The organism is Methylobacter sp., assembly GCF_023227905.1.
Taxonomy (GTDB): domain Bacteria; phylum Pseudomonadota; class Gammaproteobacteria; order Methylococcales; family Methylomonadaceae; genus Methylobacter_A.
Map to the genome: position 1 here is coordinate 1 of NZ_JALOCF010000016.1, position 86133 is coordinate 86133.

75 protein-coding genes, 1 tRNA gene and 1 pseudogene are annotated in these 86133 nt (G+C 46.4%); 56 read left to right on the forward strand and 21 right to left on the reverse strand.

Annotated elements, in window-relative coordinates; translation table 11 throughout:
* From M0R47_RS08540 to M0R47_RS08625, 18 genes and pseudogenes are all read left to right on the forward strand, one after another.
* Positions 1-514, forward strand: a pseudogene (locus M0R47_RS08540) (ATP-dependent metalloprotease); the annotation flags it as partial.
* Between the two features lie 116 nt (positions 515-630).
* Positions 631-1971, forward strand: coding sequence for a phosphoglucosamine mutase (gene glmM, locus M0R47_RS08545; protein ID WP_292553122.1), 1341 nt, complete (start codon positions 631-633; stop codon positions 1969-1971).
* Positions 1972-2026: 55 nt separating this feature from the next.
* Entirely contained in the window at positions 2027-2773 is a 747-nt protein-coding gene (gene tpiA / locus M0R47_RS08550; RefSeq protein WP_292553311.1) for a triose-phosphate isomerase, read from the forward strand.
* Between the two features lie 15 nt (positions 2774-2788).
* Positions 2789-3202, forward strand: coding sequence for a preprotein translocase subunit SecG (gene secG / locus M0R47_RS08555; protein ID WP_366513183.1), 414 nt, complete (start codon positions 2789-2791; stop codon positions 3200-3202).
* Between the two features lie 85 nt (positions 3203-3287).
* A tRNA-Leu gene (locus M0R47_RS08560) sits at positions 3288-3372 on the forward strand.
* 192 nt (positions 3373-3564) lie between these two features.
* Positions 3565-3927, forward strand: coding sequence for a response regulator (locus tag M0R47_RS08565; protein WP_006892323.1), 363 nt, complete (start codon positions 3565-3567; stop codon positions 3925-3927).
* Positions 3928-4107: 180 nt separating this feature from the next.
* A complete protein-coding gene (locus M0R47_RS08570; protein ID WP_292553128.1) occupies positions 4108-6219 on the forward strand; it encodes a chemotaxis protein CheA in 2112 nt (703 codons plus the stop codon).
* Positions 6220-6249: 30 nt separating this feature from the next.
* Positions 6250-6765, forward strand: a complete 516-nt coding sequence (locus M0R47_RS08575) for a chemotaxis protein CheW (protein ID WP_292553131.1) — start codon at positions 6250-6252, stop codon at positions 6763-6765.
* A 60-nt stretch (positions 6766-6825) separates the two neighbouring features.
* Positions 6826-9159, forward strand: coding sequence for a PAS domain-containing methyl-accepting chemotaxis protein (locus M0R47_RS08580; RefSeq protein ID WP_292553133.1), 2334 nt, complete (start codon positions 6826-6828; stop codon positions 9157-9159).
* A 45-nt stretch (positions 9160-9204) separates the two neighbouring features.
* On the forward strand, positions 9205-9696 hold the full coding sequence (locus tag M0R47_RS08585) for a chemotaxis protein CheW (RefSeq protein WP_292553134.1): 492 nt from the start codon (positions 9205-9207) through the stop codon (positions 9694-9696).
* A 3-nt stretch (positions 9697-9699) separates the two neighbouring features.
* Positions 9700-10467, forward strand: coding sequence for a ParA family protein (locus tag M0R47_RS08590; RefSeq protein ID WP_292553137.1), 768 nt, complete (start codon positions 9700-9702; stop codon positions 10465-10467).
* Positions 10454-11017 (forward strand): STAS domain-containing protein, encoded by a 564-nt coding sequence (locus tag M0R47_RS08595; protein ID WP_292553138.1) that lies wholly within the window; start codon positions 10454-10456, stop codon positions 11015-11017. Before M0R47_RS08590 ends, M0R47_RS08595 begins: the two co-directional genes overlap by 14 nt.
* Positions 11018-11042: 25 nt before the next feature.
* Positions 11043-11882 carry a protein-glutamate O-methyltransferase gene (locus M0R47_RS08600; protein ID WP_292553141.1) on the forward strand — a complete coding sequence of 280 codons (840 nt, stop codon included), beginning with the start codon at positions 11043-11045 and terminating at the stop codon, positions 11880-11882.
* 6 nt (positions 11883-11888) lie between these two features.
* A complete protein-coding gene (gene cheD, locus M0R47_RS08605; protein ID WP_292553144.1) occupies positions 11889-12527 on the forward strand; it encodes a chemoreceptor glutamine deamidase CheD in 639 nt (212 codons plus the stop codon).
* Positions 12528-12536: 9 nt separating this feature from the next.
* Positions 12537-12956, forward strand: a complete 420-nt coding sequence (locus M0R47_RS08610) for a response regulator (protein WP_366513181.1) — start codon at positions 12537-12539, stop codon at positions 12954-12956.
* 173 nt (positions 12957-13129) lie between these two features.
* Entirely contained in the window at positions 13130-14248 is a 1119-nt protein-coding gene (locus tag M0R47_RS08615; RefSeq protein WP_292553147.1) for a chemotaxis response regulator protein-glutamate methylesterase, read from the forward strand.
* Positions 14249-14388: 140 nt separating this feature from the next.
* Positions 14389-14997, forward strand: a complete 609-nt coding sequence (locus M0R47_RS08620) for a chemotaxis protein (RefSeq protein ID WP_292553150.1) — start codon at positions 14389-14391, stop codon at positions 14995-14997.
* A 22-nt stretch (positions 14998-15019) separates the two neighbouring features.
* On the forward strand, positions 15020-15748 hold the full coding sequence (locus M0R47_RS08625) for an MBL fold metallo-hydrolase (RefSeq protein ID WP_292553153.1): 729 nt from the start codon (positions 15020-15022) through the stop codon (positions 15746-15748).
* A gap of 635 nt (positions 15749-16383) precedes the next feature.
* Here the strand turns inward: M0R47_RS08625 and rnhA are convergent.
* A complete protein-coding gene (gene rnhA, locus M0R47_RS08630; RefSeq protein WP_292553156.1) occupies positions 16384-16839 on the reverse strand; it encodes a ribonuclease HI in 456 nt (151 codons plus the stop codon).
* Positions 16836-17552 carry a methyltransferase domain-containing protein gene (locus tag M0R47_RS08635; RefSeq protein ID WP_292553159.1) on the reverse strand — a complete coding sequence of 239 codons (717 nt, stop codon included), beginning with the start codon at positions 17550-17552 and terminating at the stop codon, positions 16836-16838. Before M0R47_RS08635 ends, rnhA begins: the two co-directional genes overlap by 4 nt.
* 96 nt (positions 17553-17648) lie before the next feature.
* Between M0R47_RS08635 and M0R47_RS08640 the strand changes: the two genes are divergently transcribed.
* Positions 17649-19289 carry a LysM peptidoglycan-binding domain-containing protein gene (locus M0R47_RS08640; RefSeq protein WP_366513182.1) on the forward strand — a complete coding sequence of 547 codons (1641 nt, stop codon included), beginning with the start codon at positions 17649-17651 and terminating at the stop codon, positions 19287-19289.
* Positions 19290-19450: 161 nt separating this feature from the next.
* Here M0R47_RS08640 and M0R47_RS08645 read toward each other — a convergent pair whose 3' ends face one another.
* From M0R47_RS08645 to M0R47_RS08670, 6 genes are all read right to left on the reverse strand, one after another.
* Positions 19451-20038, reverse strand: coding sequence for a DUF2780 domain-containing protein (locus tag M0R47_RS08645; RefSeq protein WP_292553162.1), 588 nt, complete (start codon positions 20036-20038; stop codon positions 19451-19453).
* 235 nt (positions 20039-20273) lie between these two features.
* On the reverse strand, positions 20274-20840 hold the full coding sequence (locus tag M0R47_RS08650) for an ankyrin repeat domain-containing protein (RefSeq protein WP_292553165.1): 567 nt from the start codon (positions 20838-20840) through the stop codon (positions 20274-20276).
* Between the two features lie 4 nt (positions 20841-20844).
* Positions 20845-21231: an ankyrin repeat domain-containing protein gene (locus M0R47_RS08655; protein WP_292553168.1), complete on the reverse strand. Its 387-nt coding sequence runs from the start codon at positions 21229-21231 to the stop codon at positions 20845-20847.
* A 361-nt stretch (positions 21232-21592) separates the two neighbouring features.
* On the reverse strand, positions 21593-22747 hold the full coding sequence (gene zapE, locus M0R47_RS08660; RefSeq protein ID WP_292553170.1) for a cell division protein ZapE: 1155 nt from the start codon (positions 22745-22747) through the stop codon (positions 21593-21595).
* A 177-nt stretch (positions 22748-22924) separates the two neighbouring features.
* The gene (gene acnB / locus M0R47_RS08665) at positions 22925-25486 is read right to left on the reverse strand and encodes a bifunctional aconitate hydratase 2/2-methylisocitrate dehydratase (RefSeq protein ID WP_292553173.1); all 2562 of its coding nucleotides are present in this window, start codon (positions 25484-25486) and stop codon (positions 22925-22927) included.
* A 155-nt stretch (positions 25487-25641) separates the two neighbouring features.
* A complete protein-coding gene (locus tag M0R47_RS08670; protein ID WP_292553176.1) occupies positions 25642-26655 on the reverse strand; it encodes an isocitrate/isopropylmalate dehydrogenase family protein in 1014 nt (337 codons plus the stop codon).
* A gap of 219 nt (positions 26656-26874) precedes the next feature.
* On the opposite strand from M0R47_RS08670, the gene icd reads away from it, so the two are divergent.
* Together icd and M0R47_RS08680 are read left to right on the forward strand one after the other, a co-directional pair.
* The gene (gene icd, locus M0R47_RS08675; protein WP_292553178.1) at positions 26875-28176 is read left to right on the forward strand and encodes an NADP-dependent isocitrate dehydrogenase; all 1302 of its coding nucleotides are present in this window, start codon (positions 26875-26877) and stop codon (positions 28174-28176) included.
* A 225-nt stretch (positions 28177-28401) separates the two neighbouring features.
* Positions 28402-28848 (forward strand): PilZ domain-containing protein, encoded by a 447-nt coding sequence (locus M0R47_RS08680; RefSeq protein WP_292553181.1) that lies wholly within the window; start codon positions 28402-28404, stop codon positions 28846-28848.
* 20 nt (positions 28849-28868) lie between these two features.
* Here the strand turns inward: M0R47_RS08680 and M0R47_RS08685 are convergent, their stop codons facing one another.
* Positions 28869-29249, reverse strand: a complete 381-nt coding sequence (locus M0R47_RS08685; protein ID WP_292553184.1) for a YajD family HNH nuclease — start codon at positions 29247-29249, stop codon at positions 28869-28871.
* Positions 29250-29453: 204 nt separating this feature from the next.
* Between M0R47_RS08685 and dnaQ the strand changes: the two genes are divergently transcribed.
* Positions 29454-30179, forward strand: a complete 726-nt coding sequence (gene dnaQ, locus M0R47_RS08690) for a DNA polymerase III subunit epsilon (protein WP_292553186.1) — start codon at positions 29454-29456, stop codon at positions 30177-30179.
* A 102-nt stretch (positions 30180-30281) separates the two neighbouring features.
* Here the strand turns inward: dnaQ and M0R47_RS08695 are convergent, their stop codons facing one another.
* Positions 30282-32075: a DEAD/DEAH box helicase gene (locus tag M0R47_RS08695; protein ID WP_292553189.1), complete on the reverse strand. Its 1794-nt coding sequence runs from the start codon at positions 32073-32075 to the stop codon at positions 30282-30284.
* Positions 32076-32800: 725 nt separating this feature from the next.
* On the opposite strand from M0R47_RS08695, the gene M0R47_RS08700 reads away from it, so the two are divergent.
* From M0R47_RS08700 to M0R47_RS08720, 5 genes are all read left to right on the forward strand, one after another.
* Positions 32801-33217, forward strand: a complete 417-nt coding sequence (locus M0R47_RS08700) for a hypothetical protein (protein WP_292553192.1) — start codon at positions 32801-32803, stop codon at positions 33215-33217.
* A 154-nt stretch (positions 33218-33371) separates the two neighbouring features.
* Complete coding sequence (locus tag M0R47_RS08705) at positions 33372-34778, forward strand: CpaF family protein (protein WP_292553195.1); 1407 nt, start codon at positions 33372-33374, stop codon at positions 34776-34778.
* 12 nt (positions 34779-34790) lie between these two features.
* Complete coding sequence (locus tag M0R47_RS08710; protein WP_292553197.1) at positions 34791-35765, forward strand: type II secretion system F family protein; 975 nt, start codon at positions 34791-34793, stop codon at positions 35763-35765.
* A gap of 10 nt (positions 35766-35775) precedes the next feature.
* A complete protein-coding gene (locus tag M0R47_RS08715; RefSeq protein ID WP_292553200.1) occupies positions 35776-36732 on the forward strand; it encodes a type II secretion system F family protein in 957 nt (318 codons plus the stop codon).
* 103 nt (positions 36733-36835) lie between these two features.
* Positions 36836-37753, forward strand: a complete 918-nt coding sequence (locus M0R47_RS08720; RefSeq protein WP_292553203.1) for a tetratricopeptide repeat protein — start codon at positions 36836-36838, stop codon at positions 37751-37753.
* Positions 37754-38117: 364 nt separating this feature from the next.
* On the opposite strand, the gene M0R47_RS08725 is transcribed toward M0R47_RS08720, so the two are convergent.
* Positions 38118-38285, reverse strand: coding sequence for a hypothetical protein (locus M0R47_RS08725; RefSeq protein ID WP_292553205.1), 168 nt, complete (start codon positions 38283-38285; stop codon positions 38118-38120).
* A gap of 1120 nt (positions 38286-39405) precedes the next feature.
* Here M0R47_RS08725 and M0R47_RS08730 point away from each other — a divergent pair.
* The 16 genes from M0R47_RS08730 (at position 39406) to M0R47_RS08805 (ending at position 56009) form a co-directional block, all read left to right on the forward strand.
* Positions 39406-39594 (forward strand): hypothetical protein, encoded by a 189-nt coding sequence (locus M0R47_RS08730; protein WP_292553207.1) that lies wholly within the window; start codon positions 39406-39408, stop codon positions 39592-39594.
* 417 nt (positions 39595-40011) lie between these two features.
* A complete protein-coding gene (locus M0R47_RS08735) occupies positions 40012-40560 on the forward strand; it encodes an A24 family peptidase (protein ID WP_292553211.1) in 549 nt (182 codons plus the stop codon).
* Positions 40548-41816, forward strand: a complete 1269-nt coding sequence (locus M0R47_RS08740; RefSeq protein WP_292553214.1) for a hypothetical protein — start codon at positions 40548-40550, stop codon at positions 41814-41816. The genes M0R47_RS08735 and M0R47_RS08740 overlap by 13 nt, the downstream gene beginning before the upstream one ends.
* A 15-nt stretch (positions 41817-41831) precedes the next feature.
* Positions 41832-42581, forward strand: a complete 750-nt coding sequence (cpaB, locus tag M0R47_RS08745) for a Flp pilus assembly protein CpaB (protein WP_292553217.1) — start codon at positions 41832-41834, stop codon at positions 42579-42581.
* A gap of 72 nt (positions 42582-42653) precedes the next feature.
* The gene (locus M0R47_RS08750) at positions 42654-42929 is read left to right on the forward strand and encodes a hypothetical protein (RefSeq protein ID WP_292553219.1); all 276 of its coding nucleotides are present in this window, start codon (positions 42654-42656) and stop codon (positions 42927-42929) included.
* Between the two features lie 94 nt (positions 42930-43023).
* On the forward strand, positions 43024-44613 hold the full coding sequence (locus tag M0R47_RS08755; RefSeq protein ID WP_292553222.1) for a type II and III secretion system protein family protein: 1590 nt from the start codon (positions 43024-43026) through the stop codon (positions 44611-44613).
* The gene (locus M0R47_RS08760; RefSeq protein ID WP_292553225.1) at positions 44613-44921 is read left to right on the forward strand and encodes a hypothetical protein; all 309 of its coding nucleotides are present in this window, start codon (positions 44613-44615) and stop codon (positions 44919-44921) included. Before M0R47_RS08755 ends, M0R47_RS08760 begins: the two co-directional genes overlap by 1 nt.
* Before the next feature lie 72 nt (positions 44922-44993).
* Positions 44994-46148, forward strand: coding sequence for a TadE/TadG family type IV pilus assembly protein (locus M0R47_RS08765; RefSeq protein ID WP_292553228.1), 1155 nt, complete (start codon positions 44994-44996; stop codon positions 46146-46148).
* A complete protein-coding gene (locus tag M0R47_RS08770; RefSeq protein ID WP_292553230.1) occupies positions 46145-46579 on the forward strand; it encodes a TadE/TadG family type IV pilus assembly protein in 435 nt (144 codons plus the stop codon). The genes M0R47_RS08765 and M0R47_RS08770 overlap by 4 nt, the downstream gene beginning before the upstream one ends.
* Entirely contained in the window at positions 46576-47079 is a 504-nt protein-coding gene (locus M0R47_RS08775; RefSeq protein ID WP_292553232.1) for a TadE family protein, read from the forward strand. Before M0R47_RS08770 ends, M0R47_RS08775 begins: the two co-directional genes overlap by 4 nt.
* A gap of 137 nt (positions 47080-47216) precedes the next feature.
* Entirely contained in the window at positions 47217-48410 is a 1194-nt protein-coding gene (locus M0R47_RS08780; protein WP_292553235.1) for an AAA family ATPase, read from the forward strand.
* A gap of 206 nt (positions 48411-48616) precedes the next feature.
* Positions 48617-49237, forward strand: a complete 621-nt coding sequence (locus M0R47_RS08785) for a methyltransferase (RefSeq protein ID WP_292553237.1) — start codon at positions 48617-48619, stop codon at positions 49235-49237.
* Between the two features lie 226 nt (positions 49238-49463).
* Positions 49464-50339 (forward strand): 4-hydroxy-tetrahydrodipicolinate synthase, encoded by an 876-nt coding sequence (gene dapA / locus M0R47_RS08790; RefSeq protein WP_292553239.1) that lies wholly within the window; start codon positions 49464-49466, stop codon positions 50337-50339.
* 9 nt (positions 50340-50348) lie between these two features.
* Positions 50349-50993 carry an outer membrane protein assembly factor BamC gene (bamC, locus tag M0R47_RS08795; RefSeq protein WP_292553242.1) on the forward strand — a complete coding sequence of 215 codons (645 nt, stop codon included), beginning with the start codon at positions 50349-50351 and terminating at the stop codon, positions 50991-50993.
* Between the two features lie 91 nt (positions 50994-51084).
* Positions 51085-54963 (forward strand): phosphoribosylformylglycinamidine synthase, encoded by a 3879-nt coding sequence (gene purL, locus M0R47_RS08800; protein WP_292553245.1) that lies wholly within the window; start codon positions 51085-51087, stop codon positions 54961-54963.
* 125 nt (positions 54964-55088) lie between these two features.
* Positions 55089-56009, forward strand: coding sequence for a PilZ domain-containing protein (locus M0R47_RS08805; RefSeq protein WP_292553248.1), 921 nt, complete (start codon positions 55089-55091; stop codon positions 56007-56009).
* A 202-nt stretch (positions 56010-56211) separates the two neighbouring features.
* Here M0R47_RS08805 and M0R47_RS08810 read toward each other — a convergent pair whose 3' ends face one another.
* Both M0R47_RS08810 and M0R47_RS08815 read right to left on the reverse strand, forming a co-directional pair.
* Positions 56212-56604: a glycine zipper 2TM domain-containing protein gene (locus M0R47_RS08810; protein ID WP_292553250.1), complete on the reverse strand. Its 393-nt coding sequence runs from the start codon at positions 56602-56604 to the stop codon at positions 56212-56214.
* Between the two features lie 82 nt (positions 56605-56686).
* Positions 56687-57007, reverse strand: coding sequence for a hypothetical protein (locus tag M0R47_RS08815; protein ID WP_292553253.1), 321 nt, complete (start codon positions 57005-57007; stop codon positions 56687-56689).
* A 272-nt stretch (positions 57008-57279) separates the two neighbouring features.
* Here M0R47_RS08815 and rapA point away from each other — a divergent pair, with 272 nt between their 5' ends.
* From rapA to M0R47_RS08830, 3 genes are all read left to right on the forward strand, one after another.
* Positions 57280-60147 carry an RNA polymerase-associated protein RapA gene (rapA, locus tag M0R47_RS08820; RefSeq protein WP_292553255.1) on the forward strand — a complete coding sequence of 956 codons (2868 nt, stop codon included), beginning with the start codon at positions 57280-57282 and terminating at the stop codon, positions 60145-60147.
* Positions 60148-60587: 440 nt separating this feature from the next.
* Positions 60588-61421 (forward strand): S1-like domain-containing RNA-binding protein, encoded by an 834-nt coding sequence (locus tag M0R47_RS08825; RefSeq protein WP_292553258.1) that lies wholly within the window; start codon positions 60588-60590, stop codon positions 61419-61421.
* 36 nt (positions 61422-61457) lie between these two features.
* Positions 61458-62552, forward strand: coding sequence for a DnaJ domain-containing protein (locus M0R47_RS08830; protein ID WP_292553260.1), 1095 nt, complete (start codon positions 61458-61460; stop codon positions 62550-62552).
* 49 nt (positions 62553-62601) lie between these two features.
* On the opposite strand, the gene M0R47_RS08835 is transcribed toward M0R47_RS08830, so the two are convergent.
* The 3 genes from M0R47_RS08835 to M0R47_RS08845 all read right to left on the reverse strand — a co-directional run bounded on the left by M0R47_RS08835 (position 62602) and on the right by M0R47_RS08845 (position 67798).
* Entirely contained in the window at positions 62602-64890 is a 2289-nt protein-coding gene (locus M0R47_RS08835; protein WP_292553263.1) for a bifunctional diguanylate cyclase/phosphodiesterase, read from the reverse strand.
* Positions 64891-64892: 2 nt separating this feature from the next.
* On the reverse strand, positions 64893-65663 hold the full coding sequence (locus M0R47_RS08840) for an MBL fold metallo-hydrolase (RefSeq protein ID WP_292553266.1): 771 nt from the start codon (positions 65661-65663) through the stop codon (positions 64893-64895).
* 431 nt (positions 65664-66094) lie between these two features.
* A complete protein-coding gene (locus tag M0R47_RS08845; RefSeq protein ID WP_292553269.1) occupies positions 66095-67798 on the reverse strand; it encodes an exo-beta-1,3-glucanase in 1704 nt (567 codons plus the stop codon).
* Between the two features lie 202 nt (positions 67799-68000).
* Between M0R47_RS08845 and M0R47_RS08850 the strand changes: the two genes are divergently transcribed.
* Both M0R47_RS08850 and M0R47_RS08855 read left to right on the forward strand, forming a co-directional pair.
* Positions 68001-68600 carry a GNAT family N-acetyltransferase gene (locus M0R47_RS08850; protein ID WP_292553272.1) on the forward strand — a complete coding sequence of 200 codons (600 nt, stop codon included), beginning with the start codon at positions 68001-68003 and terminating at the stop codon, positions 68598-68600.
* Complete coding sequence (locus M0R47_RS08855) at positions 68590-69462, forward strand: carbon-nitrogen hydrolase family protein (RefSeq protein ID WP_292553275.1); 873 nt, start codon at positions 68590-68592, stop codon at positions 69460-69462. Before M0R47_RS08850 ends, M0R47_RS08855 begins: the two co-directional genes overlap by 11 nt.
* Positions 69463-69650: 188 nt before the next feature.
* On the opposite strand, the gene rpoS is transcribed toward M0R47_RS08855, so the two are convergent.
* Genes rpoS through M0R47_RS08870 form a run of 3 tightly spaced genes read right to left on the reverse strand, consistent with a single transcriptional unit; the run spans position 69651 to position 72073 of the window.
* On the reverse strand, positions 69651-70637 hold the full coding sequence (rpoS, locus tag M0R47_RS08860) for an RNA polymerase sigma factor RpoS (protein WP_292553278.1): 987 nt from the start codon (positions 70635-70637) through the stop codon (positions 69651-69653).
* A gap of 41 nt (positions 70638-70678) precedes the next feature.
* Positions 70679-71569 carry a peptidoglycan DD-metalloendopeptidase family protein gene (locus M0R47_RS08865; RefSeq protein WP_292553280.1) on the reverse strand — a complete coding sequence of 297 codons (891 nt, stop codon included), beginning with the start codon at positions 71567-71569 and terminating at the stop codon, positions 70679-70681.
* Between the two features lie 6 nt (positions 71570-71575).
* Positions 71576-72073 (reverse strand): DnaJ domain-containing protein, encoded by a 498-nt coding sequence (locus tag M0R47_RS08870; RefSeq protein ID WP_292553283.1) that lies wholly within the window; start codon positions 72071-72073, stop codon positions 71576-71578.
* Between the two features lie 187 nt (positions 72074-72260).
* Between M0R47_RS08870 and mobB the strand changes: the two genes are divergently transcribed.
* Positions 72261-72788: a molybdopterin-guanine dinucleotide biosynthesis protein B gene (gene mobB, locus M0R47_RS08875; protein ID WP_292553285.1), complete on the forward strand. Its 528-nt coding sequence runs from the start codon at positions 72261-72263 to the stop codon at positions 72786-72788.
* Positions 72781-74025 carry a gephyrin-like molybdotransferase Glp gene (gene glp, locus M0R47_RS08880; protein ID WP_292553288.1) on the forward strand — a complete coding sequence of 415 codons (1245 nt, stop codon included), beginning with the start codon at positions 72781-72783 and terminating at the stop codon, positions 74023-74025. Before mobB ends, glp begins: the two co-directional genes overlap by 8 nt.
* 190 nt (positions 74026-74215) lie before the next feature.
* Here the strand turns inward: glp and M0R47_RS08885 are convergent, their stop codons facing one another.
* Positions 74216-74557, reverse strand: coding sequence for a zinc ribbon domain-containing protein YjdM (locus M0R47_RS08885; protein WP_292553291.1), 342 nt, complete (start codon positions 74555-74557; stop codon positions 74216-74218).
* Positions 74558-74654: 97 nt separating this feature from the next.
* Positions 74655-75440: a hypothetical protein gene (locus M0R47_RS08890; protein ID WP_292553294.1), complete on the reverse strand. Its 786-nt coding sequence runs from the start codon at positions 75438-75440 to the stop codon at positions 74655-74657.
* Between the two features lie 159 nt (positions 75441-75599).
* Here M0R47_RS08890 and M0R47_RS08895 point away from each other — a divergent pair, with 159 nt between their 5' ends.
* The 6 genes from M0R47_RS08895 to M0R47_RS08920 form a co-directional block, all read left to right on the forward strand.
* Positions 75600-76745 (forward strand): efflux RND transporter periplasmic adaptor subunit, encoded by a 1146-nt coding sequence (locus M0R47_RS08895; RefSeq protein WP_292553316.1) that lies wholly within the window; start codon positions 75600-75602, stop codon positions 76743-76745.
* On the forward strand, positions 76742-77401 hold the full coding sequence (locus M0R47_RS08900) for an ABC transporter ATP-binding protein (protein WP_292553296.1): 660 nt from the start codon (positions 76742-76744) through the stop codon (positions 77399-77401). Before M0R47_RS08895 ends, M0R47_RS08900 begins: the two co-directional genes overlap by 4 nt.
* Before the next feature lie 154 nt (positions 77402-77555).
* Positions 77556-78761 (forward strand): ABC transporter permease, encoded by a 1206-nt coding sequence (locus M0R47_RS08905; RefSeq protein WP_292553300.1) that lies wholly within the window; start codon positions 77556-77558, stop codon positions 78759-78761.
* Between the two features lie 128 nt (positions 78762-78889).
* Positions 78890-80086 carry an ABC transporter permease gene (locus M0R47_RS08910; RefSeq protein WP_292553303.1) on the forward strand — a complete coding sequence of 399 codons (1197 nt, stop codon included), beginning with the start codon at positions 78890-78892 and terminating at the stop codon, positions 80084-80086.
* A 974-nt stretch (positions 80087-81060) separates the two neighbouring features.
* Positions 81061-82191: an exopolysaccharide biosynthesis polyprenyl glycosylphosphotransferase gene (locus M0R47_RS08915; RefSeq protein ID WP_292553306.1), complete on the forward strand. Its 1131-nt coding sequence runs from the start codon at positions 81061-81063 to the stop codon at positions 82189-82191.
* Positions 82192-82386: 195 nt separating this feature from the next.
* Positions 82387-86133: N,N-dimethylformamidase beta subunit family domain-containing protein (locus M0R47_RS08920; RefSeq protein ID WP_292553309.1), on the forward strand; the 3747-nt coding region annotated here is incomplete at its 3' end.

An 86133-nucleotide genomic window follows, 5' to 3' on the forward strand; every position in this document is an offset into this window, starting at 1 on the left:
GTACGGTGGACGTATTGCCGAGGAAGTGGTTTTTGGGCGGGAACAAGTAAGTACCGGTGCGTCTAACGATATTGAGCGGGCCACTGAGTTGGCTAGAAATATGGTAACTAAATGGGGCTTTTCTCAGCGCTTGGGGCCGTTGTCATACAGCGAAGAAGAAGGCGAAGTATTCTTGGGTCGGTCGGTGACGCAACATAAAACGGTTGCCGAAGAGACTTCCCATACTATTGACGAAGAGATTCGTTCTTTCATTGACCGGAATTATGAGCGTGCTGAAACGATTCTGAAAGAGAATATCGATATTCTTCATGCCATGGCCGAAGCATTGATGAAATATGAAACTATCGACAAATATCAGATTGAAGATTTGATGGCTCGTAAACCTGTAAGGACTCCTCAGGGCTGGGATGATAAACCGCCTTCTTCTCATGGTGATGTTGTAACGGATGAAGTTAAGAATAAGGATGAAGTAAAAAATGAGAAATCAATTGGTGGGACTGCTGAGCAAAGCTGAGGACTTCCTGAATTAACAAAAAGGAGAGGCGTAATGACTCTCCTTTTTTTATGTAATTTATAATTTGCTGCAAGCTGTTATCTTTGGTCTTTTATCTGTTTTGGGTCTTAAAAACAATGACAAGAAAATATTTTGGAACTGATGGCATTAGAGGAAAGGTTGGTGAGTATCCGATAACGGCCGATTTTTTTCTGAAACTAGGGTGGGCCGCTGGTCGAGTGTTTGCAAATGAAGGGCATGATTTTGTCTTGCTTGGCAAAGATACCCGTATTTCGGGTTATATGTTTGAGTCTGCGTTGGAGGCCGGATTGACCGCTGCCGGTGTCAATACTCGCTTGTTAGGGCCTATGCCGACGCCGGGTATAGCCTATTTAACTCGTACCTTAAGGGCGCAGGCCGGTATTGTCATTAGCGCCTCTCATAATCCTTATTATGACAATGGCGTTAAGTTTTTCTCGGTGCAAGGAACGAAATTGCCGGATGAGGTCGAAAAAAAAATAGAGGAATATCTCGACTCGCCGATGACAACAGTAGAGTCGTCGAAATTGGGTAAGGCGAAACGGTTGGTTGATGCCCCTGGTCGCTATATTGAGTTTTGCAAGGCCAGCGTGCCAACTCGACTTGATTTTAGCGGCATGAGAATCATAATCGATTGTGCTCATGGCGCGACCTACCATATAGCGCCTCATGTTTTTAGCGAAGTAGGTGCTGAAGTCGTTACGATTGGAGCAGAGCCGGACGGCCTTAATATTAATGAGGAATGTGGAGCTACTAAGCCGGAAAAATTAGCGGCAGCAGTTTTATCTTATCGTGCCGATTTGGGTATTGCCCTGGACGGTGATGGTGATCGGTTAGTGATGGTCGATCATAAAGGCGAAATCGTTGATGGCGACGAGCTTATCTATATTATTGCTAAAGCAAGATTGGATATAGGGTTGATGTCAGGGCCTGTCGTGGGGACTTTAATGTCGAATCTGGGTATGGAGCATGGTCTTAATAAGCTGGGGCTCAGCCTACTTAGGGCTAATGTGGGCGACCGGTACGTCATGGAAATGTTGTTGGAGCACAAAGGGATTTTAGGTGGCGAAAATTCCGGGCATATTATTTGCTTGGATAGAACAACAACGGGCGATGGTATTATTTCTGCTTTGCAGATCATGGCGGAAATGCAAAGTAGCGGAAAAAATTTACATGAATTGAAATCCGGGATGCAAAAATATCCCCAAGTTTTGGTAAACGTCAAAGTTAGCAAAAAAATTAACCCGGATAAAGATGAAAGTATACAAAAGGCGGTGAAAGCAATCGAGAAAAAGCTAGGGGATAGTGGCCGGGTATTGCTTAGAGCTTCAGGAACAGAGCCATTAATTCGGGTAATGGTGGAAGGTCAGCAGGAGGATTTGGTTAAAAATTACGCTCATCAAATAGCTGATGATGTTAAGAAGGCAATGGAAGCTTGAATTAGGCGCTATTAATATATATTATAGATAGTTTGATTCTATGTGAGGAGTGGTGATGCGTCGGTCTCTAGTTGTGGGAAATTGGAAGATGAATGGAACTCTCGCCAGTGCTGAGTTGCTTACAAAAGGTATTATTGCCGGATTAGAGGGAAATAGTGCGGATATCGCAGTGTGTGTGCCTTATGTGCATTTGCCAAAAGTGAGTGAATTAGTTAAAAACACTACATTGGCATTGGGCGCTCAAAATGTTGCAGATAAAGCTTCAGGCGCTTATACCGGAGAAGTTTCGGCAGCGATGCTAAGTGAATTCAGTTGCAAATATGCTCTTGTAGGGCATTCCGAAAGACGCAGCTATTATGGCGATACTGATGAATCGGTAGCCGCCCGTTTTTGCCAGGCGCAAGAACAAAATATTATTCCAGTTTTGTGCGTAGGTGAAACGCTGGAGCAACGCGAACAAGATGAGACGTTTGCTGTAATTAATACTCAGCTTGATGCCGTTATCAATTTGGCAGGTATAGCTGCTTTTGGCGCGGCAGTCATTGCCTATGAACCGGTTTGGGCCATAGGGACAGGTAAAACAGCGACTGATGAGCAGGCTCAGGAAGTTCATCGGTACATAAGGCAATACATTGCTGCTAAAGATCAGGCTATTGCCGATAAAATACAAATTTTATACGGCGGTAGCGCCAAGCCTGATAATGCAAAAGGCTTGTTTGCCATGCCGGATATTGACGGCGGTTTAATTGGTGGGGCTTCGTTGGATGCGGAATCCTTTTTAAAGATTTATCATTCAATTTAGAGTAATTTAGACGTTATTATGTATCAGGTAATTATTGTTGTTCATGTGCTGTTGGGTTTAGGGGTTGTTGGATTGGTCTTAATGCAACAAGGCAAAGGGGCCGATGCGGGCGCAGCTTTTGGCACAGGATCTTCGGGTTCTGTTTTTGGAGCTCAGGGTGCAGCATCTTTCCTGTCTCGAGCTACAGCAATCCTAGCAACTTTGTTTTTTATGACCAGCTTGGGTCTTGCAGTCTTAAATGGTAAACAAGGTGCAGCTTACGACTTAATGAACGCCCCCAGAACTGAACAGGATACGCTCGGTATTCCTGATGTGGATGGTGCAAAAGAAGCCGGTAGCGCTTCTCCTAAGACTGACCTGAAATCTGAAGATGTGCCTGTTGCTACGCCAGCGGCTCCCAGTGCTGAGCAGCCAGTTGAAAAAAAGTAATAAATATTGTTTATGATACAAGCAATACACTGCTTAAATAAACAGAATAGCATGTTTTAGATAGTATCTTTGCAAGCAAGTTTTAGCCGATGTGGTGAAATTGGTAGACACGCCATCTTGAGGGGGTGGTAACGCAAGTTGTGCCGGTTCAAATCCGGCCATCGGCACCAAATATACCCTGCTAGGGATTTTCTCTAGTGGGGTGTTTTTTTGTTTGCCCCAACGAAAAATGAAGAAGTAAGTTTCTAGATTAGAACTCCGATGCAGAAAAATAATTAGACTATACTTAAGCACTTAAATGTAGAGCGTTGCATGTTCATACAAAGTTTTGCTTTTAAAATTAGAGATTAATGGAGAAAACAATGGCAAGTATTCTTGCAGTTGACGATTCGGCTTCAATGAGAAAAATGGTTTCATTTACTTTAAGAGCTGCTGGATACGATGTCGAAGAGGCAGTGGATGGAGTGGATGCTTTAGAGAAAGCACAGGCTAGGAAATTTGACTGCGTCGTAACTGATGTCAACATGCCAAATAAAGACGGCATTACTTTAATTAGAGATTTACGGGCACTCCCGGATTACAAATTTATTCCTATGTTGATGCTTACGACCGAGTCAGGGATTGAGAAAAAGCAAGAAGGTAAAGCCGCAGGCGCAACAGGATGGATGGTTAAGCCTTTCAATCCTGATCAATTATTAAAGACATTGCTAAAAGTTTTGGGTTAGCTAGTGTTTTGAGCATATGCAGGATAAGCCAATGACATGTCCAGTCCCTACGGCTCTTTATTTTAAGTGTTAGAACCAATCATGACTTGCATAATTGTTTGCCTAAGCGGAAAGAAATAAAGAAAGTTTTTGGGTACATTAATCTTGTTTAAATGAATTTAGACGCACACAGGTAAGTCTATGTCTATTGATATGTCACAATTCCATCAAGTCTTTTTTGAAGAATGCTTCGAAGGACTGGAAGCAATGGAGTCTGGATTGTTAACTCTCGATATGGGGGATATTGATTCGGAAGTAATCAATACTATTTTCAGGGGGGCGCATTCAATAAAAGGCGGCAGTGGAACTTTTGGTTTTACCGTCGTTGCCGAATATACCCATATTATGGAAACTCTGCTTGATGAAATGCGGGATGGGCGTAGAAAGGTAACTCAGCCGGCAGTCGATGTTTTGCTTGGATCTGTTGATTGTCTCAGAGAGATGTTGACTGCGATTCAGAATGAACGGGCTGTCAATAGCGCCAGTGTCGAAAAGCACAAGGCAGCTTTGGAGGTTGTGCTAAATGGCGGTTCGGTACCAGTGAAACCACCGTTTCCTGATGAACAGCAAATAACAAGTGAAGAGATTCCTGTTAATGACTCTCCTGATATTGATGAAGAAGAATTCACTGCATTTGAAGAGCAGGGCTGGAAAATAGCTTTTTGTCCTTATCTGGATTTGCTTAAAACCGGTAATGACCCGGTAAGATTATTTCGAGAATTGAATGAACTGGGCGAATTGACAACCGTTGCTAATATTCAGGATGTTCCTGGTTTTTATGAATTAGATCCAGAGGAGTGCAATATTTCTTGGGATTTAAAAGTTGTCGGAGATATTTCTGATGATGAAATAAGAGAAATATTCAATTGGGTTGAAGGCGACTGTGAAATGGACATTCAGCCTCTTACCAAAACCATCAAATTACCTCCCGTAGTAAAAGAAGCCGATCCCGAACCAATCTCAGCAGACGTTTCGCCTAACGATCTTGCTCCAAAATCCGCTGAGATCAAACCTAAGCCTATTACGGAAACCAAAAAGGCTGATTCTCAAGATTCAGATAACGAAGTGGCAAAAACCACAGCTAAAGCCAGCTCAATTCGGGTAGATACTGACAAAATCGATACATTAATCAATATGGTTGGTGAAGTTGTGATAACGCAATCCATGCTGGGTTTAGTCGGTGAAAACTTTACCATGGATAAAGTTGGTCAGCTTAAAAGAGGGCTTGCCCAGCTAGAGCGTCATACGCGTGATTTACAACAAAGCGTCATGAATATTCGGATGCTCCCTATTAGCTTCGTTTTTAGTCGCTTTCCACGTTTAGTGCATGATATCAGTAGTAAATTAGATAAAAAAATTGTATTGAAACTTGTCGGGGAAAATACCGAAGTTGATAAAGCTGTCGTTGAGCTGATCAATGATCCATTGGTTCATTTAATCAGGAATAGTCTGGATCACGGTATAGAGATGCCGGCGGATAGAGTTGCAGCAGGTAAGCCTGAAACAGGAACCATAGAGTTGAGGGCGTATCATCGCGGTGGACACATTGTCATAGAAATAATTGATGACGGTCGCGGATTAAATAAAGATAAATTGCTGGCAAAGGCTATAGAAAAAGGATTGATTGAAGAAAATAATCTTCTTACCGAAAAACAGATATTTGAGCTCATCTTTATGCCGGGTTTTTCTACGGCTGAACAGCTCACTGATATTTCCGGTCGCGGTGTAGGCATGGATGTTGTAAGAAGAAATATTCAGTCTTTAGGTGGCAATATAGAAATTATTTCGGAATTGGGCAAAGGAACAACCATAGCAATCCATTTGCCATTAACGCTGGCAATTCTTGATGGTCAATCTGTTGCCGTGGGCGATGAGACATACATCGTGCCGTTAGTTTCCATTATTGAGTCAATTAATATTACCGAAAGGATGCTGAACAAGGTTGCAGGTAAAGGGGAGACCTTCCGCTTACGAAATGAATATCTACCTGTTATTAGAATGCGCAATATCTTTAATGTTCATTCGGGCAACCCGACCAAGTCGAAAGAAGGAGTTCTTGTGGTCGTTGAGGGGCAGGGTGATCTGTGTTGCTTACTGGTAGATGAGTTATTGGGCCAACAACAGGTAGTTATTAAATCGTTGGAAGCGAATTACCGGCGAGTAGAGGGCGTTTCAGGTGCAACCATTTTGGGCGACGGTTCTGTTGCATTGATTCTAGATGTTCCGGGGTTAGTGCGTTTTTCAACTCGCTGAATATATAATAAAAAAATAATAAAGATAGATATGGCAACAGAAGCTGAAAAAAAAGATATCGATCAATATCACTATAGTAGAAACCTTGATAATGCTGTGCAGTATCTGAGTTTTGCTTTAGGAAAAGAAGAATATGGGGTTGATATTCTTCGCGTGCAGGAAATACGAAGCTGGGAGCCTGTTTCCAGAATACCCAATGTGCCCTGCTATGAAAAAGGTGTCGTTAACTTACGCGGATCTATTGTGCCGATTCTCGATTTGAGAGAAAGGTTTAATTTGAGTCAAGCCGAATACACGCCGTTGACAGTGGTTGTCGTACTGCAAACCGGCGATGCTAATAAAACGCGCATAATGGGGATTGTTGTTGACTCAGTCTCTGATGTAATTAGCGTGGATAAAACCGAAATTCAAAGTGCTCCAGACTTTGGAGCTAAAGTAAGCAATGAGTTTATTAACGGCTTGGTATCGGTTAATGACCGAATGGTAATGTTGCTTGATGTGGACAAATTACTAAAGCTGGAAGAGCTTGATCAAGATGAAAATTAATGGTTTCCAAATGCTCTGTGTGGGTAAATATATTTGGCATGGCTTAAGGGGTAAGGTCGCGTGAAGATTAATATGCCGGTAACTAATAATGAGATTATTCTAAAAAAGGGTACCATCTTAGTTTCAAGAACCGACTTGATGGGGCGTATCACTTACGTCAATGATGCCTTTGTTGAAACAAGCGGATTTACCCGTGATGAGTTAATGGGACAGGAACATAATATCGTCCGTCATCCTGACATGCCTGCTGAGGCTTATGAAGACTTATGGCTAACCTTAAAGCAGCTCAGACCCTGGCAGGGATTGGTGAAGAATAGGTGTAAAAACGGCGACCATTACTGGGTTGAGGCAAATGCCATGCCGTTGTTTAAAGATGGAAAAGTTTATGAATACCTGTCTGTTCGCCATCCACCAAAGCGGGATGTGATTCCTGCGACTGAACAGCTGTATAAGAAAATTAATGCCGGTAAAGTAAAGTTAAAGCCGACCGGTTTGGCGACAATGGCTAAATCAATTAGCGAAGTTGCAATAGCGAAAAAAAATGCTTTTGCAGTGTCCGCCTTTTTGCTCCCGATCTTTTTTCTGATATATCGATTGTACCTGACGCAGGAGTATGCTTTGTTAGCAGGCGTTGCTCTGTTAGCCGCAATGGCATCAGCGCTCAGTATCAATATGACCAAGGTAATAACCGATACGTTGGAAACAGCGATTACTATCTGCTACCGGCTGAGCAGTGGCAGTTTCGGAAATAAGGTAGATCTGAAGCGGGAAGACCAGTTAGGCGATTTCCTGCGCGGCTTGTACTGTATGGAGGTGAAGCTGGGGTTGGATTTGGCTGATTTCAAGCAAGGTCTAGCAGAATCTAAACGGATTACTCAGGCTCTGGACAATGTTCAATCCCCTGTTATGGTGGCGAACAAGAATTTTGAAATTATTTATATGAATGATAGCGTTCATAAGATGTTCAAGGCGGCAGAAAGCGATCTTCGCAGTCAGTTACCTCATTTTTCCACCGATAAATTGATGGGCTCAAATGTTGATTTATACCACGCCAATATTAAAAGTGGGCTATTAGAAAAATCACAAGAGTCAATTAGATCGCAACTAATCATTGGCGGCCGGCATATGAGTATTATCGCTAGTCCTGTTAATAGCGATGGTGAGCGTATCGGTTATGTCGCTGAATGGCAGGATAGAACCCACGAAGTTTTAATTGAGCAGGAAATTGATCAATTGGTGCAAGGCGTTAAAGCCGGTGATTTAAGTGCGCGCATAAAATTAACTGACAAACAGGGGTTTGCTAAAGTACTGTCTGCTGGCATCAATGAATTAACAGATGTTATTGAATGCGTTTTTAATGATATTAACCGAGTGATGGAAAACATGGCTGAGGGCGATCTAACCACAGCCATTACCAATGAGTATGAAGGCGTTTACGCCGAATGCAAGAATAATATTAATAGCACTTTAGCGAAGCTTAGTGAATTTATCATTCAAATCAGGGATGCCGCTGATTTTATAGATAGTTCGTCGCAGGAAATGGCCAGCGGTAATAACAACCTGTCACATCGAGCTGAACAACAGGCCGCCAGCCTTGAAGAGACTGCTGCTAGCATGGAAGAGCTTGCCAGTACTGTTAAAAATAATGCGCAGAATACGGTTCAAGCGACTGAAATGGTTAATTCAGCAAGCCAATTAGCACAAAAAGGCGGTGGGGTAGTTAATTCGGCCATTGTTGCAATGCAGGAAATTAACGAGAGCAGTAATAAAATCGCCGAGATTATTGGCGTAATTGATGAAATTGCCTTCCAAACTAACTTGTTGGCTTTAAACGCGTCTGTAGAAGCCGCCAGGGCGGGAGAGCAGGGGCGTGGATTCTCGGTGGTTGCAACAGAGGTTCGTAATCTGGCCCAACGAAGCGCAACCGCGGCACAGCAAAGTAATGAACTAATCCAGAATAGTGTACAGAAAGTTCGTGCAGGAACGGCGTTTGTTAATGAGACAGGCGCGGCACTCACTGAAATTGTCGAAAGTGTTGCAAAAGTTGGCGATATCGTTACGCATATTGCCAATGCCAGCTCGGAGCAATCAGCCGGTATTGAGCAAGTTAATCAAGCGGTTTCTCAAATGGATGATATTACTCAGCAAAATGCAGCTTTAGCCGAACAAGCGGCAGCGGGCAGCATCGCCATGAGTGAGCAGTCTACCAACATGTCCAAACTGCTTAGCTTTTTCAGGGTCAATTCAAAGACTGCTTCAGCAACGGCTAGGCCAGTTGCGCATAATAAAGGGGCTGTAACGCCGATAAGAGCGGCAGCTAAAAAAACTGTTGTTCCTGTTTTATCACCAGTTAAGCCCAAAATCGATAGCAGCGACGAATGGGAAGAGTTTTAAGATGTTTAAGACTACAAACTATATAACCGACACGGAGCTATAACAATGGCAACAGATGTGCAGTCAAATAATAGTCGGGTAGAGCAATTTCTTACCTTTGAGCTTGCAGGTGAAGCGTATGGAGTTGAGATTTTAAAAGTACAAGAGATTCGTGGCTGGGAAGCCGTTCGCGTGATACCGAATACGCCGGCTTTCGTTAAGGGCGTGTTAAATTTACGCGGGTCCGTTGTGCCTATCATAGATCTACGGGAGCGGTTTTCTCTGGAACATTCCGATTATTCGCCCAAAACGGTAGTCATTGTGCTTTGCGTTGAACATGGTGCAAACCAGTTTGTAATGGGCATAGTGGCTGATGCGGTTTCCGACGTGTTGGATATTAATTTAGAAGACGTTAAAAGAGCGCCAAATTTCGGATCAAAAATAGATACGCGTTACATGCGAGGCATGTATGTGTATAAGAAAAAAATGATTATGCTCTTGGACGTTGATAAATTGCTCAATCCTGATGAGGTTGAGGGTATTGAAAGTTTGGTGTGACAGGTGAGAATTGTTGCAATAATTAATCAGAAAGGCGGTGTTGGAAAAACGACTACTACGGCAAATTTATGCCATGCAATTGCAGAATCGGGTTCAAAAGTTACCGTTATTGATCTTGATCCGCAAGGCCACTTAGCCGTTTCTTTAGGCATTACGGCGCGGGATATTGGCGGCATTGATGAAGCTATGTTGAAAGAGAAAAAAGTTCAGCAGCAGCTTATCGCCGTCAGGGATAATCTGCAATTAGTTGCGGCAGGAGCAAAACTTAAAGATGTTGAGCAACTGACTAGCAACAATTCACCTCGCGGTATTTTATTAAGAGACGCCTTACATGGAAGCCTTAATGATCAGGACTTTGTCTTTATTGATTGCCCGCCATCTTCAGGGTTGCTGGTTGCGAATGCATTGATTGCAGCAGACGAAATTTTAATTCCTATGGCCAGTGATTTTCTTGCCTTGCAAGGATTATCCCATCTGATGGGTACGATTAAGAGGTTTGAGAAGGCTTTGCAGCGGAAATACAAAACATTATTAGTTATGTCGCGATATTCACCTAATAGAAGAATATCGGGTCAGGTATTAAATGTTTTACTGACCCATTTCCCTAATCAAATATTAGCAACAGTTATTAGAGAAACGGCATTGCTTGCAGAATGTCCCAGCTTTGGTAAAACAATTTTAGAATATAGCCCGAAAAGTCGTTCGGCAAGGGATTTTCGTAGCCTTGCTCATGATTTTCTTGAAAGCAAGGTGATGTATGTCAACAAATGAAGAAAACGATTTAATCGGATACGATCCTCTGGAATGGATGGATGGCGAAACCGTTCAAGATGAAGATCATTTGATTACGGATGATTTGATAGGAAATGCTGATGAAAATCCAATTTCAAATATAAATGAAGAGGATGAATTAGTAACAGATACAGTAGAAGGCGACAATAGTCGTGTTTTGATAGAAGAAATAGCTGACGATTACTCTGCTGACGCAATAGATAGGGTAATGCAGGAAGCAATTGTTGAAGATACTGCATCAGAAGAAGCGCAGGGTTCACTGGTTGATTTAGACGCTACGTTAACTATTCAGAATGTCGGCAAGTTACATGAAAAGCTGAAAAATTCATTGGCCATCCACGATGAAATTGAAATAAATGCATCTGATGTATCATCAATAGATACAGCCACCTTACAACTGCTCGTTTCATTAAAAAAAGATGCAGTTAAGCTGCAAAAGAAAGTAACCATTATTTATCCTTCCCCACGGTTTGTTGAGTCTGCCCATTTGCTCGGTTTATTGGATGTGCTGGACGTTCATGAAGCGTAACTAACTAACGGGAAGTAGTTTAAAGATGGCTATTGTTGAGAAAGTTCGCGAATTTAAATTCACTGCGGATGACTTTAATTTTTTGAGAAAATTGTCTAATGAACATTCAGGTATTCAGGTTCCTGATGAAAGATTTGATATGTTTTACTCCAGGTTGTCCAAACGGGTAAGGAAGCTTGGACTTGCCGATTTTAAAGAGTACTGTCAATATCTTAAAGATCACCCGGACCACGAGTTTACTGAATTTATAAATGCCATAACAACAAACTTAACCGCTTTCTTTAGGGAAGTGCATCATTTTGATTATGTTCGTGATGTTGTTATTCCGGAACTTTTAATTAGAAATAAAAACTCTCGAAAAATCAGGGTGTGGTCCGCTGGCTGCTCTACTGGCGAAGAGCCCTACTCGTTAGCGATTACTTTATTGGAAAATGTCCCAGCCGACTGGGACATTAAGATATTGGCAACTGATTTGGATACTAATGTTTTAAAAACAGCCTCAGAAGGTATCTATACGGAAGACCGCGTCAGTGATTTGCCGGAAGATGTTCTTAAAAGATGGTTTATGCGAGGTAAATCATCGCAATCCGGCCAAGTCAAAGTAAGAGCTCAATTGCAGCAAGTAATTCAGTTTAAGAAGTTGAACCTAATGCAAGATTGGCCAATGAAATGTCATTTTGACCTTATTTTCTGTCGTAACGTCCTTATTTATTTTGATCGTGAAACTAAAACATTACTTGCTCAAAGATACGCTCAAATGCTGTCCAGCAAATCATGGTTATTTATAGGGCATTCAGAATCATTAAATCAGCTCTCAAATGAATTTGAGTTGGTTGCATGCACCAGCTACAGGAAAATTTCATAAATATCCATGAGTGCTAGCAATGGTATTGGCCTACCCTCTATCGACGGTTTTGACCACATTAACAGGTATTTGGACAAAGAGCGTGGCGTAATTGCCGCAAAAATTTTGCCCGGTGAATATTATGTAACTCAAGATGATGAATTGATTACGACCGTATTAGGATCTTGCATATCAGCCTGTATCAGGGATAAGGCGCTGGGTTTAGGAGGAATGAATCATTTTATGTTGCCGGAAACCACAGCCCATAAGCTGAAGCAGGGCAATGAAGCTGTTGTCGGCAATGCGACCCGTTACGGAAATTACGCCATGGAACATTTAATCAATACCATATTGACAAATGGCGGCAAAAGAAAAAACCTGGAAGTAAAAGTATTCGGCGGCGGTAAAATTATTCCTACCATGACAGACGTCGGTCTTAAAAATATTGATTTTATCTTGGAATATATCGATACAGAAGGGTTGACTTTATTATCTCAGGATTTAGGCGATATTTATCCTAGAAAGATAATCTATTTTCCCAAAACAGGGAAAGTTGGAATGAAAAAAATTAACCATTTACATAATGATACAATTATAAGAAGAGAGCGACAGTATTTTAACGATATTAAAAATGCACCTGTTGAAGGCGACGTTGAGCTTTTTTAAGAGAATACAATGAATAAAATACGTGTATTAATTATTGATGATTCATTGTTAATCCAAAAGGTACTGACTGAGATTTTAAATTCATCTCCAGATATTGAGGTAGTTGGCACCGCAGAAGATCCTCTTATTGCCAGAGAGATGATTAAACAATTAAATCCGGATGTATTAACGCTAGATATTGAAATGCCACGGATGGACGGAATAACTTTTCTGCGTAACCTGATGCGGCTCCGACCCATGCCGGTTGTGATGATTTCAGCGCTCACAGAAAGCAATGCGGAAGTGACTTTAACTGCTCTGGAGCTGGGGGCTGTGGACTTTATAGCTAAACCTACAATGGATGTAGAAAATGCATTGAATGACTACGCCGAAGACATAATTGCTAAGGTAATAGTAGCATCACAAGCTAATATCAGACGACTTGCATGATAATGTTTAAAGCTATAAATCTGGATTAGTATGTTGCGGGGAAATCTGTAATTATCAGGCGAAAAAATTTAATTAATTTGGTAATGATGTAACCGCTTAAAGTTAAGTGGTTAAATCAATATTACAAATACACCTTATTGATGGTGATGATAGGCTTCTTTTAGAGTGAATTTATGGATAAGATACGCGTATTGATTATTGATGATTCAGCATTAATCAGGAAAATACTGACTGAAGTTTTAAACTCGTCACCTGACATTGAGGTAGTTGGTGCGGCAGCAGATCCTCTTATTGCCAGAGAGATGATTAAACAACTAAATCCGGATGTATTGACGCTGGATATTGAAATGCCTCACATGGATGGGATAACTTTCTTAAGTAACTTGATGCGCTTAAGACCAACGCCTGTTGTGATGATCTCTACACTGACCGAACATGGTGCAGAAGCGACTTTAAATGCTTTGGCACTAGGTGCTGTAGATTTTATTGCCAAGCCCAAAGTTGATGTTGTTAATACTCTGAATGAATATGCCGAGGAAATTATTTCCAAGGTCAAAGTTGCGGCACAAGCTAGAGTAGGAAATAGTTGCACTAGAGCAATCAAATCCAAACATCCTGCGACATCTGCTCATGATATTCCGGAAAAACATTCAGTCGATGTTATTCTGAAAGCAAACCCGATAAAAACGCATATTAGTCCCACCAACAAAATAATTGCTATAGGCGCCTCAACAGGTGGAACAGAAGCGATTAAAACTGTAGTTAAAGGATTCCCATCTGATACCCCTCCTATTTTAATAACGCAGCACTTACCTGCTGCATTTAGTGAGTCATTCGTTCGGCATATTGACCTTGCAACAGAAATGTCGGCTTCTATTCCTAAACATGGACAGATAGTTGAATCAGGTCATATTTATCTTTCGCCTGGAGACAGGCACATGCTGGTAATTAGGGAAGGTGGTAAATATGTTATCCATTTGAGTGATGGTCTCCCTGTTAATCGCCATAAACCTGCTGTTGATGTTTTGTTTCGTTCAGTCTCTCAATGTGCAGGTGCTAATGCCATTGGTGTGTTATTAACCGGTATGGGTGCTGACGGAGCAATGGGCATGAAGGAAATGCACGATGCGGGCGCTAAAACAGTTATTCAGGATGAGCAATCCAGTGTGGTTTGGGGTATGCCGGGGGCCGCCTTTAAGCTGGGGTGCACTGACCATGTAGTATCGTTAGAAGAAGTTTCACATAAAGTTTTAAGCTTGGTTAAACTTGGTAGTACTAGCAAGGTTGTTTAATTCTATACGCCTTTCTCGGATGTGGTTGGCAGCGTTTTCTTATATGGATATATTCCATAAGAACTTACCATTGCAGAATAGGTAATGATTTGTGCCAGATGCAGAATTTAAAATGTTATTTTTACGCTGTGTAATTAAATATGACTAATCAGACTAAATCACAATTTATTGCGGTAGCTTCTATTACCTCGGAGTTAAGTGCCGTCATGGTGGTAGCCAAGGAAATTTCATTAGCGGCGGCCAATGCCAAGGCTATTGCATTTAGGGCGGGGGATAAAGCAAAAGGGTTTCAGCCGATTACTGACTTTATTAATGAATTGGCTAAGGAAACAATCGAGCTGGTTACTAATATCAATATTTATGCATTGGTATTATATCGATTGACCGTTGATGAGTTCCAAAGAACAGCGGCTTACAATAAATTCGAGTTGGCAGCAAAAATGGCTGAAGGTGCTACTTATGCCAAATCAATGCAGGAGCCAGTAGATCATGCAAAGCAATCAATGCAAGATTGCCAACGGCAGTTTAAGCGCGATGTCTCCCAGCTGCTAGGCCAGCTTGAAGCGGTGATGCATCATGCACGAGCCGCACGGGTTATTGCTGCAAACTCAAGAATTGAGGCATCACAAGCGGGTGAATATTTGCAGAGCCTGCAAGCCGTCGCCGAAAGTGTGGATAAAGCCGCACACACCATTCATGATAATGTGCAGCGTTGCAGAATCGCATTATCCGTTTATCGCAATAGTTGAATAGCTGAGGCATTGTTTTTTCATGAAAATGACCAAGATATATGAAGGATCGCACCAATGGATTATGTTTGGAAGGGATGAGGATAAGCCGAGTAATATAATCGATACCAACCAATATGTGGTCCGCACGCCTAATCGTTGCCTGCTGTTGGATCCCGGTGGTGCCGAGTTGTTTGCCCCAATGATGGCGGCAGTGCTGCATCATGCTCCTGTGGATCAAATAACGGATCTGTTCGCCTCGCATCAAGACCCTGACGTGATTTCATCGCTGGGCCTGTGGGATCAGGCATTAACCAATGCCAAACTCCATGCCCCGGCTATTTGGGAGGGTTTTTTGCGGCATTACAGCTGTGAATCAATAGAATATATGCCTATCCCGGATAACGGCGGAACCATCAAATTGGAGTCTGTAGAATTGCAGCTTATTCCCGCCCATTATTTGCACTCGTCCGGTAATTTTCATGTCTATGATCCACAAGCCAAAATTCTGATGTCGGGTGACGTCGGCGCTGCTATCGAAGGGCCTGATGCTCCTTTGTTTGTAGACAATTTTTCTGCGCATGTCGAAAAAATGCGTTATTGGCATCAACGCTGGATGCCGTCAAATCAGGCAAAAAGGGTCTGGATTGAGCGGGTAAGAAACCTTGATATTGATATTCTGGCTCCACAGCATGGGCGGATGTTTAAAGGTGACGATGTCAAACGCTTTTTGGACTGGTTTGATGCTTTACAGGTAGGTATTGCCGTTTAATCGTTTTAAAAGCTGACCCGGTGCATTTGAAGAATTAAAGAAAGCCTTATCGGTTTATTGGCTTATAGTAAGAATTGGCCACCTTTATTAAAGGCGATATTAATTTAGTGCCCTTGAAATAATAAAAACTTCATAGGCTTACATTAGATGCTGTTTATGCACAGATTGGTTTTTGTGGTAATGAATTTGTAATAAATGCTGAATTTCAGCTTGAGGAAACTCTGTGAATTGGTTGTTAGTGATTATAAGTCAATGATTATTATATGTAATAATAATGTTGTATAAAAAAACTACAATCTAACAAAGAAGCAGGTTTTATCGCATCTAAACGCTGCTTTTTATAGCTTATGCACAGAGTTATGCACAGGAATTGTGGAAAAAATTGTAAGTGCTTGATTATTGAATTTGATTACTGAGGTCAGGGGAAAACTTAAAAAAGGCAATAGATAATTTAAGTTTTTCCTTTCATGAGCAGCCTCATCCTTTTAGGATCAATACGGATTGCTATCTAAGGCTGTTGGACAGATCCAAACAATAGTAACGCATAAAGAGTTAATAAAACCCTCTATCCGATAAGGCTGAGCTGGAAACTATCCTAAAAATTATGTCTCAAAGACAAATCCGTCCTCAAATACTCAAGTCGTTTCGCGTTCTTTTCTTAATGAATCAATTCCAAGATTGGCCAGCTCATCCGCTCTATCATTTTCGGTATGACCTGAATGGCCCTTTACCCAAAACCACTCGATATTGTGCCGTTGAATGGCGGCATCCAATCTGCGCCATAAATCTTCATTTTTAACTGGTGTGTTGGCGGCTGTTTTCCAGCCGCGTTTTTTCCAGTTGCTTATCCATTCGGTTATGCCCTGCATGACATACTTTGAATCGGTATTGAGCTGCACGGAACAGGGCTTGGTCAGCATTTCCAGCGCCTGGATTGCCGCCATCAATTCCATGCGATTGTTGGTGGTCTCTGGGGCGCCGCCGTAGACTTCCTTAACATTTCCCTTATAGCTGAGTATAACTCCCCAGCCGCCCGGTCCAGGGTTGCCTTTGCAGGCGCCATCGGTGTAAATAATGACGGAATCAGTCATGTCTGTTGATCTGTGTAAGCAGTTGAATTAAGGGTATTTGTCAGAATTAAACGAGGGTTCAGTGTTTGTATCGGCGTTAATGGGATCAGGTTGTAGCGTCGTTTTATAGCCTTGATCGCATAGGCGGTCGATGTGAGCGAGTGTCCCCTGGTTATAAACTTGTCATGGGTCGACTTTACCGTATCCAGGTTAAACTCCGACGAAACGATGACTTCAAAATTTAATAACTTTAACCAGTCCAAAATCCTTGAGCGGGAAATAAAGTGACCTCCCCATGAATCGGCCATTTTCTTATCCCACAAATACTGGTATCTAACCCATAGGCTCCAAGGATTAAAATTTAGTATGACTAGTAGTCCCTCCGGTTTTAACACCCGCTCTACTTCCCGCATGGTTTGAAACCGAAAGGCATCAAACTCTAATAGATGCGGTACTATGATCATATCCACGCTGTTACTTTGCAAGGGCAGGCTATAGGATTTTGCCTGAATTTTTCTCGCCTGATCGCAGCCTAAGCTTTTGGCATCGAGTACCGTGAAATTCTTATATAAAGTGCAATCGATAAACTCACTTTCCCAGTCTAAGCCGCCGATCTGCAAAATGGTCTGCTGACAGCTGACGGTGATAGACCGTTGTAAATATTCGGCTTCAAGCTGTTGCAGAAGCTTGCCTCTAGGCGTTTGATACCATGCAAATAAGAAGTTACGTTTCATGTTTGAATTCTACACTATCTGACTTTGATGATTTTCAATAAAAACAAGCTATAATGGTAAAATCTTAATAATAAACTTTATTCTTAAAAGGCTTGGATGATGGGCATTAACTTTAACAGATCAGTTAAATTATTATTAGTGTTGATCTTTTTAATCGCTACAGGCTGCTCTACAACCTCAAAAGACTCTTTTAACGACAGACCGCCTGCCAGCGCTGAAACGGATAACAGCTATGTGAGGCACGCCCTGCATCCGTTCGGTAAACAAAAATACAATGTATCATCAAAATATAAGAGTACGGTTTGGGAACGGTTAATTTCTTTATATTCTCTACCCGAAATTGAAAATGAACGGATTGATCGCGAGTTAAACTGGTACTTGCGGCACCCCGGCTATCTTGCCAGAGTTCAACAACGCGCGGAACCTTATTTACACCTAATACTCAACGAGATTGAGGCTAAAAATATTCCCGGTGAATTGGCTTTACTGCCTATCGTTGAGAGCGCCTTTCTGCCGGAAGCTTATTCAAAAAGCGATGCTTCAGGGCTCTGGCAATTCATACCGGCTACCGGCCGTCTGTATGGTCTGCAACAAAATGCCTGGTACGATGGCCGTCGCGACGTTTATGCATCAACCAAAGCGGCAGCCGCTTTTCTCAAACACTTGGGCGAAACCTTCGACGGCGACTGGCACCTTGCGTTGGCCTCCTATAATTACGGCAAAGGCAATGTAAGAAAGGCCATCGAGAAAAATGAAGACCTCAATCTGCCAACGGATTATTGGTCGTTAGACCTTCCCAAGGAAACCTCAGACTATGTGCCACGGTTGCTCGCTATAGCCAGAATCTTCGCCAACGCCGACAAATACAATATTGAATTACAGCCGATTCCCAACAAGCCTTATTGCGAACTGGTTGACGCCAAATCCCAATTGGATTTAAACAAAGCGGCGGAACTGGCCAATACGCCTCTGAATGAATTCTTAAAATTAAACCCAGGCTTTAACCATTCAAGTACTGCGCCACAAGGACCGCATCATTTGTTAATTCCGGTTGCCAAGGCGCAATTATTTAAACAAAACCTGGCTCAATTGCCCTATGATCAGCGGGTCGATATGAAGCGGTACCAAGCCGAAACGATAGCGCAAATACGGCACGATGAAATCCAGACTATTCCAAGCAAACACAAAGTAAAGGCTGGAGAAAGCCTTGCATCTATTGCCAGTAAAAACAACACAACCCCCCAATCGATCCGTCAGGCTAATCACTTAGCTAACAATTCTATTCACTCCGGCATGGTTTTAAAGATGCCGTCGCCGCAAAAAACAGTTAGCGCACAGTTCAACGCTAAAACAGTTAGCAATAACCCCGGAAGCACCCAGATCTATGTGGTGAAGCAAGGGGACACATTCTGGAATATAGCGCAGAAGTTTTCTGTTAGCGTTAGTGATATTGCAAACTGGAACAAAATTACTCCAAAGTCGGCATTAGTTTTAGGCCAGAAGCTGACTATTAAAGCCGCCAAGCAACAACAGGCTGTGGCTGTGACCCCAAAGACTGTAGTTCCACCTGCGGCGGGCATTCGGTCAATTAGTTATATCGTTAAGCGAGGTGATTCACTGGCGCAAATTTCCCGTAAATTTAATGTCTCCATTGCGGATCTGCGTAAATGGAATCCACTGGCAGTCAACAGCTCCCTTATCCCAGGAAAAAAGCTGAAAGTGATTCTTAATACTTGATTGATCTTTAATCTGGTCGGAATGGAAAAAAAGCCGATCTTGAACGCCCAAAGCAAGCTCTGGCGTTCAAAAAATAAAAATGCCCGAATTTAAAGCTTGCTTTGAGATTTAAAAATACTTTTGACGCAGATTAGAGCTGATTGCCGAACAGGATGAGCCGATCAATGTCCAACTAATGCCGCGCTTAAGGTATTCAGCAAAGCCTCATTGCCATGGGCTCTAACATAATCAATCACCACCGGAACAAACTGCTGCACCATCGCAGGCGACATGCCCTGCTGCTGAAAAGCGGAAACCACCGCAACCAAATTGCCCGCCGTTCCACCTGAAGTACCCGCTAGTGAAGATAGACGTCCGGCCAAACCGCCACCTGGCTGTGCTTGGGTTGGCACAGCTCCCAGCATTGTGCTCATATCAGGGACCGACTGTTCCAGTTGGGCAAACGCGTCTGGCTGCATCTTGCTTTTAGCAACCTGAAACAAAGCGCCTGCACCACCTTGAGCCTGAGCCGCTGTCACGCCTGTTCGCTGCATTAATAACTCGGCCAAGCCGCCGGGCTGCACAGCTTGGGCCGCATTGATGGCCTGTTGTTGGCCTTGCAATGGTTGGCTTGCGTTATTCGCCTGACCATTGACGTTGCTATTGACAGCATTAAGCACCTCTTTCCAATTTGCGGCCTCGGCACTATTAACCATTGTCACAGAAATGGCCAGCGACGCACAGAGCGTTAGAAACGTTTTTTGCTGCATATTTCCTCTCATTGAATTAAGTTAGTGTTTAAAAATGGGATATTACGGGATAAAACTTATATTGAGATTAAGCCGGCAGTTCACGAATGATACGCTTGTATTGCTATATGGCGGATTAACCTAAGCAAACCGCAATCATCAAAAGCAGGCTTTTTTAGGCGCTGCACAATACCAAAAAAGGCCGAATTATGTTTTTACTACGTACTACGTATAGATGGATCGCAAAACGCGCCTCTCACTTTCTCAACCGAGCCTCATGCACGGGCAGATGCCTTGCAAATTCTTCAAGGCCTGCGTTCTCGGCCATTTCCCGAGGCGATTCATAATCGTCGATACGTGTTCGAAGACAGGGATCCGCCCCGGCTTGTAATAGAAGCTCCAGAGCCAGAAAATTGCGTTCGCTCACAGCCATGTGGAGTGGCGTGTAATCGTTGATGCCGCGTTGATTGGGATCGGACTTAAAAGTAAGCAGCAGTTTCAAAACCTCCAGCACGTCAGGTCGCCCAGGCGATCCAGGCTGCGACCGGCTGCAAGACAACGCCGCTATCAAGGGCGGAAACCCGGTGTGATCCACAGGATTCGGATCGGCGCCGACTTCTAGCAAAATGCGGATAAAGGGTAACGGGCTATGGTAAATCGCATATTCCAGGCATGTCCCTATGGTTAGAGGCATGGGCCCGTTCGGTATGATGGACGGATCATCGACCGCAGCCTGCAACGCGGCTAAATCGCCCTCTCGGAAAGCCGCGTCAATGTTCTTGAACTTCTCATATTCCAAGCATCGTTCAGCATTTGACTTCATCTTGTTAAGTCTTAGGTTTCAATTCTGTTGATAACTCAAGCATACTCAGCTCCACAGCAAGATCGTAGGCTGTTTTGCCGGCAAATCCCGGCGCGCCGGTGGCCTGCAATAAAAGATCAGCCCCGGATTTGGCTAAAAGGTGAGCGATATCTGTATGCCCTGCAATGAGGGCTAGCATCAAAGCGCTCAACCCAAACTTGGCCGTGACGTTCAGGTCGGCCCGGTGAGCAATTAGCGTTTCAACGATCTCGCAGTGACCGGCATGCGCAGCCAACATCAGGGCCGTTTGTCCATAGCGGTCTCGCGCATTCACATCCATACCTCGTTCAATAAGATTGCGGACAATGTGGGCGTTGCCGCGTTTGATTGCGTTCTGCCAAGCGGCATCCATTAAGCAAACACTCCTGAATACTCGGCTAAAACATAAATCCCGTTTTGCAAAAGCTCAAAAATGGCGGCAGTAACAAAACGATTAGAATGTGATTTCAAGTTGTTGACTTTATGAGGTTTCATGGTAATTAGCATATGCGTTTTTTGCTATATAACGTCAAGCCACGATCAGATCCGGCTTTTCAAACATGTTAGCCATGTAGGGGCGCATCGCGCTCTACATGGCTCATTCATAGCGGATTCCCCTAAAGGCGAATCCGTCTGACAACTTTCAGGTAGCGTTACATAAAATCACATTTAATATACAACTTACCACGATAAAATAAATCTAAACCTTAGATGTCGCAAACTTCATGTCCCAATCAGGCGTCAACATGCGCAATTTGTAAATAATTTTCAGATTGCATGTCGATCAATCTCGACACCGTCCGTTCGAATTCAAACGAACCTTCGCCGGCGGTATAAAGTTCATGAGCGGGGACTTCGGCTGTACAGATCAGTTTCACTTTATGCTCGTACAACGCGTCAATCAGCGTGACAAACCGTTTGGCTTCGTTGCATTTTTCCGTGGTCAGCTTGGGAATATCTGCGAGTATCACGACATCGAAGCGGTTGCCGATTTCCAGGTAATCGGCAGGGCCTAAGGCGTGCATGCACAGTTCGTCAAAAGAGGTGAGGGCGACATTGCCGTGCACTGCCGACAACACTACCTTTCTGCCTAATACCTCCAGCGAGCCCGGTTTCATCGGGGCGTAATTGGTCAGTTCGTTATAACTTTGCCGTATGAATTTTTTGGCGTGTTGATCCAGCGGATAATAGTAAGTCGTCTTTAGCGCGTGTAAATGGCTGAGCCGGTAATCCTGGTCTGCCACCAGCTCGACGACTTTGGCTTTTTCTTGCAGGAGACCGACAAAAGGCAGGAACAGGTCCCGCTGCAGGCCGTCATGATAGAGTTCGCTGGGATGACAGTTGGAGGTAATCACAACAACGATACCCAATTCGAACAGCCTCCGGAACAGTCGCACCAGAATCATCGCGTCGGCGATGTCGGAGACATGGAACTCGTCGAAGCAAAGCAGCAGTTCCGATGCTCTGATATGTTTTGCCAATGCCGAAATCGCATCGGTATTGTGTTGCTTGCGCCATTGGTGGATGAAGGCGTGAACTTCCAGCATGAAGGCATGAAAATGCACCCGCCGCTTTTGGCGGATCGGGCAAGCCTCAAAAAATAAATCCATCAACATAGACTTGCCGCGGCCTACGTTGCCGTAGATATACAGGCTTTGATAATTGGCCGGTTTGGGTCGGAAGAGTTTATGTAGGGGGGATTTTTGCTCGTACTTGACCGTTGTATTTAGGTTGTTGAGCAGGGTTTGCAGGTGATGCAGGGCGGTGATTTGTGCGGGTTCGTATTGGATGATGTCTTGCGCTACCAGGGCGTTGTATTGTTTTTCCAGCAAGCCGGTTTCGGCTTTGGATTGAGTTGAAATTGCTTGTCGTGAGGGCTTTCTTAGCATAATTGCTTTTTGTAGGGAGGATAGCCAGCCAGACGTGGTTCCCGCTGAGGCGACGGACGCAATTATCTCGTCCCGTCTATTCAGGACGTGCGAGTCAGACCTTCCAGGTTTTAAAAACCTGGAAGGTCTAAGAGTGCTGTGTATGACAACGAGAAAAAACGTGATTCTGTCCTTTTCCTACGCTACACCGCCAGCCTTTTTCCGATAACTATCCATTCGGTCAAAGTTCAAATAACGATAAGTATCATCAGCTGTTTCGTTAATTTGACTTGCATAATGCATATATTCATCAAAAGTCGGAATTTTGCCCAGAATCGAACACACTGCCGCCAGTTCGGCTGATGACAGATACACATTCGCGCCATCACCCAAACGGTTGGGGAAGTTACGCGTCGAGGTGGAAACTACGGTAGTGTTTTCGCCAACTCGCGCCTGATTGCCCATACATAACGAGCAGCCGGGCATTTCGGTGCGGGCACCGGCTTTTCCGAAAGTGCCGTAATAGCCTTCCTTGGTCAATTGGCTTTGGTCCATTTTGGTGGGTGGCGCAACCCACAATTGGGTCGGCAATGTGCCTTGGTGTTTTTCCAGCAATTTACCGGCGGCGCGGAAATGGCCGATATTGGTCATGCAGGAACCTAAAAACACTTCGTCGATTTTGGTACCGGCCACGGCGGACAGTGTTTTTATGTCGTCAGGGTCATTGGGGCAGGCCAGCAACGGTTCCTTGATTTCGCTCATATCGATTTCTATGATTTCAAAGTATTCCGCATCGGCGTCCGGCTCCAACAATATTGGATTAGCCAGCCAGTCTTCCATGGCTTTGATCCGGCGCTCAATAGTGCGCACATCGCCGTAACCTTCGGCTATCATCCATTTCAGTAAGGTAATATTGGAATTCAAATACTCGCGGATCGGCGCTTCATTCAAACGCACCGTGCAACCTCCGGCAGAACGTTCGGCAGACGCGTCGGACAATTCAAAAGCCTGTTCCACTTTTAAATCCGGCAGACCTTCGATTTCCAGGATACGGCCTGAGAACACGTTCTTCTTGCCCTGTTTTTCAACGGTCAGCAAGCCGCGTTGTATAGCCGCATAAGGAATCGCATTGACTAGGTCGCGCAGGGTAATGCCCGGTTGCATCTCGCCTTTAAAACGAACCAAAACCGATTCGGGCATATCCAGCGGCATCACGCCCGTCGCTGCGGCAAACGCGACCAAGCCTGAACCGGCCGGGAAGGAAATGCCGATAGGGAAGCGGGTATGCGAGTCGCCGCCGGTGCCGACGGTATCCGGCAATAGCATGCGGTTTAACCAGGAATGGATAATGCCGTCGCCCGGACGGAGCGACACGCCACCGCGATTCATAATGAAATCCGGTAGCGTATGCTGCATGGTGACGTCAACCGGTTTCGGATACGCTGCCGTGTGGCAGAACGATTGCATCACCAGGTCGGCCGAAAAGCCCAGGCAGGCCAAGTCTTTCAATTCGTCGCGGGTCATCGGCCCGGTGGTGTCCTGCGAGCCGACTGTGGTCATACGTGGTTCGCAATAGGTATTAGGACGGACGCCTGCAACGCCGCAAGCCTTGCCGACCATTTTTTGCGCCAGCGTATAACCTTTACCGCTGTCTTTAGCGTCGACCGGACGGCAAAATACAGTGGAAGCCGGCAAGCCCAGCACTTTACGGGCTCGGTCTGTCAAACCACGGCCAATGATTAACGGGATACGGCCACCGGCGCGTACTTCATCCAGAATGACATCGGTTTTCAGTTCGAACTTGCAGATTAGTTCGCCGGTATCGTGGCGCTTAACTTCGCCGGCATACGGGTAAATATCGATCACATCGCCCATCGCCATTTGCGATACATCGCATTCAAAGGGCAGGGCGCCTGAATCTTCCATCGTGTTGAAGAAAATCGGCGCAATCTTGCCGCCGATGCAAACTCCGCCTTCGCGTTTATTCGGAATGTGCGGAATATCATTGCCCATGAACCACAATACCGAATTGGTCGCCGACTTGCGAGAAGAACCGGTGCCGACCACGTCGCCGACATAAGCCACCGGAAAGCCTTTTTGCTTGAGTTCGGCGATTTGCTGTTCGGCATTGGTGATGCCTTCGCGCGGCATTTTCAGCATGGCTTTGGCGTGTAACGGAATGTCGGGGCGCGACCAGGCATCGGGAGCCGGCGACAGGTCGTCGGTATTGGTTTCGCCGCTTACCTTGAACACGGTGATCGTCAGTTTTTCAGGCACTTTGGGCTTGCTGGTGAACCATTCCGCTTCGGCCCAGGAATTAAGCACCTGCTTGGCGAACGGGTTACCGGCATCGGCTTTTTCCTGCACGTCGTGGAAAGCGTCGAATATCAACAAGGTATGGGACAGCGCCTTGGCCGCAATCGGAGCCAAGGCTTCGTTATCCAGCAAATCGATTAACGGCGCGATGTTATAACCGCCCAGCATCGTACCTAGCAATTCGGTCGCGCGCGCCGCATCCAGGATTGGAGAGCTGACTTCGCCTTTTGCGACAGCCGCCAGGAATCCAGCCTTAACATAAGCCGCCTCGTCAACACCGGCGGGAACGCGGTTAGTCAGCAGGTCGAGGATGAACTCATTTTCTCCGGCGGGCGGCTGTTTAATCAGCTCAACCAAAGCGGCGGTCTGTTCGGCATCAAGCGGCTTGGGGACGATGCCTTCGGCGGCGCGTTCTGCTACGTGTTTACGGTATTGTTCTAGCATGAAGAATTCCTGGGGGAAGGTATAAAACGTTTAATCGTTCCCACGGTCTCCGTGGGGATGCAGTAAGCAATGCTCCAGCGTCGCATCAACATCAGTACTGGACGTGTTGGTGCGGCCAGTACTGCATTCCCACGGAAACCGTGGGAACGATGACATTACTTCATCGCCTCAACAATCGCATTACCCATTTCAATCGTTCCGCATTTTGACTGCGGATTAAGATCCGGCGTAACAAACTTGCCTTCATTAACCACTTTTTCAACGGCTGTTTGAATTTTATCTGCCGCGTCATGCTCGCCGAGATGATGCAACATCATGACTCCGGCCATGATGACGGCGGTAGGGTTAGCCAGATTTTTTCCGGCGATGTCCGGTGCACTGCCGTGTACGGCTTCAAACAAGGCTGCATTGTTGCCGATATTGGCACCTGGAATCAGGCCCAGTCCGCCTACCAGGCCTGCGGTCAAATCAGACAGGATGTCGCCGAACATGTTGGTACAGACGACCACATCAAATTGCTTCGGGTCCATCACCATATGCATGCACGCGGCATCGATAATTTTTTCGTCGTATTGAATTTCGGGATATTTCGGGGCGATTTCCCTGGCAACGTCCAGAAACAAGCCTTGTGTGTATTTCAAAATATTGGCTTTATGGCAAACAGTAACTTTTTTACGATTGTTGTCCATGGCGTATTGAAAGGCATACTCGATAATTCTTTCCGACCCTGTTCTGGTGACGACGGCCAGACTTTCCGCGATGTCTTTTTTAGGCGTCAGGTAATGCTCAAGTCCGGCATAAAGCCCTTCGGTATTTTCCCTGACGATAACAATATCGACATCATCAAAGCGGGTTGTGACGCCTGCCCAGTTTTTGGCGGGGCGGACGTTGGCATACAGGTCGTATTTTTGCCGCAATGCTACGTTAATGCTTCTAAAGCCAGTGCCGCCGACAACCGTGGTTAACGGGCCTTTAAATGCCAGCCGGGTTTTGTCTATTGAGGTCATGGTTTCATCCGGCAATGGAGTGCCGAATTGTTCAAAAGCGGCCAAGCCGGCAAATGCTTCTTCCCATTGAATCTTTACGCCGGACGCGTCAATAACTTTAACAGCCTCATCCATTATTGATGGGCCGATACCATCGCCTTTTATCAACGTAACTGCGTGCATTCATTTCTCCAAATTTAAAAAAGAACAGATTAACCGGTGAATTATAGTGCTTTAGGCCTGTGTTTATCCAGTTGCAGTGGTTAAATGGTGCAAATCGCGACCCTTTTGCTATGATGACAAAAGTCCGTGGAGACGTCGCCTAATGCACCTACTGTTGGTGCGGTGCGACGTCGCTACCACCTTAAGCAACATTACTCAATATTATTTGAAGGAGTTGTTATGGCTAGTCTCACACTCAATCCGCCTCCAAACGGCAGTGCCATTACCGCACAAAACGGCAAGCTGGCGGTGCCGGATAATCCGATTATTCCATTTATTGAAGGCGACGGTACCGGGCCGGATATTTGGCGCGCCACCGTTCGTGTTTTGGACGCGGCTGTTGAGAGCGCCTATGCCGGGCAAAGGAAAATTCACTGGATGGAAGTGTATGCCGGGGAAAAATCCCATCGCTTGTTTGATACTTGGCTCCCCGATGAAACCGTCGAGGCCTGTAAAAATTATCTGGTGTCCATTAAAGGCCCGTTGACGACGCCGGTAGGCGGCGGCATCCGTTCCTTGAATGTGGCTTTGCGCCAGTTACTGGATATGTATGTGTGCCTGAGGCCGGTCAGATGGTTTCAGGGCGTGCCTTCCCCGGTAAAAAATCCCGGAGCTGTGGATATGGTGATTTTTCGGGAAAACACCGAGGATATTTACGCCGGTATTGAATTTGAACAAGGTAGCGACGAGGCAAAGACTTTTTTAAAGCTATTGAAAGAGAACTTTCCGAAGCAATACGCAAAAATCCGTTTTCCGGAAAGCTCCGGCGTAGGCATTAAGCCGGTTTCGCAGGAAGGCACGGAGCGGCTAATGCGTTCAGCAATCGATTACGCGATTGCCAATAAGCGCAAGTCCCTGACTATTGTGCATAAAGGCAATATCATGAAATTCACCGAAGGGGCGTTTCGTAATTGGGCCTATCAGTTGGCGGAACGGGAATATCCGGATCATGTCTATACCTGGGGGCATTGGGAGAAAACCCGAGCCGAGTTTGGCGTAGAGGCGGCAAACAAGGTGCAGGCCGAGGCGTTGGCAAAAGGGCGCATTTTAATTAAAGACAGTATTGCAGACATCACCTTGCAGCAGGTTCTGACGCGGCCTGAAGATTTCGATGTGATCGCTACTTTGAATTTGAACGGCGACTATTTGTCCGATGCTCTGGCCGCCCAAGTCGGCGGAATCGGCATTGCTCCAGGCGGCAACATCAATTATCAAACCGGCACGGCTGTTTTTGAGGCCACGCACGGCACGGCACCTAAATATGCCGATATGGATAAAGTCAATCCCGGTTCGCTGATCCTGTCCGGCGAAATGATGCTGCGCTATATGGGTTGGACGGAAGCCGCCGATGCGATCATTAACGCCATGGATGCCGCCATTTCCAGTAAACGGGTGACGTACGATTTTGCCCGGCTAATGGAGGGGGCGACAGAAGTTAAATGTAGCGAATTTGCTAATGTATTGATTGAGAATTTGAAGTAGCACTTAGCAAACCATTAGGCCTAATTTTTAGGTAATGATACGAATACACGTCAGCGGGCTTTGATCTTATCATTGAGAACAAGTTGGTAGCATCTCAACTTGTTCTCAATGAATAATTCCTTTTCAGCGTGGCTTTTAAAACCGTCAGTGGCTTCCCTGAAGAAGCTCCATTGGGTTGGATAATGAAAGGAGTTGGGTAAATCAAACGCATCTGGAGTAGATGTTATGGCGGAAAATACGCTACGAAAGCAAATACGCTATGAAAGAAGCGATATCAATGCAGTTTTTAGAAAAACACCTGTTTTCTTTAACCGGGAACAGCCGGTAAAAATACTTAACATTAGCAAACAGGGTATCGCCATCTGTAGCAATCAAGCATTAAAAAGAAACAGCCGCCTTAAACTCACGTTGTGTTTTATGCAGGGCGAAAGCTTCTTGCTTGATGGGCAGGTTGTGCACTCGTTTAATAAACCAAGCATTTCCCCGTATGATGAGTTTGTAGAGCTGTTTTTTGAAGGAACGGCATTGCCTATCCCACTGCCTTATAAATACGGCATCCATTTTGAACAGCATTATCTACAGTTTAGGGATTATCTGATCGAATCCGGCTGTAAAAGCGGCTTTGAGGTTCAGCGGCTAGGTTTTTACCAAAGGCAAACCCGTTCTAAATAATCTCCGGCTCTAAGGCCATTTTATTTTTTGCTGTTCAATAGCGATTTTAGGTCTGCAAACGGATTGTGAGTGGCGGCAGGGGTTGAGGATTTGCCCGCATTAGAACTATCGAACCGGGTTTCTTCGTATCTTGAATGTTCATTATCATGGCAATAAAGGCACAACAATTCCCAGTTGCTGCCGTCGGAGGGATTGTCGTCGTGGTTATGGTTTTTATGGTGTACGGTCAATTCGGTCAGGTTTTTATGATCGAATTCGCGGGCGCATCGACCGCATACCCAAGGGTATAATTTAAGAGCTTGGCCGCGATAAGACTGCTCTCTGAGTTCCTGGCTGCGACGCGCATCGGTCACGATTTTATCTAGCTTGTTTTTGTCGGGTTGGACTTTTTTGATGCTCATGTGAATATCTTTTGGTAGTTTGCGGAAAAATCACGCATATAAGTTGACGGTTTTCAGCTACAAGCCGGTATCGCTAAATTTTAACAGAAAATAATAAAGGATAGAGATCGACTTTTATTGATGGTTGGCATTGAAAAATTAATAAGTAATGTCAGCTTAAAAATTTTATACTAAAAGCGATTAATAAGAGTCTTAAGGAGACACGTGGATAAACGAACATTTACAAATCGATTGATAGTTCTCGATACGGAAACGACCGGATTAAATCCTCAGGAAGGGCACAGGATTATCGAGATCGGTTGTGTGGAAGTAGTTAACCGCCGGTTAACCGGCAAAAGCTTTCATGTCTATATCAATCCCGAGCGGGTTATCGATGCCGGCGCTATCGAAGTTCACGGCATTACCAATGAGTTTTTGACGGATAAGCCGACCTTTGACTGTATTGTTGAGGATTTTATTGCGTTTATTCGGGGCGCCGAGCTGGTCATTCATAATGCGCCGTTCGATGTCGGTTTTATTAATTATGAGTTCTCGCGTTTGAATAATGGCACGGGAACCGTCACGGATTACAGCAAGGTATTCGACACGCTGACTTACGCCAGAAAAAAACATCCGGGGCAGCGCAACAGTTTGGATGCGTTATGTAAACGTTACAGTATCGACAACAGTCACCGTGAGCTGCATGGCGCGTTGCTGGATGCTGAAATTCTGGCCGATGTGTTTTTATTGATGACCGGGGGGCAGTCTTCGTTGCTGGATGAGGGACAGGGAAGAGCGGAAGAGGTGATCGTAAGTAGCGAGGTTAAATATTTGTCGACGGATCGTCCCGCTTTGAAAGTCATTCGTTGCACCGAAGAGGAGTTAGCGGAACATCAACAACGTCTGGAGGCTATTGAAAAAGCCGGTGGCGTTTGTATCTGGAATCAGTAATATCAATAAACCATGAACGGCTGGTTGATACGGATGCCATGAATAAGTCGGCAGGGGCGGCCAACAGACTGGCTGGTCGCTCCCCACCCACAGACTTGCAGGTTATTCAGCCTTTGGCTTCGCCCGTCTGGATGTAGATCCCATTCTCTTTTTACTTTTATCCACTTTTTTAGCGCCATCGTCGGGCTTTGCCGCTCTTCTGGAACTGGAGCCTTCACCCATTTTGGATATGTTGAGTTGCTGACCGGCTACCCTGACTTTTTTCAATTCCTCAAACAATTCTTTCGGTATGCCTGCCGGCAATTCAACAGTGCTGTAATCGTCCTGGATTCTGATACGTGCGATATGGTCGCCGTCAATACCGGTTTCATTGGCGATAGCGCCAACGATATTGCCGGGTTTCACGCCATGGGCATGGCCGACTTCAATCCGGTACGTTTCCATTTCAATATCCGCTCCGCCGCCGAACGCGCGTTTGGGTTTGCGCTCTTTTTGAGGCCTGTCGGATCGTGATGATCTATCATCCCTGGACGGTCTGTCATCCCGGCTGTCTTTGGCCCTTTTAGGCAGATTTTGCATTAACAGCGGCGTGTCACCCTGAGCCAGTTTTGCCAGGGCGGCAGCTATTTCCAGCGCAGTGACATTGTGTTCATGTTGGTATTGTTCAATCAGTTGGTTGAAAAAACCCAGTTCTTCGGCAGCTAGAGTATCGGTAATGTTCTGTTTAAAACGGGCGATACGTTTATTGTTAATAACCTCGGTTGATGGCAAGCCCATTTCTTCAACTTTTTGCTTGGTTGCCCTTTCAATGTTATTCAACAGATTTCTTTCTCTGGGGGCAATAAACAAGATGGCGTCGCCGCTACGTCCTGCGCGTCCTGTTCTGCCGATACGGTGAACATAGGATTCGGTATCGTAAGGGATGTCATAATTGACGACGTGGGTGATACGGTCTACGTCCAGTCCGCGTGCAGCAACGTCAGTCGCAATCAAGATATCCAGTTTGCCGTTTTTCAGGTTGGCTATGGCGCGCTCGCGTAATGCTTGAGACATGTCGCCGTTAATCGCGGCGGCGGAATAACCGCGTGCTTCGAGTTTTTCTGCCAGTTCAACGGTTGCGGTTTTGGTTCTGACAAAAATAATCATGCCGTCGAACGTTTCGACTTCAAGAATGCGGGTCAGCGCATCCAGTTTGTGCACGCCGCTGACCAGCCAGTAGCGTTGGCGTATGTTTTCGGCGGAAGTCGTGGTTACCTTGATGGTGACATGCTCAGGTTCGTGCAGGTATTCCTGAGCGATTTTACGAATGGCCGTAGGCATGGTGGCGGAAAACAGGGCGATTTGCCTTTGCTCAGGAATTTGCTCAAGTATCCATTCCACATCATCAATAAAACCCATGCGCAGCATTTCATCGGCTTCATCAAGAACAAGGTGGCTAAGCCCATTCAGATTCAAGGTGCCCTTGCGCATGTGGTCCATAACCCGACCTGGCGTGCCGACAACGACATGAGCGCCGCGTTTTAGTTGACGCAACTGGGTGCTGTAGTCCTGGCCGCCGTAAATAGGCAGAACGTGGAAGCCTTTTAAATGAGCGGCATAGCGTTGAAACGCTTCTGCGACCTGAATGGCCAATTCGCGGGTTGGCGCCAGCACCAGAACTTGCGGGTCTTTTTGTTTAAGATCGATGCGCGACAAAATGGGTAATGCGAAAGCGGCAGTTTTACCGGTTCCTGTTTGTGCTTGCCCCAGAACGTCTTTGCCTTTCAGTAGGAGCGGGATGGTTTGTGCTTGTATGGGTGAGGGTGTTTCATAACCGACATCTTTCAGTGCTCTTAGCACCGGTTCAATCAGGGCTAAATCACTAAAAGAGGGAAATGTTGAAACATCATTGGACATGGATTTACCTGTTGGAAGCTAGAAGGCGCGTAAGCGCGGAGAAATGTGTTTGTTTATCATGGCATTATACCTCACTCTATTCCTATTTGCAGAAAAATTACAGAGCAAAGCGTTATTTAAAGTGCCTGTTTCTCATAACTACTCTGCCTATTCCATAGGGATGCAATGAATGCAGATAATGTGCAAGGCCATAGCTTGTATAGAGCGTCAAAAGTCTGGTCTATAAAAGTCTCCTACGAATATACAAGGAAATAAAAAATGATCGAAAAAATCATTATGGGATTCTTCGAGACTTATTGGTCTGGTTAATACGGAACGAATAACCGGACTAAAGAAAATAAACATTGATTGTTATTACCCAGGCAGAGAGATTAGAGCTAGAAAATTAATAAGTAGGGCTACTTAAATAAACTCTTATCGCTAAATTATTAAGCTATTGATTTAATAAATTTTTGTTGGAAAAAGGCAATAAACCTAGTAGTTGTACTAATAGATATTCGATAGAAATTGAGGCTATTATGATTACCAATTAAGGTTATTTTAAGGTTGAGGGATTTCAGAAACTCTTTAGAAGAATAAGAACAGGTTTTATACCGACGCATTCGACCCGCAGCCGTAAGGATGGTTTTTCATGCTTCCCCTCAAGCTTCGGCGGCTTATGTTTAATGTTATATCCTATTTCGGTTCACTGATTAAAAATATCGAACAAATATAAGGAGCGTTATATGAAAAATAAAAAGAAATATCCTCTCACAATAGGATTGCTAATGTTGGGCGCTATCGGGCAAGCAGTGTTTACTCCTACTGCGAGTGCCTCTCAGGTCGGTCAGGAAGATCAAATATATGGCGATTATGCGGTAAACAGGGCCGAAACTGAAAGAAAATATATTGCCATGGTCGAAACGCAAGGCCTCGATACGGTATTGGATATACCGTTACGTCTGGGGGGATTTGTTACAACACTTGTCGGCACGGGGTTTTTTATTGCAACAAGCCCTATTACCGGCTTGATGACGGCTTTATATCCACATAATGCAATAGAAAAAGCGGCGGATTATCTCGTCGTCAGGCCGGGTAATTACACATTTGTCAGGCCTAGCGGCGCCTTAAATTATGATTCACGATCTGACGAAGAAAAATAAATAACTCGTGAGCTTACTGCCTCAATAAATATTAAGAGTAATGGATTACTGAATTTTACCGGCATTTCTCAAGTATTAATTCAGGTTACCCTTAAATAATAATAAGTTGAGCTGCGCTTACAATTAATGTTAGACAATTGACGGGAGTTTATCCATGGGATTAAAAACAAGAATGCAATGTTTTGGTCTGCCCAAAGTTGCAACGGATGCGGATGATAAAACAACTAAACCAGACTCGCTAAATGAAGTGCCGGAAAAACAACCTTTCGCGCCATTGTTACTGAAAATACTTTCACCGGTAGAGTTGGAATTTAAAGAAAGCATCCATTCCCGGCTGCTTGATATTCTTGATTTGTCGCTCATCAGCAGCATAGATGAAAAGGAAGCCAGAAAACAGATTCGGGCGGTAGCGCAAAAATTAATCGACGACGAATCCATTCCATTAAATACGCAGACCCGGCATCAAATAATCAGAGAAATTGAAGATGACGTACTGGGTCTTGGGCCTTTGGAAGCTTTGTTATACGACCCGACCATTTCCGATATTCTGGTCAACGGTTACAAAAATGTTTATGTCGAACGATTCGGCAAGCTGGAGTTAACGCCGGTCAGGTTTAATGATGACAATCATTTGATGAAAGTGATTGACCGGATTGTGTCCAGAATTGGCCGCAGGATTGACGAGTCGTCGCCGATGGTGGATGCCCGGTTACAGGATGGCTCCAGGGTAAACGCTATTATTCCACCGTTAGCGATTGACGGCCCTTCGGTGTCGATAAGACGTTTTGCAGTCGATAAAATGGGGCTTGACGATCTGGTAAAAAGAGGTGCCTTAACCGATTATATGGCTGAATTCCTCAAAGGCGCGGCAAAGTCCAAGTTGAATATACTGATTTCCGGCGGGACAGGCTCAGGCAAAACAACGATGCTGAACGCCATTTCAAATTTTATTCCCAAGGATGAAAGGGTCATTACCCTGGAAGACTCCGCAGAGCTACAGTTGCAGCTACCCCATGTATTGCGGCTGGAAACCAGGACCGCCAATGTTGAAGGCAAAGGCGAGGTTACGTTGCGCGATTTGGTGCGCAACAGTCTTAGAATGCGGCCGGATCGCGTCGTCATTGGCGAGGTCAGGAGTGGGGAGGCCTTCGATATGCTACAGGCGATGAATACCGGCCATGAGGGCTCCCTAACGACAGTTCATGCCAACACTCCTAGAGACGCCCTTGCGCGCCTTGAAAACATGGTGTCTATGGCAGGGTTGGAGATGCCCGCTAAGGCGATCAGGGCACAAATCGTATCGGCAATCCACATCATCATCCAACTGAGTCGGCTTGAAGACGGTAGCAGGCGAATCCTCAGTATTCAGGAGGTAGATGGCATGGAAGGTGAAGTGATTACCCTGTCTGAAATCTTTAAATACCAAAGGCGTGGAATAGATGAAAAAGGCGTTGTACAGGGTCAATTTTGTTCGACAGGAATCATCCCTAAATGCATGACTAACTTGAAGCAAAAAGGCGCCAATGCAGATCTGGCTATTTTTACCAATCATCTCAATTAAAGAGGAGGTAACATGTCCAGCGACATGATGATGTTATTTGTGGGATTAGTCTTTACAACGGTTTTTTTGGCATCACAAATCCTGGTATTACCGACCTTGGGAACGAGCCGGGCGGACAGCCTTAAGCTGAAACAACGTTTGGAAGGAATTATTCAGGCGCACGGCGATTCTGAAGCCTCGATTATAAAAGAAAAATATCTCAATCAGTTAGGCCCCATAGAACGAAGCCTTGAGCGTTTCCCTGGTATTCCGAGACTGAAAGTATTGCTGGAGCAGGCAGGAAATCAGCAAATAGCTTATCGGTTTGCGTTGTACGCATTATTTTTGTCCGGAGGCGTAGCGGCGATAGTCTGGCTGTCCTTGCATAATATGATATTCGCCTTGGCGGCATTTATTATCGCGGCGGTTATACCGATAGTGTGGCTAAACAAGCAACGAGCCAAGCGCCTGGACAAATTTGAAGAGCAATTGCCAGAAGCCTTGCAAATGATGGCCAGAGCCTTAAGGACGGGCTATCCGTTTACCGAATGTATGAAGATAGTTTCCACCGAAATGAGCGAGCCTATCAGTCAGGAATTTGGCATGACCTATGAAGAAATCAATTACGGGCGCAATATTGAAGTGGCGTTTGCATTGATGATAGAGCGGGTTCCTAGTCTCAGTTTGATAGCCATGTCTACAGCAATAATAATCCAGCGGGAAACGGGCGGAAATCTTGCCGAGGTACTGTTGAAAATCAGCGATGTGCTAAGAGGACGGTTTAAATTGCAGCGGCGCATAAAAACATTGTCGGCGGAAGGCATGCTGTCGGCCTGGGTGTTGCTGTTGCTGCCATTGGGTTTATTTGGGCTTATGAGTTTGCTTAATCCTGATTACTTTAAGCCGGTTTATGACTCGCCCGATAGAATGACCTATCTCTATATTTTTATGGGCCTGGAGTTGAGCGCAGCCTTTTGGATACGGCGCATTATTACCATTGATGCATGAGGTGAAGTGAATGGACTTTTTAATGCAATTGTTGACAGGGCTAATGGCAAACCAACAAGGAGGCCCCTGGGGTGTGGTTTTGTTGGTGGCAGGAGCTATTTTTATTTTAGCGTTGGCATTAATGTCATTATTTGATGATGTTTTTGACCCTGTGCGTTCCCGTTTTAAGCGGGAAATGAATACCGACGCGGTTTCCATGTTTGAGTCTAATGCGATATCGGAAAAGCTTCATAAACATAATAACGTGTTTGTTCCAACCAGCCAGGCGTTATTGCAAAGAACAAGGACACGTCTTCATTATGGCGGGTTTCATGGAAAGAGCAGTCTATTGCATTATTATGCGATACGAATGTTGTTAATGATTTTGTTGCCTTTATCCGTGCTGATGGTCATGGCGCTGATTCCTGGCATGAAGAGTGAAACCATATTTCAATCGGCAATGGCAGCGATCGCAATAGGTTATATGGGGCCCAGTTTTGTTTTGGATAAATTCATCGCCAATCGTCAGAAAACTCTGCGCCGGGCATTTCCCGATATGCTTGATTTATTGGTGGTTTGTTCCGAGGCTGGCTTGAGCCTGGACGCGGCGATACAAAAGGTGGTTGTCGAAAGCGGTATGAGTCAACCGGTATTGGCTGCCGAACTGGACATTGTGATTGCTGAAACCCGCGCAGGGATTGATCGGAATAAGGCTTTGCAAAGATTGGTTGAAAGGACTGGGGTAGAAGACATTAGAGGTTTGGTAGCGGCACTGTCACAAAGCATGCGCTTTGGCACCAGCATTGTCGAGACACTCAAAGTTTATTCGGAAGACCTCAGGGACAAAAGAACGCAAGCTGCCGAAGAAGTGGCTGCCAAGATCAGTACAAAGCTGATTTTTCCGTTAGCCGTTTGTTTACTGCCGGCATTCTTAATGGTTGTTATGTTACCGGCCGTATTGGTTCTTAGACATATAAACCCCGGATAACGGTTTTTACCGCTCGTAAAATGATGAACCTTAGTTACCGAAATCTCCTGGCTTTTTGTTATGAGGACAGAGAGAGTTCCCTTACCGGATGAAGATGATGAGTATGATAAATAAAATAAAAAAACTAACCAGCCTCATTTTTTTGATTATTTTAAGTCAATCGCTGCTGACCGCTTGTAATCCCAGTAACATTCAAGAAGCAGAGCATGCTGGCGACGAACAGAAAACCAAAGATATCTTGCAAAATGCCGGGCTTAATGTCGATTCGGTGGACGATGCTGTGCTAAAAGCTGAAAAAGCGGCGCAGAGCGGCAAGATGGATCTGGCTCAACTCTATTATATAAAAGCCTACGATCTGGAGCCGACTAATGTCAGGGTTTTGCAAAAAATGGCTGATTTATATACCGACCTAAAAAAATACGACTTGGCCGAAGTCAGCCTAAAATTGATCTTGCAACAGCAGTCGGGAGATATAAAAGCAACCGAACAATACGGCTTACTGTTAATCAAGCAAAAAAAATATCCTGATGCAGAGAAGCATCTTGCTCAAGTTGTCGCCAAGCAACAAAGCTGGTCGGCCTATAACGGCTTGGGGATCATTGCTACTTTGCAGGGCGATTATTTGAAAGCCGAAAGCTTTTTTAAAAAAGCTGACAGTATTTCGCCGAATTCGCCTGAATTACTAAATAACATTGGCTTTGCTCTCTATTCAGCCGACAAACTGACCGAGGCTGCACCCTATTATCTTAAAGCCCTGCAAATCAATCCTGGTTTTAAAAAGGCGGTTTATAACTATGCATTGCTTCAAGCACGTTTAAGTAATTATGAACAGGCGCACAGTGCCTTTGCCAAAGTGTCTTCACCGGCCGAAGCCAATAATAATACCGGCTATATTGCAATGATGAATGGCGATTACGCCGAAGCGAATACTTATTTGCAGGAAGCCATCAACATATCGCCCAAGTTTTATAAAAAAGCCAATGACAATTTAAAGCGCTTGGAAACACTGGAACAACAGTAAGAGCGAAGTATCGATAAAGCCTTTTCTAATTCTCTTTTGCTGGAAACTCAGCTCCTAATAACAGGGTTTATGGTCAATTTCCTCTCTTGATTGGCCATAAACCCTAGCCAATTTCGTCAAACTGTCAGAGATGTCGTGTCCGTTAGAGTAAAAAACGAACCCTGATACAAAAATGTAAGTGCATGATAAAACGGCAATTGACTCTCAAAAACTAAAGCAAGTGCCTCTAGGCACCACAGAATAAATCAACCTTTTGTTACTCTGCTTGAGTTGCCTATCTTTGGGGCATCTTGAGCATACGCATCAAGCTAAGACATAACTCGCAAAATTTGCTGATTTCCAAACTTCAACTTAGGAGCAAACCTTAGGCGTAGGCCGGAATAAGACCATCCAAGCGCGTAGCGCGAGGTGGCGTTTCCGGCGAATTTGGATGCTGTTTGCCGGAAAAGCTTCCGCTCCTCGGCAACTGCTCCTGCGTTGCTCTACCTCCTGCATCCTTGCAGTCGTGCTCACGCCCCTTACCTACATCCATGTAGGCAACACCAGTTCTCGCTGTCGCTCGAACCGGCTTATTCCGGTCTACATGGCTGCTTGAGTTATCTACCTTTGGGGTATCTTTGGCGCGGCATTAGCAGCTCCACGCCGTCGGCATCGTTATCATTCTAAATCCGTTCACTCTTCTTTGTTGCTAGACAGGCCTGCTTATTTCCATCCAGCATGTCATTGTCCACCTGTGCAAGCAATGTCGGCAAAAGGCTTTGGCGCCAAGGTAACGTGGGCAGAGCGCTTCAGCCAGGCAATATTTTTTGCTTTATCTGTCTGATATCGAGCAACTGACCCGTAATGCATAAGGGCTAAAACAAAGTAATTTCAATATTCCTGGTTAAGTTGCAGGTACTTACGTCAATACTATTCTGTTAAAAAATATCAGTGGTTTATATTTAACTAATATACTTAAGGTTAATAATAGGTTGTTGGTATTGTTAGTAATTTTAATTATTTAAGTAAAAACTAAGTGATTTAAATGCACGTCATCCAAGTCGTAGGTATTCATACTAATATTTTTTAGATCATTTTATACTTAAAATTTCCTTAAGTTGTTTTTTAGGTGGCCGGTAATCTGGGTTGCGCTCTTTTAAATAGTTAAGGGTAGTAGTCGTTAATGTTAAGCGTTGCGTCTGTGATTGTTATTAATACATATTAGTGCCTTCATAGATATAAATTTTGCAGTATTTTTCTTATATAAATAATGCCAAACATGCTTCGTAATTTTAATACAGCTGACCGATGTCGTAGGTATTAGTACGAATATATTTAAGCTCATTTTATGCTTAAAATAAACTTAAATATTTTACAGGCGACCCAAGATTATAAATGGTTATTTTGATAATGTTTGTATTAGGTCAAATAGGTGAGGTCTAACGTATCGTTAAATATTAATTTTTGTGTCAATAAAATTTATTGACCAATAAAAGAACATGCTACATGTCTGTGTTGGAATAACTGACAATATATATTAATTGTCCGTCAACCGATGCTGGCCGGTAGATGTGAGAAGGGGATGCTTTTTATAAACGGATCTTTGATAATGTAATTTATGATTCAAAATAGTTTAAATAATACTTTTTTAATTTCATATTGAGGAATAAACCATGAAAAAAATAACAAACTTAGTGAAAGGATTTCTTGCTGATGAAAAAGGCGCAGAAACTGTTGAGTGGGTAATGATTGCTGCTGTCTTGGCCGGCATTATTGCCGTTGCTTTTTGGGAAACTTTAAAGACTGGAGTTAATACTACTATAGGAAACATAACAGGAAAAATGACTGCATCTTACACATAATCTGTTGTTAAGATAGAAACCGGTCTTCTCTCTTTGTCCTCCAGGCGATGGAGAAGACCGATTTTATTTATACAGCGTTTTCAACTTAAATTAGTTGCTAATCATTAACAGGCTATGTCGTTGGAGTGCAGGCTTTGCCTGCTCTGGCAAGCGAAGCTTGCACTCCGGGCACACTATAGTTTCAATAATAATTAACTGAATTTGAAAGCGTTGTAAGTACTTGGTCTTTAATATCCTATTCATTATTTTTATACGCAAATAATAAATATGATATTAAAAATCAATCAGTAAAAGTGTTGAATTTATGTGTTATTAAAATAGAAAAATAGTGCCGTACATGTTGTCAATTGTTATTGCTTTTTAAACAACATTTGATTTTGTCAGTTAAACATTAATTAATAACTTTATAGTCATTTCATGTTTATTATTTACTTAATATTAATTGTATTTGTATTAATCGCAGCAACTTACGATGCGGCCACACAAAAAATACCTAACTGGACGTCATTGCTTATTGTTGCGTTAGGGGTGGGCTGGAATTTTTCTTCCGCTGAAGGCTTAGGCGCTCGTGATAGCGGCTTTGGATTGCTTGCCGGTTTATTGCTGATGCTGCCGAGCTATATTTTCGGAGGCATGGGCGCCGGCGACGTGAAACTCATGGCGGCGATAGGGGCTGTGGTAGGCATTAAGCAAGCTCTTGACGTGGTCTTTTATAGCTATATGGCAATGTTTGTCATGGCCTTGCTTTTTATAGTGGTGAAAGGGGATCTGCTTAAGCTGTTGCGCAGGTTGAGGACGCTTATTTACGGTTTGTTTTCTGGGGTATTGGCTTACCAGAAACCGGACCCATCGGATGCTGCAAGTTACCGAATGCCTCTGGCACCGGCTATCGCACTCGCTACCTGTTATGTTTTATATCCGGCGCTTTGCAACTCAGGATTCATGGCGGATTTATGTCACTACTAGAACTGATTAAACAACCCCGCACGATTAGCGAGACCGCTCTCGATGCCGAGTTATTGATTGATTTAACACTAAAGCATCTTTATGACGGTGGCGCGCAGGATCTACAGCAGTTGGCCGACAGGCTGGCGCTTACGGGAAACCTGCTGGAAGGGATTTTGGTCAACTTGCGCAAAGACTCCCGGGTTGAGGTGTTGGCCGCCAAAGAAAATAGCGCCGGAGTACGTTACCAATTAACCGATTTAGGCCGTTCCGAAGCGAAAAATGCCTATATACGTAGCGGTTACGTTGGCCGTGCCCCGATTACAATCGATCATTACCGGCGGCTGGTTGAAGCGCAATCCGTATTTAATTGCACGGCAAGCAAAACGGAATTAATGGAGGCCTTTGCCGGTGTCGTAATAGAGGAACATTTGTATGACCAGCTGGGGCCTGCGTTGCATTCTGGCCGGGCCCTTTTAGTTTACGGTCCAGCAGGTAGCGGCAAGACTTATATCTGCAAACGCCTGGCGCGATGCTTGGGTGGTCCGATTTATTTACCCTATGCCATTGCTGTGGGCCGGGAAATCATCCGGTTTTTCGATCCGATGATTCATAGTCCGGTCGATCAAGTCAGCGGGACAGCCAACTATCAATTAGAAAACCGCACAGATCAACGCTTGATTTTATGCGAACGTCCGGTTGCTATCAGCGGTGGCGAGCTGACCATGGACAGGCTCGAGTTGCGTTATGACCCAGTCACCCGGTTAAACCACGCGCCTATCCAGTTAAAAACCAATAACGGCATTTATATCATTGACGATATGGGGCGGCAGCGGATGCCTCCGATTGAATTGCTCAATCGCTGGATTGTGCCTATGGAAGAGCATATCGATTATTTGACGGTGGGAACAGGGCAGCATTTCCCGGTGCCGTTCGATACTGTACTGGTGTTCTCGACCAATTTGCATCCGCTGGAATTGGCTGATGAGGCTTTCCTGAGGCGCTTGGGCTACAAAATACAATTCACCGACATTACTAAAGAGCAATTCACCCTGATTTGGGGAGATGTGTGCCGGGAACGCAATGTAACGGTTGAAGAAGGGGTACTGGATTGCCTTTACGAATTGTATGACCAGACCAAGCGGCCTTTTATGCCGTGTCAACCTCGGGATTTGATCGGCATGGGACTTGATATGGCGGCGTTTAAAAATACCCGGGGTCACCTAAGCAAAGAAAACATCAGGCTCGCGTGGGGCACATACTTTATCGATATATAAGAAAGGGGTGAACAAATGAACAGACGATTTTTTATTATGCTGAGTATTGCATTGCTGCTGTCTTTTCTTGCGGCTTATGTTGCCAAAAGTTGGATACAAGGCCAGGCGGTGCCCGATAAAGGGGTGTCGGTTGTGGCTGCGGCAATCGAAATCCCTTTTGGCGTCAAGATTGAAGAGTCCCAGGTTAAGCTGATTGCCTGGCCGGGCGACTCAGCTCCGCCGCAAGGCGCTTTTACATCCAAAGAGCAAGTCGTCAACAAAGTTGCGATGAACAAGTTCTACCCGGATGAAGTTATCACGGAAAAAAGAATTTCAGAATATTTGGGCGGCAGTACGCTTTCGGCATTGATTGCTAAAGAGTATCGGGCCATTTCGGTGCGAGTGGATGATGTGGTTGGTGTGGCGGGCTTTATTTTGCCTGGCAACAAAATCGATATTCTTGCCACGAAAATGGACCGTACCGCCAATAAAGCCGCTACCCGGACGCTATTACAGAATATCAAGGTATTGGCGGTGGATCAGGAAGCTTCTCAGGAAAAGGAAAAGCCGGCCATAGTCAGGGCGGTGACGCTGGAATTAAAGCCGGATCAAGCCGAGACCATGGTGCAGGCCATGCAGGAGGGAACCATACAGCTGACATTACGGAATCCGTTGGATAGCGTAGTGGAAGACAAGGTTGTCGAGGTAGCGGAAGCAAAAGCGACGCCGGTTGTCGATAGGGTCAGAAGCAGAAAACGTGTACTGAAAGTAATTCCATGGCTGTAAGTGATCTGGCGATAAAGGCGAGCCAGTAACGCGGATCGTTTGAATTTTAATAATAAGAAGAAGGGGAATGGTATGAACAAAAACCAAATAGCACTATCTGATAATCACCTTTCATTTAATTTACCGGAGACTCTGTTAATGGAAGATGCAAGCATAACGCCCCTCACGACACTGCAATACGCAAAAATATTCAAAGATATTTACAGCGAAACTGACAGGGTTGTTCACGGCAATATGGTTGCGGCTAAGTGTGTCGAGCATCCTAAGCACGGGAACATTGTTCTTGTGTCGACTACTTATGACGGCTGTTTAATGATTCACTTCCAACCTATCCCTGTAAGGAACTGAAGCCGTCCATAGACGAGTTAAGCGTCCTCACATGGGGTACCAGGTTGATAGCCAAATAATAAATTAATGCTTGTTATTATCAGATGAGTTAGCCATGAACCATAAAATTAACAAAAAATTACTCTGCATTTTTGCACTTGTCGCGTTATGTGTTGCGCATCATTCGGTTGCCGCCTTAAAAACCGCAGACATTAAACCAGTCAAGGTGCAAATTGGCTTAAACAAATCCAGGCTGATTACGCTGGACAGAAATATAGTTGAAATATCGCAAGGCAATTCGGCTATTGCCGATTTCCCGGTGGACACTGAGGCTGCGGAGACCAGCTTTATGCCTCCGAACCAGATATTGATCCGGGGCAAGTCATTAGGCACCACGAGTCTGTATTTGTGGGGGGATAAACAGAAGGTTGTACAAATGCTGGATATTGAAGTAACGCATGACCTGGATTCATTAAAATCCAAACTAAATGAGCTGCTCCCTAATGAGAATATTTCGGTGCGCTCTTCGCAGAAAAATATCGTGTTAAACGGCGAAGTCAGCACAGTAGCTAACATGCAGGCGGCAATTGACCTGGCGCAAGGCTATTTGGGGAGTTCAACAGCTCTTGGCGCGGGCACTGCCCCAAGCCCCGGCGGCTCCGGCAGCACTAATGTAACAACAACTACCGCGTCGCCAAAAGTCGATCCCAGTAAAAGTTCTACCCCGTCAGTAATCAATTTGATGAGCGTCGGCGGCGCACAGCAGGTCATGCTGGATGTAAAAGTAGCCGAGATAGATAGAAAACTGATCAGGGGCTTGAATATCAAATTTAATGCCTTGCAAGTTTCCGATTCTTTTTCTGTTGGGGCTATTAACGGAGGAGGAATTATGGATTCCGTGGGCATGGGTGGATTGCTTAATAACCACAGCTTTGATGCCGGCGCGGTCTTTTTGCAAGCGATCAGTGGCGGATTTATGTTTAATCTGACCATCGATGCGGCCAATGATCAGCAATTGGCAAAAATTTTAGCCGAGCCCACGCTAACGACATTATCAGGACAACCGGCAACCTTTATTTCAGGCGGAGAATTCCCTGTTCCGGTGCCGCAAGGTGGAATAAGTAATGGGTCAATTACTGTCACATTTAAAGAATTCGGTATCGGCTTGAAATTTGTCCCGGTGGTGCTTGATTCCGGGCGAATCAATCTGAACATGAATGTCAGTGTTAGTGAGTTATCCGAGGATGCCGCCGTTATAGCCCGGGCTGGTGATACCAATACCCAGTTTGCGATACCGTCGCTGACTAAACGGGAAGCAAGCAGTACGCTGGAGTTGGCGGATGGGCAAACCATGAGTATTGCCGGGTTAATCAGCGATAAATTGCGCGAGAATGTGAACAAGTTTCCGGGGTTGGGCGATATACCGGGATTAGGCGCGCTATTTAGAAGCTCGGCGTTCTTGAATCAACAAACGGAACTGGTGATTTTCGTCACCCCTCGCTTGGCCAAACCGGTGCTGGCGAAAAATGCGCTATTACCGACCGACAGTTTTGTTCCCCCGGATGATGTCGATTTCTATGTTTTAGGCAGAACCGAATCGAGAAGGGCCAGAAACCGGTGGGTAAAAAATGATGCCAATCCGCTAAGCAGCAAAGGCGGTCTCGATGGCGAATATGGTCAGCAATTAGTGGAAGGAGGTCAGTAATGCAAACGTTAGATAAAGTCAGCATCAAACAGGCAGTGGCAGGGATACTGTTTTCAACCCTAATAACGGGCTGCGCCGAGTGGAACTCTCATCCGGTCGTTGCCGAACAGAATTTCGGCCATGCAGTCAACAATATGATTAAAAACCAGACCTTGTATCCTGAACATGGTCAGAATGACAATCCCACACTGGGGCTGGATGGACAAAAAGCCCAAGGCGTCATCAGAGCTTACCGGGAAGGTGCATCGGAAAGACTGGACGATGCCAAGCAAGGCGCAACTTTTGACGCCACAAATGTCGGAAATTAATAAATATGAGTTTTGGCGTGGTTAATGCCGGGGCTTAAGCATACGGACTCGGCAGTTAACAGGAGCAGGATAATGAAAACAAATTGTTTGAAGAAACAGCGTGGCACTGTTGTTGTCGTAGTAACCATTGCCTTGCCGATATTGTTGCTTATTATGGGCTTGGCCTTGGATTTCGGGCATGTGTTTGTCAATAAAACGCGTTTGCAAAATGCGCTTGATGCCACTGCATTAAGCGCGGCGACAGTCATTAACAAGAATGTCAAAAATGGCACAGGACCGGCGACGACAGCAGGGAAAGAGACGTTTACCCAATTTATAGCCGCTTCAGGTAATGGTGAATTGAATGGCCTGAAGCCGGGTGACCTGGTGTTTGATTATTCGAGAACATTAAATCCCTGGGGAACCTTTGATGCCGCAACAGATTCCTTTGCGTATGTCAGAGTCACATCCAATGGCATGTTGAATGTGACGCCTATGCTGATACAGGTTACGAACCAATTCACCGATGACTTAGCGGTCCCGGCTGTTTCGACAGCAGGTCCGGTAGGGAACAACTGCGAATTGGTGCCTTTGGTAATCTGCCCAAAGGCGGGGGCGCCAACCGGATGTGATGAGAGCGGTTGTAATGGCATTCCTTTTCATACAAAAGTTTGCTTGAAGGGAGGAACGGAAGCAGCAAAAGATGGTTCGTGCCAAGATCCCAGTTTACCCACCGGAAACTTTGGATTGTTACGGTTTGATGGGTTTGCCGGGGGCAATGATATAAAAAATCTTTTAGCGGGAACTGTTAACACTTGTTCAAACAATCCTACCTGGGAGAATGGAAATAAAGTAGGTCCCGTCAGTCAAGGAATAGAAACCAGATTTGAAAATGATCTGGTGCAAACAGAGTATAAAGGCGATATGCCATACGGTGGCTACCAGCCTCAGTATGCCTCGGAGACGAATGCGCAACTTGTGAAAATTCCAGTACCGGATGGCATCGCCAATAATAGAATTGTGGCAGTTCCGGTTGTTGATGATTGCACTACGACCCCCATAAATATTGTCGCCGCCAGCTGCTTTCTTATGACGGAAAAACCTACACACACAGGAACTGCAAATGAAATCGTAGGCGAGCTGACTGGTGCCTGTCCCGGGCCTGGAACTTTTGACCCAACTAATCCTGTGTTATTCGGCCCTTACAAAATTGTTTTATTTAAAAGCAACGGGAGCAGCGACTCATGAACATCATTAAGCAAAAAGGTACATCAACCGTAGAGTTTGCCATGATGCTACCAATACTTTTAATGCTGATATTTATGGTATCCGAATTAGGGACTATGTTTTATCGGCTGAACGCCGTGACCAAATCAGTGCAAGATGCTGCCCGTTATCTGTCTGATGTCTCTGTCGGCCAGAAGATTACTTTGACCAATGCTCAAGTTAAAAATCTGGTTTGTTCCGGGGATGTCGGAGGGGTTGGTGCTCAGATTGTACCGGAATGCCAGGATAAGCTGGTTTTAGACCCTGTGCCATCTTCCGCTTCCGGGCATGTTACCGTATCAGCAAGATATCCGGCCGACTGGATATTGGCTGGCGCCGTTATAGCGTTCCTCAATTTGTCCGGTGAGCCTATGGAGCTCAGAGCCAGCAGCATAGTGAGGTTCACGCAATGATAAGCAGACATAAGCAAAAAGGCGCTGAAACCGTGGAATTTGCGATGATTGCGTTGCTGTTCTTCGGAGTCCTGTTTGCCATCATCGAGTTCAGTAGGGCTATGTTTGTCTGGAATGCATTGACAGAAGCAACCCGGAGGGGCGCGAGGATGGCCGTTATTTGTCCCCTTGGCAGCAGTGTTCCAAAGCAGGTTGCCATTTTTGGCGATAAAAGCGGTTTATTGGCAACCAGCCCGATTATTGTTGGATTAACGCCCGACATGGTGGCTATAAATTATTTCTATATTGATCCGGCTGGTGTTAAGACCACGACCCTCAACCCGGCTCAGGCAAAGTTTACTGAGGTAAGTATCACAGGTTATACGCACACGCTAATGATTCCGCTATGGGGTAGTTCGGTTTCAGCTCCAGAGTTCAATACTACTTTACCCACTGAAAGCCTGGGCGCTGTGCCTAGCTATCCGGGCGACCCAGTGAGCGCGCCTAACTGTAGCTTTTAAAGATTGTTTATATGTTTCATTACTTAATTGGCTAGGGTAACCATTTAGCTTGTTGCCTCTCTTAATTTTGCAAAGTAAGGCGGTTTTAATGGTTACTCTTTTTGGCATCATTTGAATTTATTTTAAGAAGATAAAAGATGAATAAAATAACTGAAAACAAAATAAATTTAGTATTAATAGGTACGGATGAGCTTGCCATTAAGAAACAGCTCTCTATTCTTTCTTATGCTGAAAATATTAAAAACAAGGTAGTTTGTAATAAGGCAATAATTGACTCTATCAATAAATATGCTCAGGATGAAAACAATATCATTATTATTAATTTAACCGAAAATGGCTTGAAAGAGTTGCAGGTTCTAAATAATGTTGCTGGCAAAAAAGCCTCCATTATCATTATCGGCGACCAGAAAAATATTGAATTGTTAAGTCTGGCAATCCGCGCAGGAGTTAAGGATTTTATTGATTATAAAAATTATGAAGAAAAGTTAAATGGGGTATTTGTTAATATTAAAAAAAATATCACGAATATACATAACAATAACACTAAGCGTTTAAATGCAGTTATCAATGCTAAAGGAGGCAGCGGAGCCAGTTTTATAGCCAGTAATGTGGCTTATGTTTTGTCAAAAGAAACTGACGAAAAAGTGGCATTGGTCGATCTTGATCTCCAATTCGGAGCGGTTGGGCTCAATTTCGATAGAGTACCTAAATATACGATTATGGATGCATTAAATGCTACAGAAGATTTGGATTCGGTTTCCTTGGAAGCCTATATGTCGAAATATAATGATAATCTGAGTTTGCTACTGCCATCACCATCGGATATTTTACTGCCCGGGGAGATTAATGTTTCCAGCTTAAAAGGGGTTTTGGAACTGTTGCAAATTAATTACAGTCAGATAGTTATTGATTTGCCAAGATTAATCGATCCTGTATCGAGCATGATTATGGAACAAGCGGATCAGATTACTTTGGTTATTCAGCAGAGTTTGGCCCAATTCAGGGATGGCCGGAGATTGGTGCAGATATTAAATAAAGACCTGGATATTCCTTTGGATAGAATATCAATTGTGGCTAATCGCTATGATCCCAAAAACAGTTTGCGGATAGATGATTTAAAAAATTTAGTTAATCATGACAAAGTTTATATTATTGCCAATGATTTTGAACGCGTTGCAAATGCATCGAATCTGGGAGTTCCATTATATGAATCATCAACTAATTCAAAAATTGCTCATGATTTAAAAGAACTTGCCAAAATTCTGGGGAAAGTTGAATTTGAAGGGGAAAGAAAACATTTGCTCAGCCGCTTTAGAACTTTTTTATCATAAATCTGCATTGGTTGGGTCGCGCGGCCCGGTTGCTCCGGTCACAGTTCTAGATGTCACCACGCTTACATTGCTTTGTGTTAATGCAGTCGTAAGGTGTCTGCTGTAGGTCATTTTGGCAGTCCAATCGGCGTGCTAAGTAGGACGCTAAAATTGAGCCTTTTATTGGGATCATCTTAATTCAAAGTATTTATCAGGAGTACATCAATATGAATACATTAGCAACAATGCTACAGTCGAGAGGCGCTAATCTGTGCAGTGGAGTTTTTCTTGCTGTCGTCTGGGGATTCTTCGCTTATGCGCATATGCTGAGTTTTTTAAAAACGCATGAATGGTCGTTGTTGTTATTTTGTTTTTCTGAAACGCTGTGTGTGGCCTTCTACATTTTTCGGACCAAGCCCCAGACCATTTCAGTCAATCTTTTTGACTGGATAGTCGCAATTGGCGGAACTTTTTCGCCACTGTTCTTTCGGCCTGCATCGGAGGGGATACTTCCTTTAGCAAATATCATGATTATTGCCGGGGCGTTTTTTCAGATATTGAGCATAATTTCCCTTAATCGAAGTTTTGCACTTGTTGCTGCAAAGCGGGAAATCAAGACGGGCTGGATGTATCGTATAGTTCGTCATCCGCTCTACGCCAGCTATTGTTTGGTATTTTTAGGCTATGTGCTGACAAACACAACACTTCCGAATGTTCTTGTTTATATGATAGCGATGGTTTTTTTATGCATAAGAATATTTCGGGAAGAGAAGCATATAGCTCTTGATCCCCTTTATCGGGAATATATGCTTAAAGTGCATTACCGGCTTATCCCGTTCATATTTTAGGAACGGCCTGATCCCGGATTGATTTCACGGCGATCCACTCCTTGCTATATAAGCTTGGTCGCACAAAACCAAAACGCCAAAATAGATTAAGTTCATTTCCTCGACAAGAGCCGGAGCGTTTTTTACTAAATTATGAGTAAAATTACGTATCTGGCTGAGTTTTAGTTATTTGCTTGTTATAATGATTCCATTTTTGTAACAGCATTAATTCTGATCGAGAGACTTCATGATTCAAGGTAGTATCGTAGCTTTAGTAACACCGATGGATGAAAGCGGTGCAGTGGATAAGGAAAGCTTGAAAAGGCTGGTGGAATTTCACATAGCAGAGGGTACAGATGCCCTTGTCGCCGTCGGCACCACAGGCGAATCGGCGACACTGGATGAGCATGAGCATTGCGATGTTATTAAGTCTGTTGTCGAATATGTCGGCGGCAGAATACCGGTAATTGCTGGAACCGGTGCAAATTCGACTACAGAAGCGATTAACTTGACTCGTTTGGCTAAAGAAGCCGGAGCCGACGCCTGCCTGATCGTGACTCCTTATTACAATAAGCCTACTCAGGAAGGCTTATACCTGCATTACAAGGCTATTAGCGAAGCCGTCGATATTCCCCAGATCTTATACAATGTGCCGGGACGCACTGCTTGCGATATGCTGCCTGAAACTGTTGGTCGCTTGTCCCATCTCAAGAATATCGTCGGCGTTAAAGAAGCGACCGGCGACTTGTCCAGAGTTAAAACAATTCGTGATTTGACTGGTGATGATTTTGCAATCTATACCGGCGACGACGCGACCAGTCGCGAGTTCTGTCTGCTGGGCGGCAACGGCAGCATTACTGTAACGGGCAATGTCGCGCCAAAACTGGTGCATGAAATGATCATGCTGGCGATAACAGGCCATGATGAAACTTCTTTAGAGATTGATAAAAAATTAGCCGCGCTACACAAGAACCTGTTTATTCAGTCAAATCCGATTCCTGTAAAATGGGCGGTTGCCGAAATGGGTTTGATGGGTAAGGGCATACGTTTACCTTTGACCTGGCTAACCGAAGATTGCTTTGATGCGGTTCGTGACGCAATGCGTCAGGCTGAAGTTATTTAACACATATTTATGAAAACTAAAGCCAGGGCGCTTATTATTATTGTTGTTTTGGCCAATTTATCGGCCTGCACTTACATAAAGAATCTATTTCCGGATAAAGAAAAAGATTATCAGTTTACGACTGAAATTCCACCCTTGACGATTCCGCCTGATCTCGGAGGCGGTTCAATCACAAATGCTCCCGCCGCTCCTGTTGCTGAAGCGGCGGATGCTGCCCCCACCGATCCGTCGCCTGAGCCCGCTCCGACTGTAGAGCGGAAATTAATTCCGGTTGAACTGGTTAACGCTGATCAGGGAACAAAGCGATTACGTATTGGCGCCCCTCCCGTAACTGCATGGCGCATGGTTGGCAAAGCATTAAGCAGAAACTTTATTGAAGTGACTAATCGCAATCAGGAAGAAGGGCTGTTTCACGTCCTCTATGACCCGAACAGCAAGGAAGTGGAAGACGGGTCTGTTTGGGACGAGGTTGTTTTTTTCGTCAAAGGATTTGAAACTAATGAACAAGAGTATGTTCTCAAATTGGTAGAAAACGACATCCAGCAGACCGATGTTGTTATCATGGACAACGAACAAAAACCGGTAGCTGACGAGGGCAGCTTAAGTTTGTTGACGCTTTTGCACAACACTATTAAGGCTGATTTGGCTAAGTAATACATGAGGAGCGAACTGCATGTTAAAAGGCTGAAAAGCCTGTACGTGCATTTCGCTCCTTGCACACTGTACCTTTTATATCTTTTTTCACATGTTAAAAATCTCTGGAACTTCCGCGCTTTCTGTCTTTCGCATTAACAAACTGCTGGCTGAACTTCAAGCCATAGAACCCGCTATCAAGGCTGTCTCGACACGGTTTATTCACTTTGTGGATATTGACACTAACCTGGATGATAACCAAGCCGGGATTTTAAAGCAGTTACTGGCTTACGGTTCCGCTCTAGCGGATGCCGATATTCAAGGGCCACGTCTGCTGGTTGTGCCGCGCTCAGGCACGATTTCGCCTTGGTCCAGCAAGGCCACCGAAATTGCCCAACGTTGTGGGTTGTTAGAAGTTAAGCGTATCGAACGAGGTATTGAGTACACGCTGGATGTCAATCAGCCGTTACCGGCTTCCGTAAAAGCGTTATTGCATGACCGGATGACTCAAACCGTTGTGGACGGCGATAGCGAGCCGGATCTGTTCGCTCATCATCAGCCTAAGCCGTTGCAGAGTGTCGCCATAATAGAACAGGGTCGTGACGCCTTGGTTGGCGCCAATACCGACCTGGGTTTGGCTTTGTCCGATGATGAAATCGATTATCTGACCGAGAGCTTTCAAACCTTGGGCAGAAACCCGACCGATGTTGAATTAATGATGTTTGCCCAGGCCAATTCCGAGCATTGTCGGCACAAGATTTTTAATGCCGACTGGACGATAGACGGGGTAGAGCAGGCGCAAACCTTGTTCAAGATGATCCGTAATACCGCAGCAAAAAGCCCGGAGGGCATTTTGACGGCTTACAGCGATAATGCCTCGGTCATGGCCGGTTCAACCGAGCAGGTTTTTATACGCAATGCGCAGACCGGCGAATACGGCTATGTCAAAGAAGACGCGCATTTGCTGATGAAAGTCGAAACCCATAATCATCCTACCGCTATTTCACCTTATCCGGGTGCGGCTACCGGTTCCGGCGGCGAAATCCGCGATGAAGGCGCGACCGGCCGCGGCTCTTCGCCCAAAGCCGGTTTAACCGGATTTTCTGTGTCCCATTTAAAAATTCCTGGTTTCCCCCAGCCTTGGGAAGCGGATAACGGCAAGCCCGAACGTATCGCTTCGGCATTGACCATCATGCTGGAAGGCCCACTCGGCGGCGCGGCTTTTAATAACGAATTCGGCAGACCCAACCTGACCGGTTATTTCCGCAGCTTTGAGCAAGCGGTTCCGGGCAAGGACAATGAGTTTAGGGGCTATCACAAACCGATCATGATCGCAGGCGGCTTGGGTAACATCCGGCCTATGCTGGTGAAGAAAAACGCGATACCGGCCGGCTCGTTGATCATCATCCTGGGTGGTCCTGCGATGTTGATTGGCCTTGGCGGCGGCGCGGCTTCATCGCAAGCGTCCGGCGCGGGTTCGGAAGATTTGGATTTCGCCTCGGTGCAACGGGAAAACCCCGAAATGGAACGCCGTTGCCAGGAAGTGATCAATCATTGTAATTCGATGGGTAGCGATACGCCGATTGTGTCCATTCATGACATTGGCGCGGGCGGTTTATCCAACGCGGTGCCGGAAATTATCCATGACTGCGAGCGCGGCGGCCGTTTCGAATTGCGTAATGTGCAGAATGCCGATATAGGCATGTCGCCGATGCAGATTTGGTGCAATGAAGCGCAGGAACGTTATGTGGTTGCGATTAAACCCGAATCGCTGGAGTTATTTACCGCCTTTTGCGAACGCGAGCATTGCTTGTTTGCGGTCATCGGCGAGGCGACTGAAGAAGAGCATTTATTGCTGAACGACGAGTTGCTCGGCGACAAGCCGGTCGATATTCCGATGTCAGTGTTGTTCGGTAAATCGCCCAAGCTGCACCGTAATGTCGAGCATGTTCCAGCCAATACTCAAGCGCTGGATGTTAGCGGCATCACGCTGAATGAAGCGATTAAGCGCGTTCTGGCATTCCCGGCTGTCGCCGATAAAAGCTTTTTGATCCATATCGGCGACCGCTCGGTCACCGGTTTGGTTGCCCGCGATCAAATGGTCGGACCTTGGCAAGTGCCGGTGGCCGATGTTGCGGTTACCGCAGTCGGCTTTCATTCCGTGACCGGCGAAGCGATGGCAATGGGTGAGCGTTCGCCGATTGCGGTTATCGACGCACCGGCATCAGGCCGTATGGCGATAGGCGAGGCCATCACCAATATTGCCGCTGCCAGCATTGATTCATTGAAAAAAATCAAACTATCCGCCAACTGGATGGCCGCAGCCGGCTATCAGGGCGAAGATGCGGCATTATTCGATACCGTCAAAGCGGTAGGTATGGAATTGTGTCCTGCGCTGGGTATCGCGATACCGGTGGGCAAGGATTCCTTGTCGATGAAAACGGTCTGGAAGGATGAAACCGCCGATTCAGAAAAAACCATGACCGCACCATTGTCGCTGGTGATTACCGCGTTTGCGCCGGTTGCCGATATTGGCCTTACCTTGACTCCGCAATTGCGTTGCGTACCCGATGAAGACAGTGCTTTGATACTGATTGACCTGGGGGCCGGAAAAAATCGTCTGGGCGGCTCAGTGCTAGCGCAAGTTTACAACCAGATCGGCAATGAATGTCCCGATCTGGACGATGCAAGCCTGTTGAAAGCTTTCTTCGATACAATACAAACACTCAACGTACAGAATAAACTGCTCAGCTATCATGACCGTTCCGATGGCGGCTTGCTGGCTACGGTTGCGGAAATGATGTTCGCTGGCAGGTTGGGCGTGACCCTGGCGCTCGATAGTCTGGGCGAAGATGTGCTGGCTTCATTGTTTAATGAAGAATTGGGTGCCGTTTTACAAGTACGGCAGAGCGATTGCAAGGATGTCGAGGAGCTATTGAAGCACTCGGGACTGATCGATTGCACGTATGTGATCGGCAAAGTCAATACCGGCGAGCAGCAACTGAATATTCGCCATAGGGGCGAAATGATATATTCTGCCGGCCGGGCTGAACTGCAAAGCATCTGGTCTGAACTCAGCTATAAAATGCAGGCTTTGCGCGATAACCCGGAATGTGCGCAGCAACAGTTTGAGCGCATCGCCGATGATGCCGATCCCGGTTTGAATGTCGCATTGACTTTTGATGTCGGCAAAAACGTGACTGCGCGGTTTAAACATGCAGCTAGGCCTAAAGTCGCAATATTGCGGGAGCAGGGCGTTAACGGCCATGTAGAAATGGCGGCGGCATTTGACCGCGCCGGATTTACCAGCATTGACGTGCACATGAGCGACATTATTCATGGCCGGGTGAGTTTGGCCGATTTCACCGGCTTGGTGGCTTGCGGCGGTTTTTCTTATGGCGACGTCCTGGGCGCAGGCGGCGGTTGGGCAAAATCGATCCTGTTCAACCCGCGCTGCCGTGATGAATTCGCTGCATTTTTCCAGCGCCCGGATACCTTCGGTTTAGGCGTTTGTAACGGCTGCCAGATGATGTCGGGATTAAAAGACATTATTCCCGGCGCTGAGCATTGGCCGCGCTTTATGCGCAACAACTCGGAGCAATTCGAAGCGCGCGTGGCATTGGTTGAAGTGCAAAAATCGCCGTCCATCCTGTTTGCCGGGATGGAAGGTTCAAGGATGCCGGTAGCTATTGCGCATGGCGAAGGGCGCGCAGAATTTGCCGTAGATCCTGCGGTTGCGCTTGAAGCAGGCGCAGTTGCTTTGTGCTATGTCGATAACTATGGGGAATTGACTACGGAATTTCCTGCCAATCCTAATGGTTCGCCGTTCGGTATAACCGGCCTGACCACTACGGATGGGCGATTTACTATTATGATGCCGCACCCGGAGCGCTGCTTCAGAGCCCTGCAAAATTCATGGCATCCGGATGATTGGGGTGAATATGGCGCGTGGATGCGTATGTTCAGAAATGCCAGGGTTTGGGTAGGTTAGGGACTTGTCAGCATCAGCCAGGAGCACAGCAGAATGATCCGCTCATGCCTGTGTAAAGTCTAAGAAGTGTAATCAAATCCTAGCAATAAAAAGTTTAGAGGTTGTAGATTATGGGTGAGGTCGGCATGGCGACAAATAACAATCGGAGAGTTTTTTTTCGAATTTATGACGAAGTTAATCTGTCTTATACGAAAATAGATGAAAAACTGGCAGCCGAACCGAACCCTACCTTTACTAACTTTTCATTGGCTTCAGATACTGAAAGGCCGGCACAGGATTCAGAACGGCTATTGCCCAGCCCGAAGAAAATACTGCCGGGTTTCAGGACACTAGACTCGGAACTCAATGAACATGCCACGCTCAACGTTAATATCAGCGCAAGCGGTATAGCTTTTAGTTGTGAAGAAGCGCTTCAAGAAGGCGATTACCTGCTGATCAAGATACTGCTGCTGTCCAGCATGGCAGCCATCATGGCTTGCTGTAAGGTAGTTTACTGCAAGAGCAGCAACCCGTACGAAAGTCAGTATCCTTATCTGGTTGGCGCCCATTTTACCGATATGCAAGACGCAGACCGGGAGATGTTAACTTCGTATGTAGAAAAAAAACGGTTGCGACAAAACCGGGGCAGAGGATTGATCTTGGCGGCTGCCGTTACAGTCATCTTAGCGCCGGATGTTGTATTTGGCTTGTTGTTTGAAGTGTTTCATTTCTTGTTCGAGCATTTGCTCGAGCTCTGCCATCTTACGTTTGAGTTTATCGAATCCGCTCTCGATCACCTCGTCGAACATCTTTTTCATACCAATCTGAAGCAAACTCAAGTAATTGTTTTTTATATTCTTTTGTCTGTCGCTCTCTATGCAAGCTATTCTATAGGAAAAAGATTGCCGTTTTTGTATAAGCGCTGTAAAAACAGCCTGATTGTCTACGTGTCGCGGAAGAAATCAAGCCTGCTTTATTACTGGCATGAGCAGTCTTTAGTCAATAAAGTCAAACTGGCTTTAATCGGTGCGACAGTCATTACTGGTTATATTCTTTTTGGTATGTAGTGGGCAAAAACAGCGCTAAAGGTTGAATTGAAAGTTATTCAATTGCTCTTGATATGCTTGAGCGTGGCATGTACTTTGGGTTTAGGGAGTCTAACGAGGAGCTTTTGGAGATTGCCTGGTTAAGGTAAGGGGATTTAGCCTGAAACTAAATCCCCGGTATTGCTTGTCTAGTTGCTCAAACGTTTCTGGCAGAGTTGGATTATTATCTGCCGTATCCCCCGCTCATTCCATTACCCAGAAAGGAACCGGCGGCGGCACCCAAACCGGTAGCCAGAGGATCGCCGCTACCTAGTTCATAGCCAAAAACACTGCCTATCACGCCTCCAGCCAATCCTTGGTGTGAGCGTGGATCAGGTGAATACTGTGCCTGCCGCTGATAATAATTAACTTGGGGTTGTGGGTAATAATTAATTTGCGGCGCTGGGTAATAGTTGACCTGTGGTTGCGGGTAATAGTCGTGGTGATGGTGACCATGATGATGACCATGACCGTGATGATGCCCCCAACCGTGACCGTGATCACGATCAGCGTAAGATGTGGGTGAGAACAGCATCGCAACGGCAGCTAATTGAATCAAAAAAAGATACTTTTTCATGTGATTTTCTCTCTAAATTATTTGGTTTGTTGTTAAGTTAACAAAATCAAGCTAATAGATACGTCATTTAAATCAAATCGAGTTAGCGTCTTCCAGCGACTCCGTTGCCGACATAAGAGCCGGCGGCAGCGCCCAATCCGGTAGCAATGGGATCGCCGTTTCCTAATTCGTAGCCTAATACGCTACCTACCACGCCCCCAGCCAAACCTTGGTGCGAGCGTGGATCCTGATGGTTTGAATACCGGTGCGGCTCCGGATAATACCTCGCCTCATCGGAATGATGATGTTTGTGATGCCCTCTGGCATGACCATGACCGCGGCCTTCCCCCCCAGACGCGTAGGATATAGACGAGTGAATGACTGCCAATACAAACAGTGGACTTAAAAAAAACGATTTTTTCATGGGTTTCTTCCTTAAATAATTGGTTTGTTTACTTCTATGTTGGCCCGGCAAGGCAAGTTGTCCAGTCATTAACTTTGGAATCATATTATTCGCGTTAACCTTAATGGCCGCTTAACAAAATATAACCGTTTTATAGGCGTTAAAGCCTGTTTTAGAATCACAATGCCGCCTGTTACGCGCACCAATTAATTGCCGGAATAATTCTGCTGTGTCGCTTATAATATTAGCGTATTTGAACCAGTATTTACCCAATCTTAATGGCATTTTAATAAATGGAACAGTTTATCCCCGGCCAACGCTGGATTAGTAACACCGAGTCTGAACTCGGCTTAGGTCTTATTCTTGATGTGGCGCACAAGAGGGTCACCGTGCTTTTTTTGGCGTGCGACGAGAAGCGCATGTATGCGCAAGATAATGCGCCGTTAACGCGCGTCCGGTTTTCGGTAGGCGACGTTATCGAGTCGATTGATGAATATAAAGTGACCGTTACCGGTTTAACCGAGAAAGACGGCTTGATAACTTATATAGGCAGAGACGAGGATGATCAGGAAGTCCAAGTGGATGAGGTGGAGCTGAATCATCATATTCAATTTAACAAGCCTCAAGATCGGTTGTTTATCGGGCAGGTTGACCCTTCCGCCTGGTTTTTACTGCGCTATGAAACTTGGCGCAGATTGCAGCAGCATCAGCAGTCGCCGGTTAAGGGTTTGCTGGGCGGTCGCGCTTCGCTTATTCCGCATCAGCTGTTTATTGCGCATGAATCGGCTAACCGGTCTGCACCGCGAATCATGCTGGCTGATGAGGTCGGCTTGGGTAAAACCATCGAAGCCGGTTTGGTTTTGCACCATCGGCTGATTAACGGCTTGAGCAACCGGGTCTTGATTATCGTGCCGGAAACACTGTTGCATCAATGGCTGGTAGAAATGCTCCGGCGCTTCAATCTGCGATTCAGTATTTTTGACGAAGCACGTTGTCTCGATACTTATGCCGAAGACGACATGCTCGCAGAGGGAGTCGAAGATGATGCAAATGCCGATAATCCGTTCCTGACCGAGCAATTGGTTCTATGCAGCCAGGACTTTTTTTCTAAATATCCACGCCGCCAACAACAGGCCATTGAGGCAGGTTGGGATATGGTGATTGTTGACGAAGCGCACCATCTGGAATGGAGCGAACAAGCGCCTAGCTCTGACTACCTGTTTGTGGAGCAACTCGGGCGGATTTCCCCTAGTCTGATATTGCTGACGGCGACTCCTGAGCAATTGGGCAAGGAAAGCCATTTCGCACGATTAAGATTGCTCGATCCCGACCGGTTTTACAGCTTTTCAGCGTTTGTCAAAGAAGAACGATTATTTGAGCCGGTGGCAAATGCGGCCAAATTGCTGCTTGCGGACAAGGCGCTGGATGAACAGGCGCAGCAACATTTAACCGCGCTGCTGAAAGATGACAACGTCGACGGCCTGCTGAAGAATCTTATCGCCAGGGATGGTGTGTATGCCGCAGACCTGCCGGGAGCAGGTGCGGCGAACGACCCTGAAAAATCGGCGGCGGCACGTGATGCGCTGATTACGGTGCTGCTGGATCATCACGGCACCGGGCGGATTTTATTCAGGAATTCGCGGCAGACTGTGCAGGGCTTTCCCGAGCGGGAACGTTACGGCTATGCGTTGGCAGGTCAGCCCAATACCGATGATTGGCAACAAGATCCGCGTTTTCTATGGCTGGTGAATAAGGTCAAGCAACTGGCTGGCGATAAAGCCCTGGTGATCTGCAAACAGGCACAAACAGCGATTGACTTAGAGCAAGCCTTGAAAAACCGTGCGGGCATTGCCTCAGCCGTTTTTCATGAAGGCATGAGCATTATCGAACGTGACCGGGCGGCGGCTTATTTTGCCGACCCTGAAAGTGCGGCGCGGTTATTGATTTGTTCCGAGATCGGCAGCGAAGGCAGGAATTTTCAGTTTGTACACCATTTAATACTGCTGGATTTGCCGAATAACCCCGATTTATTGCAGCAACGCATAGGGCGTCTTGACCGTATCGGGCAGAAACATGTGATTCAGATTCATGTGCCTTACCTGGAGCATACCGAGTGTGAGGTGTTGTACCGCTGGTATGATGAAGGCCTGAATGCGTTTGCCAGTAACAGTTCATCCGCCCAGCGGGTTGCGGATATAGTGCACGATGAGCTGGCGGCTGTTTTGGAGAGTAAAAACCCAGCCGATATTGATGTTCTTATCGCCAAGACCCGGGCGCTCAGCACTGAACTTGAAGCGGAAATGCATAACGGCCGCGATCAATTGCTGGAGTTGAATTCCTGCCGCAAGGAACTGGCCGATGAGCTGATTGCCCAGTTGAATACCTACGAGAAAGAAGGCGTGCTATGGCCCTATATGGAAGATGTCTTTGAATGCTACGGCGTAGATACCGAGTTTCATTCGCCGGATTGCTTTATTGTCCGTCCCAGCGACCATTTGCGCGTTTCGCATTTTCCCGGCTTGACCGAAGACGGCTTGACTTTCACCGTCAACCGGCAGATTGCCCTGGCGCGGGAAGACATGCAGTTTATGACTTGGGAGCATCCGGTGGTTACCGCATCAATGGATATGGTGCTGTCCAGTGAAACCGGCAACGCCGCGATCAGCGTGATCAAGCATAATGACCTTAAAGCCGGACAGTTTCTGCTGGAGTGTTTGTTCATTGTCGAGTGCAGCGCACCTGCCGAATTACAAATCGGAAGATTCTTGCCTCATACGCCGATCCGGGTGCTGATCGACCAAAACCAAAAGGATTTAAGTGCGGATATCGACCACCGCGATCTGGTTGAAGCCGGCATTAAGTTCGACAAACACAAAATTATTGCTTTTTTAACCAGCCAGCGGCCGCACTTGATCAACATTTTGGGCGTGGCGGAGCAAAAAGCCAAAGCCGAAATGCAGCAGCTAGTCGATCAGGCGACCCAAACCATGTTGGAATCGTTAAGCAATGAAATTAAGCGCTTGGTCAGGCTGAAAAAAGTGAATCCGACCATCAGGACCGAAGAAATCGAACAGTTAAAGGACATGACCATGCTGGCGCATGAAAATATTCAGGCTGCGCAGTTAAGACTGGATGCGGTGAGATTTTTGATTACCAGTTGATATCTCTCTCTGCCCACGAAAGCCAAAAGTAGGCGCCTCTACGACTGCAAGGATGCAGGAGGTAGAGCAACGCAGGAGCAGTTGCCGAGGCGCAGCTTCCGCTCCTTGCTCACGCTAAATACCTACATAATCCACAGGGATGTGGTGAATGCAGATATTGCAGGAGCAAATATCTGTCCATGTAGGCAACGCAGGAGCAGTTGCCGAGGCGACACGAAAAGCACGAAAAATGAATAAAGTGTGGGTATAACAAAGAGTTTTCCGGAGGTAAGGCGGGCGCTATGTTGGTGTAACTTCCCTAGCAACAGTCAAACGGAATACGTTATTAAAACATTTTCGTGCCTTTCGTGCTTTTTCGTGAACAAAATTTCATTTCAGTTACCAGATGATGTTGAATACTGATCTTTACGTATATTAAATCCCAATCTACCCAATAAATTATGATAAACATCGGCAAAATAAATAAGCTGAACGTAGTTAAACAACAAGGCGCTGACGTTTACCTCAGTGACGGCAGTTCGGGAAAAAAAGTGCTGCTGGCGGACAGAAAATTGCCGGCAAACTGCCAGGTCGGCGATACTCTGGATGTCTTTGTTTACGTGGATTCGGAAGGACACTTGGCCGCTACCACTAAAAAGCCGTTAGCCGAAGTGGGAGATATAGCATGGCTGAAAGTCGTGTCGCTGAATTATGTGGGGGCGTTTCTGGACTGGGGATTACCCAAAGATTTACTGGTTCCGTTCAGTGAACAATACCATGAGATGGAAGTAGGGCGGTCTTATCTGGTCAAGGTTTTTCTCGATGAGCAGAGCCGCATTGCGGCAACCACCAAGATTGATAAATTGCTCAGCGATGAATCGGTCGACTTCGAAGTCGGCCAAAAAGTGTCGTTGATCATCGCCGATAGAACCGATTTGGGCATTAAAGCCATCATCAATAATAGCCATTGGGGCATGCTGTACGAAAACGAGCTATTCCGGCCTGTTAAAAAAGGCCAAAAGATGGAGGGTTACATTAAGCAGATACGGGAAGATCATAAAATTGATCTCAGTCTGCATCAGCCTGGATACGGCAAAGTGGTATCGCTGACCGATAGCATTATAGCCAAGCTGAAAGCCAATAATGGGGTATTGATGCTTAGCGACAAAAGCCCGCCAGAAGCCATTTATGCCGCGTTTGGGGTAAGCAAGAAAGTATTTAAGCAAGCTATCGGGGCATTATATAAGCAACAATTAATCACCATTGATAAAAACGGGATCAAGCTTGTTGATTGATCGGCGGGCACAATACCTTATATAAATGAAAGTTGTATGGCTAAATTTAAAACCCATTATGACAACTTAAATGTGTCGCGCAATGCGCCGACAAGCGTTATCAAGGCTGCCTATAAGGCGCTCTGCCAAAATTATCATCCCGATAAATATATAGGTGGGCATGATGAAGCGCTACGGATAATGAAAATCATCAATGGCTCTTACGCGGTTTTATCGGATCCCGACAAAAGAGCCGAGCATGATCGATGGATAAACAAACAAGAAAGAGATCATGCGACCGATAAAGCGCAACGGATAATGTCGATTATCTCTAAAGCTTATGTTGAGCCGCCGGTAACGTCCCCTCAGAATGTTCCTGCCAGCTATCTGACGCCTATTGGCAAATTTTGGACAAACATCCGTTCCGGCGTCAATCAGGTACGACTCATCAGTATCCCAAGCTCAAAAAAATTAAATTTGATGCTTGGAGCCATAGGTTTTGTCGTCATTGTATTTGCGGCAACGACTCTTTACGGGCCTGGCTTAATAACAAAGACAGTAGCGACGGCACCAGTTAATCAGGATATTGAGCGCCTATTAAAAAAAGCCAAGCAATTAGCCAGGCAAGGCCGGACTGCAAAAGCATTACCGCTTTATTTGCAGTTGGCGGAGCAGGGGAATGCGGAAGCGCAGTTTCAGTTAGGTTTGATATACGCTAATCAACAAGGCGTAACAAAAGACGATAAACAGGCCGCTGACTGGTTAGCCAGGGCGGCCGAGCAGGGGCATAGGGAAGCGCAAACCAAATTGGGCTTTATGTATGCGACTGGAAAAGGCGTGGCGCAGAATTATCATTCGGCCATTTATTGGTGTTACAAAGCCGCTGAGCAGGGCGATGCTGTGGCGCAGTTTAATCTGGGATTGATGTATGCAAAAGGACAAGGCATGGCACAGGATAATAACTTGGCCGTTTCCTGGTACAGCAAGGCGGCTGAACAGGGCGACGCACATGCTCAATACAATCTGGGCGATATGTATGCAAACGGCGTGGGCGTGGCAAAGGATAGCAAACAGGCTGCTGTTTTGTATCGTAAAGCAGCAAAGCAGGGGTTGACGGAGGCTGTCGCCGCTTTAAAATTGTTGGAGCAATAAAGTTCCTGTGGCTTGCAGGGATCATTTCTGAGGCTGTGTAGGGCTTCAATTACGGCCTGAAGGTTTGCTTCATTTCCGGCATCGGGATACTAATGTGATAGCCTTGGGCAAAATTAATGCCCATGTCCTTGAGCGCCTCCCAAATTTCCTGGTTTTCGACAAACTCGGCAACAGTGAGAATGTCTATGTCCTGGCATAATCGGGACAGGTTACGAACCAAGGCATAATCTACTTTAGAAGTCAGAATGTTACGTACAAATGCGCCGTCAATTTTGACATACTCGAAACGCAATTCACGCAAATAATGAAATGAGTTATACCCTGTGCCAAAATCGTCCAAGGCAAAAGCAAAGCCTTTGCGGCGCAAATTGGCGAGAAATCGGCGCATATTGGTCATGTCGCCAATTGCATCGCGTTCCAGTAATTCAAAAACAATGCTTTCGGGAGGAAGTTCCAGCTTTTGGCACAGTTCTTCGGCATAGCCTAAAATGCCACGGCCCTGAATCTCCTGCACCGATAAGTTGATGAATATTTTCGCATTGGCTTCCGGGCGGTTGGTATCCATGCAGGCGCGCTTAGCCGCAAAAGAGTTGTTGATCATAGCGAGGTCGAGTTCACGCGCCATGCCGTATTTGTCGATGGTTTCGATAAACATGGCTGCCGAGGTCGTTTCTTCTCCCGTTGGGGATTTAAGCCGGGCCAGCGTTTCAAAGGCATATAGCTCGCCGGATTGGCAGTCAACAATCGATTGGTAATAGGGAACAATACGCCTTTCCTTTAAGGCTTCGCGCAGGTTTTCCGCATTATCGCGCGTCTCGCGAATGCTGATACGTGTTGCCTTTGCGTCAAAGGTACAGACGCTATCTTTACCCATGTCTTTGGCTTTGTACATGGCGGCATCGACACCTTCCAGCAAGGTATCTATGTTTTTTCCATCGACAGGGTAGCTGCTCACGCCTATGGAGACAGTCAAATGAAAGCGGCTGCCTTGCGCGGATGTGATAGCCATTTCCCGTAGTGCGCGGCTTACGTTTTCCGCGACAACCCGGGCGCCTTCGGGACCGGTTTCAGTCAGGATAATGGCAAACTCATCGCCGCCAATACGGGCGCACAAATCGCCTTTTCGGGTATGTTCAAGCAGGGCACTGGCGATTGCACACAATGCTGTATCGCCGGTAGGGTGGCCGTAGGAGTCGTTGATGTCCTTAAAATTGTCGAGGTCAAGCATCAGTACACTAAACTCATGCTTATGCCGCTCGGAACGACCAATTTCATAGCTTAGAATATCGTTAAACTGGCGACGGTTATGCAGTCCGGTAAGGGGGTCATGCACAGCGTAGTACTCAAGCTCCAGTAAGGTGCGCGACAATACTTTGCTGGAACCCACCACCATGACCATGACGGCGAGTATTGAGCGGATGACGCTTTCTTCCTGCGCTGATAAGTTATTTTCAGCAGCGTAAGCGACGCCCAATAAACCGGCCAAATTGGGCGCATGATCAGGTACAGGCACGCTGATCATACGAATATTGTGATCTGATTTGATATCAGCTCCGCACTGGATATTAAATTCTTCAATATCCACCGCCGCTTCCGGAGGGGAGCCAATGCTTTGAAGCATCTGTTGGCTCAGTAAACCGCGCGCTCGTGCGCGCGCCTCTTCCGAACACTGGCCCAGATAATACAAATACAAAGACAAGCCATTTTCTTCCGCAAAAGCGATATAAAAAAAGTTAAACGGGAAGATGGCATAAAAATCCGATAGGATTTCTTGCACAAACTCTTTCCATTGCGAAATGTGTTCGTGCGACAAGATAATACGTTCCAACACCCGGCTTTGCCGCTCCAGCAAGTCTTTTTCAATCAAAACAGAAGACAGCTCCAGCAAGGTTTGATTAAACTCGATCAGCAGGTGTTGGATATGCTGATCGCTGGATGCCCATTGCTCACTGCATTGTTGGAATAATAAGTCCAGACTTTGATCCAGCCGGGAACAGGTATCCAGGATCTGTGAAATCGTAGGGATCATGGCAATCATCGCGGCGGAATTGTCGGTAGCCATTGTGGCCATAGCCGCCAGTAGTTTACTGACAATCTCTTGATGGACGTTGTGGTTAAGGTCCGACAAGCTCATTGCGTAGCGTTGCGTATGTGATTGATTCTCTAAGATCTCGGCAATCTGCCTGATAGCCCTGAAACGTAATGCCTCCAGATGGCTGGGTTCGGCAACTGCGGCTAATGTTGATGCTCTTGATCGCTGTTCCAGAAGCGATTCTACTTCCTTCATTCTTGGGAGAATTTCCCCCGCATCCTTGCAACTATGCGAGAAATTATTCATGCTTAATCCCCTAACGAGAAGCGTCCGCCGGATTGCATTAAATCAATGCCGCACTGCAAGTCTTTGAGCCAGTTTAGAAAATCTTGCACTGCGGCGCCCCGGTAAATTGGCCCATGCTGAGGGGCAATCATGGCAATATCCAAGCCGGCAATGGTATCTAGCCAGCATCGTATCGCCTTGTTAGAGCACATATAACGGCGGTGAAATCCTTTGATGTAAGGGATGTGGCTGGCAAAATCGTCTACAAATGCATCGTTTTTATCCATGGGTAACATTGCTGCGCCGATGTCGCCGGTAAACAGGATTTTGGAAATCGGGTCATAGACATTAATCTGACCTTCGGAATGCAAGAAATGTGCGGGTACTACTTTTAATCTAAAGCCGGGGGAAGGCTCGTAATCCATGCCTTCGTTGGGCACTCCAACAAATCGCGCCATGTCCTTTAAGCCGTAGTGGGGCAAAAAGCGTATCCAGATGCTGGAAACATAGACTGGCGAGTGGCACAGCTCCAGCCAGGTTGATAGGCCGCCGACTATATCAGGGTCTTGGTGAGACAGAAAAATAGCTTTAATTTGCTCCGGTACGACGTAACGCAACATTTCCGTCAATACCTGGGGCATCACCCCAAATCCTCCCGGATCAAGCAACACCCCGTCATTAAAATGGGTAATCAAATACTGGTTGGAGCGTACCCCGTCTTCTTCGCCTGGTTCACTCTCGTTCAGTAAAATAAAGCGGTGGTCAGCGGATTCAAATAATTTAATGTTGCGCATATTTTCCCTAATATCCTGCTAGGTTGTAATTTTTATATTTTCCCTAGTTTACTTCAGGTTATTAAAAAAAGTATAGCGATAGTCTTTTTTAATAAAGGAAGTTAGGGAAGTATATATTGCAGGCGCAACCTTATGATGGGAACTAGCCGCCATAAAACAGTCGGTTAGTGACAATAATGCATCGGGTTCTTTATCGGCGCATCATTGTTATTGCCCCTGCATTTTTTGCGGGGATATGAGAATGCAGATTTTGCACGGAGCAAAATCTGCCCTTGTAAGTCGTAAAGCGTTTATTATCGGGCATTTTGGATGCATTTCCAGAAGCGGTTCTAACTTTCATCCATAAATTTGGCTCTCCTGTTTCCGTGCAGTCGTTGGCAGTAAGCTCCTGTATAGCTCTTTATCCCCATCCTTGGGACATGCTTCCTCTGTTACTCTAGTGGCTTGCCGGTATTATTATCGCGGGCCAGAAGCGGCAGCGCGAGAACAGCCAGACACATTAGCCACATTATCAGCTGATAATTGGTCAATGAGAAAATAAAAGCGACGCCCATTCTCTCGCTGATGGTGGGGTACGCAAGGATAAAATCGCGGCTTATTATGAAAGCTTTCGCTTCCCAGATGACAAGGGTCATGCCTACCGCCAGCAGCGCATAGCCTACTATCTTATCGTGATCGGCCTTGCTATTTTTGTGTCCAGCTAAACGGTTAATCTCAAAGGCTTTTAACGACCACGGCGGCTCGGCCATATAACTGAAGGCTGCTAAGCCGAACATGCCGACAACCGGGATATAAACGGCTACTGTAGGGAAGCTGATATAGCGCCCATCCAGCGCCAGGCCGAAAGTTTTATAAATGGCATATCCGGCAAAGAATATATACAGCGTATATATCCATGCGCCGAATTTCAGGTTGGCTTCGTTGTTGGCTAACAGGCCATGTCCGCGGTGCAATATCAAGCAGGCCAGGATGGCGTTCAATCCCACGGTTATTACCGTCTGTAAACGTTGCCAGTCGCTATAGCTGGTATACCACAGGCTCTCTGCCATATTGACCAGCAACAAGCTAAGCAATTGCGTGAATAATAAAAACAACGCAATACGCGACGCGGATAATGATTGCAACGACTTCCAGTAGTAAGCAACGATGACTAGAAAAAGCGCCGTTGATGCTATAACCCCTTTAAGCCAATCGGGATTTTCATAGACCGGACCGGTTAAAGGAAACACTTCTTTACGATCAACCGAATAAAGTCCCCAGTTTGCCCCAACCACGCCTTCAAGCTCGCTTTTCCATGATTGGTTAAAGGCTTCGACAATGTTGTAATCGAAGCCGTTTTTATTGGCGACTTCAATCAATGCGCGAATGAATTTCGCTTCATTTACCACGCTAGGCACCGACCAGCCGCGTTGACGACCTTCGCCCGGCCAACCGGACTCGCCGATCAGTATGGGTTTGCCGGGAGAAATCGTATCGGCTTCTTGCTGAACCTGCTTGAAAATGCGTTCGATATGCGCCGGAGCCTGATCTACAGTGATAGGCTCATCTTCCCAGTAGGGCAGGATATGGATAGTAATGAAGTCCACTTCCTTGATTAACTCGGGATACTTCATGTACATGGACCACACATCGGCATAAGAAACCGGCTGTTTGACCGAGCGTTTGACTTCCCGTATGTATTCAATCAATTTCTTGGAATCCAGGTCGCCGCGCAGCAGCACTTCGTTGCCGACGATAACCCGTTTGACCACATCGGGGTTTGCGTTGGCGGAACGGATGAGTTCGGCGACTTCCGCTTTATTGTCTTCTTTTATAGCGCCCAGCCAAGCGCCTTGAATCATTTTCAAGCCGTGCTTTTTGGCTAAGGAAGGAATGATAGGCATGCTGCCTTCCGCACTGGCATAAGTGCGGATACTATGGGTTTTTTCACCCATCAGACGCAAGTCGTCATCAATTTGTTCTGGAGTGGGGAATTTTTCATCCAAAGGCCCTTGGCCTTCGTGGAACGGAGCGAATGAAAGACTGTTGAGTTTTCCTGAGGGAACGTCCGGTCCTACATCTTGAGGTAAGTTGATTGACCAGCCCAACAAACCATTAAGCAACACAACCAATACTGCGAATGAAGCAATTTTCATAAATAAATCAATAGCACAAGAATTTTAAAAAAGGCGTAATGAAATGCGCCAAGTAAATCATTGTTACATTGTCTCATAATTGCCGTGCTAATAATATGGACAGCCCCTGAGGAGAGCTGGGCAAAACTGAATTTTTACGACTTAGTATACGCAAATCATCTGCATTCAGCTAAAATGCGCATCTTTTTGCTTATGTAATGTTATGGCTAAAAATATCCGTATTGAAAGATGGAGCGGTCCCGCTCTGGAACAATTTATTCCTGAACTCGCCCGGCTTAGAATAGAAGTGTTTCGCGATTTCCCGTACCTATATGACGGAAATATCGAGTATGAAAAAAAATATCTACAGACTTATATCAATTGCCCCGAAAGCGTCATTGTTATCGCGTTCGACGGCGATAAAGTGGTCGGGGCATCAACAGCGATTCCGATGAAATATGAAACCGATGAGTTGAAAAAGCCGTTTCTTGACCATGGCTATAATCTCGACGAGGTTTTTTATTGCAGCGAATCGGTGCTGGACAAGAACTATCGCGGCCTGGGTATCGGCGTCCGGTTTTTTGAGGAGAGGGAAGCTCATGCGCAAGATTTGGGCGGCTTCAAGTATATTTGCTTTTGTTGTGTGGAGCGACCTGCGGATCATCCCAGACGGCCAGCCGATTATGTGCCATTGGATCAATTCTGGACCAAACGCGGTTACGTCAAGCATCCCGAACTTAACACAACCTATATCTGGAAAGATCTGGATGATGTGGATGAAACGCCTAAGCCTATGACTTTTTGGTTGAAACATGAACATTAAAATTGCAACCGCTCAATACGACATCAGTTTCCTGGAAAGCTGGCAGCAGTATCAAGAAAAAGCTGAACGCTGGGTTATTGAAGCCTCGGAGCAGGGCGCGAAGATTCTGCTTTTTCCCGAGTATGCCAGCATGGAACTGGCCTCGCTGTTCGGCAAGGAAATTTATTCATCATTAAGCAAGCAATTGGCCGCGATGCAGGCATTGCATAATGATTATCTGGATTTGTTCCGGGAGCTGGCTAAAAAATACCAATGTATCATTCAAGCGGGCACGTTTCCGGTAAAAATGGGCTCCGGTGCTTACCGGAACCGGGCTTACCTGTTCATGCCGAGTGGTCAGTTTGATTATCAGGAAAAGTTGATGATGACTCGTTTTGAAAACGAGCAATGGCTGATCCAGAAAGGCGAGGAACTAAGATGTTTTAATACCGAATACGGGAAAATCGCCATTAACATCTGTTATGACAGCGAATTTCCGATGCTGGCGAGAAAGCAGGTTGAGGCCGGAGCGAATCTGATTTTAGTGCCCAGTTGCACCGATACTGTGGCCGGATACCATCGCGTTAAAATAGGCTGTCAGGCAAGAGCTTTGGAAAACCAGTGTTATGTCGTTCAATCTACGCTGGTAGGCAATGCGCCGTGGTCTGAAGCGGTGGATGTTAATATCGGTGCGGCGGCTGTTTATACGCCTGTGGATCGGGGGTTTCCGGATAACGGCATCCTGGCGGAGGGCAAGCTTAATACCGTGCAATGGGTTATTGCCGAAGTCTCGCTCAGCGCTTGCGGCACGGTCAGGGAACAAGGCCAGGTTTTTAATTACAGGGATTGGCCGTTGCAAAATGCATTTGTTGGGTGTCGGTAACACGGGAAGTCTAGCTGGAGTTGTATTCCGGCTTTTCTGTATGTCTCGGTATTGCTCCACTCTTTTTGAGGGATAGCTTTTCCATAATCCACAGGGATGTGGTGCATGCGGATATTGCACGACTGCATGGACAGGTTTAGTTCCTTACTAACTACCCCATGCAGTCGTTTGCGGTGACAAGCGCAACATCAATTAAAGATCGCTTCAGAAGAATAGCCGTTAAATTCCAGAATTTCTTTCATTCTTTTTAAGGCATCCATTTGAATCTGTCTAACACGCTCCCTGGTTACGCCCAGTTCCTGAGCAACTTGTTCAAGCGTTGAGCCTTCATAACCGCACAGTCCATAGCGACGGCAAATAACTTCGCGTTGTTTTTCAGGAAGCTGAAAAATCCATTTGGCCATGTTATTTCTAATGCCGTCTTCTTGTATTTTATCGGCGGGTGATAAGCTCTCGCCATCAGAAATCGACTCAACTAACGGTTTGTCAAAATCCTTTCCGCCCGGTATATCAATGGATGTAACCCGTTCATTAAGCTTGAGCATTTTTTCAACTTTGTTAACCGGGATGTCCAAATGTCCGGCTATATCTTCGGCATTGGGTTCATGATCGAGTAATTGTGCCAAATGGCGTTGGGCTTTAAGGTAGGTATTCATTTCCTTAACGATATGAATCGGCAAACGAATGGTTCGCGTCTGATTCATGATGGCCCGCTCAATCGTTTGCCTAATCCACCAGGTCGCATAGGTTGAAAATCTAAAGCCTCTTTCGGGATCGAATTTTTCAACTGCGCGCATCAAGCCAAGATTGCCTTCTTCAATCAAATCCAGTAACGGTAGGCCTCTGTTCAGGTAACGACGGGAGATTTTAACGACCAGGCGCAGATTGCTTTCGATCATTATCTTGCGGGCAGCCTCATCGCCCATTAAGGCTCTGGAACCGTAGATTTTTTCCTGGTCAGCGGTCAGTAATTGTGAGCGCGCCAGCTCATTTAAATAAACTCGCGTCGCATCCATGCTCTTATCTTCCCGCGATTCAATAGTAATTATCTCATCAATATCCAATGCCTCACTGCCGGTAGCGGTATCTGCTTGGAGTTCATCGTCAAAAGGCAAGTCGTCATTAAATAATACACAAACATCATCGTCCAATAGCTCAACTAATTCTGCTTTCATGATAACCTCGTGTTGTTCGGTCCAAGCCGAAATGGTTTTTATTATTTTTCCGGTAAAAGATTGAGTGGATTCACCGGTTTTCCGTTTTTTCTTATTTCAAAATGCAGCAATGTTTTGTTTGATCCAGCCTGTCCAACTTTCGCAATAACCTCGCCTTTTTCTACCGTATATCCTTCTGCGACAAGCAATTGGCTATTATTTGCATAAGCGCTTAAATACAAATCGTTGTGCTTGATAATCAGCAAATTACCGTAGCCAATCAGGCCTTGTCCGCTATATACAACTTTACCTCCTTCAGCTGCGCTCACGTTCTGCCCCATAGCGCCAGCTATATCAATGCCTTTGTTGTCGGCTTGAGAAAAAGATTTTAAAACTTTTCCTTTTATCGGCCATTGAAAGTTTAACTTTAACATGTTTGCATTATCAATTGAAATAATTGATTTTTTTTGTGGACTACTTCCGGTTTTTTCAGAAATTTTATTAAAGGGGCGGGTTTTATATGCGGGTCTGTAGACTGGATTGGGCTTAGTATTTAAGGAAACGGCGGGGCTTTTCCGTAAGCTGATTCTGTTTGCCGCTGTTGCCGCCGTGATGCTCTGCTTTGATTTTTTTTGTACTCCCGCATCCATGTGGTCATGTAGGGGGGTATTTCCCGGATTCGGGGCGGAGAGCCTTATTTTTTGGCCTATTTCTATCGTATAGGGTGGAGCAATCCCGTTCCATTGCGCTAATTGCCGATAATCCACATCATAGATCAAACTTATGGCGTATAAAGTATCGCCTTTTTTTACCTGATAATATTTTGCCTCGTCTTTTGGAGGTTTAGGATAATGAGTGTTGACTGGCGCGTAGTTAGGGCTGACAGAGGCGCAGCCATGCAATAAAGCCGACAGCATTGCCAGGAAAATAAGCTTTGAAAAGGTGGAAGTCATAGCGGGTTATTTTTTTAACAAAACCTTTTTAGCCAGATTTATTTTTGCAGCCAAATAATCCGAGCCGCCCCGATCAGGATGCATTTTTTGCATCAATTTGCGATGAGCGGCAATAATTTCAGATTCCGATGCGCCCATCTTCAAGCCTAATATTTCATAAGCCTCTTCAATAGACATAGTGCCTTTAGATGGGCCGGCTTTATTCTGCCGTTGCGAGGTGTTTTGTTTTGTAGCGATAAATTCCGACCATAACCGGTGCAAGTACGGCGCATAGCGCAACAATACCGGCATCAAGCGGAGCATAAAGGCGATAAACACGCTCGCCAGAGCAAAGAGCCAGTTTAAGCGTCCGCTTGCGGCCAAATAAACAACAATAAGCCCCGTAACGGATAGAAGTAAGACCTTGATGTAACGGGTCAATACGGCGGGCGGCGTTTTTAAAAACGGACGCATCCAAAAATATGCGATGATAATAAATAACAAAATCAGAAAAATGCGAATCAAGGTTTACTCCTGAATTAAGACCGATCCAATGGCTTGCACCCCAACTCCTTGCCTACCTCTGACTATCCTGAGGGCTGGGAATTTCGCAAGACCGAAGCAGCGGTTGCGGCCATGTATCCTTGGTGTTTGGATAAATAATACCTTAAAATATGATGTCTTATGATAACAATCTAATAGTTTGGTTGATATGCAGAATGCCAGAATTCCGGTTTTAGGTTTTGTTGCCGCAAGCGGAACCGGCAAAACCACGTTGCTGACTGAATTGATCCCACTTTTAAAACAAGACGGTTTGCGTATCGGTCTGATCAAACACAGTCATCACGATTTTGAAATTGACCAGCCTGGAAAAGACAGCTTTCGCCTGCGGAAGGCCGGCGCTTCGCCTGTGATGCTGGTATCCCGCTATCGGCGCGCGATTATTAGCGAGTTTACCCCGGAACAAGAGCCTAGGCTGAATGATCAGTTGAAGCAAGTCGATCAATCCGAGCTGGACCTGATCCTGGTCGAAGGCTTTAGAACGGAACAATTTCCCAAAATTGAATTGCATCGGCCCTCGCTTGAAAAACCATTGCTTTACCCAAACGACCCGGACATTATCGCGATAGCCACAGATGCAGCGCTGGATGTGCCAGACTATTTGCCGCAACTGGAATTGAACCGGCCCGAAATGATCGCCGCCTTTATCCGAAACCATGTTATGAAGAATCATGATTGATGCATGCAGCCAAGAATCCAGACCATTATTATCTATAGACGACGCGCTGGACAGAATTAAAGCCGCTGTAAGTCCTGTACCGAGTACGGAAAAAGTAGCGTTGAAAGACGCTTTGGGACGGGTACTGGCTGAACCGGTTTATTCACCGATCAACATTCCTCATGACCGGAATGCGGCTATGGATGGCTATGCTTTTGCAAGCCGGGACAGAGCCGACGGGCAGGCATTCACGCTAGCTTTGGCCGGAACTTCCTGGGCCGGTCGGCCATTTCAGGGGCAACTGCAACCGGGGCAATGCATCAGGATTTTTACCGGCGCGGTTGTGCCTGAACAGGCCGATTCAGTCATCATGCAAGAACAAGTGCAGGCTCAGGGACAAACCATACATTTTCCGGCCGACACACGAGTGCGGCAAAACATCAGGCAAATAGGCGAAGACGTAAAACAAGGAGCCTGTTTAATAGCCGAGCCTAAAAAGCTGACAGCCGTCGATTTGGGGCTACTGGCCTCTGCCGGTATTGGCGAGGTGACGATCAAACGCCGGTTGAAAATCGCCTATTTTTCGACCGGCGACGAGCTGACTCCATTAGGACTGCCGCTGGAACCAGGGAAAATATACGACAGCAATCGCGCTATGTTAGGCGGACTATTATCAGATCCCAGCTACAGCGTTGCCGATCTGGGTGTTATTCCAGACAACAAACAGTTACTTGAAGATAGTTTTATTAAAGCTTCAAAAAATTATGATGCGGTCATAACGACCGGTGGCGCCTCAGTCGGTGAAGCCGATTATGTCAAAGAAATCCTGCAAAATAGCGGGGAAGTCAATTTCTGGAAACTTGCGATAAAGCCAGGAAAACCCCTGGCTTTCGGCAAAATAGGACGGTGTTACTTTTTCGGGTTGCCCGGTAACCCGGTTGCTGTTGTCGTAACCTTTCAGCAGATTGTAGCGCCGGCACTCAGGCAACTGTCCGGTGCGCGGTTTGTCAAGCCGTTAAGATTTGCCGCGACCTGCACCAGCGCGTTAAAAAAAGCTCCCGGACGCCAGGAGTATCAGCGCGGCATTCTTAGTCAAGATGAGCAGGGCGAATTCTTTGTCGCTTCCGCGGGCCAGCAAGGCTCGAACATTCTCAGTTCCATGAGTCAAAGCGGCTGCTATATCGTCTTGCCTGAAAAGTGTAAAGGCGTGCAGGCGGGGGAGAGAGTAACGGTTGAGCCGTTTAGTTTGTTCATATAGCGGCGCAATATGTTTGAGGGTTGTAGGATGGGTGCGACTGCAAGGACAGGAAATGATCCAGTCATTTCCCTGCATTCCCCACATCCCTGTGGGGAATGCAGAAGGTAGAATCGTGTCTGGAACGGCGATCGAGAACGCAGTGACTCGTTAGAGCACGAAGTGAACCCATCCTGCTGGCTATCGCTACGCTCTAGGCTTTTTTAACAAACTCAGATTTAAGCTTCATTGCGCCAATGCCTTCAATTCTGCAATCGATGTCATGATCGCCTTCGACCAGACGGATGATTTTGACTTTAGTACCGACTTTAACAACTGATGATGACCCTTTGACTTTGAGGTCCTTGATTACGGTTACGGTGTCCCCGTCTTGTAACACGTTGCCGTTTGCATCCTTAACGATAAGAGCATCGGCGTTATCTTCGGCTGCCCCATCTTTTGACCATTCGTGTGCGCATTCAGGGCAAACGTACATGCTGCCGTCTTCATAGGTGAATTCTGAGCCGCATGCAGGGCATTTAGGGAGATTACTCATTGTTTTTCCTTAATCTAAAAGTGTTTCAACCTTGTGGGATACAAAGTCTATCGAAGACATATGATGCCAGATTTGGCCATTTTTTTCCATTCATCGACTAATCCACCCGGTCAACCTTAACCAAAATATGCATCCGGCTTTCGCCGACTTGGCGCGTATTGACCCGCGCGTTATTGGTGTTGCTCGTGTTTTCGCCAACTCCACCGAGCTCCACCCATTCGCCAAGATTAATCCTGATGGTTGACTCCGCGTTCTGGGTCTCAATCTGCCCCCGTCCGTTCATTTTATCCGACCAAGGCGATACGCTAAGAATGACTTGGTCTCCTGCCAGTCTGGGCATGACCGCAAAACCGGTCGTTGCTTCGGTCAGGTCGGTTGCCGTGGCGTAGCCGTAGGATGAGGAAAACTGTCTCGGATAGATATTTCCCGCCTTGATATGAGCCGGTACGCCTTCCATCGTTCGAACGGTCTGGGTGTTCTCATCGGCGTACTTGTCCTGGGTTTGGTATAAATGGCCGATCATCCTGCCGCCGACTCTTAATGGCGCATCCCCCCGTGCATTCAGCTGGACTCCGGCCGCCGCATTCAACTCCTCTGCGGTTGTCTGCCTACTTTGCATGACGGTAATCACCAGATTGCTCTGGCGCACATCCAGTTGCTTGACAATGGACTGGATTTCAGCCAGCCGGTCGGGCGTGGTTTTGACCAGCAGGTTGGAGCCGTTGTCAACCAGCTGGGCGCTATTGCCAAGCAACGGAGCAAGCAACGGCAATATCTCGAACGCCGGCCGGTTGGTTAAGGGGATCACTTCAATAATCGTATCTTCGGCAAACGCGCTGCTGTTCAGCAGGCTTATGAAAATCAATGCTAAAAGTCTTTTCAAAGTGAATCTCCGGTACAGTAAGCCGTTATCTGGGATTTTGCCGCGCAAACCGTAAGCGGTTGATTTTGGCAGGCGAGCGCATCGATTATAGTTAACCGGGACTATTTTGTCCCTGTTACAATCAGGAAAAACAGGACAGGACTTTTGGGACAGCTAACTATGACTTTACCGGGCAAAAAAACGCTCACTATCATCACCGGCATCGGGCTGGCGGTTGCCGTTTATTTTTTTAATAAACAGACGGAATTCGTTGATGTTGAAGTAGCCACCGTCGAACAAGGCGAGGTGAGGGCGACGGTATCCAATACCCGCGTCGGTACGGTTAAAGCCTGTAGACGCGCATACTTAGCGCCGGCAACAGGCGGGCAGGTTGCCGAGATGCATGTTAAGGAAGGCGACGCCGTTAAACAAAACCAGTTGCTGATGGAGGTATGGAATAAGGACCTGAAAGCGCAGGTCACATTACAGGATGCTCAAACCAGGTCTAACCGGGCGACCGCCGAACAAGCCTGTCAGCTCGGCGCAGGCGCTGAACGCGAGGCAGAGCGAGCATTGCGCTTGCAAAAATTCAACCATATCATTTCGGAAGAACAGGTCGATATTAAAGCGACCGGCGCACGGGCCAAGCGTGCGTCCTGCAACGCCGCCCTTGAGGCCGTGGCCGTTAGCCAGGCCAACCGCGACGCAGTTCAGGCGGCTGTGGAACGCACCCTGGTTCTTGCTCCTTTCGACGGCACCGTGGCTGAAATTAATACCGAAATAGGGGAGTACGTAACGCCGTCACCGCCCGGCATACCCACCTTGCCGGCCATCGATTTGCTGGATGTCAGCTGTTTGTATGTATCCGCGCCGATAGATGAAGTGGATGCGCCGCAGATCAAAACCGGCATGAGCGCCTGCGTGTCGCTGGATGCTTTCGCTGAAAAACGCTGCTCCGGCACGGTAAGCCGTATCGCGCCGTATGTGCTGGAAAAGGAAAAGCAGGCCCGCACCGTCGAAGTCGAGGTTAAGTTAACCGATCCGCAAGAAATTAAGGATTTACTGCCCGGCTACAGCGCCGATATTGAAGTCTTGCTGACCAGCAAACTCAACGCGCTGAGGGTGCCTGCCGAAGCGGTGCTGGATAATAACAAAGTCTTGGTGATGCATGACGACGGCTTGCTGGAAGAGCGCAGCTTTAAGCCGGGCCTGGTCAACTGGAATACCGTGGAAGTGTTGTCCGGCCTGAATGCCGGCGACAAAGTCGTGTTGTCGGTAGGCAAGGAAGATGTGGTGGCAGGCGCTTATGCCCGTGTAAAAAAATGATACGACTGGAGCATATCCACCGCTATTTCCAGGTCGGCGAGCAGACCGTTCATGCCTTGAATGATATTAATGTCACGATTGAAAAAGGCGAGTACGTATCGGTGATGGGGCCGTCGGGTTCCGGCAAATCGACGTTGTTAAATGTTATAGCCCTGCTTGATCAGCCGAATTCAGGAAGGTACTTGTTAAACGATCATCCGGTTACGCAGCTTAGCGATGATGAATTGGCCAAGGTTCGTCGCGAGAACATCGGTTTTGTGTTCCAGTTTTTCCATTTGATCCCGCGTCTGACGGCGGCTGAAAACATTGAAATGCCGATGATACTTGCGGGCGTAGAGGCCAGGGAACGCAAGCAACGGGTGCAGGCGTCGCTGGAATCGGTCAGCCTGCAAGATCGTGCCGATCACAGGCCGGACCAGCTTTCCGGCGGGCAGCTACAGCGCGTCGCGATTGCCAGGGCCATGATCATGCGGCCTTCGATTTTGCTGGCCGACGAGCCGACCGGTAATCTCGACAGCAAATCCGGCAAGGAAATTATCGAGTTGCTGGAAGGGCTTAACCGCCAGGGCGTAACGCTGATGATTATTACTCATGACCAGACTGTGGGCGATAGGGCGCGGCGGAAAATCCGCATTGTCGATGGGCAGGTAGGGTGATGAATAATCAAAATATAAAAGATCACCACGAAGCCAAAAGTAGGCGCCTCTAGGCGACACGAAGGACACGAAGCTTTTATTTTTGCTTTTCTTCGTGCTCTTCGTGGCTTCGTGGTGAATTAATTGAATCTGCGCGTATAGAGGTGCTGAGCTCATGTTCATTAAAGACACACTAACCCAATCCTTAGTCGCTATCAGCACCCAGCGCTTGCGTGCAGCATTAATTATCCTGGCAATGAGCATCGGCATAGCTTCGGTTTCGGTGCTGACGGCCTTGGGCGAAAGCGCCCGCCGTTATGTGGTTAACGAGTTTGAAGCCTTGGGTACCAACTTGGTTATTGTGCTGCCGGGACGCACTGAAACCACTGGCGGACATCCGCCGCTATTTGGCGAAACGCCGAGAGACCTAACGCTGGATGACGCCGAGGCCTTATTCCGCAGCCATCATGTTGCCGCCATTGCGCCGCTGACCATCGGCTCCGCGCCGGTTTCATCGCTGGGTCTGGAGCGCGAAACCAATGTCCTGGGGTCGACGCACGCATTAAGACGAGTGCGCCGTTTGACCGTGGCGCAGGGTAGCTTTCTGCCGCAAACCGAGATCGATAAAACCCTGTCGGTTTGTGTGATCGGCCAAACCATACGCAATGAACTGTTTGCCAATCAACCGGCGCTGGGGCAATGGTTGCGCATCAATGATCGGCGTTTCCGGGTGATCGGAGTACTGGCCTCGGAAGGGCAATCGGTCGGCACCGATTTTGATGAAATCGTGATTATTCCGGTGGCTTCCGCACAGGCTTTGTTCGACACCCACTCATTATTTCGGGTGCTGGTTGAAACAAAATCAAAGCCGGACATGTACAAGGCGGTCGATGAAATCCGCGAAATCATCAAGGTGCGTCATGAAGGCGAAGACGACGTGACGCTGATTACCCAGGACAGCGTGGTCAGTACTTTCGATAAAGTATTGACCGCATTGACCCTGACCGTAGCCGGCATCGCCGGAATCAGCCTGGCGGTGGCCGGCGTGTTGGTGATGAATGTGATGCTGGTCAGCGTTACGCAACGCACTTCCGAAATCGGCCTGCTTAAAGCATTGGGCGCAACCAAGCGGCAGCTCCTATGGCTGTTTTTGAGCGAGGCGGCGATGTTGTCGTTGGCTGGCGCGGTGTTGGGCGTGATGCTGGGTTACGTAACGCTTGGGGTGTTGCAGGCGATGTATCCGGATTTTCCGATGGAACTGCCGGGCTGGGCATTGCTGGCTGCATTGCTGGTGTCGCTGTTTACCGGTCTTGTGTTCGGCGTATTGCCGGCCAGAAAAGCTGCCAATCTCGATCCTGTTGTCGCATTGGCGAAGCGGTAAGTATGTTAAAACGGGCTGAAAAATTATTTCCTACAGAGGACACGAAGAAAACTATTTCTATAGTTAATATGTTGAAAAATTCGTGCTCTTTGCGGTTATTCTTTAATTGCTACTAGAAATTAAATCTCATGCGCTACGCAGACTTAATCTCATTATCTTACCGGACGGTTCTCAGCCACAAACTGCGATCCCTGTTGACCGCGTTGGGTATCATTATTGGCATCGCGGCGGTGGTCGTACTCACCTCAATAGGACGGGGCATTCATAGCTTTGTGCTGGCCGAGTTCACCCAATTCGGCACCAACCTGATCAGCGTTCACCCCGGCAAAACCACCACTTTCGGCGTGTCCGGTGCCACTATCAGCACGGTCAGGCCCTTGGTTCTAGCCGATGTGATCAGTTTAAGCAAAGTGGAAAACATCATCGCCGCATCGCCACTGGTGCAAGGCAACGCACGCATTGAAGCCAGGGACAAACAGCGGCGAACCAACGTGCTGGGAGTGGGTTCAGCGGTGCCGGAGATATGGAGAATCAAGGCTGTCAGCGGGCGTTTTTTGCCGGCAGAAGAAAGCAATCCGCGCGCCTTTGCTGTGCTGGGCAATAAACTGGCGGCCGAACTGTTCGGTGCGGCCAACCCGCTTGGCCAGCGCATCCGGATCGGTAGCGACCGTTTCCGGGTCATCGGCGTAATGGAAAAAAAAGGCCAAATGGTCGGCTTCGATATGGACGATACCATCTACATCCCGGCCGCCAAGGCGCTGGAACTGTTCGACAGGGAAAGCCTGATGGAAATCCACCTGCTTTATAACGCCAATGCCAGGGTTGCCGAAGTGGAAAAAGCAATCAAACGAAACTTGATTGCCCGGCACGGCAGCGAAGACTTTACCCTCGTTACCCAGAATCAGATGCTAAAAAGCATGGATTCCATCCTGAGCATCCTGACGTTGGCGGTCGCGGCGTTGGGCAGCATTTCCTTGTTGGTTGGTTCGGTCGGCATACTAACCATCATGACCATCGCCGTTTCCGAGCGCATTTCTGAAATCGGCCTATTACGGGCAGTAGGTGCAGAGCGCAGAACCATTTTCCAGATGTTTCTGTGCGAGGCCTTGGCGCTAAGCGCCGCGGGAGGATTTTGCGGCGTATTGCTGGGCATAGCCATAGTCAAAGCCCTTGATGCCGCGTTGCCCGCTTTGCCGGTGGAACTGGCCTGGGCCTATATCGTTGCGGCCTTTGTGGTCTCATTGCTGATCGGCGTAGTCGCCGGAGTAGTTCCGGCCATGAAAGCTGCGCAGATGGAACCGCTGGAGGCCTTGCGGGCTGAGTGATATTTATGATGCCAAGATGCCTCATGCGGAGAATATGCAAAAAAGAATCAAAGTAACTCAACCTGGCGCGTAGGGCGGATGGAAATATTAAGCCGGCAAAATGGACTCAACCCACTAATTGCTATTGCCTGGAAATGCCGGAATTTGCGGTAAGCGGAACACATGATTTACTTGACTAAATAGCCTGGCAAGTGAAGTCACATGAGCTTTAGCCTACGTTAGCTATACCATAATCCTTCCTATCCTGCTAAATACCCGACTCGTAAAGTATGGCATTTAATGTGCTCTGTTCAGTAACGATACATAAGAAGCTGAACATATTCACACTCAACTGGCGCGTAGTTCATTCATAACCGATTTACAGCATCCTACTCGGTTTTCCAGCTCATTTTAAAGTTAAAAAATTTTAGAGTGGAGCTTAAATAATAGGTTTTCATACGTATTGTGCAAATAACCTTCTTATCTTAATCTTAATCCCAATCTCAACGTTTTTTGGTTAATGGATTAGAGCTCAATAATGGAAATTAATATAGCGCAACTACTGAATAACATGAATAACCTAATAAGTTACAAAGTAAACTCATTAGGTGTTTATCATATTTTATTGTAGAACAATTTTGTTTTTAATAAAAAGTTAAATGGCAGCTATCTTCATGTTCATGCTGACTCTAAATGAATAAGTTATATTCTTACCTGTCACCAATTATAAGTTGTATTAATGCTGAATTGATAAAACATTTTCTTGATTTAAATTTAGCTAATTAACTACAACCAAATTTGCGCGTAAATATTGTTCATTGTAGCAAGCTACCGATACAACTAGATAAATGCTGGGCTATGTCGAAGCTAGATACCAATGAATACTATAATGCCGCATATAAACCACGCTAGATAAGGTAAAAATTTAGTTAATACGCCAGGCGAAATGTCTGGTTGTGCATAGGCTTTAATTATTGTAGATATTAGGATTGAAAATGATAATAAATAAAGATTTATTAGTAGGGCAGGAGACATTTTTCATCCAATCAGATAATTCAAATGCCTGCCAAGTTAATTCTGGTGAGTTTTACGATTTGTATTTCCTTAGGCAACTGCACCTTGAGACGCTTCGGGCGCAGCGGTCTAAATCTACATTATCAATTATAGTATTAACACTTGATAAAGAGGCAAATCTTGAATCTCTTAATATGAATGAGATTTTAGGTATTATTCGAAAAAAAACACGAGATACCGACATTAGTGGCTTTGTTAATCATAAAACCCTATGTGTACTTCTCCCCGATACAGACGAGGCGGGGGCAAAAGAAATCTGTGCAAAGCTAACCAATAAAATTCCACAGTTTTCTATTACTACCTCAAGTTATCCTGATCATATATTTGAAAGCCTTACAAAAAATGGATGTATTAGCCCCGATGCCTTTCCTTTCGAAATTTGGGATCCAATGGATGTAAAGGGAGAGTCATGGTTTAAGTCCTTATTAAAAAGAGGGATTGATATCGTAGGCTCGATTATCGGTATCCTTATTTTTATGCCTGTAATGTTAGTTACAGCACTGGCTATCAAAGCCACTTCTCCAGGGCCTGTCATCTTCAGCCAAATCCGCCTGGGCAAGCATGGCGCTCCTTTCACGTTTTACAAATTCCGGTCCATGCACGTGAATATGGATAACCAATTACACCGTGATTATGTCAATGACTTTATCAAAGGACGCCACGAAAAAGTCAATCAGGGCGATGCAGAACAACCCGTATATAAAATTAAATCTGATCCCAGGGTAACCAAGGTTGGAAAATTCATTCGAAAAACCAGTATTGATGAACTGCCGCAGTTTTTTAATGTGTTAAGGGGAGATATGAGCCTGGTTGGACCAAGACCTCCCCTTTCTTATGAAGCCGAAAAATACCAAGCATGGCATCTCAGGCGAATACTGGATATGAAACCTGGAATCACCGGACTCTGGCAGGTAGAAGGACGAAGCAAGACAGAATGGGATGATACGGTGAGACTCGATATTCGCTACATTAAAAACTGGTCCCTGTTATTGGATTTAAAGATATTGCTCAGAACGTTCAAGGAAGTTCTAAAGTGCAGAGGCGCCATGTGATGCGTAAGGCATGGAAGCTAGTCAAGACGTTTGGCTACAGGCTTTGGAATAGCACTAATTTAACTATTTTCGATTGAATAATCATAGATAGTCCTCAGGGGCGTTTGTCTAAAAATATTCGACGGCTAATGATGAAGAATGGTCGAGTCAGTGATCGTCTCGTTTTCAATGAATTAATCGTATAGGAGCAGGCAGGTGATTAAGCTAAACATAAAATATCAATCCCTAAAAGGCCCAGTATTTTTCTTTCTGGTTTTGATTGCTTTTGTTCAAGCTATGGTTAATTCAGAGCCTGTTAGAGCGGCTAGCGTAAATCAAGCGCTCAACGATTCTGCTACGGAACTTTCTAAAGGGAGGCTCGATCTCGTCGCTTTCAGTCCGGACGGCAATACCTTGGTCAGCGCGGACTCCGACGGACAAATTTTGGTATGGGACGTAACCTCCGGCCAATTACGCATGACGCTTCCGAGCCAGTTTGCAAGCCCCATTAGTGGTTTTGCTTTTAGTCAGGATGGCAATACGCTGGCTAGCATAAGCACCAACTCAATTCGGCTATGGGACGTCACATCCGGGGATGCTCGATTAATTCTTCCCGAGAGCGGCCAAGTTACCGACCTGGCATTTAGCCCGGACGGCAAGAGCCTGGCGACAGTAAGTCAGGATTCCCGCATCACCCTCTGGGACTCACAATCCGGCTCAATAACCCAGGTCATAACCGGTCATCAAAATGGCGTTAATGCCATTGCATTTAGCCCGGACAGTACAACCCTGGCCATCGGCGGTCAGGATGCGCAGATTGATCTCTGGAATAAGGCAACAGGTCTAAAACACGTCAGCCTATCAGGCATGGCCGGTTCCTCTGTCATCGATCTTCTATTTAGCCCGGACGGCAAGACTTTGGTCGCTGTAGAAAACGATGCCCGTATCACGCTCTGGAATTCTCAATCCGGTTCTACATCTCATATTTTAACCGGTCATCAAAATGGCGTTAAAGCCATTGCATTTAGCCCGGATAGCAATACCTTTGCCACCGGCGGCCAAGATGCCCAGATTAAACTGTGGGATAGGACAACAGGCATGGAACAGGCGAGCCTGCCTATAGAAACGGGTGTTGCTGTCACCGGTCTGGTATTTAACCCGGATGGAAAGACCTTAGCCAGCGTGGGCGAGAGCGAGCCGGTTTTTTTATGGGATTTAGTCAGCCAGCTACCACAGTTGCTGACCGGACATACGGATTGGGTGGACAAGATCGCGTTTAGCTCCAATCAGGAAACTTTAGCCAGTGTGGGCAAAGCAGGGCAGGTGGTCGTATGGGATTTAAGCACGGGTTTGGAACATTTGGCTTTCGATGTGCCTATATCCGGTTCCGAGTCCTTAAATCAAGTAAACAGCCCTGCGTTAGCCTCACCGACTCTGGACCCCGCAACTAATGAGGCATCCAACCCAGTAGCATCTGAGCCCCAGTCCGGCACTATGCAATCACTTGCGCTTGCCGAGACTGATCCCTGCTTAACGCCAGTCAACGCCATCGTGTCCGAGAATTGCAAGCCGGGTAACCCGTCAACTGAGTGGGATGTGGTGGGCGCCGGTGATTTGAGTATTCAAGGCTTTGCAACCGACATCAGTGTCAATCGAGGGCAAACTGTCAGCTTTAAGATCAAAACAGACGCTGCGAATTATCGTCTCGATATTTACCGTATGGGTTACTACGGCGGCAGCGGTGCCCGTAAGATCGCTACGGTGCAACCCTCGGCGGCATTGCCGCAAACCCAACCCACCTGTCTTAGCGATACCACTACAGGGCTCATAGATTGTGGTAACTGGGCGGTCTCGTCCACCTGGGACGTGCCGGCCGACGCCACCTCGGGGATTTATTTCGCAAGAGCCGTTCGTACCGATACGGGAGGCGCCAGCCATATTGTTTTCATTGTCCGGGATGATACCGGGAACTCGGAAATACTGTTCAAAACGTCGGATACGACGTGGCAAGCCTATAATGATTACGGGGGCAACAGTCTCTATGTAGGGTCGCCGGCCAATCGCGCCTACAAAGTCAGCTATAACCGTCCATTTAATACGCGAAACGGCCAATACAGAAGAGCCTGGCTTTTTGGTGCCGAGTATCCTATGGTCCGGTGGATGGAGGCCAACGGGTATGATATCAGCTACTTCACAAGTGTAGATGCCGACTTCAGAGGAACTGAGCTCCTCGATCACAAAGTTTTTCTCTCGGTTGGTCATGACGAGTACTGGTCTGCCGGGGAACGCGCCAATGTTGAAGCTGCACGCAACGCCGGTGTTAACCTGGCCTTTTTCAGTGCCAATGAAGTGTTCTGGAAGACTCGTTGGGAGCCTAGTATCGATGGTTCCGGTAAGGCGAACCGCACCCTGGTCTCTTATAAAGAAACGCATGCCAATGCCAAAATCGATCCGCTGCCGAATATCTGGACCGGCACCTGGCGCGATCCAAGATTTAGTCCTCCCGCAGATGGCGGAAGACCCGAGAATCAATTAACGGGGACAATTTATACCGTCAATTGCTGCCAGAATGCACTGAGCATTACCGTGCCTGAGGCCTACAGCAAAATACGTTTCTGGCGCGACACGAGCATCGCGACAATGGCTCCCGGTGAGATTGCTACCCTTCCGCGTGGCGTGTTGGGCTACGAATGGGATGAACCACTTGACAACGGGTTCCAGCCTGCCGGTTTAATCAAAATGTCCTCTACTACCGTCAGTCTAGGTGGAAACTGGTACCTTCTTGATAACGGCTCAACTTATGGTCCGGGCACAGCCACTCATAGTTTGACTCTTTATCGCCACAGTAGCGGTGCCCTGGTGTTCGGCGCCGGCACAATTCGCTGGTCATGGGGACTGGACGGCAACCACGATTTTGACGGTTCTACGCCAAGCGCAAGTACAACACCGGATGTGCGCATGCAGCAGGCGACGACGAATCTATTCGCCGACATGGGTGTTCAGCCCGGAAGTTTGCAGATCGGGCTGGTGGCAGCAAGCCCCTCGACGGATACAATTCCCCCGGTTTCGACGGTCACCTCGCCAGCAGCCGGTTCAACCGTGCAAATTGGAACAAGCCCTATCACGATTACAGGTACAGCGGTCGACACCGGTGGAGGCGTGGCAGTGAATGTTGAGGTTTCCGTCGACGACGGAACTACCTGGCATCCGGCCACCGGTGGCCAAAACTGGAGCTATGCGTGGACACCCAGTTCAACCGGTTTGATGACAATCAAGAGTCGTGCCATAGACGACAGTGGCAATATTGAAAACGCAGGAGCAGGCGTTAACGTGACCGTAAATCCCTGCACTAGCAACTGCACCATTTTTTATAGCAATGCCAAGCCCACTAATGCACCAGCTACCTTTGACAAGAAGTCGATTAATGTCGGTGTGAAATTCAAATCCGATGTCAGCGGCGTTATTACCGGCATCCGGTTCTATAAATCAGCCACCAACACCGGAACCCATGTGGGCGCTCTATGGAGCAGCACCGGCACGAAGCTGGCTGAGGTGACGTTTACCAACGAGACGGCCTCAGGCTGGCAACAGGCGAACTTTGCCACTCCGGTCGCTATTTCTGCGAACACGGTTTACGTCGCATCCTATCTCGCGCCGCAAGGCAGCTACGAATACACCTACGACTATTTTGCAACGGCCGGGGTTAATACGCCGCCGCTGCATGCCGTCGCGTCGAACTCCGCCGACGGCCCTAACGGTGTGGAACGCTATAGCGCAGGTCTGGCGTTCCCGAACATGGTCTACCGCGCGATCAACTACTGGGTGGATGTGGTGTTCGCAGCCAGTGGAGGGCCGGTACCCGGCCCGACCTTAACCTCGATCGCCGTGACTCCGGCAAGCCCGAGCATCGCGATTGGAGCTAGCCAGCAATTTGCGGCCACCGGAACCTATTCCGACAGCAGC

Excerpts from the sequence above, each read along its gene's own strand:
- glmM (WP_292553122.1), top strand. The coding sequence starts at position 631 with ATGACAAGAAAATATTTTGGAACTGATGGCATTAGAGGAAAGGTTGGT.
- tpiA (WP_292553311.1), top strand. The coding sequence starts at position 2,027 with ATGCGTCGGTCTCTAGTTGTGGGAAATTGGAAGATGAATGGAACTCTC.
- M0R47_RS08565 (WP_006892323.1), top strand. The coding sequence starts at position 3,565 with ATGGCAAGTATTCTTGCAGTTGACGATTCGGCTTCAATGAGAAAAATG.
- M0R47_RS08570 (WP_292553128.1), top strand. The coding sequence starts at position 4,108 with ATGTCTATTGATATGTCACAATTCCATCAAGTCTTTTTTGAAGAATGC.
- M0R47_RS08575 (WP_292553131.1), top strand. The coding sequence starts at position 6,250 with ATGGCAACAGAAGCTGAAAAAAAAGATATCGATCAATATCACTATAGT.
- M0R47_RS08585 (WP_292553134.1), top strand. The coding sequence starts at position 9,205 with ATGGCAACAGATGTGCAGTCAAATAATAGTCGGGTAGAGCAATTTCTT.
- M0R47_RS08595 (WP_292553138.1), top strand. The coding sequence starts at position 10,454 with ATGTCAACAAATGAAGAAAACGATTTAATCGGATACGATCCTCTGGAA.
- M0R47_RS08600 (WP_292553141.1), top strand. The coding sequence starts at position 11,043 with ATGGCTATTGTTGAGAAAGTTCGCGAATTTAAATTCACTGCGGATGAC.
- cheD (WP_292553144.1), top strand. The coding sequence starts at position 11,889 with ATGAGTGCTAGCAATGGTATTGGCCTACCCTCTATCGACGGTTTTGAC.
- M0R47_RS08610 (WP_366513181.1), top strand. The coding sequence starts at position 12,537 with ATGAATAAAATACGTGTATTAATTATTGATGATTCATTGTTAATCCAA.
- M0R47_RS08615 (WP_292553147.1), top strand. The coding sequence starts at position 13,130 with ATGGATAAGATACGCGTATTGATTATTGATGATTCAGCATTAATCAGG.
- M0R47_RS08620 (WP_292553150.1), top strand. The coding sequence starts at position 14,389 with ATGACTAATCAGACTAAATCACAATTTATTGCGGTAGCTTCTATTACC.
- M0R47_RS08625 (WP_292553153.1), top strand. The coding sequence starts at position 15,020 with ATGAAAATGACCAAGATATATGAAGGATCGCACCAATGGATTATGTTT.
- rnhA (WP_292553156.1), bottom strand. The coding sequence starts at position 16,839 with ATGACTGATTCCGTCATTATTTACACCGATGGCGCCTGCAAAGGCAAC.
- M0R47_RS08635 (WP_292553159.1), bottom strand. The coding sequence starts at position 17,552 with ATGAAACGTAACTTCTTATTTGCATGGTATCAAACGCCTAGAGGCAAG.
- M0R47_RS08640 (WP_366513182.1), top strand. The coding sequence starts at position 17,649 with ATGATGGGCATTAACTTTAACAGATCAGTTAAATTATTATTAGTGTTG.
- M0R47_RS08645 (WP_292553162.1), bottom strand. The coding sequence starts at position 20,038 with ATGCAGCAAAAAACGTTTCTAACGCTCTGTGCGTCGCTGGCCATTTCT.
- M0R47_RS08650 (WP_292553165.1), bottom strand. The coding sequence starts at position 20,840 with ATGAAGTCAAATGCTGAACGATGCTTGGAATATGAGAAGTTCAAGAAC.
- M0R47_RS08655 (WP_292553168.1), bottom strand. The coding sequence starts at position 21,231 with ATGGATGCCGCTTGGCAGAACGCAATCAAACGCGGCAACGCCCACATT.
- zapE (WP_292553170.1), bottom strand. The coding sequence starts at position 22,747 with ATGCTAAGAAAGCCCTCACGACAAGCAATTTCAACTCAATCCAAAGCC.
- acnB (WP_292553173.1), bottom strand. The coding sequence starts at position 25,486 with ATGCTAGAACAATACCGTAAACACGTAGCAGAACGCGCCGCCGAAGGC.
- M0R47_RS08670 (WP_292553176.1), bottom strand. The coding sequence starts at position 26,655 with ATGCACGCAGTTACGTTGATAAAAGGCGATGGTATCGGCCCATCAATA.
- icd (WP_292553178.1), top strand. The coding sequence starts at position 26,875 with ATGGCTAGTCTCACACTCAATCCGCCTCCAAACGGCAGTGCCATTACC.
- M0R47_RS08680 (WP_292553181.1), top strand. The coding sequence starts at position 28,402 with ATGGCGGAAAATACGCTACGAAAGCAAATACGCTATGAAAGAAGCGAT.
- M0R47_RS08685 (WP_292553184.1), bottom strand. The coding sequence starts at position 29,249 with ATGAGCATCAAAAAAGTCCAACCCGACAAAAACAAGCTAGATAAAATC.
- M0R47_RS08695 (WP_292553189.1), bottom strand. The coding sequence starts at position 32,075 with ATGTCCAATGATGTTTCAACATTTCCCTCTTTTAGTGATTTAGCCCTG.
- M0R47_RS08700 (WP_292553192.1), top strand. The coding sequence starts at position 32,801 with ATGAAAAATAAAAAGAAATATCCTCTCACAATAGGATTGCTAATGTTG.
- M0R47_RS08705 (WP_292553195.1), top strand. The coding sequence starts at position 33,372 with ATGGGATTAAAAACAAGAATGCAATGTTTTGGTCTGCCCAAAGTTGCA.
- M0R47_RS08710 (WP_292553197.1), top strand. The coding sequence starts at position 34,791 with ATGTCCAGCGACATGATGATGTTATTTGTGGGATTAGTCTTTACAACG.
- M0R47_RS08715 (WP_292553200.1), top strand. The coding sequence starts at position 35,776 with ATGGACTTTTTAATGCAATTGTTGACAGGGCTAATGGCAAACCAACAA.
- M0R47_RS08720 (WP_292553203.1), top strand. The coding sequence starts at position 36,836 with ATGATAAATAAAATAAAAAAACTAACCAGCCTCATTTTTTTGATTATT.
- M0R47_RS08725 (WP_292553205.1), bottom strand. The coding sequence starts at position 38,285 with ATGGATGTAGGTAAGGGGCGTGAGCACGACTGCAAGGATGCAGGAGGT.
- M0R47_RS08730 (WP_292553207.1), top strand. The coding sequence starts at position 39,406 with ATGAAAAAAATAACAAACTTAGTGAAAGGATTTCTTGCTGATGAAAAA.
- M0R47_RS08735 (WP_292553211.1), top strand. The coding sequence starts at position 40,012 with ATGTTTATTATTTACTTAATATTAATTGTATTTGTATTAATCGCAGCA.
- M0R47_RS08740 (WP_292553214.1), top strand. The coding sequence starts at position 40,548 with ATGTCACTACTAGAACTGATTAAACAACCCCGCACGATTAGCGAGACC.
- cpaB (WP_292553217.1), top strand. The coding sequence starts at position 41,832 with ATGAACAGACGATTTTTTATTATGCTGAGTATTGCATTGCTGCTGTCT.
- M0R47_RS08750 (WP_292553219.1), top strand. The coding sequence starts at position 42,654 with ATGAACAAAAACCAAATAGCACTATCTGATAATCACCTTTCATTTAAT.
- M0R47_RS08755 (WP_292553222.1), top strand. The coding sequence starts at position 43,024 with ATGAACCATAAAATTAACAAAAAATTACTCTGCATTTTTGCACTTGTC.
- M0R47_RS08760 (WP_292553225.1), top strand. The coding sequence starts at position 44,613 with ATGCAAACGTTAGATAAAGTCAGCATCAAACAGGCAGTGGCAGGGATA.
- M0R47_RS08765 (WP_292553228.1), top strand. The coding sequence starts at position 44,994 with ATGAAAACAAATTGTTTGAAGAAACAGCGTGGCACTGTTGTTGTCGTA.
- M0R47_RS08770 (WP_292553230.1), top strand. The coding sequence starts at position 46,145 with ATGAACATCATTAAGCAAAAAGGTACATCAACCGTAGAGTTTGCCATG.
- M0R47_RS08775 (WP_292553232.1), top strand. The coding sequence starts at position 46,576 with ATGATAAGCAGACATAAGCAAAAAGGCGCTGAAACCGTGGAATTTGCG.
- M0R47_RS08780 (WP_292553235.1), top strand. The coding sequence starts at position 47,217 with ATGAATAAAATAACTGAAAACAAAATAAATTTAGTATTAATAGGTACG.
- M0R47_RS08785 (WP_292553237.1), top strand. The coding sequence starts at position 48,617 with ATGAATACATTAGCAACAATGCTACAGTCGAGAGGCGCTAATCTGTGC.
- dapA (WP_292553239.1), top strand. The coding sequence starts at position 49,464 with ATGATTCAAGGTAGTATCGTAGCTTTAGTAACACCGATGGATGAAAGC.
- bamC (WP_292553242.1), top strand. The coding sequence starts at position 50,349 with ATGAAAACTAAAGCCAGGGCGCTTATTATTATTGTTGTTTTGGCCAAT.
- purL (WP_292553245.1), top strand. The coding sequence starts at position 51,085 with ATGTTAAAAATCTCTGGAACTTCCGCGCTTTCTGTCTTTCGCATTAAC.
- M0R47_RS08805 (WP_292553248.1), top strand. The coding sequence starts at position 55,089 with ATGGCGACAAATAACAATCGGAGAGTTTTTTTTCGAATTTATGACGAA.
- M0R47_RS08810 (WP_292553250.1), bottom strand. The coding sequence starts at position 56,604 with ATGAAAAAGTATCTTTTTTTGATTCAATTAGCTGCCGTTGCGATGCTG.
- M0R47_RS08815 (WP_292553253.1), bottom strand. The coding sequence starts at position 57,007 with ATGAAAAAATCGTTTTTTTTAAGTCCACTGTTTGTATTGGCAGTCATT.
- rapA (WP_292553255.1), top strand. The coding sequence starts at position 57,280 with ATGGAACAGTTTATCCCCGGCCAACGCTGGATTAGTAACACCGAGTCT.
- M0R47_RS08825 (WP_292553258.1), top strand. The coding sequence starts at position 60,588 with ATGATAAACATCGGCAAAATAAATAAGCTGAACGTAGTTAAACAACAA.
- M0R47_RS08830 (WP_292553260.1), top strand. The coding sequence starts at position 61,458 with ATGGCTAAATTTAAAACCCATTATGACAACTTAAATGTGTCGCGCAAT.
- M0R47_RS08835 (WP_292553263.1), bottom strand. The coding sequence starts at position 64,890 with ATGAATAATTTCTCGCATAGTTGCAAGGATGCGGGGGAAATTCTCCCA.
- M0R47_RS08840 (WP_292553266.1), bottom strand. The coding sequence starts at position 65,663 with ATGCGCAACATTAAATTATTTGAATCCGCTGACCACCGCTTTATTTTA.
- M0R47_RS08845 (WP_292553269.1), bottom strand. The coding sequence starts at position 67,798 with ATGAAAATTGCTTCATTCGCAGTATTGGTTGTGTTGCTTAATGGTTTG.
- M0R47_RS08850 (WP_292553272.1), top strand. The coding sequence starts at position 68,001 with ATGGCTAAAAATATCCGTATTGAAAGATGGAGCGGTCCCGCTCTGGAA.
- M0R47_RS08855 (WP_292553275.1), top strand. The coding sequence starts at position 68,590 with ATGAACATTAAAATTGCAACCGCTCAATACGACATCAGTTTCCTGGAA.
- rpoS (WP_292553278.1), bottom strand. The coding sequence starts at position 70,637 with ATGAAAGCAGAATTAGTTGAGCTATTGGACGATGATGTTTGTGTATTA.
- M0R47_RS08865 (WP_292553280.1), bottom strand. The coding sequence starts at position 71,569 with ATGACTTCCACCTTTTCAAAGCTTATTTTCCTGGCAATGCTGTCGGCT.
- mobB (WP_292553285.1), top strand. The coding sequence starts at position 72,261 with ATGCAGAATGCCAGAATTCCGGTTTTAGGTTTTGTTGCCGCAAGCGGA.
- glp (WP_292553288.1), top strand. The coding sequence starts at position 72,781 with ATGATTGATGCATGCAGCCAAGAATCCAGACCATTATTATCTATAGAC.
- M0R47_RS08885 (WP_292553291.1), bottom strand. The coding sequence starts at position 74,557 with ATGAGTAATCTCCCTAAATGCCCTGCATGCGGCTCAGAATTCACCTAT.
- M0R47_RS08895 (WP_292553316.1), top strand. The coding sequence starts at position 75,600 with ATGACTTTACCGGGCAAAAAAACGCTCACTATCATCACCGGCATCGGG.
- M0R47_RS08900 (WP_292553296.1), top strand. The coding sequence starts at position 76,742 with ATGATACGACTGGAGCATATCCACCGCTATTTCCAGGTCGGCGAGCAG.
- M0R47_RS08905 (WP_292553300.1), top strand. The coding sequence starts at position 77,556 with ATGTTCATTAAAGACACACTAACCCAATCCTTAGTCGCTATCAGCACC.
- M0R47_RS08910 (WP_292553303.1), top strand. The coding sequence starts at position 78,890 with ATGCGCTACGCAGACTTAATCTCATTATCTTACCGGACGGTTCTCAGC.
- M0R47_RS08915 (WP_292553306.1), top strand. The coding sequence starts at position 81,061 with ATGATAATAAATAAAGATTTATTAGTAGGGCAGGAGACATTTTTCATC.